This is a genomic window from Pedobacter sp. GW822-FHT03F06 (assembly GCF_058801365.1).
In genome coordinates, this window is record NZ_JBXANE010000014.1 from 1 (window position 1) to 115,343 (window position 115,343).

Consider the following 115,343-nt stretch of genomic DNA (forward strand, 5'->3'; position numbering starts at 1 on the left):
GAGCTTGTAGCTCGTATCCAACTTAACTTAAATTATATCAATTTCTAACAAACCCCTTTCTCCAGAAAAATCTATTGTACTACTATACTTCCAATGGTAATCTTCTGTTACAAAGCCTGCCTCAACTGGATTGTTGTGTCTCGAAAATTATGAAAGTTTAGGATTGCGACTTTCTAGATTTTAAAACTATGGCTTTTTTATATTGGTACGAGTTAAAAACTCGCACCAGCACAATTTATCTAATTGCAATCCGCTCGGACTAGCAGGAGGGCCATAAAAGCCAGGCTAATCAAGCTCGAAGTGTTAGAAAAGTAAAAAGCCCGGCACAAGAGCCAGGCTAAGATATTTTAATGCACAAGTCAGCCAGTAACACTAATCTGCCCACGAAGACTTGCGCTAGGAAGGAGCTAAAGATATCTAACTAGATAACAAATTCATCAAAAAGTGCATCAAGAAACTCACTTAATTCAGGAAAACTATCATAAATACTTATTTTACCTCTATCAAAATTCTGCTTCAAATAAGTGATGCCTAAAGAAGTTATGTTATAATCAATATTAACATTACCACTAATATCCTTGATTATTAATCCATTATTTATCATTTCTTCTTTTAATTCTATATCGGATAAAATTCCAAATTTCCAATGTAGCACTCTTCTTAAAGAATAACTATTTTTAAAATTATCATTCTTACCTAAAAGCGCCAAAACAATAAATATATCTATTCTAAAATCTCCCATAAATTTAGTGTCTTGATGTTGCTTCCTTCATTGATTGAGCATCTCCAGCTTCAATAGCTTCCTTGGTATAGAGTTTTGATTGGTAATCTCTGTGATACATCCCCTGTTCTTTCAATGTTGCTGTATGTGCCGCCTCTTGAGCTTCAACCTGTGTCATTCCCTTTTTCATATATGCTTTTTGTAATTCAATTTCTCTAAGTTCATGCTTTGCAAAATTTATATCAATCTCTGTAGCCTTCATAGTTTTCTTTGCAATTTTTTCCATTCTAGCTAGCATGATGGTATTTTCAGCCCTATATCCAAACTGCTCTAAATGTGTACTTACTGCCTCTAGTGTTTTGACACTTATCCTGAATACACCAGACATAAATCTAGCTTTAGCTGCAGTTTTCAATACACTAAATGCTTCCCCTCCAACATATGATGTTAATAATCCTTCCCCAAATGTTGTTATATATTTAGTTCTAGAATACGTATTTCCCTTAAGAACTTCTTTATCTAGATTGTCAACCATTGCATCAAGCTTGGGAGTATGCGGCTTATAAATTTCACTAACTGGTGAGGAAGAAAGAGCAACTTCTTCTAAGAATAATACTCCTTGTTTATAAGTATCTGCTTTGTAAACGTCAGCAGAAATAAACTTCCAAAGACCTTTAACAAAATAATCAGTTCCATCAGCGATCCCTGTTAAAACAGGATATTTTTTCCGCAACTCAACTTGTGGATTTGCAATCTCCAATCCATCCAAATCTATCCCAAATATTGGACTGTTTGAGGCAAACTGATAAGGTGTTAGCTCTGGATACTTTGCAGTAATCGGATCCACGCTCAAAAACTTCCCAATCCTCGGGTCATAAATCCGCATCCCGTAATCCTGCTGGTTGCCTGCTCCTTTTACCTCATTATCGTTCTCCTTACCGTTAAAACCATAACGGTAAGCCTGTGCGCCTGGGTTTGTAAAATCGCGTCCGTTCATCTGCCCACCAAAAGCATAATAATCGTTACTGTTAATGACATCGGGTTCGTAGGTACTGCCGGTTTGTAAACGGTTATCGCTCACTACGGCCATTACGTTACCCAGGTGGTTACTTAACTCAAAGAACTTAAGGCCATAGCTGTTCCAAATGCTGCTGCCATTGGCTGTTGCTAAATTAAGGTTTGGCTTCCACATTCCCAAACGACTGCTGCCATACAATTGTTGCTCGCGCCAGTTGCTGGTATTGCCGGTATTATCGTACACGGCCAAACTGTTGCCCTGGGCATCGCGTACATAATAGGTGGTAATGCCATTGTACAGCTTGCTTACCCGGTTGCCTGATGGATCATAAGTATAGTTAATGCCACCGCTATTTTTGCTGATGCTTTTGATTTTGCCATAAACACTCCAATCGATGTTGCTGATGCCTTCGGCAGCATCAGTTTTTAAGTTGCCTATTTCATCATAGGTATAACTGTTGTTGCCTATATCGTTTCCATTGGTTACCCCTACGGCATCGTTTACTGCGGCAAGGCGGTTATTTATCAGCTTACCTGCGCCATCGCGGTTATAGGTATAACCCAGGTTATCCATGGTGTTTCCGCCCTGGTTATTGCGCTGCAGGTTTAAAATATTACCATTACCATCGTAGCTAAAGCTTTCTTTAAATTTATCGTTGGCACTGCCAAAGTTCCAATTACCTGTGCCAATATCGTGCTGCCGCACATTTTTAATGCGGTTCAACTGATCGTAGCCATAGCTATAACCCACTGTTGCATCATTGTTTATTTTGGCAATGCTGTAGGTACTGTTGCTAATGTTTCCATTAAATAATGGGCGGCCAGTGAGATCGCCATTTGCCCCCACATAAGTATGGGCAAAGGCACCATTGCCACCTATTGGGCTATAATCGCCATTATAATACCCTAAGCTATAGGCCAAGGCATCTTTTGCAATGGTGGCGTTTTGAGGCTGTGCAGCATCGCCTCCCATTTCGATGGTTGGATCTAATTTGGTTCCGTTTACGCCTTTTAACCAGCCCTGTAAGGTATAGGCATAATCCAGCCCCTGTACCTTTTCGGTATTGCGGCCAAGTTCTATCCTGGCCAGCGGACCGTGCAGGTAGTACTGGTAACTGGCATCCATGCGGCGGCTAGGATCGGTTAAGGTACTGCCAAAACCGTAATTTACCACATTGGCCTGTGTACTGCTCCATGCCGAAGTTAAGCGGTTATCGGCATCGTATTTATATTGGTAATAAAAGGCATCGTTCTGGCCGTGCTGGTAGGCTAGAAAATTAACTTTGCCACTAATTAAATCGTATTCGTAATTTAAAGTTTTTAGTCCAAGCCCGTTAATCTGTTGGTATAGTGTTTTTACATTACCGCTTACATCGTAACTGTAATAGCTTGCATTAATGGCAGATGTTCCTGTAGTTTCGCGGTATACACTGGCCGATACACGTTTACGCTGGTTATCCTGGCTTAAGTTGGTTAATACTCCGTTATCACTTATTAATCCATCATAATAGGTTTTGGTAATCTGCGTATTACTGCCCAGGTTTAAAAAATTACGGTAAAAAGTATTGTCTACATAAGCAGGTTCGGTTAAGCCACTGCTTGCCGTATTTTTTTGCCCCACTTCTCTTATCCTGCCCAATGCATCGTAATCGGTATAACTAAAATTATTACCAGCGGCCTGTTTTGCATTTTGAGAAATGACCAGGCGGCTTAAATAATCGTACCAGAACTTGCTCGTACCCGCATCAGGCGTGTACTGTTTTACCACCTGATTGGTCGCATTATAGGCATAAGTAGTGGTTAACTTATGTAGCGGATAGGTTCCGTTAAACTGGGTTTCTAAAGTACTGTTTTCGGCAATGGTGGTGGGTCCGCCCGCTGCAGGTATATTAAAGCGGTACCAGGCAAGGGCAGTACCATCGGCAACGGCAAAACAAGGGCTTTCTGCATTGGCCGTAATTTCGCCTGCTGCCATTAAACGTCCCGAATAAATCCTAAAGTGTTTTAAATTGGTAAAATTGCGCGGCATATTAATCGGGTTGCTCGAAATGGTCCAACCGCAACCAGCAGATGGAGCGCCTGCAACAGGCGCATAGGCTTTTCCGTTTACCCAGATCTGTAAAGCACCCTGCGCGAGGTCTGTGCCTTGTACCACCACATGTGTCCAAGGTGATAGTGGTAAAATATCGCTTACATTGGCCGTAACATGGTTACTTAATACTATGCTAACATTATCCGGCGCAGTTTGGTTTAAGGTGAAAATATCTACATTAACCAGGTTGCCGTTTACACAAGCCTGCAGCATGTATTTCATATCGGGTGTAGCGGCAACAAACTGTTTGCCCCCATCCGCATCGGTATGCAGCCACATTTCTACGGCCGTATTGCCATGCCCCTGTAAAGTATTGCTAAGGGTTTGTAAAGCGGTATTCTGATCAGCTTCGCTCACCGGACCATTGTAATTACAATCTTCAGGCTGTGCTTTCCTGCCCCGTTGTACCAGTTCTACTTCGTTATCGGTTAAAAGCGTTACCCCTTCTGGTGGCACCGTACGGATCAGGTTACCTGCCAGATCGTAATAATATAGAGTATAATGGTAAGTTTGCTGCGATGCCTTTAATGTTACATTGGCTTTTGCAGCCGCGCAGGTATTGATATAGGCATTAACAAACTTTCTTTTTTCTTCGTTAATATAAGTTGTGTATTGCTCATGCCCAATTCCATAAGCCTGATCGATCAATGTTTTTACACAGGCCATAGGATCGATAGGTGCGGCAACATAAGGCGGCTCGTTACATAACAAATCGCGGCTACTGCTGGCATAAACCTCGTAATCGTGATAAGATAAAAAGAAACCAAATTTCTGATTTAAATAATTACTAAAAATGGTTTCGTAATTGGCAGATGAAGGACTTAAAGCATTGCCGAACGCAGCATTTAAACCTGATATTGCTGAGTTATAGGCATTTCTATCTATACAGCCAGTTGCTGCGCCATCTAAGAAAACCGGAAGTTTAATATCGTAATCCAATAAATGTTTACAATTGGTGCAACCTTTTATCAAAGTATTCAGCTCCGCCTCGGTTAAGGTCATGGCCGTTCCGTATTGTGCTACCAGGGTATTGTAAAAACCAGAAGTACCATAACCGGAGAGGTTGCTTAATTTATTACAAATCGCATCTGTTGTTGCAGAAATGGAGATTTGGGTAGGTTGCTGTTTAACCTCGTGTGGATACGGCGAATCGATTAACCATGGGTTAAGCAGGTCGGTAAAAGTGGTAAAACCTAAAGGCGCTAAAGTGTATTTAATTACATCGCCAAAGTTGGTAGCAGGCTGCCCATTTATCATGATGCTCTGATCGGCAGGTAAACTGCTGGCACCAAAGGGATGTTCTAAATCGCCACCTTTTGTACATAAGGCGATTAAATTAGTTCTTAATTCATCTATTTTTGAGGTATAGTTTCCAGCTTCCAAACCTTTTCTTAAACGTTGTATCCAACCATCGGCACTACCTGTACATGAAGTATTGATCTGGCTGGTTAAAGCTGCCTTTTGCTCTGCTACATACTGTGCATCGGTTAAACCAGTTTTAGGCGCTGTAATATCAGGATCGAACCTGCTTGTTTTTTCTGCATAAATGGCTGGGCAATTAGCTGGATTCGGTGCAGCAGTACAAAAGGTAGCACCCGTAATTGTGTTTTGGTTGATATAGGACTTTTGGTAGGGATTACAATTTTGCACCTGTATATAATAGGTAGAGTCGTAAAAATAAGTAGCAGCGTTTTGTCCGTTTGGAACCGATATGACTACTGATTCGTATGTACTCGAAAAGTCGTGATCTATCCTGAAATTTACAGTAACCTGCACATCCATATGGAAAGTAACCGGATTACCATTTTGATCGACCAGTTCGACAGTTGTTTTCCTTGGATTGTGAAAATAATATCCATAACAATCTATATACTTTGAAATAATACCATCGTAGTTGACGTTATCGCTTATTCTTGCGCAAACGGTAACCGTGTTTGAAACACGCATGGCGCTTTCAGTTTGCAAAGCACTGCTTTTCATTGCCATCGATGATGTAGAAACCGGCTCTGGTTGATATTTAGCTACCCAAACATTTCTGTATATCCTGTAACTTCCCTTCTCATTCTGTACTGCGAAATAAGGTTTAAATTCATATTCACCAAACTGATTTGGTGTATCCGATTCGGCACTAATGTCATTACTTTTTCGGGCGGCACTTTTATTGGTTTCACTAAGCTCAACTGTTCTAACGCTATAGATGTTATTGCTGTCGAAATCGGCCAAAACCTGCTGCTCGGCCGAATTGTTTGCCATTAACTGCTGGGTAACTTCGCAGGGCGGTTGCTCAAGGTTATTGGTGGTATTTGCTTCAACGGCTTTAAAAAGCGCAGTGGGCTGCTGATCACATGGATTGCCACCACCACCGCCACCGCCGCTACCTCCAATATAAGTATTACAGATACTTACCCAAACATTGTTAAACACAAAGCTAGAGCCCCCGTAATACACAGTATAGCAATTGTAAAAAGTCAGGTCGCTGTTATATAAACCTCCGTTACAACCTACTTGAGGTGAATTGGATTCATCATAACCTTCGTAAAAATTATAATCGTATCGATATGGCGAAGAAATAGCATAATACTGGCTTACGCCATAACTACCATCAGCTACCAAACTGCCTTCAACACCACAACTAACAGGTATGCTTTCAACACAAGTTGTTTCCCACACATTGGTATACCTTATAGGTTCAACTCCAGGCATACTTACCTCCATACAAGGATAAAACTGTCTGCTGCTTAAATTGCTGCAATTAACTGCAGGTGGAGAATTAACTGTGCCAGGAATGTAGGTATAAGTAATTTGCTGATTATTGATATAATCAAATACCCTAAAACTATTGGAAGAGAGTTGTTGAGTGGAGCCCAGGAGTTGTCTGGAAGAACAATCGCCGTTATTAGTATAATCATAATCGGTAGCTACCGGTTTCCCAATTGGACAAGTAACAGAAGGATCGCAGGTTTCGATATTTCTAAGTATCTCTATATATTTTGCTTTAAGTTCAAGATAGTAATCACGATAAAACTGCCATTCTCGGTTTTCTACTCTACACGCATCGTTAGGATTACAGGTATTCCAGTTCTGTGCTGTTGTATTAACCCCAAGATTGGTTGTACCGGTTGTATCTGAGCAATAAAGTACAAAATCAATAAAAGCATAGATATTTTTAACGGCAACATCCATTCGGCCTGTTTTTACCACACTAAAATTGGTGAGGTCGAACTCCATACTACTTTTGTACGAGCTATGGGCAGGATCGGTAAAAAAAGGATCGGAATTGAGCAACCAGTTTATCGCATTGTTGCGGTGATAACCAATTGCCGCAGCGGTTTCTATCTCCTTTAAACTATCATCCCATCTTTTCTCACCAGAGTGATTGATACAAAACTGCAGTTTACAATATTCAGGGTGAAAACGTAAAAACTGTGCTGCCCATTCGGGTTTCCAGTACCTCACCAGATCGGATAGGGTAAATGATGCATCATAAGGAGAGGTAATGCTACCATCTTCCCTGGTTACAGCATTATTGGTATATTTAGGATCAGCACTATCCAGGTTATCAAATGCACCATGTTTAAAATAAAGCTGTAATACATTGGTAGCCGTTTCTAAAAGATTACCTGATTGATCGACCATGGCATATTGCCCACCAGGGGAAACGTCCAATAACATAGGATTCTGGTACTCATCACAAGGAGAAGTATTTCCGCAACCAGCTTCAAGCGCAGCCACCTTGGTTAGAAGATCATCATAAGTACCAGAAATAAAATCCTGATAAGGAGCTGGAGCTTCGCCCAACTGATTGAGCTTAGCGATAAACATCGCAGTAAAGTCTGTTTTACTGCCCAGTTTTGCTCTTGCTGTTTTACAGTCAGAAAAGCAATCCTGAAAACGGCTCTCAGTCAGATATTTCAATACAAAATCAGCCTGTTTCTTAAGGTGCAGTCCTTCTTGTCCTTTTCTAACATACTCATCAGTAAAATAATTGATAACCCGTTCGCTGAGGTTAAAATTAAAAGTGATATAATATTCGCCTATTTGGTTAAAAGCTGTTTCTATCGTACTAGCGTAAATGCCAGCATCATCACAGTTTGAAGTTTCAGCACCAATTTTTACAGGGGTAGCGGTACTATACACAATCACGTTACAATTATCGCGAATGGTTATGCCCAGTTCATAATAACAATTGCTGCAGGGTTTAAAAGCATTACCGGGATATTCTGAGATCAATTTTTCAATATCATACTTTAAAGTAACTGGGCCTGGTACTGATGCGGTGTAGGTTGTTGTTGCATTTAAACTTAAACGACTGGCATCAAAACTAAACTGTTCAGGTTTTAATATCTTCATGCTTATCTCCCGGGCATCGGGTTTATTATCTAAACCCGAAACATTGCCAGGTGTATTGCCCGTTAATGCTGTTGCTATAGTTTTACCACTTGCATTAAGGTAGCTGATACTGATCTGCCCATTAGGGTCGACCACCATATTTTTAAGATAATGCTCGGCAAAACCTACATCATTACCAAACAGTCTATCCAATTCCCATTGCTCTGGTTTCGAATAAAAATACTGGGTAGTATGTTTTTCAGGATTTCCTGGTTGAAAGGTATAACCAACACCGCCCTGCAATTTTATACGTCCGGTATTATCAGGTGTATATTGTGTTACCGATAAAGGGTAACCACCGGCATCTGGAATATACTGATTAAAGGATGTTAGGTTTTTAAACTGGTTTTGCGGAGAGTAATATCGTGATGCTCCGGATGCTATATTTAAGGCCCCGGGTAAAGGTTCGCAGGTAGCAGCATTTAAGTCTGCATAGCTATAAGGAACATTATTTGCATTTCTGTTAAAAGATGGAAAATAATGTAAGGCTTGGTTGTTTGTACTTTCTCTAACAGGAGCAGGTAAAATACTGGCAGCAGCACGTCCAAACTGATCATAAACATTTTCCTGTACTACCGCTACATCATCACTGTTATTAAGGGTTACGGTTTGGCGTCCTCTTAGCGATCCATCAAAATAACTGACTACTTCTTTCTTTTTACCTTCTTCGGCATAAGTGGCAGAATATTGCCAGTTTAAATTTTCCTGATGCCAGCTTGGCTCCCATATCGCATAAGTATTGTTATCTTCCTGTTTATAAAACCAATCTCCAGTATTTCTAAGTCCATCTGCCGTGTATTGCACCTGCCGCATCCTTACCAGGATATACTTGGCATTATACAATAACGAAATGGCATAGTTATTTTCGTGCGTGGTTATTCGAGTGGCATTGTTTCTAAATATTGCTGCAATATCATCATTTGAATATGTTCCACTATTAATTTTTAGGGCATCTGCTATGGTTTCCCATTCCGATCCACTGTCAATGCCCACCCATTCTATATCGTATTCTTCTGCACCTGGTATTAAAGACCAGCTCAGCTTTAATTGATTATCCTGAACACTTCCATTACTTAACCGTTGCACCCCACGTATTTTCGATACATCCCCTTGCTGACCATTAATACCCAAAAACAGATAGGGTTTAAAGGCATATTTACGATCGATATTGATCATGCTGCTTAACTGCAATATTGGCGGCAATTGAGTACCAAATTCAGGGCTATTTATCGAAACAACATAAACTTTTACATAATAACCATTCTGAAAGCTATAAGTATCAATGCCCTTATAAACCGCTCCGGTTTTTTTATCGTAATTTACCTTAAGTTCTACGTCTTCAATTTTGGTTGCTGCTATTTGTTCTGGTGAACTAAAATATTCGACCCTGATTTTTAAGCTGCAACTAAAAGACTGGCTAATGGCCTCTTCATCTAAAACCTGTAAGTTAATGGAATTTTTAACCGAAATATTTGTAATATCGGCCCAGTTAAACGATGTGTTTTTAAATTTTTCATCTTTCACCAATAACGAGTCGCCTACCTTAATGTTGCCCTTTAAGAAGTTTTGATAGGGTTCTACCGCTGCAAATGCATATTGTTGCAGCAATACCAATAAAGAAACCACAAAAATAAAACGGAGCGTTTTTAACATAACTGTAAATTATTTCTTAATAAAATCTTGTTTTAATTAGGCGCAATTACCTAATTATCCTCGTTTTCTTCAGTTTGAAACAATACGCTGCAATGCATATTAACATTCCAAAAACTGCTTTTTTTTTAACATTAAGGTCAGCCTATTGGCCCACCGCTATCACCTCGTAACCACTGTAAGCATTAACAGCCTTAAATCCTTTGCCTGTTTTTGTAACCATTCTTTCAATAGAAAGCATGGCATCCTCATTGATATTACTGTTTTCTGAATATTTCATTGAAATGGTTTTATCCATTTTAGGATTTAGTGGATCATCCAGATTGCTTAGTCTAATCAGAACTTCAGTTGGTTTGAATGTTTCACTGTTAAAAGTGATGCTGTATTCTTTACAGGTAACATGATGAGGATTGATCAATGCTATTTTCCGTAAGCCTTCAGGTGCTGGCATTTCGACAACATGATATCTTTCTTCCCGTAAATGTTCTACCAGTTTTTCCAATTGCGGAAACATTAACTGGGGACTAATACGCTTATGAGATGAAATCATAATCTTTTTCTGCAGCCCATCTGTTTGCACGCAATAAGATCTGGTATTTAGCATTTCTACCAAATTCAGCTTATAATAAAAGTTACTGTCTCTCTTTACAAAACAATAAGCTGCATTGTTAACATTCACTGAGCTATCATTACCGTCGTGAACACTTAATGTTCCTGAAATAAAAAGTCGATCAGCATTAAAATCAATTGCTCTACCAGCCTGGGTAAAGAGTTTTAGTTTTACGGTATCAATACTTATGGTTTCAACTGTATCTTTCAGGTTTACCGTTTTTACAGTTGCTTTATTCGCAATCATTTTTGCACTGGAGTAGGCCACAACCAATAGGGCTAATACACCAACTGATAAAAAGAATATTTTTTTATGGAGTGTTTTCATATTATAGGTTCTTTTTTCTGTACGATGAACGGTTTTCCTTAATGGTAGCAATACCTCTTTCCGTTTCCTTCTTCACGCGCACTAATGATCCTTCATCATCATATTCGTAAAAGGTTGCAAAAGCATTTTCATCAAGTTCGGCCATCAGTTTAAAATTACGGCTGTCGTAGGCGTACGATTTTAAATGAGCATCTTTTGGATGAATCCTGATATCATCAATATAAATTCCATCATAATTAGCTTTTAGCAGGAAGTCCATTTTATGATATCCGCTAACTTGTGTCTTTATCCTGCCTTCCAATAATTTCCATCCTTCTACAACGGCTTTATAGTTTAATTCAACCGGATAGCTGTAACCATAATTGGGAACCTGGTAATAGGCACTTATGTTAACACTCTTATTTGTTGGCTGGTTATCTTTTACCCAAACGTTAAAAATATATTCATTTCCCTGTACCGGTTCAAAACCACGGGGCAGTAAACCATAATTATTGAGCAGGTTAAACTCGCCATTGTTGTTGCGGGTTAGGTATGGCATCGTTTTTTGCTCTTTATTGTGTTTTACAGTAGAAAGTACAATCCCATCTGTTGACAATGCCAAACTGTAATTACCAGAGTGTGATACCGAGTTAGAAATCGACCAGTATAATGGTTGGCCATAGGGCTTCGATACAAATTCCTTAACCACATTGGTATCAGGCACAATAGTATGGCGACCGCGGTCTTCAAAACTATTTACATAGATTTCTCTGTTCCTGGCATTAGAGGCAACTGCTGATGGCAATTCGCCCTTAAAATCAAAACTTGCTGCGCTATATCGGTTTAAGGCATCTTTATTTTCTAGTTCCTGCCCGTATTTATCATATTGGGTAATAATATTGGATGTGATCCATTTGGTCGTTGAAGGGTTTTCGACCATATTATTCCAAAATCCACCAAAATTCCAGTATGAACTAAAAGTTTTAATATAACCAGCATTGGCTGCATTCACTCCTTTCTTACTCAACGTAAAAATATTGTCGTAAGCCCTGTTCTCCTGATATACTTTTTGTGAATTGGGCCGCCAGTTACCTTTTATCCCCTGTATAAAAGGATTGTAAAACGTTTCATAAGTAAAATGCCATGTTTTAACACCATTTATGGTCCTAAAACTTTGTATATCATAGTTATATGCGAGGGAAGATGTTGAAAATATTGTTGCAGGTACATTAGCACTTGAAGCAGATAGCACATTTTGTATGTCATCCCGGTAAATTTCAACACCGATACTTCCTGGATTACCAGACCAGTTGTTGTATGCATTAGGAATATTATATCCTTCAACTTCAATTTTATGAGTTCCCGCAGCTAGATAAATAGGAACAATGGTCCAATATTCATAAGTTTCAGGAAAATTCACAGTTGGTTGCAATACATTATTATCAATGGTAATTTTAATCCTATCATCACCTGCAAAGCCTATGAAATAATATTTACTAACCGGAGCATCAAATGTGGAAGTAAAACCTAAGGGTTCAGCTAAACTTGCCGGAATACTTGTATCAGGCCATATTCCAATATTTATTAATCTGGAGTTTAAATAGCTATTGCTGAAATTATAATAATCCGGATTTCCACATGGAGCATTAAAAAAGTTACCTTCGGCATCACATGGATTATAAAAACGGGATCCGGAACGACCATGCTCAGAATTATATCCAACAATTCTGAAATTGAAAGTGGATGAGGTATTCTCAATACGGTCTGTTACCTGTCCTAAGGCATCAACTGGCCATTCATCATCATAAGTGGTAAGTGATGCAGATAATACCTTCATCTGGCTTAAGTCGCCGTTAATATTTAGTTTATTATTTTTTATCGGATTATTTACCGATACAATACTCTCGGTTCCGGCTGACAGAAGGTTTCTATAGCCAGAATGTACTACCTTGAATTTTTTGGCATCATCGGTTCCGGTGATAGACTTTAATACTTTTCCTCTTCGGTCAATCAATAATTTAGTTGGTTCTAATAATTGAAGATCCAAATACTCAGGATGACTGGGAGAACTATTGACAATTAAAGATCGATTATCAACTACCCAGTAATGCTCTCCAGATGCAATATTAACCAATTCATCTCCCTGTGTAAGTAAACTCCAGTAAGCATCATTAATTTCGTACAGGCTGTTTAAGGAAACATTTTTAAGCACCATCCCTTGGTTCTGATAGGCTCCCCCCATTTTACGGTAAGCCCAATAAGCAGGTAAATTAAGCGAGTAATAATCTTTGTTAAATTCATTCTGCGTTTTGGTCAGCAGCGCTTCTCCAGTTACACCATCATAGGCTACATTTTCTACCGAAATAGAAGAACCATTTTCTTTCTTAACCACATTTTTAATTAACCCATTGGTTTGAATAACCTTCACCGCACATGCTGATCTGAATAGTTTATATTCGTTATTGCTATTAATTGGGAAATGGGGTATTACTATTGGCGCAAAAATGAAGGGTATAACATCAACACCTAGGTTTACAGCCAGGCCAGAATTGTTTGTTTCCTGTTCTCTAAAATCAGTATAAAACTCTATGTCTCTCCCAATAATACCAGAGGTAATATTGCCGTTCTGTTTAACAATACTTACCTTATTATCTAATCTTTTTTCTACAGCATTTTGGTCTTCAACCTGATAATTGTATTCAGTTGAAGATATATCTACTCCAGAATTATTAAATACCCGGTTGGCCTTAGGCTTTCCATGCATATCGTTCAGTTCTATGCAATAGCCTTGAGATAATACCAATTCTTCTATACTGCTGGTTCGAATAAGAGAATAACTACTTTGTGGTTTGGGATTATATTTTTTTAAAGGCAAAATATTAACCCTTACCGGAAAGTCTTTAGCGGTATAAAACTCATTAACAACATACCCGGTTTTAGGAATCTGATCAGGAGGAAGAGCGCCACTTGCATCGAGATCTTTTACAGTTACTTTGCTATAACCAACACTTGGTGCCGGATATAGAGACTCTCCAAAAGGCGCTTCCAATTCGAAATAATTATTAATCGTACCTTTTATTTTCTGAACATAAGGCACCGGCTCTTTTAGGGCATTTTCATCATTACCAATAGATGGTTCATAAGTAGCTACCCCACTGCTTATTTTTTTTCCATTGCCCGATGTAGTGGTGTACTCATAACGCTGCCCATAAATCCCCTTGGGTGCATTTGTGCCAGTTAATACATCCCATTCATCTTTTATAGTAACTTGCTTAACCCTAGCGCCACCACCTAATTTTGCAGATGATGTTAAGCTTATACGTGCGAAAGATTTTCCTGCTTCAACTGTATTACAATAGCCTTTTCGCATTGCCTTTTGGTAAAAATTTTCGCGAAGTTCTTTTAAGTTTCCAGCGGCGTTCATCACTGCACTAACCGCTGCAGCTACTCCTGTGTTCCCATTATCTCCTACCCTGTTTTGGTAACCCGGATATGCAAATTTGGGATATTCATTTTTCATTTTTTGCCAGGCGGCAAAACGGATAGGATTGGTTGCTGGCCCACCCTCGGCTATTTGTTCAAGACTAAGCTTTGCCACACCTGAATTGACCGAAACTGAAGTCACCTTACAATAAGTAGATACAAAATCGACTCCATTATTACTGGAAGGTGCATTTGCTGTACTAACATTAATTTGGGATTTGGTATAGATATAGTCAGATCCATTTAAATATGTGTTCTTGAACCATTGCGTTTGATCTTGCCCTGAAGGCGGAACCGAATCTATATTAAGCTGGATAGCATTCGCATTACTTAAAATTGTACCGTCGGGAAAGCTATAAGGAACCATAACTGCTGCATGCTTGTTTTGCACATAAGCATAATCATCTGCTTCGTATTTAACTTCTATATTCCCACCGGAAGGTAATTCAATATTATTAATATGCCATAAACCTGCAACCTGATCGGCATATGCTTTATCCTGGGTTGCGTAAGGGTATTCCTCATTCGTTAAATTCCCGGGATTAGTCTGATTTTTATAGTTACCCCAACGGTCTGTCATCATTGTTCCGTAAGGAATATCTATACCATTAATCTTTGAGTTATAGCTAAATACATAAGGATGATATTGGCCTTTATGCGTATTTCCATACTCGAACCAAACCTTCTTTAAGGTCAATTTACCACCCCCGCTCGCAATAGAGTTTGGTGTATTTGGACATAAATCATATCCGTATTCGAATTTTACAACTTTAATTGGCTTACTTAAATTCTCTTTAGAATATAAACGGATTTCTTTTAGGCATTTTTGCCTTGTCCCCATATCTAAAGCACCTTTCCAATCTGTTACGCCTAAACCATCAAGCCTGTCTTCTGTGATGAAATAAGCAACTTTAGTTTTTGATTCTATTGAATGTACATAGTAAATTTCCTTTTCACCATATACAATGGATCCCTTATCATCATCAGGATCGGCGAGTAAGGCCCTGTTTAAGCTGCCTTCCGGCACATGCGAATCTCCATTTTTCTTATTGCCAAAAGGAGTGCGCCACTTATATGAATCAATTTTGCTGTAGTTAAACTTAATCCCAGTCCCGTTGTCGTCAAGACTTATTCCATCTCCCGTTTTATCTACATAGTCGGGCGATAAAATTCCGCTAATCAGATAGCTGTAAGCATATGCAGGTTGCGAATCCTTATGATAATAATTATCAAGTCCCTGATTATCATGATTAATTTCATTGCCATTCATAGGCACATCTACTTTACCCGTACCGTTATTTCCAGCATTGTTTACCGCAAATGAAATTTCTTGTTGTCCTTTATTATAAACCGGAGTGCCATATACCATCCGCTGACCAGAGGTATTGGTTACTGTTATTTCAGAGATATGATGCGGCCTATATATCCCTTTGTCCCTATCAACACTCACACGAACAGTCTCCGAATACCGCGGATCAAAATTTTGTCCATCAATAAAACTACAGGTTTCTATCTCTTTGTTAAGACCAGCCTTTGAGGCTTCTAATCCCGTCAGATAAGAAATTGAAGTACTCAGAATTTCACGTTTGTCTTTTTCTATTTTTCCATCAACTGGTAATACATTACTACTAAAATTGTTCACCGTGCTAAAACTTGATGATGCTGTTTTATTTGAAGTTGAAATTGAAAGTGGAGTTGACGCATATATCTTGGATACCATCGCAGTATCTTCAATATTTTTGTCTTCGGCATTCCGAAAGAAAACGTGTTGCCTGGCAGGATCAGTAGTGGCTTCATCCTGAAAATCTCCATTTTTCAAATAATTGTTGTCATTTGTCCATTTTTTCGTCACATTCGAGGTTGATTGATTAAAAACAGTTACACCGCCATGTGCATAAGCGCCAAATCCAATATCTCCCCCAATACTGCGTACTTCAGAATGGTCTGCAACCTCATTATCAAAGTAAGCACCAGTGCCCCCCCTATATAGCCTAAATTGGCCAGAACCTGCCTGGCTGTTATAGGCAAATATATCTGGCGTAGCAATTGGTAAAGCCAGGTTTGGCAATTCGGGAATTACAGGATTATCTTTTTCTCTTATATAATCGTGCAATGCTTTTCTTTGATTTTTTCCGCGCTCGGCATATAAATACCCATATTCAGGGTTCCTGAAATTGCCGCCATTAGAAATATACCTTACACTCTTATAACCTGTTCCACCTGCACTACCATAAACACCAAAAACAGTTCCACCAACATCTACACTAAAAGAGCCATATTCTGTAGTATAAGGTACTTGGAGTTTTGGCATTATCGGCTCTGTATTGTAGGAAATAGACGAGGTACTATTATAACTCATAAAACTCTTACCAAAACTTAACGTTTTCAACCCAGAACGGCTATTATAACCTAAAGAGGAGGTAAAGCCTGCATTTACAATAGCTTTTTCTTCTTTAATGGCGTGAATAGATAAAGATGCATTAGGTGTTACGTCTACGCCCGAAGCTGTGTTTGATAAAATACCAATCCCGAGTCCGGCTGTAAGCTGACCGTCGTTAATCAGTGAAAAAGACATTCCAGCATTTGCGCCAATTTCGGCCCCTATGCCTGTATAATTATCACTAAAAATGCCAAAAGTTAATGAGCCGTTCAACCCGCCTCCTCCTTGTCTAAAAGCTGTGTTTTTACCGAAAAATTCAACTTTAGCTGTTAATTTACCTCCTACTGTTATTTTTTTCTTCGTGTGTTGTTCTGTTACCAGTTCATCTCCGCTCAAATCGTCGGGAATCCCTCTCAATTGCCGGTTAATAGCGCCAACGTTTAAATTCCAACCCAAACCAACCCAACTGGCTTCGTCATCAATCCCTACCCCTGATTGGTAATTTAAATTAATGGGATAACCATCTACATCAATCAAAGGAATGTTGTATTTAAAATCTCCGCTAAATAAATCAACCATATCAGAAACTCCAACAGGCTGAAAAGATTGGGCTTCTGGCTGGGCTGGGCCTGATGTTAGTGCATAAACACTTAAGGGTTGAAAAATTTGTAGCAACCACAGCACCAGCAAAAATTTAGCAATAAATTTGGTCTTATTAATTAAAGTATATCCCATATTATTTGATCGTGAGAACGTATTTTTTTTTATTAATAATTTGATCCTGATAAATCAGTGTATATTCTTTTGACGAAAGGTCTTGGTCGCTGAATCCTACAAGAAACTCATAACTCCCTTTTATGCCATTTACTATGGGCTCCACGTATTCCGGATATAACTTTACATTATTTTTAAGTAGATAAAAACAACTGTCAGAATGGTAAAGAAAAGATTCGGTAATTTTTTCTTTACCACTTTCAGTAAATTTCTGATCAGGGAATACCCTAATCATGAAAGTCCGCATGTGCTCCGTAGATGGCGTTTCTTTTAATTGCGCCATTACATTTAAGTCGACATCTGAACTTTGACCGGCAGGTTTTTTAGTACTACATGAAAGTATCAAACCAAGTAACATTATTATAGTGACTTGTCTCATTCTGTTGTTTGTTTATATAAAAATCTTAAACTTTTCTGACTGCCATCAGGCATTTGAATTTTCATGATATAAGAATAGTTGTCCTCAAATGAAAAATTATGACTCAGATCAATATTGATTTTGTTCTGTCCACGCTTTAACCTCAGCTTAGGAAGGTTTTTTATCTTTTTCGAAGGATTATTAATACATAGCATATTGTATTTTAATTCCTGCTCTCCATAAGAATTAACTAGGGCAAATTTAATCTGGCCATCAGCCACATAATAATTGCCCTTAACCAGATCCTCTATATCCCTATACCCGTAATCAGTTGGTACAACTGCACTAACTGTATCCTGGCAGTTTACTTCGAACGACCAAACATCCGAACGGTTGATTACCGTTTGATCGCGGTAGGCGCTTACCTGCCAGGCATATTTTTTACCGGCCACCAGCTCTTTTGAATTTGGCGGATAAACCAATAAATTGGCCACCACTCCTTTCTGATTCACAATTGGCAGGTTGTAGTTCAGGGCTTCAACGGCGTTCTGTTTATCTTTAATTTCGACCAGCATCACCTGGTAGAGTAATCCATCAACCTTTGGTATGGAAGGTTGCCAGGTAAGCAGTGGCCTTTTTTCGCAGATTTCGTCCTGATCGTAGGGTTCAATCAGATCTAATGGCGCTGGTGGTGTAATTTCGTTGTTAAAGGTTTGATCGATAATAATCTCTTCACTTGAAGAAGCCGAATAAATATTAAATGAATATTCATAATCGCCCTGGGGGAAGTATTGGTTGCGCCTGATAAAGTTTGCCGTTGCATTCTGCGCCATGGCCACGCTGGCTGTGCGGGCCACTCCCGAAGGAATAATGTTATTCCCTGGCACAATGGTAAATACACCCGTTTGTATGGTGGCAATTTTTCCTGCACGTGCTTCCGTTACCGTAATGTTCATCCTTACCGATTTCGCACCTGAAGCATTGTATATCGATGCCCTGAAAAGACCGTTCAAGGTGGTACCATATACCTCTGGAACAAACACAATACTGGTTTGGGCAGACACTACAGTACTTATGGAAATAAATAAAATAAATAATCTTAGTTTAAGCTTGCTCATTGTCTGTCGAGATAATAGTGTATGGATATTTCTCCCCTATTGGTAGAAAAAAGATCTGGATAGGTTGGGGTAATCAGATTTTTACGGATATCTACATAAGCAGAGATATCAAAATGTTTCTTCAGCATAAACTGGATACTTTGTTTAATACCGGCCTGGCGGGCAAGATTTTGGTTATCGAGGTAACTTAATCCGCTCGACATTGAAATGCCTCTGAATAACTGATATTGAAGCGATGCATCTGAGTTGAGCATATTGCCCAATATGGTATTGGTATTCAGTTCGCGGTTATAAAAAAGGTTTCCAGAAAGTGAAAAGTCTTTAAATACCACTGTTTGCACGTAGTTTAACTGCAATAAACTAGAATTGCCCAATGATAAGGGGTTGGCAATTTCCTGCTGCGCCACACTTACATGGCTAAACCCGCGCTGCCCAAACAGTTTATAATTCGAATTGAGATCGAGCTGAAGTTTTTTAGAGGCATATACCGGAGTACTGCCCTGCGATACCTTATCAACACCATTATCAATATATTTTATGCCCAAATTAGCCGACCGGGAAATGCGGAATCTCGAATCGAGCTGAATGTTATGGTTGCTCCAGTGTGAATTGTCTGTCGCACTAATGGGCATGTTTTTAAAATCAGAACGTACAGAAAGTGTCATTTTCTTGTGGAAAAATTCTTTACGGATATTTCCACCAAACCTTAGGTTAAGGTTACCGATTCCCTGTTGCCCAGGATTTTGAAATCCGGAACCCGCATAATTAACAAATACAGTACTCCTGATTCCCAGCTTTTTATCATCGATAGAATGGTTTAACCCAACCGACATGGTTTGCAGAAAATCATCTCTAAAGTAATTACCATTGGTATTTCTATCGATTATTAACTGATCTGGGCCAAAGGCAGCAAGTTCCTTGTATTGTGTAGAAGATTTGGAAACATCGAAAGTAAATGTTCCTGCTTTACTGAACCGAAAGGCCTGACTAACGGTAAATACCATATTATTTCTCGGCAATGCATTTTGAGCTGATCCAAAGCTTCCGTTAAATTGCCGATCGTAAGTACCCACCCATGAAAGCTTGCCCGAACCAAACGAAAAATTGGTAGTGGGCACACTTAAATAACTGTAGAGTTTTGGGATGGCAAAAGTGGACGCATTAAAACTGGCATCTTTTGTTGAATTAAGGTCGCGGTTGGTACTTAACCCCACTGTTACCGGCCCTCTTGGTGTTCTTAAAGACAAATTGAAACCGTTTAAAAAGAGATCGCGGTTTAGAAAACTTCCAGGCAATTGATGCCCGAAATTACCAGCCTGAAACTCGCGGAGCTGGGCATAACCTTTCTGTAGAAAGCCCATATCTTTTCCTTTAGCAAGTTCTGAGACAAAGAAATTTTCGAGTTCTTTTTGCGAGATTTTACCTTGGGCTACTTTTTCCAGCAATTCAAGTTTTTCAGGGTCAAGCCCGCTATCATATACAGACTGTCGTACCTTTTGGATTTCGGTAAACAATTCCTGTTTTTTAGCATTTAATAAGTTTGTAAGCGAATCCTGTCCGTGTTGGCTAAGCTGTTTCCCCCCGCGCTGTGCCTGCTCTTTAATTTCGTTGGTAAATTCATTCAGTTTTCCCTTCAACTCCAATTCATCCATCTTGAGCATGCTTCTTAAATTTTCGGGATTATTTAAATAGGCCTGTAGTTTTGGTGAAGCAGAAAGATTAAGGTTCTTTGCAATCTTATCCTGTATTTTCTTCCGGAGAAAAGACTCAGCGGTTTGCCCGCTCAATACATTCTTGCGCAAGTTCCGGTATTTGTCTATATCGGCCTTAAAAAACTGGTTAAAACTCGGTTTGGGTAAATTGAACTTAAAAAGATTGCCCTGATCGAACCTGAAATCTCTCATGGCCGTATAAGTGTTCGCCAATGAAAGATCAACCGGAATATTATATATTTTCAACTGGCCATAAAAGGTTACATTATTTAACAGGTTTTTACCATTGCCCGGGTTCTGTGTTTTAATGTATTGGGTTTCATTTCCTACAGAAACATCATTAAACTGTATCTTAGAACCTTTTTTGAGTGTGTCTTTTTTTAGGAGTTTAGCAATATCAGATTGTTTTACACGTTCATCTGCTTGGGTTAATATTGATTTTTTGGTCGCCTGTATTTTCCCCATTGCCACTGAATCGAGCTTAGAGAATTTCTTTTTCGCCGATTTCAAGCTATCTGCAACCAGTTCCTTTGTTTTAACATATTGTGAAGAAACACTAACAGATTGTTCTTTAACATTTTTTTTCAGGCTATCCTTACTTAACAATCTGGTTGTAGCCGATTGCCCTGGTTGTGCGCCTGCTTGTAACTTTAATGATTTTTTAGTCTCCTGGATTTTTTGCATAGCCAGCGAATCTAGCTTGGAGAACTTCTTTTTGCCCGATTTCAGACTGTCTATAACAGCCTGCCCTGTTGAAGGAAGTTGCGCGAGAAGCTGCACTGAATGCAGGCAAAAAAATACCAGCACAGTAGCTGTTATTACGGCTTTGTTCATACATTAAATTTAGCATAGCTCTTTATCAAAGGCTTTTCCCTGCATTTAGGGTAAGACAGAAATAGACATTAATAAAGCGTTATTTAGTTTGTTTGGGAGTTTGAGAACTCAATTTCGAATATCATTAAAATAATAGCGGTAAAAAAACAGGCTAAGCCCGATTTCCACAAACAGTACCTTTCAAATGACGAAAGTGACCTAATGTTTGATGAAACTGCCAATATTCAATTCCCATGGTTTCAAAAATCTGGTTAATCTTCTGTCTATTGATCTGATATAATGCGTCTGTAAACTTCATAATCATCATTTTTTTAAATTTCTTTGTTTGTTTTTTGTGGATTTAGCCGTTGGCACTAGTGGTTTGGCACTAGTACCGTTACCATTTAACTGTTGCATTTTCATGGCCTTAATTTCCTTGTCCTGTTCAATCAGATGCAGCGTGAGTTCTTCGATCTTTTTAAGTAGAATTTTGTTCATCTCCCCAAGTTCAATTCCGTTCTTTTCTGCTTCACTGGCCGAGGGAACTTCAGGCAGGTGTTTATATTTTTTTATGTATGCTTCTAGTTCTGATAGCGAAAGGTTTCTGTAGTGGGGTTCAAAGACATAATCAGGAATCTGTTGCCCGTTAACCTTGATTTCGTTTGCTTTGATGCGGCCATTCACCGTGAGTTTATCCTCGGGATTAAAAGTACCAATCCCAACATTCCCTACAGGATCGATAATCATTTTTACCATGGGCTGTGCGCCGTTAGATGTAGCAAAAAGTAACCTGGCTTTGGCATCATTGGTAGCATCGTCAGTAAGCTGTGCCCCTATGTAAGCCATGCCTTGATTAAATTGTGTATTCCTCGATATCCAGGTGATACTGCCTGCCGAACTTCCACTTAAAGTTGAGTTATTACTGAGGATTAAATGCGACTGGCTATTCATTGCGTTGTTTGAATTGAATATTTCAAAAACCTTATTATTCCCACCATGAAAGTAGCTTTGGGGGGTTGTTATATTCAAACCAAGATTACCAGAAGGAATATCCATCGCTAAAAAGTTGGTTCCAGAACTTGGTCCTCCTAAAAAAATTCTTTTGGTAGAAGTAGCACCGTATGCGGATAGGGCGTTATAACCGCCAACGAAAATGGCCTCCGGATCCCAGCCTGCATAGGTGCCGATAAGCTGATTTACGTAGTCTCCCTGTCGGCTAACCACAATATTATCGTAAGCATCTTTAATGGTAACACTTGTGGTAAGCACAGGTGCCTGCGCCTGCAGTTTTATGGCACTACCTATGGTTAGTAGCGCATATATCAGAACCTTTTTCATTTTTCCTGTGTTTGTTTGGCCAATAGTTGTTTAACCTCTGCCTGTAATGTTAAAAGCATTTCCTGTTGATCCGTTGTATTCTTTTTAAGTATATTAATATCTGCCAGTTGTGCAGCCAAAGCTTTATTCTTTTCAATCAGATGGAGCGTGAGTTCTTCGATCTTTTTGAGCAAAAGTTGGTTCATCTCGCCCAGTTCAATTCCGTTTTTTTCTGCTTCACTGGCCGAGGGAACTTCAGGCAGGTGTTTGTACACTTGTATAAATTTTTCAAGCTCAGGTAAGGGTAGCAGCTCATATTTTGGCGCAAAAACATAATCGGGCATTGCATCAACATCAACCCTGATCGCTCTTGCCCTGATCTTTCCGTTTACTGTTAGCTTCTCGGAGGGTAGATCAGTCCCTATACCTACGTTCCCATCCATCACGTTCAGGTTGCCAACATAAGTATGGGCATTGTCTCTTATCGTATTAAAGATGGTTACTATGGCGCCGTTATCATTCAAGTTGTCGTCACTGATAGAACCGAGTTCCAATGCGCCTGCTAAAAAGTTGCTCACTTTAAAAACCCCCAGATCTGCACCTATTGCCGCTTTTACCCATATTTGGCTTTCTCCTCCAAAATTTAATAGTGCAAACTGCGGTTGCAGCCATGCTGCATAACCCATACTATGATGCTCCTGAATAGAAAAATTCTGAGAATTGATAAACTGGATCCTACCCGATACCAATGAAGGCTTATGTGCTGTGGTATGTTTATAGGTGTACTCAAATTCGCTGTGCAAACCACCAACTTTAGCCACCAGATACCATTTTCCATCGGCAGGTAAACTGAACTGCTGGGCAGATAAGTTCATAGCGCTAAAGAGCACTAAGATTAAAATGTATAAATGTTTCATTTGAGATTTCCTTTAAGTTCGGCTATTTCCTTTTGCTGCCTGGCCAATACTTCGGCCTGCTCGTTCATTTTACGTTCGTGTTCGATCAGGTGCAACGTGAGTTCTTCAATTTTCTTAAGTAGCAGTTTGTTCATTTCGCCAACAGCCATTCCATCGCGTTCGAATTCTTTTGCAGAAGGTACTTCAGGAAGGTGTTTGTTCAAACGGATGTATTTTTCAACTTCGGCGAGTGAAAGTTTATGATAAGTTTCTTCAAATACATAATCGGGTGCGCCCTGGCCATCAACCCGAATTTCGCGGGCTTTGACTGTTCCATTTACCGTTAATTTTTCAGAAGGATTGGAAATATTAATACCAACATTGCCTTTACCATCAATCACGATATCATCCCCATAAAACCAGTTTTGCCCATTGCCATATTTGTCAAAAAGCCGCCGGGTACCCAAAATCATCTTCCCGGCAGCGTTGCTGTTCTGCTGGTTTCCAGCAACAGTAATAATCCTGCCCTGGCCATAGAAATTTGAGCCGTCACTATTTGCAGGGATTACGAATTCTATCTGGGCGCCTTTGTCCGAAAATCTTCCCCCTGTTGCTGCCTGAACGATCAGACCGCTCCCTCCGAAAGTAGGATTAGACCCATTTAGTGCCGTGCCATCATAATTCAAATGAAGTTTCCCTTCAGGAACAGCAGTTCCGATCCCTATTTTTCCATTGCTCGAAACTGAGAGTCCATTATCATAAAAATTATTGCCGAAGTAAGCGACACCAGCTGCCGAGGTAACGAGTGCTGTACCATTATGGTCTTCTCCCGTCACCATTAATTTGCCACCCCATAGATCAAATTTTTGTCTGGGATTAGCAGTGCCCAGTCCCAAAAAACCGTTTGATGTAATACGGGCGACCTCGCGGTTGGCCTGATCAAAGGGGCTGGTATGTAAAGCCAAGCCAACACTCCGGTTAAACCCTAAACCTGGATCTTCACTTACGGCGTAAATCCCAACGCTTTTATCTCCAGATAGTTGACCTACATCATTTCTGCCCCAAAGCTGAATCCCCCACTTGTATCCTGCTCCGTTCATTGACGATGGATCGGAGCCAGTATAAGGCGCCTGAATAAGCAATAAATTGTCGATGGTTGAGCCAGATGCATTGCCGTCAGTAAATGCATCCATTTTTCTAATGTGTAATTTAGCCATTGGAGTGGGCATACCTACTCCCAGATTACCCGCAAAATAGCCCTGTCCATCTGCCCTTACACTAAAAAGGCGGTTGCCAGCTGTTACGCCATCATAATAAAAATTCTGGCTGCCATTTGGATTATCGGTTAAAGCCCTGAAAATGCCAGCCCCATAACCATATGTACTTCCCAATTGATGGCCTGTAAAAAAAGACTGTCCGATAGAGGTTTGAATGTTTAAATTCCCCGAACTGAGTACACCATTACTTTCGGTAAGTATTCTTAACCAGGGTTGTTGAGGATCACCATTGGTTTTCCTCAGATAGAAATTCTGATCAAAAAAACTCCCGGCCATCTGCATGGCATAATTATTAACCTCATTGGAATGTCTTACATCAAGCAAATGCCACCAACTAGCAGCGCCCGAAGGATAATTTGTAGGCGCTACAGTTTCAAAAAAGCCCGAAACTGCACCGGCATTACCTTGTAGGCCCGCGTCATTCCGAACACCAGTCTGCGCCATTGTGCTCTTTACACCAAGTAAAAAGAAAATGATGAGATAGCTTAATCTAATGCTCATTTTTAATTAATTTTTAGCAGTTTTTCTATTTTTTCTAAGCGGTCAGCCTGGCTTTTCAGTTCTTTCTCTTTTTCGATCAGATGTAATGTAAGCTCTTCTACTTTTTTTAATAACAGTTTATTCATCTCACCAACAGCCATTCCATCACGTTCGAATTCTTTTGCAGAAGGTACTTCGGGAAGGTGTTTGTTCAAACGGATGTATTTTTCAACTTCGGCAAGTGAAAGTTTATGATAGGCTTCTTCAAAAACATAATCGGGTGCACCCTGCCCGTCCACACGGATTTCGCGGGCCTTGATTTTTCCTTCAACAGTAAGTTTTTCTGCCGGCATCAATGTACCGATACCCACATTGCCATTTGGCCATATGGTCATCCTGGTTTGTAACCCATCGCCTTCACGCGTATAAAATTTTAAACCGCCTCTGTCAACATGCTGGCCAACGCCGTAATAAGCCTCTACCCTTGCATTTTCTATTCCGAAATCAGAATTGAAAAAACCCAGGCTACCGTAGTCACGGTCTGTTCCTGAAGTATTGGGATTTGGTGTATCTGCCCGGCTGAGGGCAAGATTGACATATGTACGATTATTTTTTGCAGTTATGCTGGCAAGCGTCTCTCCTTGAGAGGGGATCCCAAGAAAATTACGGAGACTAGTAACATCAAACTTTCGGATAAATTCATCGCCAGAGGAGGCAAAAATCCCGGTAAGCGCTGTTGAGCCGACCTCAAGCATGGCCTGAGTCCTGAAATAGTTAGCCTTTATATGGCCTCCATCGTCCCTTCTTGCCATCGTATAGGCATCAGCATCATAAGCGTAGCCTACAAAAGCAGCAGTACCAAGTTCCGAAATCAGGGCCAGACGATCCCAGGGTGTATGTTGCATACCTGTACCCCAATCCCAGTTATTTCTTACCCATACCGCATTATTTGAAGTTTCAAACATCAGCTGGGCATTTCTGGAAGGCTGCCCTAAACTGATTACCTTAAAATTAGAACTGGTTACCGAGCCATGAGGTGTATTGGTAAGTACTCCCCCTGCTGTTTCAAATTCATATAGACCAGCTTCCTGATAGGTATTGAAATCTGTGCTTCCGGTTACATAAGTGCTCAGGGCATAAGGACCAACAAACGTCCTCATCGAAGTAACGGGAGGCGAACTGTCTTTTATATCCCGTAAGGAATGTATATTTATCTTATTCCGGCTTACTGTTTCATTAATGGATCCAGCATCAGCCAAGAAACCACCATACTGTTGTGAAAACACAACAGTCCCATTGCACATCAATAAGATATAAAGCAATATTCCCTCGATTTTCATTAGTTTTTACCTTTTATACTTTTAGCCGCTGTACTTTTTTTCAGTTCATCAATATCCATCTGCTGTTGACGAATCATTTTGTCCTGATCAATTAAATGCAGGGTGAGTTCTTCTATCTTTTTTAGCAGCAGCTTATTCAGCTCACCAACAGCCATTCCATCACGTTCGAATTCTTTTGCAGAAGGTACTTCGGGAAGGTGTTTGTTCGAACGGATGTATTTTTCAACCTCGGCAAGTGAAAGTTTATGATAGGCTTCTTCAAAAACATAATCGGGTGCACCCTGCCCGTCCACGCGGATTTCGCGGGCTTTAACTATGCCATTAACCGAGAGTTTTTCAGTGGGATTGTTTACTCCGATACCTACATTACCCGCGCTGTTCCAAATGCCACCGGGAAACTTGATATTAGGAGCCCCAAACCCGCCATCATAGCCCAGTTCCATGGTTCCATTTCCTACGCGAATAAAATCAACCCTCGACCCAGAATCGTGGAAACCGATAGTAGAATAATCTAAACCATTAAGCAGCATAGTGGTTTTACCGGCCCAATCGCTAATTATCGGAGAGGAATTTTCTAGAATATTCCCAAGGCTCAAATAACCATCTGTATTATGAATAACGCTGTTGCTACCCAAAACCATTGCACCACCATGCACATGTAGCTTCGCGCCTGCATATGCCGTACCGGTTCCTATGCCGATATTTCCATCAGGGCTAATGGAAAGCCCATTAGACAATTGATTGTTGGAATAAAGCGCCAGACCGTTATAAGTAGTAATCAGTGCTGTGCCATTATGGTCATCTCCAGTTATAGAAACCCTGCCTCCCCATATGTCGAGCTTTTCCCGTGGGATTACACTCCCTATGCCGATATAGCCGTTTTGGCTCATCACCATATTGGGCGTATTGCCCATTTGTTTCGATAGAAAACCAAGTGAGCGGGAATTTCCTTCCAACTGGAGCGAAAACTTCTCCTCACCCAAGGCGCCCACATTAAGCCCTGAACCCGATTCATTCTGGGCAAATACAATGGCATTTCTGGCACCCGAACCAAAGCTCCAGGCATCATTGTTATCCTGAAAACGACCTGTAAGCATAAATGTGGTGCGACCATAATCTGCTGAGTTGTTAGTTAGGAGCATGCGGGTGGTAGCATCGAACCAAGAATCTCCCTTTACCTGAAAATGACCTGCTGGATTCAAGGTATTTACCCCTGCCGGCCCACTTGGAAGAAAAGTATTCTGCGCATTTGCCAGATGTGAAAAGGCAACCATTAGCATAAAAACAGAAGCTATATGAGACGGTAATTTCATTTATTAAGGGATTTTAGTGTTTTCTCCAATTCAGCGATCTTTAAACGCTGGGCATCTAATAAGTCTCCCTGTTTTTCATTCAGCTTGTGCTCTTCAATGATATACAAGGTGAGTTCTTCAATTTTTTTAAGTAAAAGTTTATTCATTTCTCCCAGTTCCAATCCATTCTTTTCAGCTTCAATAGCACTCGGTATTTCGGGCAGGTGTTTGTTCTTTTTAATATAACTTTCCAACTCCTCCAACGTTCCAACCTTATAGTCCTCTTCAAAAACATAATCGGGCATATCATGTGCATCAACGCGGATTTCAAGGGCTTTTATTTTGCCATTAACTGCTAATTTTTCTGTTGGATTGAGGGTATTAATACCAACGTTGCCATTGCCCACTATTACAATGTCATCGCCATAAAACCATTCAACAGGTTTACCATTTTTACTAAATGACCTACGCGTTCCCAAAATCATTTTGCCTGTAGCATCGCCATTGTTGCTATTTCCCGCTACTGTAATAATCCTTCCCTGGCCCCAGGGATTACTTCCATCTACGGAAGCAGGCACAACAAATTCTATCTGTGCGCCTCTATCGGCTATTCTGCCACCAGTGTTGGCCTGCACAACCAAGCCAGTACCAGCAAACTGATAGCTATTACCACCATCTGTTGTCGCATAGGCGCCATTGAGGTGTAGTAAACCCAATGGATTAACAGTGCCAATACCTACCTTACCTACGTTGAAATAACTTGGAATGATACTGTTATTGGCAAGCTGGATGACTGGATCTCCGCCACTATTTGCATTTGTAATTCTAATTCCATTACTAAAACGATGAGTGGCCCATCCATCATTCAGGTCAACAATATCCCCGTCATCAGCTAGTTTTATCCCACCTCCTGTTGCATTACCTGTTGATACCATTAAATTCCCCGAAACAGAGAGATCACCGCCCGCTATCTCTAATTTTGATGTTGGGTTGGCTGTACCAATCCCAACAAAGCGGTTATCTGCACGGATATGAAAAATGTCGTTATATTGAACATTGTTATAGTGATTGCTTATAGTAAAGTCATTTCCGGAGTAATCGGTATAGCCCAATGCCCAGTTTCCGTTATAATCTCCACCAGAAGGATCGTTTTTGGCAAGGCGTAATCCTGCCCAGCCATTTGGTTTTACAATCAATAAGCCCTCGCCCCATGCAGCATATTTAGCCAGTATTTTCACGTTATCCTCGAAGATACCGGTACCATTTACATGCAACCTGGCATTGGCATTCATGGTACCAAGCCCAAGGTTACCTGCTCCATCCAAATGAAAACGGGGAATACCCTGCGTAAATAGTTTTATCCCCTGAAATCCTGATAAATAAGCATAGGGAGGAACACCATTTTCTTCGCCATACCAACCTAAACCGTAATGAGATACATCTTTACCTAAGTAATTAAATCGATCAGCAGGATTGTAAGCCACTGCAGGTATATGGACACCTGCCTCAAAGGTTTGAGCAAAGCAAAAACTGTGGATATGGATCAAAAAAATGATTGACAAAAAACTTTTTAGCGGTTTGCCAGAAAAAGTACAGAAACGGGTTTGGTTCATCATTATTTTTATTTTTTCGCTTATATACCATAGTACAACAACTGCAACATCCAACATAAGCAGACTGTGCATTACTACCCATTACATAAGAAAATATTTACTATAGGCCAACTCATTTTTACACGTTTAATGACCGATCTATCCAGTAATTAGTTTGTTTGTGAAGCTTGAGAACTCCAGATCGAAGATGATAGAAAAAAAAGAGATTTTATATAGCTAACCGCTTCCATTACACGTAAGTGGTATTATGATACCACGAATACGATAAAATGTATGATGAAACCTCTTTTTTTGTCAATCGTACGCTACAGATTATTATATTTGAACTTTAAAGTGCTCTCTATATGAAATTTAACTGTATTGCGGTCGATGACGATCCCGCAAACTTAGAACTACTATGTGATTACCTCACAACTCTTGACGATTATGAACTTTTAGAAAGTTTTACCGACCCCATTAAGGCAATGAACCACATTATTTCAGGAGATAATCTTGATATTGTTTTCATGGATATCGAAATGCCAGGCCTTTCGGGAATAGATTTAGCCAAGATTATCCGCAGTAAAACAAGAAACCTGATTTTTACAACAGCCCATTCCAGATACGCACTGGATGCATTTGAAATCGAGGCTGATGCTTTTCTCCTCAAACCTTTCTCTCTAGGCCATTTTGCTACAGTGCTGCATAAATTACAATGTAGACGGATACTTCCTTTCCAAGAAAAGAAAAAAGTTGATGATCAATATTTCTTTATTAAAAGTAAAAATGATAAGTCGAAATTGGTAAAAATAAGGTTTGATGAAATTATAGCAATTGAAAGTATTCAGAATTACATTTCAATATATACTACTCAGAAAACTGTTGTAGCACATATAACCCTTACAAAAATTAAAGAAATACTTAAGAATAACCATTCATTTATTCAGATTCACAGATCTTTTATTATTTCAAGAAACTATTTAGAGGAAATTGAGAACAACCTGGTGCGCATGAAAAACGATCTGTTGCTAACCATTGGCGAGAATTACCGGGACGAACTTATCGGTTTTGTAAAAACGAAAACGATTAAAACCGGACGGAATTAGTAATCAATTATATTATCTGGCAAATAATATGATGGAATAAACAATGGTATAAATTTTACAAAATAAAAAAGATAGGAATAAATTCATAATAGCTACCTATTTGCCCATTTAAACCCGAAAACCCCATCTAGCGCAAGTCTTAGCGCCCCGCCACAAGCAAAGGCCTGACTTGTGCTTTCTTTAAATTAATACATTAATCAAAAAACTTTAAAGCACAAGTCAGCCAGCCCACATTGTCCAAACCACTAAGACTTGCGCTAGCAAGGGCTAGGCGTATTATTTAAGCTTTGGCTCATGCCAATGCCCCACCAACTATAAGCATGTCATCGAAGTCCCTTAGTGGTTAACCATCTTCATTGCCCCTTCACTATAACGCTCGCCAGTGATAGGATATCGCTTGATCAGTTCATCAACCGCTGTAAGATCGTCAACTGTCAGTTCAACTTCAATGGCACCTACATTATCTTCCAGGTATTTTCTTTTTTTCGTGCCCGGAATCGGGATAATATCATCGCCCTGCGCCAGTACCCATGCAAGGGCTAGCTGTGCAGGCGTGCAGCCCTTGGTACCTGCCAGTGCAGCAAATTCAGCAATGAGCCTATTGTTACCTATAATATTTTCTTGCTGGTAACGTGGCAGGGTTCTTCTAAAATCATCCTCAGCCAGGATATTTACATCAAGTGTATTGGTAACCAGCCCCCGAGCCAACGGAGAATAAGGTACAAGTGAAATGCCAAGTTCACGGGTAGTCTGCAATATCCCATTTTCCACATCCCTTGTAAGCAACGAGTACTCACTTTGCAATGCAGCAATCGGATGCTCGGCATGTGCTTTGCGTAAAGAAGAAACAGAAGCCTCGCTAAGTCCAAGATAGCGTACTTTCCCCTCTCTTACCAGATCGGCCATAGCGCCAACGGTTTCTTCAATCGGAATGTTCGGGTCAACCCGATGGGCATAGTAGAGGTCTATGGTATCGATTTTCAATCGTTTCAGGCTCTGTTCAACGGCAACTTTCATCCAGGCGGGAGAACCATCAAAATAGGTTCCCGTTGCGCTGCTGGGGCCGGCAATTCCATCTTTAAAACGGAACCCAAATTTAGTTGCAATAAATACCCTGTTACGGTTAGGTACAAGTACCTTAGAAATGAGCGTTTCATTGGCTCCGTTTGCATACATATCGGCCGTATCCCAAAAATTGATCCCAAGATCAAGTGCTTTTTCAAGTGTCGCTAAGCTTTCTTTGTCGTCTGTAGGCCCATACGCAAAACTCATGCCCATGCAGCCCAAGCCAAGTGCAGACAGTTTCTCGCCGGTTGTCCCTAAATTTCTATATTTCATTTTGATAAGATTTTGTTCCCTCAAATGTAGATAAGAAAGCAAAACCACGACTTATAAGCATCAAACAGATCGTTATAATATTCAAACAGTCTCTCTTAGTCTAGTAGGTGCAGAACCAGTGTGTTTTTTAAAGAACAATGTAAAATAAGAAGGGTATTCAAAGCCCAGGCTGTAGGCAACATCACCGATATTCCAGTCGGTATGCTGCAATAGTGCCTTAGCCTCTTTAACGATCCTGGCAGCGATATGAGCGCTTGTGGTTTTACCGGTAACTTCTTTTACAGAACGGTTAAGGTGATTGATGTGTACGGATAAAGCGTCGGCATAATCGGCAGGGGTTTTCAGTTTGAGTACAAGCGTAGGAGAATCTATTGGAAACTGCCTTTCCAGCAGTTCAAGAAATAAGGCAGAAACCCTTGAAGAGGCATTAGCGTAGGTATTAAAATTTGTGGCCGGATTATTTTTCATCGCCTCATGAATCAGCAGGTGCAAATAGCTACGCAGTACATCGTACTTGTGCGGATAAGTTGAGTTCATCTCTGCCTGCATCTTTTGAAATATGGCCGAAAACTCGCGCAATTGAACTTCATCTGGAAAGAATACCGGATTACAGCCAACCTTAAACAAAGGCGAATCGCGCAGGTTATTTACCCGTTCGCTATGCTGAATGAAATCTTCGGTAAAAAGACAATACCAGCCCGACTGCTGATCTGAGTCTGCTTCCCAGGAATAAGGCACAATAGGGTTTGAAAACAGCAGCGCAGGCCGGTCAATTTGTATCCACTTATCTGCATAATAGATCTTTCCCTTACCAATAATAAGTGAAACCTTATAAAAATCGCGGCGACTGTATGGACTTACTACGGCGCAGCTCTCTCTTGTAAACACGTTTATGTGCCCAATGCCAGCATTATCGAGCGGAACATCTGTGGGCGCATGGCTCGGCAGCCTGTTGTAAAAATCGATAACGGTCTCTGCTTGTTTCATGCTGTAAATTTATAAAAATCAAATAATATACCTTGCATAAAGCAAATTGATTGACTCTCTATCGCCAATTTCATAAGTTCCTAGAACAAACTGCTGATCAGAATTAATTAAGCATTTGTTTTTGATGGAGAGATATCCATAGATTATGTTTTTTCCAATCTATTTATCCAAAGCCTTTACTAAACCAAAAGTATCTTCCAATGGCCTGTAACATCAATCCCTCAACAATATTTATTTCTGTGCGCTCATATAGCGTTTAGCGACGTACATAAGCTGGTTTCTCAGCATTATCAATCATAAATTGCCTTGATAATATTTTAATGGAGTACGGCTGGTTATCGGCATCTTAAATGATAATATTTCCTGTGTAGCTACTCATTGCAATAGACTGCCTGTCATCTGAAATAAATGAAATCCAGGTATGCAGTTCATTGTCTTTTTCAAATGCGGGGATTTCGATTGTCTCCATGCCATCAATTCTTCTTGCGCCACTGAGTTTAAAATAAGTTCGCTGGGCTTTAACATTATAGGCAATTACCATCACCTGATCTGTTTCCCTAATCGAGTTATTAGCTGTATTATTTTCCCAGCTGAAATGAAGGCCCACATCGTCTTTAGCTACGCTGGGTTTTTCTGCACCCAACAAAGTTCCAAAGGTTAGACATACTTTTGCACAATCAATTTCGCCATTTGCATCTAATGCGTTGAGCATATTGTACGACTTGGCTGCATTATGCGCAGTCATCATCCTCAGTTTAGATTCGAGATTGTACCCTACCCTAATGAATGTAATTAAGGGTTTAAGGAAATGCTGCATCCTGGTAAAACCAAACCTGCAACGCTTTTGCTGGGCTGTGCCTTTTTTGTTTTTTACACTGGATTTAGGTAAAGCTTTCATTACCCATTGTCCATTTAGTTGATAGCCTATTACGCTCCCAACTTTCCCGGTGAAACCACCGTTGATTCCTTGTTTAAATATTGCCATAATTTTAAAAATTATGGGATGATTAACACTAAGATAAAAAAAGAATTGTAATCGATATACTATTTCAGCAAATTTAACAGGGATTTAAAACATAGTTAGTTCGGGTATAATTGTCACAACACTGTTTTAAGTCCGAACCAACTCCGAACCAAGCCCGCCCTAACCCTTAGTTTTTCCGAACCGAATATCTATGCTAAAATAATCTTGCAAGTCTAATTTCCTCTTCTCAAACTTAATTGCGTTTATTTCCTTTTCCCATTTTTTTATTCGGGATATCACCTCATATTCTAGCGCAAGTTTTAGCGCCTCTGGCACAAGTAAAAGGCCCAACTTGTGCTTTAGTCAGATCAATATATTAATCTCTTAAGAAAATTTTAAAGCACAAGGCTGCCAACAACACTGCCCTAGCACCTAAGACTTGCGCTCAATGTCATTAAGTTAAGCAACACAGTCGTCAGTCTGTCCAAAGGACTCCTGTGGAGAGCTTAGTAGAAGACTTCTTGAGATCGATAAAACACAACTAAATGCCCTTCGACTACGCTCAGGGTGACAAGCTTTTGCGATTTATCCCTTAACATAATGACATTGGACTTGCGCTAGTGAGGGCCGGTGAGGAATTTTCGGGTTCTCCTCCAAAGGAGTTCCTTTGGAACACTACGGTCGAAATGACGATACTTCCAGACCAATTATCTCACTAAAAATCTACATGATAATCTTTGGAGAACGGTTTTGCTGCCCAGGCTTTTTTTGATGTCCACTCTGCAGAAGGTGCCGCCCAAAACTCATCGCTAGCCGGCAAGCCCAAAGGAAGGAATGATAGTGTAGCCATATACAAACTGCCTGTAGAAGTATAATAATCTGCTATTTCAGGATCATGGCCGCAAAAACCAAGCTGTAACCATCCTTTTGCATCAAAAGTTCCGGGAACATCATATATGTTCTGTTTTACTTTAGTTAAGGCAGAACGCACTTGAGCAGGCTGAATAGTGGCTGGTAACTTATGCATTAAAGCAATTTGGCTTAATGCCTGAAAAGCGCCGGTTCTATAGGTAATTGAACGCCCAATTGGTGGATAGGTTCCTTCAGGAGAAATCATACGCTCTTGTCCTACTACGTAACGCTGCATCCTTTTTACGGCAAGATCGTACCGCTCTTTTTTGATTAACTTTTTATCGAGCATAACAGCCAGCGTATCCACCATCATCGGATGGATTACAAATGAATTGTAATAATCAAAAGCCATGTTTACGCCATCACCGTACCAGCCATCTCCTTTATACCATGCGTTTAAAGTATCTACCCCCTCATTTAAGCGGCTTTCATCGTGTGCTTCGCCAATCGATAATAAAAAGGCTTCGGTAATAGAACCAAATAACAGCCAGTTATTTTTAAAGGGTTTTCTGTTCCTTAACGATTTAAATGAAGCAATAATTTCGCGCTTTGTTTCGGGCTTTAAAGGCTCCCATAAAGCTTTAGGTGCCCTTAAAAAAGTTTGTGCCAGGTAGGCAGAATCAACAATCGGCTGATAATCTTTGGTAAAATTTAGTTTATCAGGACTGTTTGCCGCAAAACAGCTATCTAATCCCCGAATGGCCTGTAATTTCAATGTGTTTCTTAAAACACCTTCGGTTGTGGTATCATCAGGTAACGAAAGCCAGGGTGCAATTCCGGCATAGGTACGGCCAACAGCTTCTAAATACGATACAGCAGGTGTTCTGGAGTCGAATTTCGGTGCCGTAACCACTGGCATATTTTTAATCAGGGTTCCATTGGCCAAATTGGAAACAACGGGGCTGGCAATTTTATACAGTAGTTTATACCAATATTCTCTGTCGTTTTTTGGTTGAGCACCTGTATTTTTATTAACTTTTGTAGCAGATAAAACTTCGTTAGGATTAAACAGCCCAAATACGCCAGTTAATGACAACGCGCCTATAAATTTTCTTCTTTCCATTTTATGTGTGTTATAAATACCAGTTTTTATAGCGCATTAGCGCCTCTAGATAGTAATAATCGGCGTAGCTCAGCGGAACGTCGACTTCTGATTTAAGGGGTAAGGCTCCTGTACTGTGCATCAGTAAAAAGCCGCCGTTTTCACCCAGCTTTGCAGTATACGTATCAGATGAAAGTGAAATGATCATTTTCTTTGCTTCGCTTACATATAATTTTCGCTCGCTTTTTGTTGCATACTGTCCTAATTCTAACAAACCAGAGGCAATAACCGCAGCGGCAGATGCATCGCGGTAAGTATCTGGAATGTTCGGTGCGTTAAAGTCCCAATATGGAATCTGATCGGCAGGCATATTCGGGTGGTTGATGATAAATCTGGCAATGTTTTTTGCCTGATTAAGGTAATGTTTGTTCTTGGTAAAACGGTACATCATGGTATAACCGTATAATCCCCAGCCCTGCCCGCGGCTCCAGGCCGATTCGTCGAACGCGCCCTGGGCTGTACCCCTTTTAAGCACTTTGCCAGTGGTCATATCGTAATCTACTACATGGTAGGAACTATAGTTTGATCTGAAATGGTTTTTAAGCGAAGTATCGGCATGATTGATGGCAATTTTCTTGTATTTCGGATCGCCACCATGATCAGACACCCATGCCAATAACTCCAGATTCATCATATTATCAATAATAACAGGGCCTTTCCATTGTTTACTACTATTCCACGATTGGATTACTTTAGCAGCCGGACGGTAACGTGTGGCAAGTGAAGCAGCGGCAGTATCGATAGTAGGTTTATATCGCGCATTACCAGTAATGCGGTAGGCATTGCCAAAACTACATAACATCATAAAACCTAAATCGTGGTTTCCGGTATAATGCTTCTCTTTCTCGAGTACAGCAAGGCGTTTTTCTGCCTCTTTTAAGGTACCGGAATCTTTGGTATATTCATAAATATAAAGTAGCGAACCCGGATAAAAACCACTGCACCACCATTTGGTATCGCTGGTTTCCAGCTTATTATTTTTTGCGTAATAGGTTTTCGGCATGCGGTCTGCCGGTGTGTTTTTGGCCAGTAACCGATATTGTTTCTGCGCAAATTCAAATTGCCTGTCTAGCAGGTTTTTCATTGCTTTTTTTTCATCAGCTGCCTGTTGTGCGTTAGCCATTACTGCTGCAGCCAGAAAACATACGGCGAACAATAATTTCTTCATAGGTTAGGTAAATTTGTAAAATTCATTTTGCATTAAGCCTTAACACAGGCTTTTGATGTTGGTTGCGGCAAATTTGTGCTTTTACAAGTTTAAAAGAGGTGAAAATCGGAAATGATAGGGTAGAAAATCGGAAATCAACTAGCTTTTTAGGGTTAATTTTACATCAATCCATTTTCCTGACCATGTTTATGCAGTTGACCGTTTCTTTTTGAAAAATAACGCTCAATGGGTGGCTATAGGATTTTTGAAGTTTATAAAAAGACTGTCTCCTATTGGAGAACAGCCTTTCTTACAATTTTTCCAGTCTGTAATCAATGGATTATATTGATTAATAATGGTACTTGATTTCGTTATGTTGACCTTATTGAAAATCAATTGATTTTTAACTCGGCATAGTGTTTAATAAACCAGGTTAATGCGGGATTTTTATTCGATTCCTTATAAGCTAATACCACTTCGGTATTAACCGGAATAGCATCAAATTCAATAAAAGATACTTTCAGCTGTGCATATTGTTTTTTTAACGACAAGGGCAGAATAGATACCCCCAGGCCTGCTTCTACCAGCTGTAATATAGAGTGTACATTGTTGGCCTCGTGGGTAATATCTGGACTAAAGCCCATCCGCTGGCAAATTTCCATCAGTTTCTGGTTATACTGAGGCGCAAAATCTTTATTAAAGAATATAAACGGACTTTTCTTCAAAAAATCGGCAAGTCCGTTCCTGGCATCAATTTTTTGGTCGGTTAAAGGAATAACCACCACAAAAGGATCAAAAAACAAAGATTCTACTTTCAATTTTTCTGATAAAACCGGGGCTCTTAAAATCCCCACATCTAAACCACCATGTTCTAATTCTTTAATTTGAGCAAGTGTAGGTACTTCAAACAAACTCGTCTTCAGATAAGGGAATTCCTGGTGCATTAATTTTAAAATTTCTGCCAGGTGCGATTGGTAAACAGAGCTGATGTAGCCAATCTTTAATTCGCCGCTAACGCCTTCATGAATTTTACGGACCACTTCTTTACTTTCTTCCAGTTTGGCAAACATGGCATCTACTTCAGCCTTAAAGTACTTTCCGGCATTTGTTAATGCAACCCGCTTATTACTCCTAACAAACAATTGTACTTCGAGTTCTTCTTCCAGTTCTTTAACCTGCCTGCTCAGCGGGGGCTGCGAAATGAAAAGTTTTGCTGCAGCTTTAGTAAAATGAAGTTCTTCTGCAACAGTTTTAAAATACAACAAATGTCTGAGTTCCATATTTATAATACTTAATAGGTATCGTGATATGCTAAAATTGATATTTTACAAATATGATTAACAGCACTAACTTTACAAAAAAATTAAAGCAATGAATAAAGATTATTCGCATAAGGCAACAAATGAAGAAATTAAAACAAGGTTTGATAACGATGTAGAACGTTTCTCTAACTTAGAGAGCGGACAGCAAACCACCATCGATGCGCCACTTACTATGGAGTTATGTACCGGAGCAGCCAGATACATTAATCCAAATGCGAAAGAACTGTTGGATATTGGATGTGGTGCGGGCAATTACACCTTAAAAATGCTCAGTAAAATTCCAAACCTTAACTGTACACTTAACGATTTAAGTTTACCGATGCTAGCGCGTGCAACTGATAGGGTATCGGCACAAACCACGGGAACAGTAACTGCTATACAGGACGATATGCGGAACCTTAATTTACCTGATCATCATTTCGATATTATACTTGCTGCGGCAACATTTCATCATTTGCGCACCGATGCCGATTGGGAACTTGTTTTTACTAAAGTTTACCGGGCTTTAAAACCTGGTGGCAGTATCTGGATTTCAGACCTCATTGCACACGATTCTGTATTGATCGATAACCTTTTTCAAGATCAGTACGGAGCCTACCTGGAAACACTTGGCGGTGCAGCATATAAGCAAAAGGTATTTGATTATATTGAATATGAAGATACCCCTCGTTCTTTAAACTATCAACTTGCTTTATTGCAAAAAGTTGGGTTTAGCGTTACCGAAATTCTGCATAAAAATTCTTATTTCGCAGCTTTTGGCGCGATAAAATAAAACGATTAATGCCAGGTGATATTACAACTATGACCTGGTTTAATCTTCTCCTACACTTAAATTAGGCGGATAAACGATTATATTTTCACCAAAAAAAATAGTCTTAAGTTTATTTGGAAGTGATTTATTTGCCCGCCTGCAGAATTACTCATAGCTAGGCTTAAAACCTTTGCTTAATGCTATTAATTCGTCTTTGTTGATCAGGTTCGGATTTTCGGCCTGTCGCTTTAAAAAGTTAACCGGAACTTTTACGGTACCGTTTGTAGTACGCAATATGCAAACTTCTTCATTTGCAGTTGAGGATACATAATGCCCGATTTCCGATTCAATTTCAGATAAACGGATCAGCAGTTCGTAATAGATATAGAGCGGAAAATTCACAGCGCAAAGTTAACATTATAAAAGCCAATGTTTAATTATTGTTATGTTAAGGTTAACCGATCCTGTAATAATAATTTAATAAACGAAACCATTCCTTTTAAGGCTATATGCGATAGATAAACGCGCTTTAAAAATTAATCACGGCTTAACAATAGTAGCTTTAAGTTTGCTCTAAAATTAGGAAAGGCAATGACAAACCCCATAACCCATTTAAAAAGAACAACTTATTACAGCATTTATCTTGTCATGCTATTTTTAGCCATTCTGCCATCTTGTAAAAAGGGCAGTAAAAAGCCCGATTATCCAATTGGAAGCAATGAGAACATCAACACCTGGATACTCGATAGCCTTAAACGCTACTACTATTGGAATGAGCAATTGCCTGCTGATCCTAATCTCAGTTTATCACCAAAAGATTTTTTTAACTCCATCCGCAATTCATCCGATCGCTTCTCCTATATCAGTATCCCTAACGACCCCACCACAACGACTCCAAGTAATAGAAATTTTGGTTTTGATTATGCAATGGTAAGCGACCAAAACAGCACTAAGGTTATCGGGATCATTAAAGTTGTACTAAAAGATTCTCCAGCTTCAAGGGCTGGTTTAAAACGTGGAGATTATATCAGTAAAATTAATGGCAAAACCTTAACCGCTGGTAATGCACAAGCTTTACAAACCGAAATATTAAACAGCGACCGCTTTTCATTAGGTTTAGCCGAGCTGAATAACAATACCTGGACAGATACGCGCAGTGTTGAATTAAATAAAGGTATCATACTAGACCAACGGGAAATTAGTAAGGTTATAGAAAGTGATGGAAAAAAAATTGGTTACCTCTATTTCCTGGATTTTAATGGCGGTTTGGCCAGCTCGCTCACCCCTATTTTCAGTAATTTTAAAACAGCAGGTGTATCCGAACTTATCCTCGATCTCCGTTATAACGCGGGTGGCCAGGTAGCAGAAGCAGCTGGCTTGTGTGCCATGATTGCCAAAAATGTATCGTTCGATAAACCTTTCATTACCTACAGGGGCAATAAAAATGGCGGGGCCAAAACAGAATCTATCGGTACTGCGGCTACTTTCGATGGTACCGTAAATTTCAATACCCTCTTGCAACAAAACCTTGGCCTAAGCCGGGTTTATATTTTATCAACAGCCGCCACAGCATCTGCATCAGAAGTCATGATCAATAACCTTAAGCCTTTTATCCAGGTGGTGGTAATCGGCGAAAAAACAAGGGGAAAGGATGAAGCATCGTTCAGGATATTTGATGCCCGAAGTCCGAAACAGGTGAACTGGGAAATGCACCCGATTGTTTATAAACTTTTTAATGCACAGGGCATCGGCGGCTATAGTACCGGAATCAACCCTGATATCGCAATCAATGAACTGAGTATTTTGCCCTTGCTTCAACTGGGTGATGCTGCAGATCCGATGGTAAAAGCAGCAATTGCTGCGATAACAGGCAAAGCCATCAAAACTTCGGTTGCCATAAATAAAGTGGTTTCCGAAACCTTTCGGGCAGATCGTATTTTAATGGATTCGGGGGCAGAATCTGCCCAAAAGAGTACCGTAACTACGCACCGACTAAGGTGATAGAAAAGGTTTTCATTGTGTTAACATTAACTTTAAACGCGACCACTAACTTGCCTCCCATAACCGCTACTTATGGAACAGTTGGAAGATTTTAAAAACGCAAAACTCCTGAATGCAGTAAAAACTGGCAATTCAGCTGCTTTTAATGAAATTTACCATCAGTACCGCAAAAAAATATACGGTTATGCTTACCATTTTACACGAGACAAAGAAGAAGCTGAAGAACTAACACAGGATGTTTTTGTGAGGCTTTGGGAAAACAGATCGAAGATCGATCCGGAAAAGAATTTTGATGCCTTTCTTTATACGCTTATCCGAAATAATTTCCTCTCTACACTTCGTAAAAAAGCCAAAGAAAAAGCCTATAGCAATGAAAACCTGAAGCATGAGCAATCTTTTAATGCCATAGAAGACGAACTTAATGCCAAAGAAACTAAACAGATTGCACAGGAAGCGATAGAAAGTCTTTCTCCGCAGGTAAAAAAAATATACCTGATGAGCAGAAATGATCACCATACACATGAGGAAATATCGCAGTTGATGGGCATCTCCAAAAACACGGTAAACAATCACCTCAAAAAATCGCTTGGAATTATGCGGAAATACTTTAGAACGTACGCTCCAGAAACAATCTTATCTTTACTGGTATTGTTTTGTTAATGGGTGGCGTGGCGCCTTAAGAAAAATGCCCTGTCCCATTATCCATTTTCTATCTTCCGTCGTTTCACCATTAAGAAATTAAGGACATTAAGATTTTTATAGCGCCTCCCCAAGACGCGTCCTCCTGAGCTTGTTTTATTAGCTGTGCTTATTAATTTTTAGGCTAATAGCTACTTCGTGGTCAGGATCTATCTTGCAAGTAAGACCCTGAAATAAATTCAGGGTGACGAATCAAGAATTAGTTACTGCAAGATCATTGGTTACTATTCCGACACAGTACAACACACTACTAAACAGAACTTTACGATTTATACTAAAAAAAATATTTTTCTGCATAGCTGTATCCAGGGTTTCGTGCATATATCCAGTAGTGCGCAGCATAAAAGCTTAAAAACATTAAAGTGAAAGAAAACATTAAAATATTATTTGAACAATATTTGGCAGGTAAAACCGATCCGGAGCAAGAAAAAATCCTGATGGCGTACCTGGCCGACCCAGCGAACGCCGATAGTGAATTTCATGGCGTAATGGAAAGGGTCTGGACAAAACAAACAAATGAAACCGATTACTCATTAACCGCTGTTCAGGGACTAGCCCAGATATGGGATAAAGTTGAAGAACGCCAGCCAAAAAGCAGATCACTCTTCCCGCTATTAAAATATGCCGCTGCAATTGTGGTCATCATTTCTGCATCACTTGGGTGGTATACTTATAAGAAAACACAACAACCTTCACAAACGGCCATTGCTTTTTTAAGTAAAACCACTCAAAAAGGTGAAAAAGTGAAGTTGATTTTACCTGATAGTTCTATCGTATACCTTGGTGCCGGAAGTAAGCTTACCTGGCCATCGCACTTTGTGAAAGGCAGTTTAAGAAATATACAGCTCGATGGAGAAGCTTTTTTTGAAGTAAAACGCGATACCACCAGTCCTTTTATTGTACACAGCGGGCAAATGCAGACACAGGTTTTGGGAACCTCGTTTAATATCTATGCTTACCCGAAAGATGGAACCTTTAGTGTTGCCGTGCGAACTGGTAAAGTAAAAGTTTCGGAGAACAGCCAGGGTAAACTAAAAGAACTTTCGCTACTTACTCCTGGCATGAAAATATTGTATCATTTAAAGGAGCATAATTATACGGTACGCACTGAACGGGTAACAGAAGTAAATGCCTGGATCAAAAACAGCTTCGCTTTTAAAGATGTAACGCTGTCAAATATGCTCAAATCATTGGAAAGATATTACAATGTACACATTGAGCTAAAGCGCAATAAACTTAATCAATGCAGGTTTAACGCCACTTTTTCGAACAAAAGCATCACCAATGTAATGGAAGAGCTCCATGTGATGAGTGGGAAACACCTAAAATACAAAATAGATGCAGGTACTAAAAAAATTACCGTATGGGGGGAGGGCTGCCAATGATAGGTTAGCTTATACTTAATGGCGCAGTATACAGGCGCAACATTACCGGATTTATACCTATGAAAAATAAATTAAACCGCTTAACACAAACAAGGAGCCGGATTGCTCGAACAATCCAGCTCCTAAACAAAAGTTTTTAACCCGTGAGAATTAAAAAACATCTTGAACCTATGAAAATAGGATTTTATGAATATATAAAAGAATATATTATCAATTTCAATTACAGACCGGCCGCATTTATGCTGATGCTGTGCACCCTTTTGTTTAATCAGGCAATAGCAAGAAGCTTTGAGCAAACACCAGGAGAAAGTGGCGTAAGCATTAAGATAGCTGAAATGAGCATCTCTGATGCCCTTAGTCTTTTAGAAGAAAAAGCAGGCCTGTCGATCAATTACAATAGATCGATTTTTAGCCAGAATAACAAGATAAGCCTCGAAGTGAAAGACATGCCACTTGAGCTGATCCTCAAAAAAATACTTTCAGGAACCAGGGTAGCCTACAGATTTGCCGATACCAATACCATATTGCTTTACAAACTTCCTGATCCGGTAAAACCTGGGCGCATATCAGGAAAAATACTTGATGAAAAAGGTGAAACCCTTCCTGGCGCCTCCATTAAGGTTGTCCAAACCGGTAAAGCCACGCAAACCGCCAGCGATGGAAGTTATACTTTAAGCATTGAACCAGGCACTTACACGGTAGAGATTAGTTATATTTCTTTTGTTACCCAGCGCGTTAGCGAGGTAAATGTAAAGGCTGATAAAAATACACCATTAAACGTTTCGTTAAAACCCGATGCTAAAGGCCTACAGGATGTGACTGTAACCGCCAGCTATAAAAAAGCTTCGGTTGAAGGATTACTGGCCCGCCAGAAAAATGCATCTGAAATTAGCAACGGAATTAGTGCCGATCAAATTGCCAGAACACCAGATAAAAATATCGGTGAAAGTTTGAAACGCATTAGTGGGGTAAATACCGTAGACAATAAGTTTGTTATTGTAAGGGGTATTGGCGAACGATACAATTCGGCCCAGCTGGATGGCGTTTTGCTTCCAAGTGCCGAGGCACAAACGCGTAATTTCTCATTTGATCTTATCCCCTCCAATTTGGTTGATAATGTTGTGGTGAGTAAAACCGCCACGCCTGATATGAATGCCAGTTTTGGTGGCGGGCTGATCCAGATTAACACCAAAGATATCCCTGCCGAAAATTTCATGAGCTTTACAGCAGGTACTTCTTATAACGATCAAAGTACAGGCAAAGATTTTTTAAGCCGTAAACGTGGTAAATATGATTATTTTGGTTTTGATGATGGCAGAAGGGATTTTCCTGAGGGTTTGCAGCACACAAATCGTGGTGTAGAACCTAATATTAATTTAACTGATGCCGCTTACAACAAAATGGTTGAAGACCAAAGTAAAAAATTTACGAATGATAATTTTACCATTTATAAATATAAAACGGCTCCTTCCCAAAATTATCAGTTTACCATCGGCCGTTTACTAGGGCTTGATACGGTCAAACAGAATAAACTGGGTTTTACAGGCTCGCTTACTTACAGAAATACACAAAACATTAACCAGATTGATAATGTACGCCGGGGCGACTGGGAGTACAGATATAATAATAACGGAAATAAATACCTGTTCAACACCACTTTAGGCGCATTATTTAACATTGGTTTACAACTGGGGCAAAACCGCTTAAGCCTGCGCAACACTTATACCCATTTATATAATAATGAACTGGTAAGAACTATTGGTTATGATAATAATGATGGATCCACCTTGGTAGGAACAGGCTTTCCACCAAACCGCATACAGGAAATAGACGACCCTACATTTACTGATCTTTTACAAAATAAATTAAGCGGCCAGCACCAGCTAGGTAAAGTAAAGCTAGAATGGAATGCGGCACGAACAGCCATTGAAAGAAAGGAAAAAGACATGGGCATAGCTACCAGTATGCCTAAACTTATTGGCAAAGAATACCTGTACTATTATATTACCTCACAATTAATAGAGGGAAATATACTTCCAACCTCACGCCACGATTACAGCAACAGCGAACGGCACTATTCGTGGAGTTTAGATGCATCTACCCCATTTAAACTTTCAGGCACACGGAATACGGTAAAGACCGGCTATTTCGGCATCAATAAAAAAGCGGGTTTCGGCTGGCAAATTGCAAGTTTGGTTAATAACCCAAACATAGCCGACAGCTTAAGATATATCCCTATAAGCGAAATGATAAACCCTGCAAATTTTAATATCAACAGCTATACTTATGCTATAAACCCTTGGACATTAAAAAATGATGGTTACGAAGGTTATAGTAATACGCACGCAGGTTATGTAATGCTTGATGACCGGTTGACGGAAAAAGTTCGATTAGTATGGGGCTTAAGGGCCGAGTACTTTAAGTACACAGAAGTAAGAAACGAAACTAATGTTAAAGGTGGTGGCACAGAATTTAAATTACCTGCAGAAAAAAAATGGCAATGGTTACCTTCCGCAAACCTTACCTATAGCCCAACTAACCAAATTAATTTGAGGGTTGCCACATCCGCAACTGTAATCAGGCCCGAACTGATGGATAACAGCCAGTTTTTCAGGTACGATCCTAATCTGGGTGCGCAGTTTAGCAACAGGGGCTTGGCGAGCACCAGAATCAACAATTACGATTTTAAGGCAGAATGGTTTCCGGGCTTGGGCGAGGTGATATCGGCAGGGGCTTTTTTTAAAAAATTTGATAAACCTACCGAACTCAATTTTGACAGTAGTAATGGAAATATATATTACTTTCTTAGAAATGCTGACAATGCTAAAGTATATGGTTTAGAGTTTGAATTAAGAAAAAACCTGGGATTTATTGCCAATCATCAAATATTAACCAACATCACGTTATATGGCAATTTAACGCTTCAAAAATCAAATGTAACCGGCACCTACCAAATAAAAAATCCTAATGGCCCTAATCTTCCTGATATTTTACTTCCACTTAATCAGAAAAGGCCTATGTATGGACAGGCACCGTACCTGGTTAATTTTGGCTTGCAATACACCGGTGATGCTTTAGGTTTTAATATAGCTTACAACAAATCAGGATATAAAACCTATATCGTGAGTTCGAGTTTCAACCAGATAGAATACGAGCAGGCCCGCGCGCAAATAGATGCGCAATTGAGCTATAAGTTTTTAAAAAAACGATTGGAGCTTAAAGTTAACGCAGCAAACCTGCTCAACAAAGCATCAACATTTTATATAAACAGTGCCAGTTATGAAAGAAAAACCGACTATAAGGTGGGCGACGGCGACCTCGATATACAACTTAAACCAGGCTTTAGCGATAAATATGATGAGGGCGATATGATTATGTACAGGCAAAAGTTTGGCCGCACCTACAGCACTTCCCTCACCTACAATTTTTAAACGGCCATGAAAAACAACAGCAATAACTTTACACTATTTAAAAAGAAAGGAGGAAGATACTTTCCTGTATAGCCATAAAAAAAACGAAAGGTTGTACCAGAACCCTCCGTTTAAACCGATCATTTCTAGTGGAACGGCAAATCAGGATAAACCCGAAATATTTTAAAAACCTTACTGTTAAAAACCAAGGGTGCTAACAGTTTTGCTTAGCTATCGATAAGAAATACTAAGATATAAAAAACATTCAATTTAGATACAAATAGGCTTTTATTTCCTTTAAAAATAATGGATTAACTGGTCTCGCATCTAAATACTGCAAAAAATCAACCTAAAAACATGGATCATACCTATAAGATCCTATGAAAAACAAAAAACGAAAATGAAAAATTTCAAAAAATTAATCGGTCTTTTATCAATTGTGGCTGTTTCTTTCACAGCTTGTAAAAAAAATGAAGGTGGTTCTGATTCATTTGGTAACCGCAGCACTTCGGCAGCAGATTATTCACAGTCATCATTGCCAGTAGTGGCCGTTAGTGGAGACATTACCAGCTCTGTTACCTGGACTGCAGGAAATGTGTATGAATTAAGTGGTGTGGTAACGGTTAGAAATGGCGCAACCTTAACCATCCAGGCTGGCACTTATATTAAAGCATCGGCAAATACGCCAGGTGTACAAAATGGTGTATTGGTTGTTTCAAAAGATGGTAACATCAGTGCAGTAGGTACAGCAGAAAATCCAATTGTATTTACCAGCCGTCGTTTATTAGATGGTGATGCCAGCACAACTGGTACACCTGGCGATTTTGGTGGTGTAATTATTTTAGGTAATGCAAAAATCAATGTTTTAAATCCGAGCGGTAAATTAATCGAAGGTTTAGCCAACGAGGATAAATTCTACTATGGAGGTTCAAATAACGAAGATAACCGTGGTACTTTCCAATATGTGCGTATTGAGTATGCTGGTTTCCAGTTGGCACCAAACGTAGAGGTTAATGGTTTAACTTTAGGTGGTGTGGGTAGTGGTACTACTATCGATCACGTACAGGTTTCTTATGGTTTAGATGATGGATTCGAATTTTTCGGCGGAACAGTTAGCCCTAGCAATTTAATTGCTTTAGCATCTGATGATGATCAGTTCGATTTTGACAACGGTTTTACCGGAACATTAACTGATGCAGTAGCCATTGCCGATAAAAATGCTACACACAGCACAAGCGGAGGCAACAGCGATTCTAACGGTATCGAATCTGACAACAATGCCCCTGCTGAAGATGCAACCTTTAGATTAACACCTAAAACACACCCAACTTTGATCAATGTTAGCATCTTCGGAACTGAAAACACCAGTGGTATCGCAGGTTTAGGTTACCGTAATGGTATCCGCGAGCGCAGAGGTTCGGAGGTTGAATTAATTGATGTAATTGTATCTGGTTACAACACAGGTATAGCTTTCGATGCAGATGCCCCGGCAGGTGTTTCAACCATTAGCACTACTTCAGTTCACGGTTTCGTTAACTCAATCACTACAGCATCTGGCACTTACGTTGATGGCGGCGGTAACTCATTGGTTGTTAATGCAACTAACGCAAGCGCTTTTGGTGTTAGCCAACCATGGTACAACACACCAGGTTCTCCAGCTACTGTTACGTTACCAAGTTGGGCAGCTACGTGGTCAAAACTTGTATTCTAATTTTTTCTCTCTTAAAAAAGGTGGCCGTACCCAAAGGGTACAGCCCCTTTTTTATAAAAACAGACAGCTGTTTTTAAATGTAATTACCCTTTATATGAAACTAAAAATTTTTACCTTTTTTTTTCTTTCTGCTATTGTAGCCTTAAGTTTATCTTGTCGCAAAGCAGAACTTCTTCAACCGGAACCAGCTAAAGTTATTCAGCTAAACATTACCGGAGCAACCAATGTTGAACTGGAATACCTGTACAGAGACAGTATTATAGCTACTCCACCAGCAGGTGGTATTAGTTTAAAAACCCTGCTTAGCGTAAAAGATCAGGATAACGTACTAAAGGTCAGAAAAAAGGGTGCTTCTGAAATATTACTCACCAGAACGATTACGGCAACTCCATTTGATCAGAACATCAGTATTTTTTATGATGGGACCAAAATATACAACAATGCCATTTCATTAGAGATTAAGGGCTATGCCTTATCTGGCGAACTCGAATTCTTATTAGATGGAAACATAATTTCTTCAGAAACCGGAAAAGTAAATAAATTGCTGTCTATACTGATCGACAAAGGCACCACAAGGGAAATCCAGATCCGTAAGAAAGGAGAAATAGCCATTCTGCTTGCCAAAACAATCGAATCTACCATCCCAAAGCAGAATATCGGTTACTTATTCGATGGCACTAAAATAGTGGATAACGTAAAACTCGATCCTCCGAAGAATCCTACCAATATGATGGTGAGCGCTAAATTTGAAACCTCATTTCCAAATCAGTTCAAAAATGTAGATGTCGATCTTATTTTTTACACCAGGCTTAAAACCGCATCGAACACTACCGTTGGAACCAAGGTAATGCCCGAACTCCGGTTTACGCTCCCGAAAAATGGTTCTTTTAATTCGATAGAATTGCCTCCTTTACCAGGGTCTGATTATATATATAGTTTCGATATCCTTGAAAAAGAGACCAATAACGCTCCTTACAACCCTACCAGTCCCCTGGTACCAAGTGGATTTACACTTAAACCCAACGAAGGTAGAATTACTTCAGCCTTTGCCAGCGATGGATTTAATTTTCAGGCAGGAACGTCTAAATTATTTTTAATTACCGATGCCAAGACAACAGTTACTTCCCCTACAAGGTCTATCTATGTGTCTGGCGGAAAATTAACAGATCTTTCACAATATTTTCAATAGGATTTATATTTATTGTATAGAAAATGGGGAAAACCAGGCAATTGCAGCGGGTATTCCCTTTTTCTTTTATTATAATTCTTACTATTGGCAATCACCATTGAACTGGTAACACGATTTAACCCAGCAACTGATTAACTTATTGGAATACTTAAAAACCGGTAGAAGCAATCCTGATGTTACACGAATAGATTTTAATGGCTGATCTGATGTGATTTCCTTCCAAGTACCCAGCGGTTACGCATGCAGCGGTAACACCTATAACGTTTCATGGGTAACCAGAACAACAGGGTTTTCATCATAAATGTCCGTGGAATTCTTTCCAGATCCGATTTATCACCCTTTCCACATGGGCATACACCTTGAAAATGATCCTTGCCGATTGATTCGATTGCTGCTGTCATGACATAAAAAATTGAAAACTTATATTAACCCTATAGATAACCAAAAATACAGCGCTAATGTTAATATAAAATAACCTGTTCAATACCAAAACAGGTTTATCCCATGAGTATCAGCGAATTTTCGCAGTTATTTCCTGATCTTTCTATAAAGCCTGGCTATTTTTTTAGCATCTTTTTTAAATGTTTCGAGATAATCTTCTATTTCTTTCTTCGATAATGTTTCGATCTTCGCTTTAACCGCATGCTTAAAACTACCTACTGCAAGTAGCTGGTTTTTACTGTCACGAAATTTCACGTTCGGGAAAAGTTCTGAAATATGACGTTTATTTCTTTCCCTGATTTCGCTCAGTTTAGTAAAAGATTTTGAGTTTGTATCGCGAGTTAAATCTGTGAGCGAATCGTAATAATCATAATCGTTAATGTAATTGATCACGCTGAGGGTAACAATATTCGAATCCATATTTACTTTTGTTTCAGTTAAATATAACTGTTTGTGTTTAAAATACACAGCGCTGTTTAAAATATGTAACGCAGCAAACAAATCTGGTTCAGCAATTAATTAGGCCGCAAAAATCTAAACCGAAGTGTTTTTTTGCCTGCTGATTACTATAGATGTAATCACATTATTTCATAGCTTTACTAGCAAACAATACAACATGATGAATTTAGTGATGTCTATTATCGGATGGTCTGGAGTGCTATTTTGTACACTTGGGTACCTTTTTTTAAGCATGAAATTAATCCGTGCCGATTCACTCACATTTCAGGCACTTAACATACTGGGTGGTTTATGTTTAGCTATAACCGCGTTAGACACCCACGATCTACCAAATGCTGCAGCAAATGTGCTCTGGATGTCTATTGGTTTATATGCTTTAAGCAGGCAGTTTAGCAAACGGGAGCAGAAACAGCCTTAAGGGGCGGTATAGAAAGGGCATCATATGCCTTTTGTTTATAATACGCTAAACGATCTAAATAAGCTTTTTTATCGCTTTCCATTGAAAGATAAAAATATGCACCATCAACCAGTACAAAAATAAAATCGGCAATAACCTGAGGGTTCTCAACATCGGTGATCTGTTGTTCGTTGCACTGTTCAATCATCAGGGCAAGACCATTGCGGAGGGCATCCAGAATAACTTTATACTTCAACTTGATCTTTTTCTCTCTGAACGCCAAAGCATAAAAGGTATAAAACAATCCATCATCAAAAAGCAGGTTCCATTTTTTAGAAAACAGCATTTCAATAGTGGCTTGTAAATCGTCTAGTTTTGCTTTCTCTTTGTTCTTTATCGTATAAATCAGTAAATACCGATCGAGTATATGATCGATCAGTTCATAGGTAAGTCCTTCTTTAGTTTCAAAATAATGAATAATAAGGCTTGGGTTAATATCCATCACCTTTGCAATCTTCGCAATAGAGGTATTTTCGTAACCCTCTTTCTTGGCCACCTGGTAAAATACCTTAATAATTTCCAGTCGTCTTGTCTCTTTTAGGCTTTTACGTCCCATCGTGCAGTTAATTTAATTAGGCAAACTAATCAAAAGTAGTTGTATTCTGCAAATTTATTTTTTCCAATAGATTGAATGAACATTCAATTAATATATTAATTTAGTCTTAACTTAACTTTAACATGATATGTTCAATTTAGCGCCGCTGAAAAGTGCTTATCATTCCAAATCAAACAACTAAATATTAAGAAAAATGAAAAAAAAGCTATTCTGGATGTTCACGCTGTTGATCCTATCCGCTAGTGGCTTTGCTCAAGGGATCGCCATTAAAGGTGTGGTCTCTGATGCAAAGACGGGCGAAACGCTCCCTGCCGTAAACATTACTGTAAAAGGGACCAACCTACACATTGCCACCAACAGTAGTGGTAGTTACACCTTAAGCAGTGTAAAACCCAATGCCACTCTTATTTTTTCCTACATCGGCTACAAGCAGCAGGAAATTGCCGTTGCTGGCAGAACAAAAATCGACGTTTCTCTATCTCCTGATTTTGCCAACCTCGATGAGGTAGTGGTAGTTGGGTTTGGAACCAAGAAAAAAATCAATGTTGCCGGTGCAATTGATCAGATCTCTGGCAAGCAGCTCGAATCGAGACCGGTAACCAACGTATTGCAGGGTTTACAGGGTATCAGTCCGGGGTTGAACATCACTTATGCTGGTGGTGCGCCGGGCAGTGTACCCAACATCAACATTAGGGGATATACTTCCATTAATGGTGGCTCGCCATTAATTGTTATTGATGGTATTCCTGCTACAAGCAATGACGATATGTTACGCTTAACCCCCTCTGATATAACTTCATTTACAATATTGCGCGATGCGGCATCGGCAGCCATTTATGGAGCACGTGCCGCATTTGGTGTAATTTTGATTACCACTAAACAAGGTGCTGCAGGCAATAATGTAATTAGCTACAATACCACGCAATCTTGGGGAAAACCAACTTTACTGCCTAAACCGGTAACCGATCCTTATATTTTTTCGAGGGTTTTAGAAACCTCTACCGATAATACCCCATGGGATTATGTGAATTATAACGATGAGTATTACCGCTGGGCAAAGGAACGGTCAGATAATCCTTCCATAGCCGATACCCGGTTAAACCCAACCGATCCTACCAAATGGGCCTATATGGGTAGCAACGATTGGTACAATTACTTTTTCAATAATTCGAGTTTATCTAAAAGCCATACCCTTACCTTTTCTGGTGGAGCTGCCGTAAACGAAAAACCATTAACTTATTATCTTTCAGCAGACTACAGCAGAGATAACGGACTAAATAAACTTACTGCCGATTATTGGGACCGTTATGGATTAAGGTCAAAAGTGGGCTTTTCTCCGCTTTCCTGGCTTAAAGTTGATAATAACCTCAATATTTATCAAACCAAACGGGCACTTCCCAATGGAAACATAACCGATCTGTACTACCTCATGCCTACCGATGTGGCTAAAAACCCTGATGGGACCTGGGCAAATACTGCTGCTGGTAAATTGGCTGCAAAACTTGTTGATGGCGGAAACAACCTTCAAAACATGTTCGGTTTCCAGAATATTACCAGTGCTACAGCCTTATTTTTAAAAGGTGATCTTCAGGTAAATGCTGATGCATCTTTTAAACGCGAGCTTTGGAAAACACATAACGATAGCAAAAAATATAAAATTGGCTATGGCCCAAACGATATCCGCGAAGAAGGTGGAACCGGTTCAGTAACCGAAAACAATGGTTACCTGTATAATAATGCATTTAATATATATAGCACGTATAAAAAAACGCTAGGCGATCATTTCTTCAGTGCAATGGTAGGTTTTAATAGCGAAGATTATAGCTATTCTACTGTGAACGCAAGTAAAGATGTCCTTATTTCTTCTTCTCTGCCCTATTTATCGCTTACCAGCGGTACGGCTACAGCCAGTGCGGGCTATTCGGCTTATGCAACCAATAGTGCATTTTCGAGATTAAATTACACCTACAAAAACAGGTACATCCTGGAAGCTACCGGAAGGTATGATGGTTCATCACGTTTCCCGATAGACAGACGTTGGGGATTTTTCCCTTCGGCATCGCTTGCCTGGATAGTGAGTGGCGAAGATTTATTTAAGTCACTTTCACCTGCAATATCTACCTTCAAATTACGTACCTCATATGGAGATCTTGGAAACCAGAATGTGGGCGATTTTGGTTATATCCAATCTCTTGTACCAGGCACTTCAGGTTATTTAATTGGCGGCAATGGGCAGAACCAGGTAATTAATGGGGCTCCCGGACTAAGCGTTGATCCTCAAACTTATACATGGGAAAGGGTTTCTACCTTGAATATGGGTACTGATATTGGCCTGTTAAATGATAAACTTTCTTTCACTTTCGATTATTATATCCGCGATACCAAAGGCATGCTTACTGCAGGACAAGAACTGCCAGGTGTGTTGGGCACCGGTGTACCACGTCAGAATTCAGCCGATCTACGCACCAAAGGATGGGAACTTTCGGTAACCTATAGAGACAGGTTTGATCTCGGTTCAAAACCTTTCAGCTTTGATGCAAAAGTATTCCTGGCCGATTCAAAAGCCAAAATTACCAGGTTCAAAAATGACCAGAACCTATTTACAAATTACCGCGAAGGACAGGTTCTTGGAGAGATATGGGGATTACAGAATGATGGCGTTTTCCGCAGTAAAGCAGAAATTGCCGCTTTAGATGAATCTGCACTTATTCCATGGGGTGCCTTATCTATTGTTGAGGGATGGCCAAAATATGTAGATCTCGACGGCAACAAAAAAATAGAAAGAGGACTGAGCTCAAACGATCCAAAAGATTTAAAAATCATTGGAAATAGTTCTGACCGCTATACCATTGGCGCCAACCTGAATATGGATTGGGGTGGTTTCGATCTTTCTGTGTTTTTGCAAGGCGTATTAAAAAGAGATTTTTATCCTCACCACTACCTTTTCTGGGGTCCTTATCAACAACCCTATGCTAACGTTTACCCTTGGAACCTTGATTTTTACCGTGGAGCAGCCGATTCGCCGGAACAAAGAGCCAAACACTCGGCTTCATATATCGCTGCCGGACTTGCTGATGCCAATACCGATTCGCAATATCCAGTATTGCAATCGTGGCTTGCTGATGCCAATTATGGATCCGGTTTAGATATTCCCCAAACTAAATATTTGCTAAACGGTGCTTACCTGAGGATCAAAAATGTATCGCTTGGTTATACCCTCCCGGTTCAATGGACCAAAAAATTCCATGTAAACCGTCTTCGCGTATTTGTTACCGGAGAAAACTTATATGAGTTTTCTTCAATCAAGAAGTTTATCGACCCGGAAGCAGTTAATCAAGGACCAAGTGCCTGGGCATACCCTTACCAACGCAGATATGCTTTTGGTTTAAACCTCGATTTTTAGCCTAAGCCCTCACATTTAAATCATTTTAAAAATGAAAAAGTATATATATATCGTATTTATTGCAGCTGCAGGTATGCTCTCAGCCTGTAAAAAAGCTGGACTGGACCGTTTTCCACAAACCTCCATCTCACCTAACCTGTTCTTTAATACCGAAAGTGATCTTTCGCTTTACGTAAATGGCCTACTCTCTCAGCCAGATCGCAATACTTATCTTAATGATCAGAGTACAGATAATGTAGCTACCACCGCGGCAGTTGAGGTAAAAAATGTTATGACCGGTAATACGAATGCCCAGAATATTACCTCTGGCTGGAGCTGGAGCAGATTAAGAAACATTAACTACTTTCTGGAAAACTATGGGAAAGCACAGGTTTCTGCTGCCGTTAAAAACCACTATGCAGGTTTGGCCAGGTATTACCGTGCCGAATTCTACTTGGATAAAGTAAAGCGTTTTTCTGATGTCCCCTGGTATTCAGGCACATTGGAGCCAGGTGATGAAGAGCTTTACAAAGCTCGCGATCCGCGGACATTGATTGCCGACAGTATAATGGCAGATTTGGATTTTGCCTATAAAAATGTAAGGGAAAGTGTTCCCGTAGGTACTCCAGGGAAATGGGCAGTAGCCACTTTATATGCGCGGGCAGCCCTTTACGAAGGTACTTATCGCAAATACCATAACGAGCTGAATTTAAGCAGCGCTGCAAATACTTTTTTAGAAACCGCAGCAAGAATTTCAGGAGAGATCATCGCTGGCAAAAAATTTAACATTTACAATACCGGAAAGCCGGAACAAGATTATGCAACGCTTTTCTCCAGTCAGGATTTAACGGCCAATAACGAAGTGATTTTGGTTAACATCTTCGATCTGAGTAAGAGCAAAAGCCAGAATGTGAATTCGACTGTATTTGGCGATTATGAGCAGGCACCAGCGAAAGATCTGTTACAAACCTATTTAATGAAAGATGGAAGCAGGTTTACTGACGTAGCAAACTACGCTCAACTGGGTTTTGTAGCAGAATTTAAAAACCGCGATCCGCGCATGTCGCAAACTATGGTTTACCCGGGATGGACAAGAGTACCCGATCCTACACCTTATATTCAGCGCTTAAATAAAAATTTTACAGGTTACCACCAGTTAAAAGGTTATGTAAACAGCACCGACAATTCGATCTTAAATAGTGTAGATTTTCCGGTATACCGTTATGCGGAAGTGCTGTTAACCTATGCTGAAGCACTTGCCGAATTAGGCACATTAACACAAACGCAGCTAGACCAATCGGTAAATCTGCTCCGTAAAAGAGCGGGCTTGCCTGATCTTAATCTCGCAACGGCAAATGCCAATCCCGATCCGGCATTGCAGTTGCAATATCCAAATGTTACCGCTAATGCAGGTGTTATACTCGAAATTAGAAGAGAACGCAGGGTAGAATATGCTTTCGAAAACATGCGCTTTGATGATTTAATGCGCTGGAAAGTGGGCAAACTGCTTACTAAAAGTCCTGAAGGCATGTACTTCGCCGGATTGGGTAAGTACGACCTTACCGGTGACGGTGTTGATGATATTATCCTGATTGACAGAACGGCAACCATACCTGGCGAAGACCAGAAAGAAAAGAATTCACTTGGGGTAAAACTTATTTATTACCGTGCAGGATTAATCGGGACTGATGCAACCGTTTATTTAAAGAACGGCAATACCGGAGGTAATATCGTAACAGAAAATGTGGTTAGGATTTTTGAGGAACCAAAATTCTATTATCGCCCTATTCCGCAACAACAAGTAATCCTAAACCCTAAACTGAAACAAATTTTTGGTTGGTAATGAGAACAGAAATAAAAAGAAGGTCTTTACTAAAGGCCATAGGATTATCAGCAGGTGCTGCTTTTTCAGGCACATTACCTGCGCTAGCTTCAGAAGCACTTTTGGATAAACCAAAAGGTAAAAAACTGATGCTTACTGTTCCACATATTACCGATGTGCACATCCGTGCAGGAGAAAATGCTCCTGAGCGATTTAAAGCATGTTTAAAACAGATTATCAGCAAACATAAAGTTGATTTCTTCTTAAACGGAGGAGATTCGATTAACGATGCTTCTTATGATAATGTTGTGCGCAATCAGGTAACCGAACAATGGGGAATTTGGGATGATTGTACTAAAACCATTGATCAATACGAAATACACAGCTGTATTGGCAACCATGATACCTGGTGGAAAGCGCCCACAACAGACGATGAAATGTATGGAAAGAACTATGTGGTGAAACGACTGAAAATCCCTAACCGTTATTATAGTTTCTCCAAAAAGAACTGGCATTTTATTATCCTTGACGGGAATAACAGTAAAATTTCACTTGATGATGAGCAGTATAACTGGCTTGAGCAGGAGTTAAAAAACCTGCCTGCTGGCACGCCTACCCTGCTCATGTCTCACTATCCAATTCTGGGCACCACCCAGGTATTGGTTGGTGGCGGACATTCGGATTGTAAAAAGCTGAAAGATCTCTTCTACAAACACCGCGATAAGGTGAAAATCTGCCTGAGTGGTCATAATCATCTTTCAGATCAAACCGTTTACAATGGTGTTCGATACTGCTGCAATGGAGCCATGAGTGGTTTTTGGTGGGGCAAGGGCGATGCAGAATCGGCAGGCCCTGGTTATTACCTGGAAACACCTCCGGGCTATGCAATACTTAAAATGTACGATGATGGAACGGTTGAAAATGAATATTTCCCACACACTTTTTAATAAAGGAGAGAACCATGTTACTAAGAACAATTATTTTCGCCTGCTGTGTTTCTTTATCCATGCCGGTACTCGCTCAAAACAGGGCGAGTAAGGTCGTCTATGTAATCGCCGATGGGATCCCTGCCGATGTAATGGAACGATTGGACTTACCTAATTTCAAAAAAATCATTTCAGAGGGATCGTATTCACGCATGCATGTGGGTGGCGATAAAGCCAGTTATAACGAAACACCAACCATATCTGCGGTGGGCTACAACAGTTTACTTACCGGTACCTGGGTGAATAAACATAACGTACCCGATAATGATATAAAAGCACCCAATTACAATTATCAACACATTTTCAGGTTGTTTAAAAATCAATACCCTGAGAAAAAAACAGCGATTTTCTCCAGCTGGACCGATAACCGGACCAAATTGCTTGGCGATGGTCTTCCCGAGACCGGCAACTTTAAGCCCGATTTTGTAGCAGACGGGTACGAGTTAGATACAACACGCTTTAAACATGATAAAAATTCGGCCTACATGCACCTTATTGATGAGGAAGTGGTTAAACAGGCAGCAAACACCATTCATGATAAAGCGCCTGATCTTTCATGGGTGTACCTCGAATATACCGATGATATGGGGCACCGTTATGGCGATAGTCCTGAGTTTTATAATGCTGTTGAGACGCTGGACAAACAAATGGGTCAGATTTGGCAGGCTATTACTTACCGTCAACAGAAATTTAAAGAAGATTGGTTGATTGTAATCACAACCGATCATGGGCGTGATGAAAAAACCGGCCGCGGACATGGCGGACAATCTGAGCGTCAACGTTCAACCTGGATGGTGAGCAATTATAAAAAACTGAATACTTACGCCCAATACTTCGATCTTGGTATAGTAGATATCATGCCTTCCATTGCCGATTATCTCAATGTAAAACTGCCAAAAAATGTGGAACAGGAAATTGACGGCACAACATTTATTGGCCCATTGTCCATATCAGCGCTAAAAGCAAATTATGTACAGAATCACCTCGACATTAGCTGGAAAGCAGTGGAAAAGAAAGGAAAAGTAAAAATTTGGCTGGCAACTACCAACGCGTTTAAAACAGGAGGAAAAGATGACTATCATTTGTTGGGAGAGGTTGACGTTAATCAGCAACATTATTTAGCAGATCTTAAGAACTACCCATCCTCTTTCTATAAACTCGTACTAGAAGCACAAGATAACACACTCAATAAATGGATAAGCATTAAATAATTAGTTTCATTCCTAACTCCAATAACTTACATCCCTAAGCCCAATAGCTGATCGTTTAAGATCAACGATTGGGCTTTTTTAATTACTTATGGCCCTTATCTTAATTGAATAACATAAACAAAAAACTATATTTTTAAATTTTGAAATATTCGTACTTTTTAACCAATTTTTAGGACTTATAGACCTTTTTTAGCAATGGTTCTTGAGCGAAATTTGTAGTCTAACTTATCGGCAGAATCATGTTTATTGATTTTTCTAGCTGATGACAAATACAAATTCAATAAAAAATGGTCAGTCCCACTATCTCATCAAGCCCAAGCGGTCTAAAAACTGCTATTATCCGATTTCTTATTTATGGTTTAATAATCGTTTTATTGTCTGAATTTCTGAAGTGGAATGTGCAGCATGAAGCGGGAAGTAATAAATTCAGTGAACAATCAATTGTAGAATATGTGCAGAGCTTGCTGCTATTATTAAGTGCCCTTACTTACCTTTATATTTCATTTAAACATAAATCATCATTCCCACTTGCTTTTGCCTTATTTAGCTTCACAATGGCATCTCTCATCAGAGAGCAGGACGCTTTTCTTGATGAACATGTTTATGATGGAGCATGGCAAACCGGCGCTTTTGGTTTACTTTTTCTTGCAATTATTATTATATACAGAAATAAAGGACTCTTTTTTTCTAACCTAAACGGTTTTGTAAACAAATTTTCCTTTGGGATATTACTATCTGGAATTTTAACTACTTATATTTTCGCACGTTTATATGGTAGAAAAGTATTTTGGATGGCCGTTATGGAAAGTCAATATAGCCGTGATGTGAAGAACGTATCAGAAGAATCGCTCGAACTTTTTGGTTATACACTCATCCTAATCGCCAGCGTAGAATTTTACCTGCTTGCGAAGGCAAAAAGCAACTGCCAGGCCTTAACCATGCGTAACAGCCAAACACCACTTAACCTTTCGGCATAACATTATACACTGAAATATCCTACCTGATCAATGCTGGTTGTTTAATTACTAATGGCGTTGATCAGTTTTTTTCCAAAGTGCTTCAAAGCTGTATTGCGCATTAAATAATTGAAAGAAATAATACCTACTATGGCGCAGCTTAATCCGGCTAATACATCAAGCGTGTAATGATGACTGGTATAAATAGCCGAAAACCAGATTCCAATCATTACGATAGTAAAAAAAATGTTGATCTTACCCAAGCGGTTTTTTAAGCCATAATAAACAACAATAACAGGATACGAAGAATGTAAAGATGGCATAGCCGCAAATACATTAGAACCTTTGCTGTATATACCATGAAAAAGTGTAATGTTAAAATAATGGTCAAACCGGGCCAATCCAGCGGTATTACCAGCAGTTTTCGCGATAAACCCGAAGCCATGTTCCTGCACATACCATGGTGGTGCAGCCGGGAAAGCATAGTACAACACAAAGCCTAACAAATTTACCCATACAAAGGTGAGCGAGAAACGGACAAACTGTTCCTTATTCTTAAAAAAAAGATAAGTAGCAAATGCCAACGGAACAGGTACCCACATCAGGTAGAAAAATCCGGTCAATACATCTAAAAATGAAGTACTGTTTATTTTCCAATACTCGTTAGGTGTAAGTATTAAGCCATGGTAATTAATGCCGAAAGTATTTTTTTCGAGTTCATATAAATCTTCAATATGTACCGTATTAAAAAGGTAGTTCGGAAATGCTTTCATGTAATCAAACAGTATCCAGTAGACAATAAAGATTGAAAAGCCGAGGATAAACTGCCTGGTTCCCCTGGAGATATAAAACAAAGCATTAAAAATAAAAATCAGCACCAGCTGATCGGTTTTAAAGCCGACCAGCAGTACTGATAACAATAGATATCCAACAGATATAGCAACTGTTAGATAAATATTCCGAAGATTATAAAAACTGTTTTTAAGCAATACTTCTTGCTGCATGTTATTTTTTATCAAAATTAGACCTAAAAATATGGTCCCAAAAAGTCCAGCTTACCCCATAACCCTTGGTCGAATCGGAATAGTGGTGAAGCATATGATGCTGTTTTAACCGTTTCCAAAAGCCGCTTTTAAAATTGGCATGGTGAAGTGCATAATGTACCATGTCGTAAAAAAGATAACCGATCATAAAACCCGAGAAAAATGGATAAACCACGGTATCGGGCAATAACCAATCGAAGAGAAAGTAAAAACCCAGAGCCATCGGAATACTGGCCGAAGGTGGCATCACCAGCCTTTTGGCATCGTTAGGGTAATCGTGGTGTACACCATGAAAAATAAAATGGATTTTCTTGCCCCATTCCACATCTGGCTCAAAATGGAAAACATAACGGTGCAGGATGTATTCGGTAATGGTCCAGATGGCCAGACCAAGCAGAAACCAGCCTGCAAAATTTAAAACGGGCATTTCGATTTGCCAAAGCGCTTTCCAAAAAAGAAAGGCAATAACCGGTACATAAACAATCAACGGTACATAAAACCTAACTTTTGATAGGCTTTCTAAAAAGTCATTTTTAAACATCCTGATGGATGCGGTCGAATTTGAAACAAAATTCTTTTTCATTGGTAATATTTTTAACTGGTCTTCGACTCGGCACATGTAATCGTCATCCTGAACTTGTTTCAGGATCTTTTCCTCAAACAATTTATCATTCTCAACGTAGGGGTCTTCGACTCCGCTCAGACTGACAAATCGATATAGAAAAGTCGTCATTGCGAGAAGGAACGACGAAGCAATCTTTCATGCTTATGAGCCCTGCGGTAAAGATTGCTTCGTCGGCTGAAAAAGCCTTCTCGCAATGACGAACTTTGTGAGGACGCCACCCGCATTACGCCCTCCGTCAGACCTTAATCCTTTCAACTAAAACTTTTGAAGGCTCCGAAACATCAAAACCTTTTATTTCTACATATTTTACATTCGGAAACCAAAAGGTCCCGCCCTCAATCCGAAGGAAAATCCGTTCTAGCTGCATTTTTTTATTGTTGATCGTAGCAAAAACATGGTATTTTTTATCTGCGCCAGATTTATTTAAATACATCGGTAGTTTTTTATGCGAGGTAAACCGCAGTTCGAACTGACCGTTACCCAGACTTTTGCTGATGATGCCATATGCAAATTTCCGCTGGATATAACTCAGCTCTTTCTTTTCGCCTTTATCACCGTAACGCATCCAAAATACATTTACAGGCTGTTCTTTATTTACTTCGCCATGTTTATCTACATTTAGCTGGCAGATAATGGTATTGGTATTCGGATCGCGCTGTAAATAAAACAGCTGATTAGGGATATCTTTCGGTGTTGGAAAAGTAATCGGAGAAGGATCTGATCCTTGCGCATTTGCGTTAAAGGACAGTACTCCGGTTAAACTTCCCATTAATACCAAACCCGCAATTAATGCAGCCTTGTTATTTCCTTTTCGCTCATTAAGCTCTTGCGCTTCGAGCCCTTTTTTGGCTTCCTGTAACCTTTTAACAGCCGTAATATTGGTTAATACCGCCATTAGTGTAATGGGCATGGTAAAAATCGACATCGTTTCGAAAACATGGAATGAAATGCCTGGCAAGTAAACTTTGTAATCGCCACCAATAAAATGCCCCGCAATACCACAGGCTATGGCAAAAACGCCAATGGTTACTACCCTTTCCGGCCTTTGCATTAAACCGCCTTTACACTCCACGCCTAATCCCTCGGCTCTTGCACGGGTATAACTCACCATCATCGAGCCGATCAATGCAATAAAGGCAAATAGCGAACTTAAGAAATAATGATGTGCAACCAGGTAATAACAGATGCCCAAAAACATGATCATTTCGCTATAACGATCGAGTACCGAATCGTACAAAGCACCAAACTTCGAACTCATGTTTCCCAATCGCGCCACCTGCCCATCGAGCATATCGAACAGGCCTGCAAAAAGCACCAGTGCCCCTCCCCAGCCGATGTATGACATATCGCCGCGGTTAGATTTTTCGGCACCGAGCACAAAAATTACGGCTACGCCAATATTCAGGATCAGACCAATGGTGGTTACCGCATTAGGTGTTAAACCGATTTTAATCAAACCCTTTACAAAAGGATTGATCACTTTATATATGCCTTGTTGCAGGCTGTCCCTTAGATTTTTTTCCATAGCTTATTTCTTAAAAATCAAATTTTACCCTCGCCCTTATTCCCCACTCCGAAACTTCCGGATTATTGAGGTAGTTGAACCGTTTCACCACGTCGACCCTCAATAATTTAAAGATATTGCCTACACCAACACTACCTTCCATGTACGGCTCATTACCCAATGCATAAGTTCTTTGTGCACCATTTTCGTAAACCGGAAGGCGGTATAATCCTGTTTGAAAATTCGGATTATTTTCGTTCCGCAAACCACCATATAAGGCTTTGAACGACACCACTTCCCTCAATTTTAATTTTTTGATCAATGGCACTTTATTAAAAAAGAAGCCATTAAAATTATGATCGATATTGATGCTCACATAATGGTCGCTCACAAATTCGAGAAAGTTCATCAGGTTGTAAGAGTTGAGCTGATAAGCATAGGTTTGGTTGGCGCGATGTATATCTAATAAAGGAAAAGGCACTTTACCGGCAATATAACCACCCTCGAAAGTCACATCACTATACCCCAACTGCGATAAATAAAAGCGTTTATCGATACTGCCCATAATGTTATGATAATTGTATTCGCCACCAAAAACCCCTTTTAAACCTGCGGTATAACGCAAATTAAATACCGGATAGCGGTCGGCAATGGGCACTCGGTATATTTTGCCCTGATAAAATTTCTCGTTTGGCGCATACCTCAACTGTAGAGAAAGTTCGCTGGTGCTTAACCTGTTTACCAACTGATTATTTGAATTTACGTAGTTAAGTCCGCCTGCTGGCGTTTGGCTCCATTTTTTAAAGCCTAGATTGTACGAAAAGTGATTTTCGAATTCTCTAACATAATCCAAACGGTAAAAATCGTTGTACAACAGCATGTCGTTTACTCCGCGTTTAAACGAGAGCAGGAAATTGTCTTCCTGCACAAACTGAAGTTCTTGTCCGGGTATTTTAGTATCGCGTTGAAAACTTGCCCTGATATAATTCTGCGGGAATTCGTAGATCGATTTATTGTTTATCGAATAAGTTCCGGAAAGGAAAAATTTCCATTTCTCATCTTTAATCCCATAGGCCAAATAATTTTCGAAATAATAACGTTTACTAAGCTCAGGCGTTGTTCGGCCACCAACCCGCAGCCTTAAACCTTCTACATTGTTAAAGCTATAAAATGTATTTACCGGGCCAATTTCATAGGGACCTAAATTCTGATAACCTGCAAACAAGAGGGTAACAATTTTCATAGTGCGCTTAAAAGATGGCAGATTTTGCAGGGTATCTATATTGCCATAAATCTTCAGCTGGTTCTTCGAAATGGTATCCAGTCTGTTTTTCTCCCAGAATTTATCATCTTTTTTTGCTGCATCGGCCAGCACTACTGTACTTTTCCCTTGAAAAATAGTATCAGGCAACACCGTATCGAACTGGTAATTCTTATAGGTAACGGTACGTTCGCCGGTAAAACCTATGCCTTTGGTTTTGCCAATACCGAAATCGGCCAACAGATTGCTTTTACTTAAACTATATTTGCCTTTATCGTTAGCTTCGAAATTGAGATCGACTTTTAGTGCACGTACAAAATTGAGGTTAATGTTTTTATTTACCCCAAATGAAGCCCCTGTAACAGCATAATGGCTATCATTGGTTACGTAAATCTTTCCTTCGAACAACATATCGTTTGTATTTCGGGGGGTAAACGACAGCTCAATAACCTGAGGTTTTTGATCCTTTAACGTATCGGTAATAAAAAACTTATAAAAAGCCGGTGCACCATCTGCAATCGGGCTTAAAAATTCGTTACTGATTACAGAGATGTTATTTTTATAAATATCGATATCCTGATACATCCTATCGAAATAAGTTTTCATTCCTTTATTGTCGATGTACCTGCTATCGAAGTTTACCTGTTTCTCGGCAAGAACAACTTTTTTATTTTTTTCAGGATCTTTACTGAGGTAATGATCAGATAATTGTTCCTGAATATATACAGGCAAGAGGTTTTTTCCGCCAATTAAGGTCGAATCCTGCTCCTGAAACAAAAACTGATAGTTTCTGAACATCTTTTTGTTCTTAAACTTATCTGACACATTGCTCAATGAAAACAACATCTTTTCATACTGCCTAAAAGACACCGTATTGTAACTCTTGATCCGGTTTTCATCTTTGTGGGCGATTACCTGGCGGATCAATTCTACCGCCGGATTATCTTTATTGCGGTATTTTACTTTTTTTCCGCCCACAATAACCACTTCATCCAGTGCTCTTGAATCGGGTACTAAGGAAATATCAAGTTCTTGAGTTGCAGAAGCTACAATATTCTTAAAAACTGTACGATAGCCCACATAATTAAAAGTAATTTCGTTTTGAGCATCAGGAGAAACCAATGTGTACTTTCCGTTTACATCAGTCTGTATGCCTATTTTCGTATCTTTAAAGAAAACGGAAACATTGGGCAGTGTTTCTTTGGTAACCGCATCGCGCACGATGCCAGATACCACTGTTCTTTGGCCAAAAGCATTTACCTGCAAAATAAAACTGAGCACCAAGAGGAGAAAAAATGAATAGATCGGTTTCATTTAACTTGAAAAAATAAACTGCTTTTGCATGATATAATTGTAGCTTAACCCAGTTATAACTGAACTAAGCACTTTAGCGAGAACATAATTGAGGTTAAAATAATGGGTGAGCATAAACACACCTGCGGTTACGATAATCAGATTGCCTGACCATACCAAAATATATTTCAATATCTGCCAATTAATGGCTTTAGATTCACTTTCGAAAACCCATTTACGGTTCACATAAAAATTAACTGCTCCACCTACAACCGTACCCGTAACACTTGCTGCCAGATACCACCAGCCCAAAATATTTACGGCAAAAATGGTCACACCAAAATCTGTTGCCGAGGCCACTAGGGATGACGCCTGCGCTTTTAGATAAGTGAACATCATGGTTAAAACAGTGCTAAAACAACAACCAGTTGCAGTATAACATTTGCATAAATACCGGCCAATACATCATCAGCCATTACACCCCAACCACCTGGCAATTCTTCGAGTTTTCGGATGTAAAGCGGCTTAAGGATATCAAAAAACCTAAAAAGAATAAGCCCTATTAAGGTGTATTCCCATTTTAAAGGCACAAACAATAGGGTGATGCACATTCCGGCCACTTCATCAATCACCACCCTACCGTGGTCTTTTCCCCAAATCTCTTCCACCCGATCGGCACTCATTACCCCCAAAATCACGATGAGCATAGTGAAAAGTACCGGCCATAAATAAGGGTTGGTATAAGGGCTCTGGAAAAGATGCCAGCAGATGCAGGTTGCTATTGCAGCATAAGTACCTGCGCCCTTGCCGATATACCCGATTCCCAGAGCCGTTGAAAGAAATTTGTGGATAAACACTATACCGTTTCTATCAGTTCTTCTTCATAATCCTGACCTAAATGGGTGATCAATTCTTCGCCCATGATGTAACGTAAGGTATTCTGAAGTTTCATTAACTGTTTAAAAATATCGTTTTCTGCAGGTACACCTGGAATCGTTTGTGGCGATTTCAGGTAGAATGACAACCATTCCTGAATGCCCGATAGGTTTGCACGTTTAGCCAAATCGATAAACAAAGCAAGATCCAATACAATCGGTGCGGCTAAAATCGAATCGCGGCAAAGGAAATTGATTTTGATCTGCATTTTATAACCTAACCAACCGAAAATATCGATGTTATCCCAGCTTTCTTTGTTATCACCGTGAGGCGGATAATAGTTGATCCTGATTTTATGGTACATATCTCCGTATAAATCAGGGTTAACTTCTGGTTTAAAGATATCTTCCAGTACGCCCAGTTTAGATACTTCTTTGGTTTTAAAGTTATCAGGGTCATCTAATACCAAACCATCGCGGTTACCTAAAATATTATCAGAAAACCAACCGTTTACACCTAACGAACGTGCCGCCAAACCAGGAGCTAAAATGGTTTTCATTAATGTTTGACCAGTTTTAAAATCTTTGCCGGCGATTGGGGTATTGGTTTCTTTAGCCAGCTCGATCAATGCAGGAATATCTACCGTTAAGTTTGGCGCGCCATTAGCAAACGGAATACCTAATTTTAATGCAGCATAAGCATAGATCATACTTGGCGCAATGCGCAAATCGTTGTCTCTTAAGCCTTGCTCAAACGCAGCCAGCGATTCGTGAACTTCTGATGCTTCGAAATAAATTTCGGTAGAACCACACCAAACCAGTACTATACGGTCGCAATTGTTTTCTGCTTTGAAGTTTTTAATATCTTCCATTACGGCTAAAGCCAGTTCGTAACGGTTATCGATATCTTTTACATATTTGCCATCCAGGTTTTTTACATAATTTCTATCGAAAGCAGCGCGCATCGGTTTAATGGCCTGCAATTCTTCACGCACATCGCGCAATAAGTTAGCATCCAGTACACGGGCATTCATTGCCGCTTCGTAAACGTTATCTTCGTACACATCCCAGCCACCGAAAACTAAGTCTTCCAAACCAGCTAGTGGCACAAAATCCTTAATTTTTGGTTCTTTTTTTTCTGTTCTTTTTCCCAAACGGATGGTACCCATCTGTGTTAACGAACCGATAGGTTTTGATATCCCTTTTTTTATTGCTGCAACTCCGGCAATCATGGTTGTTGCTACAGCACCTAATCCTGGCATTAATATTCCCAGCTTGCCTTCAGCTGCTTTTACTTCTTGTTTCATTCTATTTTATTTAAAATCTTATAACCAATTGTTTTTACGGTACCAGTGTATGGTTTCAGTGAGTCCTTGTTCCAACCCGAATTGAGGCACAAAACCAAAGTCGTTCTGAATATTTTTAATGTCGCAGCCCCAATTCAGAGCGGTGAGTTCTTTTATCTTATCTACATTTAAGGCCGGAACCTTATTAAACAGGCCATACAACCTTTCCATCGACCAGGCAAGGCTTTTAATCATTTGCACAGGTAAATTCACGGTCACTGTTTTTTTGTTTAAAGCCTTACGCACATGGGCAGCCAGCGCAGAACGGTTATAAACTGCCCCATCAGAAATGTTGTAACTTTTGCCAACCACATCAGATGCGAGTGCCTTTACGATGATATTGGCCAAATCGGTTGCGTATACAAAGCTTAGTTCCTGTTCCTGTTTGCCGATATACAGCTCCAGCCCTGCTTTAATCGTTTTAATTAATATAAAAATATCTTTCTCCCTTGGCCCATACACTGCTGTGGGCCTAAAGGTGATCAGGGGCAGATTCGGAATCTGGGCCAAGTATGTCTCGGCAAGTGCCTTGCTGATCCCATAATTGGTTACCGGATTTGAGCCCCCGTTATCAGTTAGTTTTTCATTCTTTTGCGTTAAAGGCCCCAGCGCAGCCAAACTGCTGATAAATACAAATTTCTTTATGCTATGTGCGGATTTTGAAGCCGCTAAAGCCAGGTTCCGGGTATAAATGGCGTTTACCTGATTGTAATCATCGAGTTTTTTGGCCTTGGTTACTGCAGCCGCATGCACGATATAGTCGTATTTTTTTTCTTCTATATTTTCTTTTAACTGGTAAATTGAAGAAAAATCAAGATCCACGTAATTGATCGGAAAATCTTTAAGATGCGCTGCAGTAGCCGATTGACGTACATTTGCATACACTTCGAGATCATTCGCCAAAGCAGATTTAATCAGGTGATACCCTACAAATCCTGTCGCTCCTGTAATCAACACCCGCTTTTTCATATCGCTTTCTCTAAAATCCTGTATTTACGATATAGTTTTCCACCAATATCTTCAATAGGCTTATTGATCAGATCGTTATGATCTAAAGTCCAGCTGGCCTCCGCATATTTCATGTTTTTAGCCTTGAAATGTTTAATGATACGGCCATAAAGACAAGCTTCAATCCCCATTTTACGGTAACCATCTACCACGCCAAGCAACAAAATGCGGATGCCATCAATTTTCTTTTTATTGGCCAAAAGCTTGATTAAACCTGTTGGAAACAACCTACCGCGTTTAATTTTGATCAGGATCTGATTGATATCGGGAATGGCCAGTGCAAAACCCACAATCTTACCGTGCTGCTCGGCCAGGATACAAAACTCAGGGTCTAGGATCAGTTTTAAGTCGTTTGCCGTATAGTCAAACTCTTTATCCGTCATCGGTACAAAACCAAGGTTTTTATCCCATGCTTTGTTGTATACATCCCTCACCGCATTACACTCCTCCTTGAATTTTTTCATGTTGATTTTACGCAGCACGATATCGTTACGGAGTAGCCGTTCTTCTATCCTATCCAGCAGTTTAACCGATCTTTCGCTATAGTTGCCCGCGGTGTAGCGGTAGGCCCTTAAATCGACATTTTTCTGGAAGCCGGTCTGTTCTAAAAGCGACAGATAATATGGCGCATTATAAGGCATCATGGCTACAGGTGGCCCGTCAAAACCTTCAATCAGTAATCCGCATACTTCATTGGTCGAAAAATTTACCGGACCTAAAACTTTTGTCAGCCCTCTTTCCGATAACCAATTCTGTGCTCCATTTAAAAGTTGCAAGGCAGCCTTCACATCGTTTATACAATCGAAAAAACCAAAGAAACCGTCATGTCCGCCGTAAACCTTATTGTGGTTTCTATTGTTAATTGCTGCAATGCGCCCAACTACTTTACCTTCGTCGTACAGCAAAAAAAGCTGTATTTCCGAATGCTCGTAAAAAGGATGTTTGCCCGGTGTAAGCAGATCGCGCTGGGCAATAAAAAGTTCGGGCACGTAATTTACATCGCCAGCATATAATTCATGAGGAAAATCTACAAATGCCTTTAATGCTTTTTTACCGGAAACCTTTACCAGTTCTCTCATGATTGGCTTCCTACTAATTCTACATTAACAGCTTTAAAAGCAGCGCTTAGTCTTGCTATGGCCGATTCGATCTGATCGAAAGTATGTGTAGCCATTAAAGAAAACCTGATCAAAGACGAATCAGAAGGCACTGCAGGCGAAACAACTGGGTTTACAAATACCCCATTTTGCTGAAGGATATTCGTAATCATAAAGGTTTTGGTATTATCGCGAATATAAATGGGAATAATCGGACTATTGCTGTGCCCGATATCGAAACCAGCCTCAAGCAAAAGTTTCTTCGCATATTCTGTATTGGCCCAAAGTTTATCAATCCGTTCAGGCTCAGATTCAATAATATCTAATGCAGCAATTACACTGGCCACAGCAGAAGGCGGCATACTTGCACTGAACATCAATGAGCGGGCACGGTGCTTGATATATTCGATGGTTTCGGTACTGCCCGCAATAAAACCACCTAACGAGGCCAGCGATTTACTAAAAGTACCCATAATGAGGTCTACATCCTCCGTAAGGTTAAAATGTGATGCTGTACCAGAGCCATTAAAACCAATTACCCCTAGGCTATGTGCATCATCCATCATAATATTTGCACCAAATTCATTGGCAATATTTACCATTTCAGGAAGATTAACCAAGTCGCCTTCCATGCTGAAAATCCCATCAGAAACAATCAGTTTAGCAGCATCTTCAGGTAATCTGCTTAGTTTTCGGCGCAGGTCCTGCATATCGTTATGCGCATATTTAATGGTGCGCGAAAATGCCAAACGGCTTCCGTCAATAATTGAGGCATGATCGTACTCATCCAATAACAGATAATCGTTACGATCTAACAAACAGGATATTACCCCTAAGTTGACCTGAAAACCAGTACTAAAAAGCACTGCCGCTTCTTTGCCCACATATTCGGCCAAACGATTTTCCAATTCGAGGTGAATATCGAGCGAACCGTTCAAAAACCGCGATCCTGCGCAGCCGGTGCCATATTTTTCAATGGCTGCTTTTGCGGCTTCTTTTATTTTAGGATGATTGGTTAACCCTAAATAGGAATTTGAACCAAACATGAGTACCTTTTTTCCATTGATAACCACCTCGGTATCCTGGCCTGATTCTATCGACCTGAAATAAGGATATAATCCCTTTTCTTTTATCACCGCCGCATCCTTAAAAGAGGCAATTCTATCTTGTAATTTTTTACGCATGCTGAACACTTATATTCTTCAGTTTTTAAAACCCTGTTCTGAAAATTTAGCCTGCGCCTGAATGCTACTTGTAGAGATTAAAATCAACTAGGTAGATTAAGGCCGCATTAACCAAACGATTTGATAACACAATTTTAACGCGGAATTGAAGCCAAAAAAAGGTTCAAATGTGGGATATATTGGTCAAAAAGTAGGATTGGCGAAATGTGACATTCAGATGAATTGACCAATTGACATTCTGACTTTTATTATAAAATAGTAAAACGATAAAAAATACACAAAACAGCTCAACAAATAATATAAATTACTGTTTTTAAGTCAATTAAAATTTCATATTCATTAATCAAAAGATTGAAAATTAATCAGAAATTAGTCATTTTAAAAAAATATTCTTGCAAAATTGATCTCGAACATTACATTTGCCAGTACAAAATCCAACAGATAAAAGGGCGAAAAACTATCCGTAAAAGGGTGGCTAAAGTTGTAGTGCAAAAGATGATCGAATCTGTTAAGAAATTATTAAAAAAACGCTGATCGATTTTATGCAACAAGAGTTACTCAATAAAACTTTTTCAGAAAAAAACCATGAGGAGGCACTTTCTTTAAATGATGGATTGATGGCAAAAATCCACCATAGCAGTGATCCTCATTATTGCAGTTCGGAACCTTTCCGCGTATCGAGTTATGCCTTAATTCTGATCACCAAAGGAAAGATGAACCTTCGGATAAATTTTGTAGAGCATGTATTAAATCAAAGAGATATTCTACTCATTTTTCCACATGCCGTTTATGAGATTAAGGATAACAGTGATGTTTCTTTCATCAGCATCCATTTTAATAAAAATTATTTAAAAACCAAGGGGATATTCTTTAATAGCGGAGAAGCTTACAGGATGTTCCAGAACGATCCTACTCATAAATTTTCATTATCAAAAGAAGAATATACATTCATTTACTATGACATGCTTGCGCTGCACAAAAAACTGAATGTACCTAAAGATACCCCGCAGATTAAAAACATTGTGCACAATAGCTTCCTGGAGCTGCTGTACGACCTCTTTTTGTTAAAGAATAAACAGAAAAATCCAATACCTTTTGCTCATGATAGCAAGACAGAACTCACCAATCGGTTTTTATCGTTGGTATCAGAAAACTTTAAGAAGGAAAAACGTGTAATTTATTATGCCAACTGTTTACGCATTACGCCAAGGCATTTATCACAGGTTGTTAAACAGGTAACCGATAGAACAGCGGGGGAAGTTATTGATGAAATGGTGATCAGGGAGGCAAAGTTATTGCTAACCAGCCATGTAATGAATATCTCGGAGGTAGCCTTGGAACTGCGTTTTAGCAACTCCTCTTTTTTTGGAAAGTATTTCAAAAAACAGACGGGAATTACGCCATCTGAGTATAAATTATCGAATAATATTGCGGTATAGATCAATCTCATCAGACTGCTAATTACCTTCGGTAAGCTCGCTTAAAGCTCGGTTTACTTCGTAGCTTTCCGTTTCACTACAGGTCAGGGTGACGATCAATCGGGGATAACGCTACCAGTCACCCTCCCAATATCATTAAGTTAAGCATAAGCGTTGTAAGTCTGAGGGATAATTTATTTTTAAAATCAATATAAACGACGCATATCCTTTTTTGTCCAGAGGCTCATTCTTGCCTCGGCTCACCGCCGCCGAAAGGCTCTTTCTTTTTGGCATCAAAAAGAAACAAAAAATGCCGGCTGAAAATTTTTCTTTAAGAGCCAGTGGTATGGCTGGGTCAGCAGAATCCGAAAAATTTGTTAGGCCGGATTTAAGTGGAACGGGGATACGGTGCTGTGGCCTAGCTGGGTGGAAATGTATAGTATCGCAAATATCTTATTAGTAAGCAATTGCAAAATAACGTTTCCTCCTTAACTTAACGGCATTGGTTACCCACCTGCAACGGGGAGGGTTTTATTATGTCAATAAGTTAAGTATTCGCCATAAACCAAAATAATTTAACCACAGATAAAAAGGATGCGCACAGATATGGAAATCCGTGTTTATCTGTGTTTAAAACCTCTTAACGACATTGGCCACCAGCTTGTAATGGGCAGGGCTTTATTTCACCACCATAGAAGTACTATTTCTGCCTCCTAAACCTGATCGAAGCGAGATGCCGATTTCCTTCAAATTGGCAGAAGCGGGAGCAGGACTGAACCGCCCTAAATGCTCCTGCAATTGCTTTCCAAAAAACACATGTTAATGTTATGGATTTACACTAGTCAGTTTTTTACCTGCTAGATCTTCCCATTTATAAAAATGGAAGGTTTTATCATCGCTCATGGCCACCAGCAAACCGTGTTTAAAATCGTTATTTAAAGGAACTGAAACCACATCAATACCATCGGTTTGGTTGGCTGAATATTTAATGGTGGTTAACAATGCGTGTGGATGAGCAGTATTGGCTTTAGCCACCCTATCGTACACTTTTAGCTGCTTAGCACCCTGATCGGATACCAGGATATATCCCTTATTCCCTGAGGTTTTATAAATGGCAATGCCTTCGTTGTCGACAGCAAAATCGCCCTGCCCAAATAATGCCAGCTCTTTATTCCCTTTGGCTGGGTCTGCATAATACTTGCGTACACCTACCTGCTCATCGCAATAGTAAACGTATCCCAACTCATTATCAACGGCAATGGCTTCTATTTCCTTTTTGCCACTATACTGGCCGAATTTCCGCACCAAATCTGCTTTAACATTGCCTTTTCCATCATCGGTTAACAGGTACTGCCAAAGATAACCTCCGTTTTTAGGCCCCGTTTTACGACCAACAATTGCATAAATTTTTCCGCTTGGATCGGTATACATCGAAATCCCCATCAAATCGCGGTACTCTGCCCCTGTTTCGCCTGTAAAAACAGGAATCCCACCATTATCGATTGCTTTCATATCGGGAAGCGAAAATATCCGCAATTTATGTGTATAACGTTCTGTGGTTACGGCAATATCTGTTTTTTTTCCAGCGAGTAACAAACCATAGGCAATATCAACATTATCCGGTCGCTTTAAACCCTTTACAGTTTTCGACTTGATGATTTTACCTTTCAGATCGAAAACGTATAAGCCGCCACTGCTATCTTTATCGGTACCGATCACCAAAGACTGTGCTGGATCATTCGGGTTTACCCAGATCGCAGGATCATCGGTATCAAAATCGACAGGATCAGATACGTATAAAGGTTTTACTACTGCACTACTTTCATTTTGTGTACCTCCATTACAAGAAATCGTAAGGCTTAAAACCGCAAAAGCGGCAAGTTTTAATATATTGTTATGTTTCATTTTATATTTTAGTTCCGTAGGCACCAACAAATGTTGATGGTGATGGTGAGCTATAGGTGATACCATTTTTCATTATAATTCCAGCCTGGTGATGGCGGGTAAAGTTAGTGATTCCCTTACCCAAAGCTGGTGAGTTGCCCTGCAGGTGAAAATCCCATGCGGTATTAAAATCGGCATTGGTAACCGCTGTATTTAAAGGATAATTCACAAATTTAGGGTCATTTGCTCCGGCAACATTGCTAATTACATCATTTTTACCGCCCACAATGTCGCCAGATGGCTGAAACTGATTTACGGTAGCCTGATCGAAACCATAATACCAGTTATTGCTGTAAGCAGAACGGTTATCTTCAGGCTTTTTTGGATCTCTTTTTACACCAAAACGGGTATTGGCGAAAAGATTATTATACAGATCGGCACGCACCGTACTTTCCAGCCAGATTGATCCGCCTTTTGCAGTTGGTCTTCTCCAGCCCGTATTCACCATCGTATTGTTGTAAGCAATAATATATGTTTGTGGCGTTTTATCTCCTGTATTAGATAATTTTAAGGCATTGGTATTGGTGCTATAAACCAAATTATAGGCTATATCAGCCAAACATCCCGACTTAAAGTTCATGGCTTCTCCTCCTGTTACACCTGTGGTATAAAACACATTATTGGCAAAAATGATTCTTCCACCTTCAATATAAGTACAATCTTCCTGAAAATTTCTGATGGTACTATTTTGAACCACCAATCTGCCCCTGGCATTGGCAAACCAAAGTGCAGGTAAACTTTCGCCTGCAACAGCCTTATACAGGCCCATTTTTACCGAAGTAGAAGCATCGGATGTTTTAGCACCGCCATATTCTAGAATGACGTGGTCAAGCACCAGTTCTTCGCATGTTGGACCAGCCAAAATACCGCCCCAGAGTTTACCAAACTTGGTTAATGGCGTTTTGTAAAAATCATTTACGGTAAATTTGATTGGATTTTCCGTGGTTCCTAAAGCGTACAAATTGCCTTTTATAATAATTTCTGGTTTGGCAACCGTATCCATCAGCACCGTTACTCCTTCTTCAATCGTTAGCGTTTTCCCTTCCGGGATTACAATATCGCCTTTAATTACCTGTGTACTGCCTTTAGCCCAAACTCCAGAAACCTCACCAATTGCCGAACCATCAACAGCGGTAGTATCTACATCTATATTGGCTTTCTCGCATCCTGCTAAGGCTAACACCATCAGGATCATCAACTTAAAAATCTGATTCGATTTCATGTCTTTATATCTTTAAATTCTATTAATTAAACTTATATCTGAAGCCAACAAGGTAGTTTTGGCCATAATAATCACTTCTGATCAATGTAGTCCCGTTTTTTACCAGGTCTTCGTTGATGTTGTTATTCTCAGGATTGGTACCTTTTATAAATAATTTTGTCGGCGTATTTAAGATGTTATTGGCCTTTACAAAAACACTAATACCGCCTTTAAAACGTTTCTCGGCCGAGGCATCCATCTGTATAAATCCTTCCTGCCACAAATCGTTATTTAAGAATTGAGAAATCGTGTTGATGCGTGGCCCTGTGTAGGCACCTGCAACCTGAACATCCCAGCCTTTTTTAGTGTCTTTAAACAATAACGATAAGTTGGCAATATGTGCTGACTGACCATAAAGCGGGCGTTCCTGGTTAACATTGGCCGGCTCTGTATCTCCGGTAGTACTGTTGATGACCCTCGTGGTTTTAGTGGTGTTAATACGCGAATGGGTATAGGTATAATTGGCCTTTACGCCTATTTTGCTGAAATATTTGATATAATCTACCTCTGCGCCATAATTATTGGCCGTACCAAAGTTTCCCGGGGTATAATAAGTGTCCTGTCCACGAACGGCATCAGCCTGAAAGGTATATTCAATAGGATTTTTGATCCGCTTATAAAAAGCACCAACCAACAATTGTTCTGAAGCACCCGGAAAAAGTTCGTAACGTAAATCGAAATTATCGGCTAAGGCACGTTGCAGGTTCACATTACCGCGCTCTATAAACTCTTCATTTTTCACCTTTCCTGGTACAATTTCATAAAAACCAGGGCGGTTAAGGGCTTTATAATAAGAGGCATGTAATTGTGCTTTTTGGCTCAAGAAGTACTTTGCGGTTAAACTGGGCAGCAGATCAGTATAAATCTGATTTCCTTTTGGAAAAGCCTCACCTGCAGGAAAAAGCAGGTTATAACCCTGATTGGTATGTTCTACTCTTAGCCCTCCTATCACTTCTAATTTAGCCGAATTATATTTAAACATTCCATATCCGGCGGCTATTTTTTCACTTGCATCGTAGGTTAATGCATTGGCTACTGCTCCTGTAGAATTACTCACCACGAGGTTTAAATCGGTATAATTTTGAAAATTCACACCGTAAAGATCAAATGCATTGGCTGCACTTGGGGCAAGATTGTAATTGTTAAAGAAACTGCTTCTTTGTTTATCGCGGTATAAACCGCCGGCCATAATATCCAGTTTATGCCCGCCAGTCAAAACCTGGTAAGTCAGATCCAGGTAGCCTGCTAAGTCCTCATCGGTATTACGCTCCCATCTACGGGTAACTGGATTAGTATTAACCAAACTGGTACGTTTGCTTTGAAAATTCTGTTCTATCCCATTTAAACTGATACTGGTATTTTCGGGCACATCGTTTTTGGCCGAAGAATAAACAGCCGACCATTGTACTTTAAATTTATCATCAAAGAATTTATGGTCGCCATGAAGCGTAGTATTGTAAATCTGCTGCTCGGTTAAGCGGCTACGGGTATCGTAAACCAATTCGGCATTCCCAGCTGTTGGATTATAAACGCCATTGTAGGTAGTGGTTACAGCATCTCTAACCTGCTGATTTTTTAGGTTAACGTATACATTGTACAAACTGATCTGATGATCTTTATTAAAAACATAATCAATTTTTCCATGTAAACCCGTTCGTTGTTGCTGTTCGGAATACTCACGGTAACTTTTGCTGGTAATTTTGGCATAAGGATCGACGCCTACAACAGCATTATTGTAAAAAGTACTGTTGCTGCCACGGTAAGTATTCTGATAACTTCCTGCCAGCACCACCCCTAATTTATTATCCAAAAAGCGTTTACTTAAGGATAAACTTCCGATTAAATTAGGTGCAGGGTTTTTATATTTATAATCGAGTGTACCCTTACTAAAATCGTTTTGTGTAGCATTGTAGTTTTTCCCGTTTATTTCGTAAGGCGATTTATAATTAATACCCGAAGCATTGTAACTGGTAAACTTACGATCGAAAAACAATTGGTTATAACCTGTAGCAACATTGGCATTTACCTGTAGCAAGCCCGGCGCATTTTTCATCACCATATTAATGGCACCGCCAATGGCATCGCCCTCTAAATTTGGCGTAAGGGTTTTGTACACCTCTAAACGGTCGAGTAAATCAGAAGGGAAAAGATCAAGCGGAACATAACGGTATTTATTATCCGGACTTGGGATTTTCACACCATTTACCAAAGTATAGTTGTAGCGTTTATCCATTCCTCTTAATATGGCATATTGCCCATCGCCATTGCTATTGCGCTCTATAGACACACCCGAAATACGCTGCATCACATTGGCTACCGTTAAATCTGGCGAAATCTCAATCGACCTTCCTGATACGATATTCATCAGTTGTGGGGCATTTTTTTCCAGGCGCCTTGCACCCTGATCAGTAGAACTCACCGCATTCGACTTAATGGTGATATCATCAAGGCTTTTCGAATCGCTCTCCATGTAGAACTTTAAGTGATCGTTATCCTCTTTCAGTATCATTAAGGTTTTCTCGATGGTCCTGTAAGTAATATAGCTAACACTAATTTTGGCAGTACCTACTTTTACATCCTTAAATTCGAAAGTACCATCTAATCCGGTATTGGTTGTGCGCCTTGGGTTTTCTAAAACCACTGTTGCACCTACAATGGCCTCTCCAGTTTGCTTATCGTAAACATGGCCTTTCAGTTTTGTGGCACTAGCTGTGCCTGCACAAAAAAGAAGTAAAAACAGAATTTGTAATCGTTTGTTCATTGCGTTTGGTAATGTCTTTTTATTATCGACGGGGCAAAGGTGTATACACCATTTTACACAAAGAAATTATTGAGGTTACATAAAGGCAACAGCGTTACAACAAGCATATATCAAAAGGCAACACAAAAACATAACCAATTTATTATCAATAAATTAACTGCTCGATAAAACGCCGTTATGCTTTTATTACCGTTACATTAACAAATTGTTAAGCCCTAAAAACGAGCAAAAAAAGGTTGTATATTACAGCTGATGTAACGGTTATAACGCCTGGATAAATGCAGATAAATTATCGCCTTGCGCTAGATTTAGCTTTTTCCTTAACCTATATCTCGATACCCTTAAGCTATCGGTAGATATACCAAGTAAGGTTGCAATATCAGCTGAATCGAGGTTCATTTTTAACAATGCAATCAGGCGCATATCAGCTGAAGTAAGCTCATTACTATATTTTTTTAGGCTTTCGAGAAACTGATGGTGCACCTGTTCGAAAGCCACCGTAAATTCTTTCCAGTTGCGTTCGTGATTAAAACTTTGATTAATCTCCGTGAGGATCTGGTTCATCTGTTTTTTCTGATCGCGCTTATCCTCTTTTACCATCGCTTGTAAGGTGCTCCTAAGATTTTCAAGGAATTGGTTGTGTTTAATCAGATTTAAGGTATGGGTAGAAAGCTCTCTGCTTTTAACCTCCAGCAACTGTTTCAGATTTTGTTCTTCGAGCTGAAGATTTTTGAGCGCCAAACTGGTCATATCATGTTCTATCGCTTTCTGCCGCGCCAGCATCTGTTGATCTCTCAACTTTAAGCGTTGTCTGCTAAAAATAACAAATCCCAAAACAATCAATAATATCACTACAATTGTGGCAGAAAAAGCAATGATCCTATTCACCTTTCGGTCGTTTTTCAGTTTATTAATCTCATCAGATTTTTTATTGATATCGTAAAGTACCTGCAAAAAGGCGACCTGCCGGGCACCATCTTCCGAATACAGATCGATCGTGTATTTATAGCCGAGTTTTACATAATGGTAGGCGCTGTCCATATTGTTCAACAGTTCGTATGCCTTGCCCAAATCTCTGCAGCAGGAGCTTAGCTGATAAATATTGCCCATCTTTTCGGCCAGTTTTAACGCCGTTTCGGTTTGCACAATACTTTCCTTATACCGGCCTGTTTTACGGAGGATATCGCCCAAATTATTAATTACTTCGATACTCCCCAGGTCATTATGATCTTCCTGATATAAATTTAACGACTGTTTAAAATGCACATACGCAGAATCGTAACGCTCAAGATCTTCATATATACTGCCCAAGTTTTCGTGTATTTTGGCCGCCCCGCTTTTATCGTTAACCTGTTCGTTTATTTTTAAAGCGAGTTTTTGATAGTAAAATGCACTGTCGTAAAGTTGTCTTTTTTCGTATAACTGCCCAATATTGCCCAAAACGGTTGCCTGTCCGGTTAAGTTATTCGATCTTTTATAGATACCGATGGCTTTGTTATAGCTATGCATGGCCTTGTCTTTCTGCTTCATATAGTAGTAGAGCACACCCGCATCGTTAAGGTTTGCGGCCAATAAATGGGTTTGATTGGCATTATTGAATATTTTATCGGCTTTTAAAAAGAACTCTAACGATTGGCTGAAATGCCCCTGCGTATAACAAACCCTACCCATTTGCTGCAAACATTTGCCTTCTAAAAGCTCGTCATTGCCATCGATAGCTTTGGCATATATTTTTTTTAATTGAGCCAGGGCTGCAGTCGGATCTTTTTGATTCAGGGCAATAATCGATTCGAATTTTTCTTCCTGGGCAACCGCATTCGAAACGAAAAGCAGAAAAAGCACTAGAACACTAAAGGGTTTGATCATGTTAGAAGCATCTATATCAGGCAATGCTGAACAAAGAAAGAGCGTATATGTTAACTTAAGGTTAAGTTGAAGAATTAACTGAGGATAACGAACGCCAAACCTAATAGCGAAGCCGATTTTATATTAGTCCATTAAGTGATATTTTGTATTTTAGTAGTAAAACCTATTGATATGAATATTACCTATGAAATAGGTGTTACCCCTACACCAGAAGTAGCGTTTAGTCCGAAGTCTTTAGTCGGGAGCCCGAAGTCCAGTTGCCAGTTAGCCTTTAACTAAAATTAAACCTGCTTTACAAAGCACATCTGGCCTCCAAATATCCATCTTATTGTTAAAAAATTTATTCCTATCTTAATATCCCTTTTTTCTGAAATCTCAAATCTCAAATCTCAAATCTCAAATCTCAAATCTCAAATCTCAATTATCCCGCAATACTGCATTTCGGCCGCCATCAATTAAATAGGTAGTTCCAGATGCAAAACCGGCGTACTTGCTAGATAAAAAGACACACCAGCCTCCAATTTCTTCTATTGTACCGAGTTTTTTTACCGGATGAAGATCTATGGTCCGTTGCCTTTCTTCTTCAGTCCGTATAAATGAATTAAACCATTGCTGGTTACCGGACGTATCGATAAAGCCCGGTGCAATGCCTATTGTTCTAATACCGGGCCCCGATTCTATAGCCAAACTTTTCACCAAACCCGTTAATGCAGTTTTGGCAATCTTATATGGCGCACAGCCGGAGATACTGGCAAAAGCATGGCTGGATGCCATTACGATAATTACTCCATTATTTCCATCTAGTAACGACTTGCAGCGTTTGGCCAAACGCCAATGTGCAGAAAGGTTTAAATCCAAATTAAACTGCCAGTCTTTTTCGGTACTATTTTCTAAACCCGTAAATACATTCTGACCAGCGTTAGAAACCAAAATATCCAATCGTCCATAATCACCGGTTATATCTGATACAAGACCATCAATATCTTCAGTTACCACCATATCAGCTTTAAAATAGTCTGAATGTGCCTCAAAAGACCCCATTTCTGCTAAAAACCGCTGGGCAACATCACTCGTTTCACTTTGTTCTGCACAACCGATCACGGTACAGCCCGCTTTAGCCATCATTTTGGCAATCCCCAAGCCAATACCGGAGGTAACACTCGTTACCAAAGCTATTTTCCCTTTTAAATCTATTGTTAGTGCCATAAAATCTAATTTAAAGAGGGTATCCAAACTTTTTGGACACCCTCTTAATCATTATTTATTCATTGTGTGTTGTGGGTTTTCTAATAACCGCTATTTTGCTTTAAAACGCCTTTAGAGAGATCTATCTGATCTTGCGGGATTGGCATTAAATATAATTTATCATTCCAGGTTCTTTCTTGAATCGGTTTTGCGGCATCGGCAATACTATATATTGGTTTCATTACCTGTGGAGCAATTTTCCATCTTCTGATATCCATATAACGTTGTCCTTCTATTGCCAATTCAACACGTCTTTCATTTCTGATTAACGCCCTTAAGGTCTCCTGCGTGGCATACTTAGATCTATCAACAACAGGCATGCCCGCACGCGTCCTGATTTTATCCAAAGCATCATATACACTTGCATCAGGACCGGTTAATTCGTTTTTAGCTTCGGCATAGGTTAATAAAACTTCAGCATAACGGATTAAAATATTATTTGCATGGTTATCAATCTGATCTCTATAAATTTTAGGGTCGACCATTTTACGCACACTGTAACCAGTTAGGGCGGTGTTACCTGCACCTTCAGTCCATTTAAATGAATAATCATCTTGGATGGCATTCCATGGGTTTCCATCAAATAAAATACTGGCGTAAAAACGCGGGTCTCTATTTCTATATTCGTTTTTAAATGCCGGATCTTTCGCTTTATACCAGGCAGCTCTTTGTGCTGGCGATGGCGGTGTAATTAAATCGCCTGTTTTATAACTTGGGTAACTATTTACCAATTCTTGTGTTGGTGCAATAGAGCCCCAACCACCCAGATCGCCCGAAGGCAGCAAGGTATTTAAGAAATTAGCATCTTGTTGCGGGATGCGCTGTCTATCTAATATTACTTCTACATTGCCTTCATTTGCCTGGTAAAACAAAGCTTCATAACTACGGAGTCCTACACGGAATTTTTTCTCATCATCGGCATTTGCGAAATCGACCCATGCGCTATAATTATCTTTGGCATTTAGGGCATCTTCGGCAGTTACTTTAAACAAATCGTAACCCAATGTCATTACCTGGCTTGCCGCGTCGGCAGCCAATTGCCACTGGCCTTCATACAAGTGAGCACGTGCTTTTAAAGCCAATGCTGCTCCTTTGGTAATGCGACCTTTTTCGTTTGGTTTACCACCAGCATAACTTTGTGGTAAAATTTTAGCAATGGCGTCTAACTCATCTACCACAAATTTTAATACTTCTGCTTTTGGTGTTCTTGGTATATTTTCTCTGCCAAGCTCAACTGTTTTAGTCGACAATGGCACGTCACCAAATTTACTAATCAACCAGAAATAAGCATTTGCTCTAATAAAACGGACCTCGGCCTTATATCGGTCTAGTAATGTTTTATCCATGCCGGTTACTTTATCTGCATTATCTAAAAAATAATTGGCACGACCAATTCCGGTAAAACCCCAGCCTGCATCTAAAGTAGAGTTTACATTACCCGATGATACTGCCGTTGCCGAACTCTCCCAAGGATACTGTGCATGCGCATTATCTGCAGCTGCATCATCATACACCATATCATCGCCAGGTAACTGATTGTATACACCGTTTACGGCCAAGTAAACATCATTGGCATTCTTCCAAAAAGTAGCTTCCGACACCTGGTTTAAAGGTGGTCTTTCTAAAAAATCTTTCTTACAAGAAACAATAACACTTAATAAGAGTACACTTGTAATTATATATATCTTTTTCATTTTTCTAATCATTTTATAATCCTGCACTTAAACCAAACGACCATGTTTTAATACCTGGGTAACCTCCACGGCCCGAAGCAGACTCAGGATCATAATCGCCCAAACGCTTATCGGCCATAATGGTGAAAGGATTGTTGGTTGTGCCATATATTCTTAATTTAGACAAACCAATTTTTTTCACTGCATTTTGAGGTAAAGTATAACCCAAAGTAATGCCTCTTACCCTGAAATAAGAGCCGCTAAATAGGTAGAATGACGAGAATTGATCGATATTATGTCCGGCATCTGCAGTTAGTAATGTCCGCGGGAAATCGGCATTTGGATCAGGGTTTTCTTTTGTCCAGCGGTTTAATAACTGTACTTTGGCATTTGCACCGTTAAAGAAGGGTGCTGAAGCTTCCTGGCCTAAATAGGTTTTTACTTTGGCCACACCATAAGTAAGGATATTAAAATCGAAACCTTTGTAAGCTGCACTTAAATTAAAACCATAGTTTACAAAAGGTACATCGTTACCAATGATGGTACGGTCTGCAGCATTAATCACATTATCTCCATTAATATCTCTGTATTTAATATCTCCGGCTCTGGTACGTGCATCCTGAAAAGCATGTGAAGCAACCTCTCCATTAGTAACAAAAAGACCATCAGCAATATAACCATAAAAAGATCCGAGCGATTCGCCAACCCTTTGAATATACTGACCATCAAATCGATCGTTATTATTGTCTCCAATTTTGGTGATTTTACTTTTGATCAATGATAAGTTACCACCAATGCTAAAAGTAAAATCTTTTCCGATTCTGTTGTTATGGTTGATGGCCAACTCTACACCAGTATTACGGGTACTTGCCGAATTGGTAAAAGGGACGGTTAACGGATAGGTTGAAAGGGCTGCATTACGTAATAACAAATCTTTGGTATCTTTAATGTAATAATCTGCAGTAATGTCCAGTTTACCTTTTAACAAAGTCATGTCTACCCCAAAATCGGTCATGTATACCTTTTCCCAGGTTGTGGTTGGCCATGATCCATCGGCCTGCCAGATTCCATCTTGTGCTGTACCTTCAAAACTGTACTGAAAGCCAGCGTTTAACCTGTTAAAATAGTTGCCTACAGAAACCACATCCTGATTACCTAACGAACCATAAGAACCACGGAGTTTTAAATTATCAACCCAGGAAATATTTTTCATAAAGTCTTCTTTGGAAACTACCCATCCTGCAGAAAACGATGGAAAGAATGCTTTACGCACATCTTCACGGAAACGTGAAGAATAATCGATGCGGGCATTTACCTCTAACAGGTACTTATCGTTAAAAGCATAGTTAAAACGGCCAAACATCGATCGCATTGACCATTCTTCAGCAGCGGTTCTGTTGGCTAAGCCAAAAACGCCGCCAATAATATCATCTCCATTGTTATCTGATAACATATCTTCTCCGTTACCAGAACCATTGATAATGGTGCTTAAATCGTTATTAGGAAAGTTTCTTCTACCAATAAATGCACTTCTAAGCACATTGCTTTCTTGCGATGCACCTACAGTTAGCTTGCCATAATGTTTACCAAATGTACGCTCGTAATCTGCCGTACCTTGTATCAACAATTCTTTTCTTTTAGACCAGTACTCCCTTAAATCATTCTGGGTGCCTTGTCCGGCAGGCAGCGCAATAGGATTACCGGTTAAAAAGTTATTAATCGGTGTCATGGTATTGTTAAAGGCTGTGCTGTTGTTGTTGGTAAACTTTAACGAAACCAATCCATTTATCGATAAACCTTTTAAAGGTGTTAACGTAGCATTTGCAGCGGTCTGAAGTAAATTGTTCCGGTTACTGCCTTTCGATGATTCGGCTATCATGCGGGCCTGGTTACGATACGGAATTGAGCTACTGGCTACAGTACCATTGTTTACCGAGCCCCATTGGCCATTGCTCTGGCGAAAAACAGTAGTTGGTAGAGAACGGTTTAACTCTGTCCATGATAAATTGCCCAAACGGTCAAAAGCCTGGTTAATGAAAGAGATATTGGTACCTATCTTTAGTATATTCTCTATAACCTTGGTTTCGGTATTTAATTTTGCATTAAAACGGTCCTGGTCTTTATTCGGAATTAACGATTCTTGAGTTTGATAATTTAAACCCAGGTAACTACTGGTTATTTTACCGGGTGCATTGATGTTTAAATTCACATCGGCAAGTGGTGCACTGGGCCTTAAAACTTCTTTATACCAATCTGTATTTGGATATAGATCTGGCTGAGAACCATTTCTGTATAACTCTATCTGAGCGGGTGTATACATTGGGCTACGGCCAACATTGGTGAGTGCCTCATTATAAAGTGTTGTATAATCTACTGATCCTAAATATTTCGCGATACGAGTGGGCGATTGCCAGCCGTAGTTCGCATTAAACTCGATGGTTGCTTTTTCGCCACCACCACGTTTAGTGGTTACCATAATTACACCGTTAGCCGCTCTCGAGCCATATAAAGCTGCAGAAGATGCATCTTTTAGTACCGACATGCCCGAAATATCATTTGGATTAAGTGTAGCGAATTCTTGCGAGCTAGCCGGAATACCATCAATAATATATAATGGCGTACCTGCCCCTGCTAAACTGCTTCTGCCCCGAATATTAACAGCAGTACCTCCTGTTGCACTTGCACTTACATCGCCAGGGCGTTGCAAAATGGTTAAGCCTGGAGAAATACCCTGTAAGGCATTTTGTATGGAGGTTACAGGGCGCTCTTTTAATTGTTTAGGGGTTATGGTGGCAATAGCTCCGGTCAAACTCGATTTTTTCTGTGTACCATAAGCCACAACTACCACCTCATTTAAATCGTTGCTTTGCGGCACCAAAGTAACTTTTACTGTTGCCGAAGCTTTTACCTCTTTGGTTTGATAACCTAAATACGAGATCACTAAAATGGCATCTTCGGCCACACCGGTAAGTTTAAAGTTTCCGCCTTCATCACTCATGGTGCCCTGCTCTTTTCCTTTTACTTTAATGCTGGCGCCAGGTATGCCTTTACCAATTTCGTCTAAAATAGTACCAATTACATCGATAACCTGGTTTGCTGGTGTACTTTGTTCTGGCTTATTGGCAGGGACAACATTTACGGGCCGTTCTTTAACCACAATGGTGTTGGCCTGTATAGAATAAGTTAAGGGCTGGTTCTTGAAGCATTGATTTAAAGCTTCGGTTAAAGGCATATCTTTTATATCGATGCTTACCATATTCGCCTTTTTTAAATCGCTCTGGATAAAAAACACATTATAGCCGCTTTGATTTTTTATTGCCTTTAATACTTTTTGTAAGGATGCATTTTTTTCGTTAAGCGTAATGTTATTTTGCGCAAAACTACCCGCGTTAACGTGTAAAAAGGCTACAAAAAGCAATAAGATGGTTAGCTTCATAGATAACAGAATTTTATTCTTTATACAGTTTGACCCGTATAAATTAAAATCGTAAATTTTCATACATTTGTTAGGTTTTAGATTGAGTTAAATGCCTATAGCAGTTGCTATTACATTTACAATGTTTTAACTATTTGGTTATTGTTGGAACAATTTTAATCTAAAGCTTTAAACGGGTTTCGATTGCACTCGAAATCCGTTTTTCAGATTAAAACTTAAGGGGTTATTTTAAAATTTTAATCCTCCTTCCTTCTATTTTAAATTTAAACTTATCAGTGGATTCTAATATTTTTAAGGTTTCCTGCAGGTTATTGTGTTTAGAAAAAGATCCTCCGAAATAAATCCCATCAAAATCACCAACATATTCGATATCAACGTCGTACCACCTGGCCAATTTTTGCATAGCTTCTTTAATCCCTTCATTATTGAACATAAAGAACCCATTTTTCCAGGCGATATATTCTTCTACATCAACATTGCTCACCTTGAAACCTGTACCGTGGAAAACAGCCTGCTGCCCGGGTTTTAGCAAACCTGTGGCCTGTGGATTAAAGTTTTTAACGGCTACCCCACCTTCTAGCAGGGTTGTTTTAATTTCGGCATCATCTGCATAGGCACTCACATTAAAATGGGTACCCAAAACGCTTACTTCCTGCTTTGATGTTTTAAGTTTAAAAGGCTTGTTTTTATTCTTAGCTACTTCGAAATAACCTTCACCAGCAAGCTCGACCATTCTATACTTGCCTGTAAAAGTGGTAGGATATTTTAATGATGACAGTGCATTTAGCCAAACTTTGGTCCCATCGGGCAGCGTAACCTGATACTGGCCGCCAGCTGGTGTACTGATGGTGTTAAATCCTGGTTTAGCCGAGCTTGATTTATTTTCTAAAATGGTATAAAGCAATTGTCCATCAGCAGTTTTGGTAATCTGAATTCCCTCCTGCCTGGCTATTGTACCATTTAATGCCTGATCTAAATTAATTTTAGTTCCATCGGCAAGTGTTAAAAAGGCTTTATTGCCACCGGGCTTAATTAAGCTAGCTGATTTATTTATTTTTTTAAGATCGGTACGTTTACTTAAAATAAACCAACCAAATCCTAAAACGGCAATTAATGAGGCGGCAACAGCTATACGATAAAAATACCTGCCCGGTCGTTTTTTCTCTTGCTGATCTATTTGTTGATTAATCTTATTAAAAATCTTTTCGCCAACTTGATCTTCTTCATCAAACTGTTTTTCATCCGCCAAAGTATTTTCGTTCAATTGATCGTTGTACCAGGATTCTAACTTAAGGCGTTCTTCTCCACTGGCAGTACCGGCTATGTATTTTTCTGTTAAACTTGTTAATTCTGCTTTTTTCAATTGCTTGTGGTTTGGTGTATGTACCCAAAACAAAGTATATCCCCCAAAAGAAATTTTAAATTTTACATAACACACTATACAACAGCTAATTAAAATTAAACAAAGTTAAGTAACGGTAAACAATCAAATCGAAATTCGCAGGAGAGGATAGGGACTGATTTATTTATCCCAAATGCCGGCCAGTAATAAAATGGCCCAAAATAAGAATTCGCCCATATCTGTACGCAGGCGGCGTAATGCAATGGTAATCTGGTTCTCTACCGTTTTTGGTGAAAGGTTTAACCGGTCGGCAATTTCTTTAACACTAAGGTGCTCTTTTCTGCTCAGGATAAAAATTTCTTTACATTTTTGAGGCAACAGCTCAATACTCTCATCTAAACGTTGCGCGATCTCTTTTTCAGCAAAAGCATTTTCGGCATTATGCGGACTCACCAAAAGGTCGGTATCATGAAGTAAATCTGGGCGTAATTTCCCATCTCTAATGGCTTTAAATACCTGAAAACGAACGGAAGTAAACAGATAATTATTGAGATTATCGACTGAGGTATACTCCCGTTTTAACCAAAGGCTCACAAATATTTCTTGGATAATATCTTCAGCGGCCTCCCTATTGCGTAAAATATGATAGGCTGATAAATATAACTTGCTCCAATACCTGTTGTAAATTTTTTCAAACGCAGACCGATCATTGCTTTGCATATCGCTAACAAGCAAACTATCAGGCCATAGTTGTAAATTATCAGGTTTCATTAGTATAAGGAATATCTTTGCAATACTAAGCAAAAAAATAACGGCTCAATTTACTTATTTTTCGAAAAGCAGCATAAATGTTGCATTATTGAAGAGACAAAATAAGAAAATGAGGGAAGAAACAGTTCTCAGTTTACAGTTCTCAGTTTCCAATGAACTAATGACCAATGCCCAATTAACCAATGACCAATGAACTAATGACCAATGACTAATGAACCAATCAACTAATGCATCTCCCTAATCAACACCTGCATTAATTCTTTTGCAGATGCATATTTTAAGTTTACCGCATTTTGTCCCGACCAGAAATTGTACATATCTGTTTTGCCCTGTTCAATGGCAGCGGCTCTTAACGGTCCCATTAACCGGGTTTGCAGTGGAAAGGGCAACACCTCAGTTTCATAACGAATAGCACCAGATATCCGGTTAGCAATCATCCGGCCCATTCTCCCTGTTAATGATTTAGAAAGTACTGTATTTTTTGATTCTTCGGAAAAAAGTTTTGCCTTGTGCATAGGCGTTGCATTAGATTCGTCGGTTACTAAAAAGGCGGTACCGATCTGGACTGCATCTGCGCCAAGCGTTAATGCTGCACTTATACCTTTCGCATCGGCAATACCACCGGCAGCAATTATAGGTGTTTTTGTTTTCGCTTTTACCTGCTGGATCAATGCAAAAGTTCCTGTTAACGATTCATCTGCCGATTTAAGAAACGAAGGACGATGTCCGCCGGCTTCAAATCCTGTTGCTACAATGGCATCAACCTGGGCTTCTTCGAGTGCTAAAGCTTCATCTAATGTGGTTGCTGCACCCACCGTTTTAATGCCTAGCTTTCTTGCTTCGTTTAATATTTCTTTTGAAGGTATACCGAAGATAAAACTAAATACAGCAGGTTTCAGCTCGAAAATGGTTTCTACCTGTTTCAAAAATTTTGAAGGAATATTGGCATCAAGATCGGGTAATGGAATGCTCAATTCGTCAAAAAAAGGTTTGAATAATAGTTTAATTTCCTCTATTTTCTCTGATGGATAATTAAGCAAACGCTCATCTACATCTTTCACCAATAGGTTGATGTTATAAGGTTTAGCTGTTTTTGTTCTTACAATTTTATCGGTTTCGATAATTTCTTCAGGACTTAAGGTATATGCGCCGATGCTGCCCAAACCACCAGCGTTTGATACGGCTGCTAAAAGCTCAGGTGTTGAAAATCCACCGCCCATTGGGCCTAATAAAATCGGGTATTCGATTTTTAAAAGTTCGGTTATTTTAGTTCTGTTCCACATCTTAATAAATTTTTACGTTGGTTAAAAGTTTATTCACAATCACCCACCCGCTATTGGTTAGACTTAATGATAAAAGGTCGTAATAATTAAAGTCAAAAATAGGCAGATGAACTTTGGCAATTGCAATAGAATTGATAATTTCTATCGATAATATTTCCATTCGGAATGTTTCATTGAGCTCTTGCGGACTTTTGCGCTTACTTACACCTTCTAAATATTCATCAAGTGTTTTAAAATATGGAATGCCGTTTACATCACCAGCCAATATAGACTGAGGGTGAAATATTTTTCTGAGCAGTGCGGTATCTCCATTAAAAACGCCCTTAAAATAAGATGACAGTACCTCTGCTATTGCATTTGCATTTTCGCTGTAATTGTTCATGGTTTTAATTTTTAAGGTATGCCCGGGCTTAATGATTTCCCTTTGCATACCTGGTTTTTGTTTTAGTTTTTATCCTTAACCAATGTGATGACCTGCTACATGACCTCCGTCTAAATTGATGATTTCGCCTGTTACAAAATTACTTTCTGCCAGGTACAGGGCAAGTTGAGCAACATCTTCTGTTTCGCCAATACGGTTTAATAAATGTAAACCTGCAAATGCATCCGCATCACCAATGCCATTTTTGGCCTGTAACGGACTTCTAATAATCCCTGGTGCGATGCCATTTACCCTGATGTTGTTTTTGCCAAACTCTGCAGCCAATTGTTTGGTTAAGGCATGGATACCTCCTTTACTGGAAATGGGTGCTGTTGCAGGAAAACCTCCAATGGCATGATCTACCAATACAGTTCCGATGTTAATAACAGCACCACCATCTTGTTTCAACATCTGCGTGATGGCTGCCTGCGTGGTGAAAAATGTGCCTTTTAAATTGATATTCAAAAATTTATCCAGATGTGTTTCATCTACCTCTAAAAAAGGTTTTGGCTCAAAAATACCGGCATTATTTACCAACACATCTACAGCACCAAAACGCGCTACTGCAGTTTCTACCAATAGTTTACCTATGTTACTATTGCTGATATCGCCTGCTACCATCGCCAATTGATTGTGCAACCCTAATTCGTTAAAAGCAGTGATTAAATTGTTCTCATTTGCAGCGTTGATCACCACATTGTGACCCTGTTCTAAAAATAAAGCTGCAATGGCACGACCAATACCTGTTGATGCGCCTGTTATAATGACAGTTAGTGTTTTCATGTTTTTGATGCTTATTTATTGTTTGCTGTTATCCCTTTTTCGCGCAATACCGATACCTGTTCGCCTGCATATCCCCAATCATCCAGTTCGATTTCTTGAATTACTACATGGGTAAGCTTCGGATCTTTATCCAATACTTCGGTAATCAGTTTGGTTATTCCACTAATTAGGGTCTGTTTTTGTTCGCGTGTAACCCCTTCGCGGGTTACTTCTATTTTTACGTATGGCATGGCTGTTCGATTAAATAGTTAATGATGCGGTTAATTTTACATCGAGCTCAAATTCATTGTAGATTAGGTTATCGCCGAGGTTGGTGAAAAAGTTACCTGATCTGAATTTCATATTGTACCTGGTACGGTCGATAAAGATTTTACCGGAAGCTGTTAACGTATTGCCGTTAACCACAACATCTGCTGCAAAAATTACCGCATGTGTAATGCCTTTAATGGTTAAATCGCCGGTAATTACAGTATTATCTTCATTGGTTTGATCAACTGCTGTAATGACAAATGTGGCCTCAGGGAATTGATCGGTGGCAAAAAAATCGTCAGAGAATAAATGTCCGGCAAACTGTGCATTGGTTGCAGGGTCAGTAACATCCAATATTACAATAGAGGTGGTATCGATAATAAAGTTCCCGTTGCGCAGTTTACCATCGTTTAAACTTAGTGAACCCGATTTAATCGTTATGGTTCCGTTGTGTGCTCCGGTAACTTTTTTACCAGTCCAGTTGATGTTGCTTTGAGCGCTTACAATTTCAAATTTTGTAGTTTCCATTTCTTTGTTTTATCAATCGTTAGTGATTTGACAACACAAAGTAAGGGAGGAAATTTACAGGACTTAGGTGATGTAAATCACATTCTGCAAACGCTATTTTTGAGCGTTGTAAAGTCTGCTCAGGGTTTCTCTCGAAACACCCAAATAAGCAGCAATTAAATGTTTGGGTACAAGATTATACAATTGCGGGTACATGGCCAAAAGTTCTTCGTAACGGGCTTTGGTATCATTATTCATAAAAGATAACAGCCTTTTTTGTGAAGCCAGATAGCCCCTGTTTGTTCTCCAGCGGAAAAAATGTTCAGCCTGATGAATTTCGCTGCAGATTTTTTCGCGGTCATCGTTAGAAAGGCATAACACTTCTGCATCGCTAATGCAATCTACACTTATGGTTGCACGGCTATGGTTGTATAGGGCGCCATAATCTGAAGTCCACCAGGTCGGCATAGCAAACTGCAGAATATACATCTTAATTTCATCGTTGATAAAAAAAGCTTTTAAACAACCCGAGATCACAAAATATTCATGATCTACCCTATCTCCCTCACTAATGATGGCCTGCCCTTTTTTAAAAGACTGTAACATGAAATGGGAAAATAAATAATCAAACTCTTTGTCGGTTAAAGTAGCCGTTTTTAAAATATGTGCTTTTAGTGTTTCTTTAGGATCCATAGCTTGAAATAAAGGTAAGAATTAATGGGGTTAGCCGGAAGCCGGGGATTCAGGAGTCGATTAAACGATTGATATATACGCTGATTCCCCAATCGAAATGTCACCCTGAGTGATAATTTGTTGCATAAATCAAGCTAATTGACAGCGGATTTTAAGGAGATAAACGGTCTCGAAGTATCGTCATTTCGACCGTAGTGGAGAACCCGAAGGCTCTGCGAAGCAAAATCTTTTAAATTTCATTTCTATAATTTGCTTCAAAGATCTCTCCATTCCGTTGCACTCCAGTCGAGATGATGCCAATTTTTGACAATGGCAGCGCAGTCTAAGGACAAAAATATTTAGTCCGCAGTTGATTAAACAACATAAAGTTAACCGATTCCGCAATTAACTAAATAACACAGTACTTGATTTATAATTTTTTAAATGTAACTTTGTTGCATTGAAGTATTCCGTGTATACATATCGCAAAGAAATTTTTGCCCGCATATGGGCGGTATTACTATTGGCGGTATTTCTTAATGCAACACTGATAGAAAGCCTGCATCATCATGGTGCCGAAAAAACCAGTTACAGCAAACAAAGTTCTCAGGTGTATCCACTGAAACAATTGAGTTCCCCGAAGCTAAAATGTAAATTGTGCGAGGTATTGAAACACCGATCGCACTTTTTCGATCTTCCCGCTCCTATTGAATTTACACTATCTATAGTTAAACCAACAATTATACCTTGCGTTTACCTCATGAGGCATCCTGTTGCTTACATCTTATGCTGCGCCAATAAAGGCCCGCCAAGCCTAATGGCTTAATCTTCATAAAAGAAGTTTCTTTTCATAACCTTCAAATTTACTCTGTTTAACGCACATGCCTGTTTGGTATGCGCCAATATTTTATTATGCTTCAAGCCATTTCATTATCCAAAAATTATCAATCTTACCAGGCCTTAAGTCAGCTTAATTTAACCGTTAACCCTGGTGAAGTATTTTGCCTGCTGGGCCAAAACGGCGCCGGAAAAACCACTACCATCAATTTATTTTTAGGTTTTATTGAGCCAAGTAGCGGAAAAATCTTAATCGATAACGAGGAAATCGCTGTGCACGATGACGAACGGCGGAAACATCTGGCCTACATTCCCGAGGTGGTTATGCTTTACAGCACTCTTTCGGCCATCGAAAACCTCGATTACTTTTCTAAACTGGCAGGGTTTAACTATGGTACTTCAAGCTTGATCGGTTTTTTAAAGCAATGTGGTTTACAGGAAGCTGCCCACCACAAACATTTATCGGGCTTTAGTAAAGGCATGCGCCAAAAAGTAGGAATTGCAATTGCGTTAGCCAAAAATGCAAAAATCATTTTAATGGATGAACCTACCAGTGGATTAGACCCAAAAGCCACCGCAGAATTTACGCAACTGGTTAAACAATTGGCTGCCGAGGGCAAATCAATCCTGATGGCTACGCACGATATTTTTAATGCGGTAAATGTAGGTTCGCACATTGGCATTATGAAACAAGGCGAATTGATCCATACACTCAGAGCCAGCGACATCACTGCAGCCGACCTTCAGGAATTATACTTACAAACTATTTAAAACAAATCCATTTCATGCATCCAATATATAAAGGTCTTCCTATTTTCCGTACAATCTGTTTGCTATTGCTCTTCAGCACATTTAGCCTGGTCGCTTTTGCTCAACTAAAGGTGAGTGGAAAAGTGATCGATACCCAAAACCAAGCGATCCAAAAAGCCAATATTAAATTTAAGAATGGGAAAAATCAACTGAATACAAGCAGCGATTCGCTCGGTAATTTTTCGGTTGTTTTACCTCAAATGGGCAATTACACCATCACCATTAGCGCCATAGGCTACAGCACTTTTAATCGCATTTACCCCGTTAATGGTATTGGTGATTTAAAACTGGATGCGATTGTGCTGCAAAACACCAACGAAGAATTGCAGACCGTTGAAGTGGTAGGTACCAATAGCAAAAAGTACTATGGCAACTACTCTTTTTCGGCCACCAAAACAGCTACTTTGAACAAGGATATTCCACAGGCTATTTCTTCGGTTTCGAAAGAATTAATTGCCGACAGGCAGGCGGCTGTACTGGCCGATGCGGTTAAAAATGTAACCAGTGTATCACAAAGCAGCTATTACAACCAATTTTCGATCAGGGGAATTAACCAGAACGAAGAAGGTGCTATTATTAACGGCATGCGTACCCGTCAATATTATTTTAACCAGCCTTTAACCAATAACCTGGAACGGATAGAGGTAATAAAAGGTCCGGCAAGTGCTACATTTTCGAGTGTAGACCCAGGGGGAAGCATTAATCTGGTAACCAAAAAACCACTGACAGAAGACCGCAAAGAGATTAGTCTCTCGGCCGGAAGTTTCAGCACCATTAGAGGCGCTTTAGATTTTACAGGCCCTTTAAATGCTGATAAAACGCTTCTTTACCGGCTTAATGTAGGTTATGAAGACAGTAAAAGCTTCAGAGACCTGCAATACAGAAAGGGTTACCTGATTGCCCCTTCTTTTTCGTACATCCCGAACGATCGAACCAGCTTAAATGTAGAAGTGGTAATGAACAACAGCAATTCGAGGTTAGACCGTGGACAGGCGATTTTTGGCGCAATTGCTGGTAAAACAGATTTAAAAAGTACACCGATCAGTTTCAATATGGGCGCCAGTAACGACCGTTTTAACAGCCAGGATTTAATGTTGATGACCAATTTTTCGCATAGCCTTACACAGGATATTGTATTTAATGTGGCCTATATGAAGCAAAACTGGAACGAGGATCTTTTAGAACATAGAACCACCAATGCTTTTGGCGTTGACGAAAACAATCAACCGATCCCTACGTTAGCGGCTATGCGTGCCGTTCAGCGTCAGCAAAAATGGCGGACCGACAATTTAAGCACCTATTTTAGTATAAACGCCAATACTTTTAGCTTAAGCCACAAGCTGGTAATCGGGTACGATAGAATAAACACCCAGAAACTGCGGGGCGGTGGCGAAAACTCGGCTCAGGGCTACCGTTTAAAAGATGGAAGCATCGCAGCGAGGTACGACCCCACAAAAAAGGACCTCTATTTATTTAAGGCAATAAATGGTATAAATGCACCCGTGCCCAATGTAGAACACTTTAACCTCGCCAACCCGAGCTATACCATTAAAAATTTAAGCGATTACGTATTTACCAAAACAGAAATTCCGGCTGCATATAATCTGGTTAACGCAGTGTACCTGCAAGATCAGATAAAATACCATCAGCTCACTTTAACATTGGGTTTACGACAAGAGTGGTACGAAGATTACAGCAATTACAAATTGGCTACCGAAAAGAAAATTTATCAGCATAAGCTTTTGCCAAGGGCCGGAATTACCTATGCCATAAACGCAAACATTAACCTTTACGGAACCTATTTACAGGGGTACCAGCCTCAAGGCAATACCTCAACCCTGGTTATTGTTCCACCACCTGCAGGAACCAATTTTAAACCTTTAGAAAGTGATTTAAAAGAGATTGGTGCAAAATCTGAATGGTTGAATAAAAGTTTGATGGTTAACATTTCGGTATTCGAAATCAACCAGAAAAACCTGTTGATGAATGCAAACGATCCGTTGGATGTAAACCGCCTGATAGAACGCGGTGCCCAACGCAGCCGTGGTTTCGAATTCGAAGCTTCTGGCTTTATCAGATCTAACTGGCAGTTTAATGCAGGTTATAGTTATGTAGATGCCATTATTAAGGATGATTTTAATCCTGATTTAATTGGTCAAAGGGTGCAGAACACACCAAAACACAGTGCCAGCTTATGGACACGCTACAACTTTGAAACACTTAAGCTAAAGGGAATAGGTTTTGGAGCCGGTTTACAGTATAGTGGCACTAAACTTCCGTTGTACATCAGAGATTTCGTACTACCTGCTTATACCCTTTTTGATGCTGCGCTTTATTATTCGCCTGCTGGTTCTAAGGTACAACTGGCTGTAAATATGAATAACATTTTAAATAAAACCTATTGGGTTGGCGCACAAAACTATCTACGCCTTTTCCCCGGTACGCCAAGAAACGTAATGTTTAACGTAACCTATAGAATATAATGCCAAATAGAATAAGCACTATAGCCAAACAAACTTTTAAAACCGTCCTTAACAACAGGGCCACCATAGCCTTAACCCTTTTATTAGGTTTATCGCTTTGTTTGGCTACCTATGTAGGCTGGCAAAATTTTAAAACACAAAACAATCAGCGCCTGCACTATAAAGAATTGGTTAGGGCACAATGGCTGGCAAAACCTGATAAACATCCACACCGGATGGCGCACTATGGTTACCTCGCCTTTCGTGAGAAACACGAACTCAGTTTCTTCGATTTTGGGATAGAAAGTTTTGCAGGTGTATCGATCTTTTTAGAAGCGCATAAACAAAACACAGTGAATTTTAGTGAAGCAGGTTTTTCTAACGGCATGTTGCGCTTCGGCGAAATTAGTGTGGCTATGGTGCTGCAACTTATGGTACCGCTACTTATTTTCTTCTTAGGTTACAACAGCATTTCGGCTGAGCGCGAATCGGGAACATTAAAAATCCTGCTATGCCAAAATGTAAGCTGGAAACAGCTCCTCTGGGGCAAAACATTGGGCATAATTGGTGTTTGTTTGTCGATATTTATACCGCTTATGCTGCTTACCATTTTGCTATGGGCCTCGCTAAGTCATTGGCAGATTAGTGGCGATGCCAGTTTGCGCTTAATGGTATTGATTTTTAGCTATGCAATTTATTTCTTCATTGTATCTGCCATAACGGTTTTGGTTTCGGCTTTTGCGCACAGTTCTAAATCAGCCCTAACTACTTTATTGGCCTGCTGGATATTTTTTATGGTCATTATGCCCAGGATTACCCAGGCAATCGGCGTAAAAATTTATCCCTCGCCATCTAAAATAGAATTTGCAGATGCCATTGCAACCGACATCCATAAACAGGGCGATAGCCATAATCCAGATGACCCACATTATACTGCGATTAAAGACTCACTACTCAAAACTTACGGTGTTACCGATGTAAAAAAACTGCCTTTTAACTATGGTGGCTATATTATGGCAGAGGGCGAAAAAATAACGTCAAAAATTTACAGTAACCACCAAAGGGAACTGAATAAAATTTTTGAAAAGCAGAACAGCATTACAACAGTAGCAGGTTTCATGAACCCTTATCTATCCCTAAAACATATTTCGATGGCCATAACAGCCTCTGATTTTGACACCTTTGTTGATTTTCAGAACCAGGCAGAAGCTTACCGCTATCAGCTGGCACAAAAGATGAATAAACTACAGATTGATAAGATCAGCAACATTGCACCGGGAGAAGAAGAAAAACCTTTGGCCATTAGTAAGGCAAACTGGGCCGGGCAACCTGATTTTAATTATCAATTTGGTAAATTAAGTTCAGTAATAACAAATGAGTTATTGGCCCTGAGTGCTTTAACCTGTTGGTTATTGGCAACGGTTATGCTGCTACAGTACACGACCAGGTGGATTAAAACGATATAGTTATTAAGGATGAAAAAAAGTATATATAACCTCGAATTTAAACTGTTTTTTAGAAACAGCTCCTCATGGATAGGCATCTTTGTGCTGCTGATTACAGGCTTTGCCGGTTTGTATTTCGGCAAAACATTTATTGCCAACCAACAGGCCGTAATTGAAAAAGCAGCAATGCTACAAAAGAAAAACACCTTAAGCAATATCGATCATTTTGGCAAAGATATTGGCTTATTGTTTTACCACAATAAGTTTTCATTGGCTAATGCACCCAATGCCTGGGCCGCCTTTGCCAATGGGCAGCGGGATATTAACCCTTATTTAATTTCGGTAACCATGCTGGGTTTAGAAGGCCAGATTTACGATACAGATATTAATAACCCGGTAAGCCTGCTTTTGGGCAACATGGACCTGAGTTTTGTATTTATCTTTTTATTCCCCCTGGTAATTATTGCCTTTAGCTATAACTTACTTTCGGAGCAAAAAGAGAGTGGAATTTGGTCGCTTTTAAGGGCGCAGACCAATCAGTCTTTTCGGGTAATCTTGCAAAAATTTTTAGTTAGGGTAGCCGTAATTTTTTCTGTTGCTTTATTCCTATTATTTGTAGCTATTCTTTATCTGCATTTGCCTGTAGATTTCATTTTCTTTTCAATAACCACTCTCATCATCCTTTATCTGGCCTTCTGGTTTGCAGTTTCATTTTTTGTCATTTCTTTAGCAAAATCATCGAACTTTAATGCATCGGCATTGGTTGCTGTTTGGGTACTTATCTGCATTGTAATTCCAGCATCACTTAACCTTTTTCTTACCCGAAAATATCCCATGCCAGAAGCACTGCAACATGTAATTAACCAACGCGAGGGTTATCACGAAAAATGGGACATGGCCAAAGAAGTAACCATGAAACCATTTTTTGAACATTACCCGCAGCTGAAGCAATATCCCTTCCCGCAAGAGAAAACTTTTAGCTGGTTCTGGTATTATGCCATGCAACAGATGGGTGATGACCAGGCAGTGGCAAGCAGGCGCGCAATTGAGAATAAACTGGCCGCCAGACAGCGATTTACAAATACGTTTGCATTTTTCTTCCCTACCATACAAACCCAGTTAGGGATAAACAACATGGCTGGGTCGGATCTTAATACCCACCTCGATTTCCAGCAGGCGGTTAGAAAATATCACGAGCAGATCCGCTTGCATTTTTATCCAACAATTTTTCTTAATAAGGCAGTAGACAGTACAGATATTAAGGCCTATAAACTGGAAAAATATACTCCGCAGCAAAGGCCTTCAGTTTGGGTTAATTTGCTATCTATATCGATCCTCACCGTAATCTTAATTGGAACAACAGCTTTTAACTTTAAAAGGCAGGAACAATTTTAGGTTTACAGTGGTTGAAACAATATAAAAATGGTCTGTGTTTACATGGACCATTTTTTTATCATAAAAACGTTAAGCACGTTAATATTGAATAAGATAGCCCCTCAAATAAAAATTAGCCGAAATCAAAAGCAGTATGAGTTAAACCCTAAGTTGCAGCAAATAACTATTGAACCATTTACTAAAACCTATTACCCAAAAAAGAAAATCTTTACATCTGGCTGTGCCTACAGGATGGAACAGGATGGACTAACGAAATAAAAGTTCTAATCTCGTATAACCAAATATAATCAATTATTAATCGATACTTATATGAGCAAGAAAAACCACACATCAAACAATGCAATCGTTTGCACTTAATCGCCCCCTATATTGCCTTTTAAAGCCTTAAAAACGAAGCAAAGACTATTGTAGTCAAAAAAAATTAAAAACTAACTCATTTTCATTCAACAACTGCTAATTCATCCCAATAAACAATGGATTAATTGCTTAATCATATGCCCTCAAAACAGATAGCACATTCCATCTGATATGCTATTTGGCTAAATAACCAAATATTTACATAACCAATAAAACTATGGATCGTAATTTTTATCCAGAAAATCTAAAGCGACGAAAAGGCTCTTCGTACAAAAAAATCCTGTTTACGGGTATGTCGGCATTGTGCCTACTCTGTGTGGCGAATACTGCAGATGCGACCAACCGTAAAGCAACACCAAGAACTGTGGGTACAAACATTTCAACGAGCAAACGAGATGTTAACCTTAAAGGAAAAATTGTTGATGAAAAAGGTGAAACTTTAGTTGGCGTTAGCATTAAAGTGAAGGGCACTACCATTGTTGCTTCTACCGATGCCAACGGTGCTTTCTCCATTACTATCCCATCAACCGTGAGCAACCCGGTTTTGGTGGTTTCGTACATTGGATATACCACACAAGAGGTACCTGTAGATGGAAAAACAACGATCAGCATCCAATTAAAAAGTTCCACAAATGATTTAGACGAGGTTGTAGTTGTTGGTTATAATACCGTAAAGAAAAGTGATTTAACTGGATCGGTTGTAAGCGTGGGTGCAGAACAGATCAGATCGAGACCCGTACAAAATGCATTACAAGCCATACAAGGCAAGGCAGCTGGGGTTGATGTTACTTCAAACGAGCGCCCAGGTCAGATCGGCTCCATTTTAATCAGAGGCGTACGATCTATAAACGCCAGCAATTCACCACTTTACGTGGTAGACGGTATTCCATTTGCCGCAGGCGGTATCGAAGCTATCAATCCTAACGATATTGAAACCATCGACATTTTAAAAGATGCATCGGCAACTGCAATATATGGATCCAAAGGAGCAAATGGTGTTGTTCTGGTTACCACTAAAAAAGGTAAAGCCGGCAGATTAACTTTAGATTATGTGGGTACAGCAACTATCGAAACCATCCAGGATAGAACACAGATGATGAATGCTGCCGAATACATAGAATTCCGTCGCGATGCTTACCGTCGTGTAGGTTATTTAAACCCTGCAGCACAGGCAAGCACTACTTATCCTGTTATACCAACACAAGCAGATGATAACCGTATATTTCCTAACGATAGTTATGTAACGGCAAATATTGCGCAAGGCTGGCAAAATGGAGTTTACAATGGCAGTTTAGTGCCCACAACAAACTGGACTGATTTGGTTACACGTACTGGTGTTACACAAGACCATGTATTAAGCGCCAGTGGCGGTACGGACAAATTAAAAGCCTACGCCTCATTTGGCTACTTAAACCAGATTGGTACAGAACTAGGCCAGGATTATAACCGTTATACTTCTAAGGTAAGTGTAGAATTGAATCCGGTAAAGTGGTTTAAATTCGGGGCTAACATTACCGCATCTTATGGCTTGCAGAACTATGGATTTTCAACAGGTAATGCAACAGGGCCGAGCAGTTTATATGGCGCAGCACTTGGCATGCTGCCTGTTGCTGTACCTTTTGATGTAAACGGTAACAGGATCAATTTACCAGGTGCCGACATCAATATCCAAAATCCAGTGGGTGAAGATCAATACAATATCAATTTACGTAAAGTGTTAAGAACAATCGGCTCTTTTTATGCTGAAGTAAGCCTTTTAAAAGGATTAAAGTACCGTATTAACTTCGGCCCTGATTTTTACAACAACTACAACGGAAGGTATCAGGATGCAAAATCAATCAATCGCGGTGCGGGCGAATCAGGTTCTACCAACTACGCTCAGCTTAACCAAAACAACAGATTTGCCTATACGTTAGATCACTTGGTTTACTACGATAAAACTGTAAAAAAACACAACTTTGGCGTAACTTTATTGCAAAGTTCATCGCTCTTTAAAGAAGAGAGTTCATCAATGACGGGAACTAAAATTCCTTTAAGTAACCCACTTTGGTATGGCTTAGGCGGGGCAAATATTCCGAGCCTGGATGCTTTCAGTACCGATTTGAGTAAAAATACCCTTGTATCCTACATGGCCAGGGTAAACTACAGTTTTAATAGCAAATACCTGTTAACTGCATCTGCCCGTTGGGATGGTGCATCGCAATTAGCTGAAGGCAACAAATGGGACTTTTTCCCTTCTACTGCTATTGCATGGCGTATAGATCAGGAAGATTTTATGAAAAACATCAAATGGGTTGATCAACTGAAACTTCGATTAGGTGTGGGTAGTGTAGGTAATTCGGCCATTTCTTATGGAACAACTTTAGGTAAATTACAGCCCTTAACTTATACTTATGGTGGTTCGGTACAAACCGGATATGTAGCCTCTGATGCATCACTAGCCAGCCCTCCTACCTTACCAAACAAAGCGCTTGGGTGGGAGCATACCTTACAATATAACCTTGGTCTTGATTTTAGCTTAGTTAAAGGAAGAGTTGGCGGTTCCATAGACTTATATAAATCTAAAACCACTGACCTGTTATTACAAAAAGATATTTCTTCGATAAATGGTTATACTTCATCTTTTGATAACATTGGAGAAACCCATAATAAAGGTATCGACATTACCCTGAACACTGTGAACTTAAAAAACAAAGATTTTAACTGGTCTACAACATTAAGTTTCTCGGCAAGCAAAGATAAAGTGGTTAAACTGGCCAACGGCGATGTGATTGGTAGTTTATTGTTCATCGGTCAAAGGGTTAGAGTAGCCTACGATTTTGTAAAAGATGGCATCTGGCAAAATACACCTGAAGACTTAGCTGAAATGGCAAAGTTTAATGCTAACCTGCCAGCAGCAAGCGCTTTTAAACCAGGCAGTATTCGGGTTAGGGACTTAAATAACGATTATAAAATTGATGCCAATAACGATAGAATGATAAGAGGAAGTTACACTCCAAGCTGGACCAGCGGGATGACCAATACCTTTACTTACAAAAACTTCGACCTTTCTATTTTTATTATCGCAAGATATAATTTCTTAATTGCCACAGGTGCGGAATCGCTTCAGGGTCGTTTTGCCCAACGCTTAGTTGATTATTGGACACCAACCAACCCAACAAATGATTATCCTGCACCAAATTATGGAAGTGCAGCCGGCGACCCCTACAGAAGTTCTATGAACTACCAGGACGGATCTTTCGTAAAAATCAGAAATATCTCTCTGGGTTATTATTTCCCAGAAAAAATTGCTAAAAAATTAGCCTTATCTAAATTAAGGGTGTATGCACAGGCCATTAATCCGGGTTTAATTTACTCTAATGTTGGCTGGGTTGATCCTGATTCGGGCATCTCATCCAACAATACCGTTACCTCAACTTTTAACAGAGGTGTAGTATTTGGTGTTAATGTTAGTCTGTAATCCTTAATCGCTATTTAAAGAAATTGATCATGAAAAAGATTATAAATATATTATCGGGTGCTGCAATATTAGGAGGACTGATGATTTTCCCTACTTCTTGCAAAAAAAGCTTCTTAGACGAAGAAGTTGTTAATGCCCGTACCACTGCAGATTTTGTAACAACTGATGGCCTCGACGGTTTAACCATAGGCATGTACCAAAGTTTAAAGTTTCACTTTAACTATACCTGGGCATATACTACATCCAACTATGGAGTGGATGAATTTACAGTTGGTGGAGATAGAACTGAACAAATGTGGAACTCTTACGATGCGAGTTTAAATTCCCTTAATTCGGATGTGGCCAGTGTATGGGATAATATGTACGAAAACATAAATTCGGCCAATATTCTTATCAAGAACGTGCCGTTGTATTATCAGGGTGCAAGTAAAAACACACGCCTGGGCGAAGGTTATTTTATGCGTGCTTTCGATTATTTTAAACTGGTAAAACAGTATGGCGGTGTTCCGCTGAGGTTAGAAGCACAGGATTTAATTCAGGAAGAATTTACAAGGAACAGCGCAAAAGAGGTATATGAGCAAGTAATTCAAGATTTTACACAGGCTTATAACTTTTTGCCGGCTACGGTAACAGAAACCGGCCGGATTACCAAATGGGCAGCTGCGCACTTTTTGGCAAAAGCGTATTTATTTCGTGCAAGCGAAATAAACAATGCATGGAATAGTGACACCAAAACTGCTGATTTACAAAATGCAGTAAAATATGCCGACCTAGTGATTAACAGCGGTCAGCATACCCTGGCTACCAACTTTAGCGATTTATGGAATTTCACCACCATTGATGGCGCGAACGAAACCAACAAAGAAATCATATTAGCCGCACAATTTTCTGGCAATACAGCTACTCAGGGGCGTTATGGTAACCAGGTACATTTGTATTATCCCTCTATTTACCAAAATTTACCCGGTATGCAACGTGATATCCCGGGCGATCGTGAATTCCAGCGTTTAAGATCTACGGATTATGCCCTCGACGTTTTCGACCGTGTAAACGACTCGAGGTTTTGGAAAAGTTTTAAAACACGTTATTTATGTAATAGGCCTGCCGGAGCACCACTTTGGACAGCAGGAACAGCGCCAACACCAGATCTTGTAGGTAAAGCAAAATTTGCCGGCGGAGAAGAATCTATTTTATATATCGTTAATAATGCAGGCGATACCAGGTATACACCTGCCGTTGCAAATGCAAACCCTGCACTTCCCACCGATATTGGCCGCCGTAAACCAAGTATGTATATAAGGTATTTTGCTGGCCAACCCCAAAGTTATTTGGGTGGGCATGGAAATTATGGTGTAAGTCAGTTTGTTGCTTTATCAAAATTTATGGATGGTTCCAGAAATGCTGTTGCCTCGCAATTTGGTCAACGTGATGGCATTTTAGCCCGTTTGGCAGAAACCTATTTAATTGCGGCTGAAGCTTACGGACGAATGGGCCAGTTTGCGCAGGCCATTCCATACCTAAATAAAGTTAGAGACCGCGCTGCGTATAAAGAGGGAGAAGACAGATCAGCGTATGTAGATGGTGGTGCGTCGTATAAAAACAACCCTGCTGCAAACACAGCGCCATTTGTTTCATACTCTGATAAAAACAGCTATTTCGAGTCGAATAACCTAACCGCCACAACTGCCACTACCCTAACCGGTATGCACTTAAATAGCGAGGCCGATATATTTAACTCCAACAAAGAGTTTTATGATAAAATTGGTGCAACCTCACAGGAAAATAAGTTTACAGCTTTTATCTTAAACGAACGCTCGAGAGAGCTAATGGGCGAGTTATTGCGTTGGGAAGATTTGGCACGTACCAAAACATTGGTGACCAGAACCGCTGCCTTTAACGATGAGGCAAAACCTTCAGAAAGCAAACATTACCTGCGCCCAATTCCTCAAAGTTTCTTAGATGTGATTAAGAGCGGGGGCGCAGCATTAACACCTGAACAAAAACAAGCTATGCAAAACCCTGGCTGGTAAGCAAATTAAGCCTTAAAAAGAGCAATTTACCTTCGGGTTTATTGCTCTTTTTTTGTTTGGATATTTACTATTTATTGTAGTGAAACCGGCATTGAATAACGGCACATTGTTGATCTTTACCTTTGGTACCCGATATTTGATAAACCAGACGATGCTCCCCGGTAATCCGCCGCGACCAAAAGCCCTTTAAATTATGCTTTAATGGTTCTGGTTTACCCAAACCATGAAACGGAGTTCTCTTTATGTCCTTCAACAGTTCTCTGATTTTTCTTTCTGCTTCCGCATCGTTATCCATCCAATATTCAAAATCTTCCCAAGCTTCTTCAGTGAATACGATATTCATAGCTTAGTCCTCAACCGATTTTCCGTCTTCTAAAGAGAATCTCCTAGTTTTACCTACTTTCAAACTTTCAATTGAGTTTTCTAATCTTTTACGATTTGCTTCCGTTGACATGAGATGTGCAGTTTCGGTAAGTGCATTATATTCTTTAATTGAAATCACTACAATAGCATCATCTTCATTATTATTTCTTGGAACAATCAAAACGTCCTCTGTAGCACTTACCTCATCGAAATAGCCTTTCATGTTTGTTCTCAGAGAAGAAATGGTCACTGCTTTCATATTTATAAAATTTGTACAATCAAATGTACATCATAACGTACAAAAAACCAAATAAAAATAAATAACATGACCTCTATTATTATTTCCTTTCATCTTATATTCGGCTCCGTTAAATTGTATTACTTTTGTTACCACCTCGCTATATCGGATAAAGCATTCTTTCAAGCATTTGAAAAGCGCTAAAAGCTGTTTATCCATATGCAACCCATTCTCTACAGGACAGAGCAGGATGGCACTCTCAATTTTAAACGTTAATCTCGTTTAAACTATTTAACCAAATATTTCCTTTTTATTAATGGCGTTTTTATCCCAATGGTATAGAAACTGTCCAATAATGATCAATTTGAGATGAAGAAACTCCTCCTTACCTTTTTAGTACTGTTTTCTATATGTGCTTTTGCTCAAAAAAGCAATAAAACAACGCTAGTTTCCAAGCCATTGTACAGCGATCCTGTTTATAATGGTGCGGCTGATCCGGTGGTGATCTGGAATAAAGGCGAAAAAAAATGGTTTATGTTTTATACCAACCGCAGGGCCAACGAAAAAAATTTAGATGGGGTAAGCTGGGTGCATGGCACGAGGATTGGCATTGCCGAATCGAAAGACGGTGTAAAATGGAAATACCGCGATACCTGCGATATTCAATATCGGTTAACCGATTATACCCATTGGGCACCCGAAGTAATCGAAAATAAAGGACTGTACCACATGTATTTAACCTATGTGCCCGGCGTTTTTAAAGATTGGCGCCACCCGAGGTATATTGTCCACCTCACCAGCAAAAACCTCATCAACTGGAAATTCGAATCGAAACTAAACCTGGCTTCCGACCGTTGCATTGATGCCTGTGTGTTTAAACTGCCCGACAACAAAGGCTGGCGCATGTATTACAACAATGAAATGGCTGGTAAATCGATCTATTATGCCGATAGTAAAGATCTGTACAACTGGCAAGATAGCGGTAAAAAACTGATTGGCGATAAAGGCTGCGAAGGTCCGAAAGTTTTCTATTGGAAAAACACTTATTGGATGGTGGTCGACAACTGGAACGGTTTAGGCATATATTCATCTACCGATCTCCTTACCTGGAAAAGACAGCCTAAAAACATTTTACAGGCACCCGGAAAAGGAACCGATGATGGTGTAATGGGCGGCCATGCCGATGTGGTAGTGAATGGAGATAAAGCCTACATCTATTACTTTACCCATCCTGGCCGAACACCCGAAAATAAAGGAATCGATAACTACACCACCAGAAGAAGTGTGATTCAACTGGCAGAATTAGATTACGCCAATGGCGAAATCAGCTGCAACCGCGATAAACCCCTATCCATTAAATTAAACCCCTAAGCAAATATAATGAAGCATATTTACCTCTTTTTAATGGTTGCGTTCCTACCCTTTATCGCTTTGGCCCAACAACCAGCTACCCCACGAAAAACCTACAACTTTAATCCTGGATGGAAACTTTATGTTGGCGATTTACCTGGTGCAGAAGGTAGCGATTTTGACGACAAAACGTGGAAAGCCATTACCCTTCCCTACGCCTGGAATGAAGATGAAGCCTTTAAAAAGTCGATAGAAGATTTATCAACGGGCATTGCCTGGTACCGCAAACATTTTACCATTTCAGAAACCAGCCAAAGCACTAAAATATTCCTCGAATTTGAAGGCATCAGGCAGGCCGGTGAATTTTACCTGAACGGAAAGTTTATTGGTCGACATGAAAACGGCGTGATGGCCTTTGGGTTTGACATAAGTAGCTTAATTAATCAGAACAAAGAAAATGTGATTGCAGTTAGGATCGATAATGCCTGGAACTACAAAGAAAAGGCAACCAATTCTGGCTACCAATGGAACGATAAAAATTTTAATGCCAATTATGGTGGGATATCGAAAAATGTACGCCTGCATGTAACAGGCAACATATACCAAACACTCCCACTTTATTCTAGCCTAAAAACTACTGGTAACTATTGCTACGCAAAAGACTTTAACATTAAAGGTAAATCGGCTGTGATTGTTTCCGAATCGCAGGTAAAAAACGAAAGCACTGTAGATCAGAAACTGGTATATGAAGTGGAGCTAAAAGATCTTGACGGAAAAATTGTTAAAACCTTTAAATCAGCAGAAACCCATATCAAAGCGGGCGATACTTTAACTTTAAAAGCACAGGCATTGGTAACAGATTTAAACTTCTGGAGCTGGGGCTATGGTTATCTGTATACCGTTACCTCAAGGTTAAAATCTGAGGGCAAGATTATCGATGAGCTGAAAACCAAAACCGGATTTAGAAAAACAGCATTTAAGAACGGGATGGTTTATTTGAACGACCGGGTATTGATGATGAAGGGTTATGCCCAGCGCAGCAGTAATGAGTGGCCGGCAATAGGCCTATCGGTACCACCTTGGCTAAGCGATTACAGTAATCAACTCATGGTAGAAAGTAATGCCAATTTAGTCCGTTGGATGCACATTACACCCTGGAAACAGGATATAGAATCTTGCGACCGTGTAGGTTTGATCCAGGCGATGCCTGCCGGAGATTCGGAAAAAGATGTAACGAGCACCCGTTGGGACCAACGAAAAGCGGTAATGACGGATGCCATTATTTACAACCGCAACAACCCGAGTATCGTTTTTTACGAATGTGGAAACGAATCGATCAGTGTAGCGCACATGCAGGAAATGAAAGACATTAGAAATCTTTATGACCCAAATGGCGGCAGAGCCATCGGATCGAGAGAAATGCTCGATATTCCTGAAGCCGAATATGGCGGCGAAATGTTGTACATCAATAAAAGTGCAACCAAACCAGTATGGTCTATGGAGTATTCGAGAGATGAAGCCTTACGGAAGTATTGGGATGAGTTCTCCCCTCCTTTCCATGTAAATGGTGCAGGTCCGAAATATAAAGATGCCGATGCCAGCGACTACAACCGCAACCAGGATTCTTTTGCCATTGAAGATGTAATCCGCTGGAACGAATATTACGAAGAACGCCCCGGAACAGGAACCAGAGTAAGTTCTGGTGGGGTGAACATTATATTTTCTGATTCGAACACCCACCACCGCGGGGAAGAAAACTACCGCAGAAGTGGCGAAGTGGATGCGATGCGCATTCCTAAAGATGCCTTTTTTGCGCACAAAGTGATGTGGGATGGTTGGGTTGATGCAAAAAAAACTGGCATCCACTTAATCGGGCACTGGAACTACAAAGCTGGCGTTAAGAAGAATGTATATGTGGTGGCCAGTGGCGACAAGGTAGAGCTGATTCTGAACAATAAATCGCTTGGTTTTGGTGAAAAAAGTAATGGTTTTCTATTCACTTTTAAAAACGTTAATTATCAGGCAGGAACAATCAAAGCCATCTCTTATTCTTCAGTAGGAAAAAAACTGGCAGAAACACAATTAACAACGGCAGGTAAAGCTGCTGCTTTAAAACTCACTACAATAAAAAACCCAAGTGGGTTTAAAGCGGATGGTGCCGATGTGGTATTGGTACAAATTGAAGTAACAGATGAGAATGGAAACCGTTGCCCTACGGCTTCAGATATGGTCAAATTTAGTTTAGATGGACCAGCCGAATGGCGTGGAGGTTTGGCTCAGGGACCTGATAACTATATTTTAGCTAAAGACCTGCCAGTTGAAAATGGAATAAACAGAGTGCTCATCAGATCAACAAGCACTGCTGGAAAAATTAATTTAACAGCAAAAGCTGAAGGCTTACAATCTGCCAGCCTTTCTTTTGAAACTTTAGCAGTTAAAATTGAGAATGGATTATCTGGCCAATTGCCAAGCGATGGCTTAAAACCGAACTTAACCAAAGGGGCAACACCAGTTGATCCATCATACACTGTTTCGCGGAAATCGATCAAAATTGTGTCAGCCGAAGCTGGCGCCAATAACGATAAAGCTAATTTAAGTTTTGATGATAACGAATTGAGCGATTGGGTAAACGATGGAAAAATCGCTACTGCATGGATTAAATATACTTTAGCGAAAGAAAGTACAGTATCAGCAGTGTCTTTAAAATTGAATGGTTTCAGGACTAAAATTTATCCATTAAGGATCCTGGTTGATGGAAAGGTGGTTTTCGAAGGCAATAGCAAACCAAGTTTGGGTTATTTTACAGCAAATTGCAAAGCAACAAAAGGAAAAACAGTTACCATACAGTTAGTGGGCTCCGGAAAAGAAAAAGAAAACTCATATATTGGCGTAGAGGTAAATGGTAAAAAACTCGATGATGGTGTTGACCGTGCAGAAACCAAACTAAAAGGTGGTTTAAGTATTATTGAAGCAGAAATTTACGAGCAGCCTTAACCGATGAACTGTCTGTAGCGTTTAAGCGCAGCGTCTCTACGGAGTTAATTATAAGATTGAGTTTCAAATTCAACTGACAAGAACGAGTCGGAGACTCTTTTCCATTAATAGTCCGTAGAGCCCTACTGAACGCTACGAACAGATTTTGAGATTTTTGAACCAAGTTATTGAAATGAAATTTAAAAGATTTTGCTTTGCAGAGCCTTCGGGTTCTCCTCTGCGGTCGAAATGACGACACTTCGAGGAGACAAATTAGCCCTCAGACTGACATTAAATAACATGATATGAAAACATTTAAAAAAGCTTACCTCCTACTCTTTAGCTTAACCGCTTTCATCCATACGGCAAATGCACAGTCTAAAGCCAATATTGAGGTTAATTTCGACAAGAATATAGCGCCCATGAAACCCATTTGGGCCTGGTTTGGCTACGATGAGCCAAATTACACCTATATGAAAGATGGCCAGAAGTTATTGACCGAGATTTCAAAATTAAGTCCCGTTCCAGTATATGTACGTGCGCACAATTTACTTACCTCCGGAGATGGTACACCAGCTTTAAAATGGGGATCGACGAATGCCTATACAGAAGATGCCAAAGGCAATCCGGTTTACGACTGGAAAATTGTTGATCAGATTTTCGATACCTACGTAAAAAGAGGTATGAAACCTTTGGCTCAAATTGGCTTTATGCCCGAGGCGCTTTCAACCAAACCTCAACCCTATCAACACAAATGGAAACCTGGCGCCCGGTATGATGAAATTTTAACCGGCTGGGCCTACCCACCTAAAGATTATAAAAAATGGGGCAATTTGGTTTACGAATGGGTGAAACATAGTGTAGCACGTTATGGCAAAGCAGAGGTAGAAAGCTGGTACTGGGAAGTGTGGAACGAGCCAGATGGCGCTTATTGGAAAGGCACACAGGCCGAATTCTTTAAACTTTACGATTATGCTGCCGATGGACTTAAAAGGGCTTTACCCACAGCAAAAATTGGTGGCGCTAATGTAACAGGTGGTGGCACCAAGTATTTAGATGCCTTTATTAAACACTGCTTAAACGATACCAATTATGTAACCGGCAAAATTGGATCGCCTTTAGATGCCGTACTTTTTCATGCTAAAGGTTCACCAAGGGTGGTTAATGGAACCGTTGTGATGAATGTAAGGGCTCAGCTCCGCAATATTGATGGCAACTATAAAATTATCAGTAAATACCCTCAGCTAAAAAACATACCAGTAATTATTGGCGAATCCGATCCTGAAGGCTGTGCCGCTTGTGGCATGAGTACCAATCCTGAAAATGCCTACCGAAACGGCACCATGTATTCGAGTTATACAGCAGCCTCTTTTGCCCGGCTTTACGAACTTACAGATAAATATAAAATCAACTTATTGGGCGCTGTTACCTGGTCGTTCGAATTTGAAAACCAGCCTTGGTTTGCGGGTTTTCGCGATTTAGCTACCAACGGCGTGGATAAACCTGTTTTAAATGTATTCAGAATGTTTGGCCAGATGAAAGGGAACCGTGTTGAAGCCATAAGTAACCGCATGTACAATTTAAACTCTATTTTAGATTCGAGCATCAGAAAACCACAGACAGACATAGGTGTTTTAGCCACCAAAGCCGAGAAAACTGCTGCTGTTATGTTGTGGAATTACCATGATGAGGATAAAACGGATTCTAAAGATGTTGTATCCATCTTGTTGAATAAATTGCCTGCAAAAATGGTAACTATTACAGCATATCGCATTGATACCGAAAACAGCAACGCTTATTCGGAATGGAAAAAAATGGGTTCACCTCAAAATCCAGATGCGAAACAGATTGCAGCATTAGAAAAAGCAGGCCAGCTAAAAATGATTGGTAAACCCAGAAAATTTGATACCGCAGCTGGTGCTTTTGAAATTGAACTAGCCAGGCAGGGTGTTGCTTTGTTGAAGCTGGATTGGTAGCATTTTGCTTTTTTGCCACGGAAAGCACGGAAATAAGGAAGGTATTTTTCTCCAATTCCGTGGTCTGTGTCTCCACAGATCACCTAAATATTCTTTTTTCCGTTCTGTGAGGACACAGACCCAGGATGAAGGTTACTCACAATCTCAGCCAACGCTCGTTTCTAACAAGCGTTAAATAAACAATCGTTTATAACGATATAATCGTAATGTTATTTACGCACTCGTTTGGAAACGAGCGCGAGCAATGAAAGTTGCCGTGGTTTGCGTCTCCACAGATCACCTAAATATTCTTTTTTCCGTTCTGTGAGGACACAGCCCCAGGATGAAGGTTACTCACAATCTCAGCCAACGCTCGTTTCTAACAAGCGTTAAATAAACAATCGTTTACAACGACATAATCGTAATGTTATTTACGCACTCGTTTGGAAACGAGCGCGAGCAATGAAAGTTGCCGTGGTTTGCGTCTCCACAGACCACCAAATATTATTTTTTCGTTCTGTGAGGACACAGACCGAGGATGAAGAATCTTAATGTTTTAGCTAGGTTTATTTGTTGCATTAAGATTAGCTTCACTGAGCACTTCGTGGTTCCCGTCTGCGCGGGAATGACGACCGTTCTTTGCAATCTGTCACCCCAATCGTTTGACCTAAAAGCCCAATATCATTAACTTAAGAATAAGTGTTGGATTAAGGTTTAACGACCAATGGTGCTCCGTTTACCATTACGTTCTCAATTTTAACATCCTGGTAGCTGTTTTTCAAAAAAGGTGTTTTTGTAGTTACTTCCAAATCTTTAAAAAGAAAACCAGATACCTTATCTTCAGGGTTTCCATCCATTTCGCCAAATTTTGTTGCTTCTACTTTAATGTTTGAGATCTTGATGTTTCTGATAGTACCAAATGGTTTTGCAGTGCTGCCTGCCAAATCGAAAAACTGTTTCCAGGGATTTAAGTCGATAATAGCGCCGCATTTTCCTGTAATGTTTTCTACCGTTATATTTTCGTAAAGCTGAAAAGTATCTCCACGCATTTTCATTTTTAAAATCGGGCAGTTATTTTCTACCTTACAATTTCGCATGGTAATATTGCGTGCATGAATACACTCGCTTCCCATGGTTAAAGTAGCATGTGCTTCGCCAATGGTACAATTTTCTATTAAAATATCCTCAACAATACCATTTTCTGGGCGTTTCTGTGCATCAGGGCCTTTCCCGCCTTTAATGCAAATGGCATCGTCATTTACCGAGATATAACAATTCCTGATCGTTACTTTTTTACAAAAATCAATGTCTATACCATCAGTGCTGGGTGCTTTTACAGGCCTAAATGGCGAACGGATATCGCAATTCTCAATTAATACATCATTAGATTGATACAAATGGGTTGTCCAGAATCCAGAATTGCGCAATTTTACCCCTTTAATATTCACATTATTGCATCCCCAGATAAAAAGTAACCGCGGACGGCTCACCTCCAGGTTTGTAGATTCCCTTCCTAATTTTTTAAGCGAATCGCGATGTACCCAAAATGTTCTCCAGAATTTGAGGCCATTTCCATCAATAGTGCCTGGGCCTGAAATACTAAAACCATCAACTTTTGTTGCATTAATTAATGCAGCAAAGTATTTAAGGCTCCTCCCTTCCATACGCGATGGGATAAAAGGGTAATCTTTTATGTTATCAGATCCTTTAAGCACAGCACCTTCTTGCAGTAGCAGTTTCGTTTTAGGTTTAAAAAAGAGTGCTCCGCTAAGATAAACACCTTTAGGGATTACGATCGTTCCTCCTCCTTTTTGATAAGCCTTGTCTATTACACTTTGAATGGCTTTGGTATTCAGTTTCGTGCTATCGGCACCAACACCAAATTTTGTAATGATATAATTTTGGGCAATGGCATTTATTCCAATGGCCGTAAACAAAGCGAGTATAATGAGTTTTTTCATGATAAAATGCATATGTGGTGCAAAGCTTTAAGATTTCCGACTGCGCGGGAAAGACGGTATACGATTAATTAAAAGCTGTGATGCTTACCGGGCCAATTAAGCCTGAAGGCATTACATTCCAGTTTGATGCATCAAAATCCTTATAGTTAATATTTACGAAATTGATTTCATGGTAATTCCGCCACTGGATTTTTTTGATATCCATATCACGGATGCGGTTCGCCATCAAATTAACCACTTCTATTTTGATGCTATTATGGCCAGCTTTTAAATATTTGCCAATACGGGCCTGAAAAGGGATACTCCATAAAATACCAACCTCCTGCCCGTTGATCCATACACGCGCACTCTCATCTACCTCATTCAGATTTAAAACATACTCTTTAGCCGTTTTTGAACTCAAGTTAAAACTTGAGGTATAAACACCCGTACCAGAAAATGCTTGAAGTTTAGGATTGCTCAAAGTAGTCCAGCTTACCAGTTTAGCTAACTGCTGATCTGCAGGAAGCTCAGGTCCGCCTTCGGTAAAATGTAAATTCCATGGCTGGTTAAGATTGATCGAATGCGCAGCTTTGTTTAAATAAACCCAAGGCGAGCTGCTTGTTCCATTCTGATCAACCTTTAAAAACAAACTCTCTCCAGATTTAAGCTGTACACGAACTTTTTTATCGCGTACTGCCGCCAACCCCACATTTGAGCTTTGCGGATCCATGATTAAAACCTGGCCCCTTTCGTTTAAAGAAAGTTCGGCATCAATGTCTTTAGCCGTGTGGTTAACCAGATAATAATATTTGCCAGTTGTTGTTTTTCTCCTGATAAACTGAAGGCCTGAATCGGTTAGAGTTTCTCTGTTAATGCCAGTTGCATTTAATGCTTTTTGCACATCGTTAGCCAATAAAATTATTCCAGCGCCAATTTTAAACTGTTT

At 39.8% G+C, this 115,343-nt stretch carries 76 protein-coding genes (1 of these 76 running past the window's edge); 24 read left to right on the forward strand and 52 right to left on the reverse strand.

All coding sequences use genetic code 11. The annotated features are described in order from the left end of the window. Window positions 1-421 precede the first annotated feature (421 nt). The 14 genes from AC1RJ8_RS21180 to AC1RJ8_RS21245 all read right to left on the reverse strand — a co-directional run bounded on the left by AC1RJ8_RS21180 (window position 422) and on the right by AC1RJ8_RS21245 (window position 29,641). A complete protein-coding gene (locus AC1RJ8_RS21180; RefSeq protein WP_477635922.1) occupies window positions 422-742 on the reverse strand; it encodes a hypothetical protein in 321 nt (106 codons plus the stop codon). Window positions 743-746: 4 nt separating this feature from the next. Continuing rightward, entirely contained in the window at window positions 747-9,872 is a 9,126-nt protein-coding gene (locus AC1RJ8_RS21185) for an RHS repeat-associated core domain-containing protein (protein WP_492955531.1), read from the reverse strand. A 142-nt stretch (window positions 9,873-10,014) separates the two neighbouring features. Beyond that, window positions 10,015-10,806, reverse strand: coding sequence for a hypothetical protein (locus AC1RJ8_RS21190; RefSeq protein ID WP_492955532.1), 792 nt, complete (start codon window positions 10,804-10,806; stop codon window positions 10,015-10,017). A gap of 1 nt (window position 10,807) precedes the next feature. Further along, window positions 10,808-17,383, reverse strand: coding sequence for a hypothetical protein (locus tag AC1RJ8_RS21195; RefSeq protein WP_492955533.1), 6,576 nt, complete (start codon window positions 17,381-17,383; stop codon window positions 10,808-10,810). A gap of 1 nt (window position 17,384) precedes the next feature. Continuing rightward, the gene (locus tag AC1RJ8_RS21200) at window positions 17,385-17,801 is read right to left on the reverse strand and encodes a hypothetical protein (RefSeq protein ID WP_492955534.1); all 417 of its coding nucleotides are present in this window, start codon (window positions 17,799-17,801) and stop codon (window positions 17,385-17,387) included. Beyond that, on the reverse strand, window positions 17,798-18,898 hold the full coding sequence (locus AC1RJ8_RS21205) for a DUF928 domain-containing protein (RefSeq protein WP_492955535.1): 1,101 nt from the start codon (window positions 18,896-18,898) through the stop codon (window positions 17,798-17,800). The genes AC1RJ8_RS21200 and AC1RJ8_RS21205 overlap by 4 nt, the downstream gene beginning before the upstream one ends. Next, on the reverse strand, window positions 18,895-21,444 hold the full coding sequence (locus tag AC1RJ8_RS21210) for a TonB-dependent receptor (protein WP_492955536.1): 2,550 nt from the start codon (window positions 21,442-21,444) through the stop codon (window positions 18,895-18,897). The genes AC1RJ8_RS21205 and AC1RJ8_RS21210 overlap by 4 nt, the downstream gene beginning before the upstream one ends. A gap of 151 nt (window positions 21,445-21,595) precedes the next feature. Continuing rightward, window positions 21,596-21,742 (reverse strand): hypothetical protein, encoded by a 147-nt coding sequence (locus AC1RJ8_RS21215; RefSeq protein WP_492955537.1) that lies wholly within the window; start codon window positions 21,740-21,742, stop codon window positions 21,596-21,598. Between the two features lie 5 nt (window positions 21,743-21,747). Continuing rightward, window positions 21,748-22,761: a hypothetical protein gene (locus AC1RJ8_RS21220; RefSeq protein ID WP_492955538.1), complete on the reverse strand. Its 1,014-nt coding sequence runs from the start codon at window positions 22,759-22,761 to the stop codon at window positions 21,748-21,750. Continuing rightward, on the reverse strand, window positions 22,758-23,657 hold the full coding sequence (locus tag AC1RJ8_RS21225; protein ID WP_492955539.1) for a hypothetical protein: 900 nt from the start codon (window positions 23,655-23,657) through the stop codon (window positions 22,758-22,760). Before AC1RJ8_RS21225 ends, AC1RJ8_RS21220 begins: the two co-directional genes overlap by 4 nt. Then, window positions 23,654-25,414 (reverse strand): hypothetical protein, encoded by a 1,761-nt coding sequence (locus AC1RJ8_RS21230; RefSeq protein ID WP_492955540.1) that lies wholly within the window; start codon window positions 25,412-25,414, stop codon window positions 23,654-23,656. The genes AC1RJ8_RS21225 and AC1RJ8_RS21230 overlap by 4 nt, the downstream gene beginning before the upstream one ends. A 2-nt stretch (window positions 25,415-25,416) precedes the next feature. Continuing rightward, the gene (locus AC1RJ8_RS21235; protein WP_492955541.1) at window positions 25,417-26,733 is read right to left on the reverse strand and encodes a hypothetical protein; all 1,317 of its coding nucleotides are present in this window, start codon (window positions 26,731-26,733) and stop codon (window positions 25,417-25,419) included. Beyond that, on the reverse strand, window positions 26,733-28,046 hold the full coding sequence (locus AC1RJ8_RS21240; protein WP_492955542.1) for a hypothetical protein: 1,314 nt from the start codon (window positions 28,044-28,046) through the stop codon (window positions 26,733-26,735). The genes AC1RJ8_RS21235 and AC1RJ8_RS21240 overlap by 1 nt, the downstream gene beginning before the upstream one ends. Next, window positions 28,043-29,641 carry a hypothetical protein gene (locus tag AC1RJ8_RS21245; protein WP_492955543.1) on the reverse strand — a complete coding sequence of 533 codons (1,599 nt, stop codon included), beginning with the start codon at window positions 29,639-29,641 and terminating at the stop codon, window positions 28,043-28,045. The genes AC1RJ8_RS21240 and AC1RJ8_RS21245 overlap by 4 nt, the downstream gene beginning before the upstream one ends. Before the next feature lie 341 nt (window positions 29,642-29,982). Between AC1RJ8_RS21245 and AC1RJ8_RS21250 the strand changes: the two genes are divergently transcribed. After that, the gene (locus AC1RJ8_RS21250) at window positions 29,983-30,723 is read left to right on the forward strand and encodes a LytR/AlgR family response regulator transcription factor (protein WP_492955544.1); all 741 of its coding nucleotides are present in this window, start codon (window positions 29,983-29,985) and stop codon (window positions 30,721-30,723) included. Window positions 30,724-31,059: 336 nt separating this feature from the next. Here AC1RJ8_RS21250 and AC1RJ8_RS21255 read toward each other — a convergent pair whose 3' ends face one another. From AC1RJ8_RS21255 to AC1RJ8_RS21280, 6 genes are all read right to left on the reverse strand, one after another. Further along, window positions 31,060-32,061 (reverse strand): aldo/keto reductase, encoded by a 1,002-nt coding sequence (locus AC1RJ8_RS21255; RefSeq protein ID WP_492955545.1) that lies wholly within the window; start codon window positions 32,059-32,061, stop codon window positions 31,060-31,062. An 81-nt stretch (window positions 32,062-32,142) separates the two neighbouring features. Then, a complete protein-coding gene (locus AC1RJ8_RS21260) occupies window positions 32,143-33,048 on the reverse strand; it encodes a helix-turn-helix domain-containing protein (protein WP_492955546.1) in 906 nt (301 codons plus the stop codon). 346 nt (window positions 33,049-33,394) lie between these two features. Beyond that, window positions 33,395-34,033 carry a DUF6266 family protein gene (locus AC1RJ8_RS21265; protein ID WP_492955547.1) on the reverse strand — a complete coding sequence of 213 codons (639 nt, stop codon included), beginning with the start codon at window positions 34,031-34,033 and terminating at the stop codon, window positions 33,395-33,397. 694 nt (window positions 34,034-34,727) lie between these two features. After that, window positions 34,728-35,987, reverse strand: a complete 1,260-nt coding sequence (locus AC1RJ8_RS21270; RefSeq protein ID WP_492955548.1) for a DUF2264 domain-containing protein — start codon at window positions 35,985-35,987, stop codon at window positions 34,728-34,730. Between the two features lie 10 nt (window positions 35,988-35,997). Then, window positions 35,998-37,194 carry a glycoside hydrolase family 88 protein gene (locus AC1RJ8_RS21275; RefSeq protein ID WP_492955549.1) on the reverse strand — a complete coding sequence of 399 codons (1,197 nt, stop codon included), beginning with the start codon at window positions 37,192-37,194 and terminating at the stop codon, window positions 35,998-36,000. Between the two features lie 371 nt (window positions 37,195-37,565). Beyond that, entirely contained in the window at window positions 37,566-38,453 is an 888-nt protein-coding gene (locus tag AC1RJ8_RS21280) for a LysR family transcriptional regulator (RefSeq protein ID WP_492955550.1), read from the reverse strand. A gap of 91 nt (window positions 38,454-38,544) precedes the next feature. Between AC1RJ8_RS21280 and AC1RJ8_RS21285 the strand changes: the two genes are divergently transcribed. Beyond that, window positions 38,545-39,267, forward strand: coding sequence for a class I SAM-dependent methyltransferase (locus AC1RJ8_RS21285; RefSeq protein WP_492955551.1), 723 nt, complete (start codon window positions 38,545-38,547; stop codon window positions 39,265-39,267). Window positions 39,268-39,411: 144 nt separating this feature from the next. Here the strand turns inward: AC1RJ8_RS21285 and AC1RJ8_RS21290 are convergent, their stop codons facing one another. After that, a complete protein-coding gene (locus AC1RJ8_RS21290) occupies window positions 39,412-39,648 on the reverse strand; it encodes a hypothetical protein (protein WP_492955552.1) in 237 nt (78 codons plus the stop codon). A gap of 189 nt (window positions 39,649-39,837) precedes the next feature. Between AC1RJ8_RS21290 and AC1RJ8_RS21295 the strand changes: the two genes are divergently transcribed. The 6 genes from AC1RJ8_RS21295 (at window position 39,838) to AC1RJ8_RS21320 (ending at window position 49,641) form a co-directional block, all read left to right on the forward strand. Next, window positions 39,838-41,247, forward strand: coding sequence for a S41 family peptidase (locus AC1RJ8_RS21295; protein WP_492955553.1), 1,410 nt, complete (start codon window positions 39,838-39,840; stop codon window positions 41,245-41,247). 72 nt (window positions 41,248-41,319) lie between these two features. After that, entirely contained in the window at window positions 41,320-41,907 is a 588-nt protein-coding gene (locus AC1RJ8_RS21300; RefSeq protein ID WP_492955554.1) for an RNA polymerase sigma-70 factor, read from the forward strand. A gap of 401 nt (window positions 41,908-42,308) precedes the next feature. Continuing rightward, window positions 42,309-43,331, forward strand: a complete 1,023-nt coding sequence (locus tag AC1RJ8_RS21305; protein WP_492955555.1) for a FecR family protein — start codon at window positions 42,309-42,311, stop codon at window positions 43,329-43,331. Between the two features lie 170 nt (window positions 43,332-43,501). Beyond that, complete coding sequence (locus AC1RJ8_RS21310; protein WP_492955556.1) at window positions 43,502-46,762, forward strand: TonB-dependent receptor; 3,261 nt, start codon at window positions 43,502-43,504, stop codon at window positions 46,760-46,762. A gap of 379 nt (window positions 46,763-47,141) precedes the next feature. Continuing rightward, window positions 47,142-48,452, forward strand: a complete 1,311-nt coding sequence (locus AC1RJ8_RS21315) for a beta-helix domain-containing protein (protein WP_492955557.1) — start codon at window positions 47,142-47,144, stop codon at window positions 48,450-48,452. A gap of 94 nt (window positions 48,453-48,546) precedes the next feature. Continuing rightward, window positions 48,547-49,641, forward strand: a complete 1,095-nt coding sequence (locus AC1RJ8_RS21320) for a hypothetical protein (protein ID WP_492955558.1) — start codon at window positions 48,547-48,549, stop codon at window positions 49,639-49,641. 528 nt (window positions 49,642-50,169) lie between these two features. On the opposite strand, the gene AC1RJ8_RS21325 is transcribed toward AC1RJ8_RS21320, so the two are convergent. Then, entirely contained in the window at window positions 50,170-50,502 is a 333-nt protein-coding gene (locus tag AC1RJ8_RS21325; protein ID WP_492955560.1) for a hypothetical protein, read from the reverse strand. 211 nt (window positions 50,503-50,713) lie between these two features. On the opposite strand from AC1RJ8_RS21325, the gene AC1RJ8_RS21330 reads away from it, so the two are divergent. After that, on the forward strand, window positions 50,714-50,959 hold the full coding sequence (locus AC1RJ8_RS21330) for a CBU_0592 family membrane protein (RefSeq protein ID WP_492955637.1): 246 nt from the start codon (window positions 50,714-50,716) through the stop codon (window positions 50,957-50,959). Here the strand turns inward: AC1RJ8_RS21330 and AC1RJ8_RS21335 are convergent. Further along, a complete protein-coding gene (locus tag AC1RJ8_RS21335; RefSeq protein WP_492955561.1) occupies window positions 50,931-51,554 on the reverse strand; it encodes a TetR family transcriptional regulator in 624 nt (207 codons plus the stop codon). The genes AC1RJ8_RS21330 and AC1RJ8_RS21335 overlap by 29 nt on opposite strands. A gap of 193 nt (window positions 51,555-51,747) precedes the next feature. Here AC1RJ8_RS21335 and AC1RJ8_RS21340 point away from each other — a divergent pair, with 193 nt between their 5' ends. The 5 genes from AC1RJ8_RS21340 to AC1RJ8_RS21360 all read left to right on the forward strand — a co-directional run bounded on the left by AC1RJ8_RS21340 (window position 51,748) and on the right by AC1RJ8_RS21360 (window position 59,932). Further along, window positions 51,748-54,957 (forward strand): SusC/RagA family TonB-linked outer membrane protein, encoded by a 3,210-nt coding sequence (locus AC1RJ8_RS21340; protein ID WP_492955562.1) that lies wholly within the window; start codon window positions 51,748-51,750, stop codon window positions 54,955-54,957. A 31-nt stretch (window positions 54,958-54,988) separates the two neighbouring features. After that, window positions 54,989-56,779 (forward strand): RagB/SusD family nutrient uptake outer membrane protein, encoded by a 1,791-nt coding sequence (locus AC1RJ8_RS21345; RefSeq protein WP_492955563.1) that lies wholly within the window; start codon window positions 54,989-54,991, stop codon window positions 56,777-56,779. Next, the gene (locus tag AC1RJ8_RS21350) at window positions 56,779-57,705 is read left to right on the forward strand and encodes a metallophosphoesterase family protein (protein WP_492955564.1); all 927 of its coding nucleotides are present in this window, start codon (window positions 56,779-56,781) and stop codon (window positions 57,703-57,705) included. The genes AC1RJ8_RS21345 and AC1RJ8_RS21350 overlap by 1 nt, the downstream gene beginning before the upstream one ends. Window positions 57,706-57,719: 14 nt before the next feature. Further along, the gene (locus AC1RJ8_RS21355; protein WP_492955565.1) at window positions 57,720-58,955 is read left to right on the forward strand and encodes an alkaline phosphatase family protein; all 1,236 of its coding nucleotides are present in this window, start codon (window positions 57,720-57,722) and stop codon (window positions 58,953-58,955) included. Window positions 58,956-59,329: 374 nt separating this feature from the next. Further along, the gene (locus AC1RJ8_RS21360) at window positions 59,330-59,932 is read left to right on the forward strand and encodes a hypothetical protein (protein ID WP_492955566.1); all 603 of its coding nucleotides are present in this window, start codon (window positions 59,330-59,332) and stop codon (window positions 59,930-59,932) included. A gap of 41 nt (window positions 59,933-59,973) precedes the next feature. Here AC1RJ8_RS21360 and AC1RJ8_RS21365 read toward each other — a convergent pair whose 3' ends face one another. The 10 genes from AC1RJ8_RS21365 to spt form a co-directional block, all read right to left on the reverse strand. Continuing rightward, window positions 59,974-60,915 (reverse strand): phosphatase PAP2 family protein, encoded by a 942-nt coding sequence (locus tag AC1RJ8_RS21365; protein WP_492955567.1) that lies wholly within the window; start codon window positions 60,913-60,915, stop codon window positions 59,974-59,976. A 1-nt stretch (window position 60,916) separates the two neighbouring features. Continuing rightward, on the reverse strand, window positions 60,917-61,537 hold the full coding sequence (locus tag AC1RJ8_RS21370; protein ID WP_492955568.1) for a sterol desaturase family protein: 621 nt from the start codon (window positions 61,535-61,537) through the stop codon (window positions 60,917-60,919). A gap of 277 nt (window positions 61,538-61,814) precedes the next feature. Beyond that, on the reverse strand, window positions 61,815-63,104 hold the full coding sequence (locus AC1RJ8_RS21375) for a DUF4833 domain-containing protein (RefSeq protein WP_492955569.1): 1,290 nt from the start codon (window positions 63,102-63,104) through the stop codon (window positions 61,815-61,817). 10 nt (window positions 63,105-63,114) lie between these two features. Then, window positions 63,115-65,658 carry a DUF5686 and carboxypeptidase-like regulatory domain-containing protein gene (locus AC1RJ8_RS21380; protein WP_492955570.1) on the reverse strand — a complete coding sequence of 848 codons (2,544 nt, stop codon included), beginning with the start codon at window positions 65,656-65,658 and terminating at the stop codon, window positions 63,115-63,117. Then, complete coding sequence (locus AC1RJ8_RS21385; protein WP_492955571.1) at window positions 65,659-66,036, reverse strand: GtrA family protein; 378 nt, start codon at window positions 66,034-66,036, stop codon at window positions 65,659-65,661. A gap of 2 nt (window positions 66,037-66,038) precedes the next feature. Then, window positions 66,039-66,494, reverse strand: coding sequence for a phosphatidylglycerophosphatase A family protein (locus tag AC1RJ8_RS21390; RefSeq protein WP_230144963.1), 456 nt, complete (start codon window positions 66,492-66,494; stop codon window positions 66,039-66,041). Further along, the gene (locus AC1RJ8_RS21395) at window positions 66,494-67,819 is read right to left on the reverse strand and encodes an inositol-3-phosphate synthase (protein ID WP_492955572.1); all 1,326 of its coding nucleotides are present in this window, start codon (window positions 67,817-67,819) and stop codon (window positions 66,494-66,496) included. Before AC1RJ8_RS21395 ends, AC1RJ8_RS21390 begins: the two co-directional genes overlap by 1 nt. An 18-nt stretch (window positions 67,820-67,837) precedes the next feature. Next, complete coding sequence (locus AC1RJ8_RS21400) at window positions 67,838-68,827, reverse strand: NAD-dependent epimerase/dehydratase family protein (protein WP_492955573.1); 990 nt, start codon at window positions 68,825-68,827, stop codon at window positions 67,838-67,840. Beyond that, window positions 68,824-69,945, reverse strand: coding sequence for a hypothetical protein (locus AC1RJ8_RS21405; RefSeq protein ID WP_492955574.1), 1,122 nt, complete (start codon window positions 69,943-69,945; stop codon window positions 68,824-68,826). The genes AC1RJ8_RS21400 and AC1RJ8_RS21405 overlap by 4 nt, the downstream gene beginning before the upstream one ends. Beyond that, complete coding sequence (gene spt / locus AC1RJ8_RS21410; protein ID WP_492955575.1) at window positions 69,942-71,147, reverse strand: serine palmitoyltransferase; 1,206 nt, start codon at window positions 71,145-71,147, stop codon at window positions 69,942-69,944. Before spt ends, AC1RJ8_RS21405 begins: the two co-directional genes overlap by 4 nt. A 542-nt stretch (window positions 71,148-71,689) precedes the next feature. Here spt and AC1RJ8_RS21415 point away from each other — a divergent pair. Beyond that, a complete protein-coding gene (locus AC1RJ8_RS21415; RefSeq protein ID WP_492955576.1) occupies window positions 71,690-72,586 on the forward strand; it encodes a helix-turn-helix domain-containing protein in 897 nt (298 codons plus the stop codon). Window positions 72,587-73,390: 804 nt separating this feature from the next. Here the strand turns inward: AC1RJ8_RS21415 and AC1RJ8_RS21420 are convergent. From AC1RJ8_RS21420 to AC1RJ8_RS21490, 15 genes are all read right to left on the reverse strand, one after another. Next, complete coding sequence (locus AC1RJ8_RS21420) at window positions 73,391-74,470, reverse strand: phytase (RefSeq protein WP_492955577.1); 1,080 nt, start codon at window positions 74,468-74,470, stop codon at window positions 73,391-73,393. A gap of 1 nt (window position 74,471) precedes the next feature. Beyond that, a complete protein-coding gene (locus AC1RJ8_RS21425) occupies window positions 74,472-75,731 on the reverse strand; it encodes a right-handed parallel beta-helix repeat-containing protein (RefSeq protein ID WP_492955578.1) in 1,260 nt (419 codons plus the stop codon). Between the two features lie 22 nt (window positions 75,732-75,753). Further along, window positions 75,754-78,531: a TonB-dependent receptor gene (locus AC1RJ8_RS21430; protein ID WP_492955579.1), complete on the reverse strand. Its 2,778-nt coding sequence runs from the start codon at window positions 78,529-78,531 to the stop codon at window positions 75,754-75,756. Window positions 78,532-78,792: 261 nt separating this feature from the next. Further along, entirely contained in the window at window positions 78,793-80,397 is a 1,605-nt protein-coding gene (locus AC1RJ8_RS21435) for a tetratricopeptide repeat protein (RefSeq protein WP_492955580.1), read from the reverse strand. A 417-nt stretch (window positions 80,398-80,814) separates the two neighbouring features. Then, window positions 80,815-81,603 (reverse strand): SDR family NAD(P)-dependent oxidoreductase, encoded by a 789-nt coding sequence (locus AC1RJ8_RS21440; protein ID WP_492955581.1) that lies wholly within the window; start codon window positions 81,601-81,603, stop codon window positions 80,815-80,817. A gap of 80 nt (window positions 81,604-81,683) precedes the next feature. Continuing rightward, complete coding sequence (locus tag AC1RJ8_RS21445) at window positions 81,684-83,336, reverse strand: RagB/SusD family nutrient uptake outer membrane protein (protein ID WP_492955582.1); 1,653 nt, start codon at window positions 83,334-83,336, stop codon at window positions 81,684-81,686. Between the two features lie 13 nt (window positions 83,337-83,349). Further along, window positions 83,350-86,751, reverse strand: coding sequence for a TonB-dependent receptor (locus AC1RJ8_RS21450; RefSeq protein ID WP_492955583.1), 3,402 nt, complete (start codon window positions 86,749-86,751; stop codon window positions 83,350-83,352). A 223-nt stretch (window positions 86,752-86,974) separates the two neighbouring features. Continuing rightward, complete coding sequence (locus AC1RJ8_RS21455; RefSeq protein WP_492955584.1) at window positions 86,975-88,114, reverse strand: FecR family protein; 1,140 nt, start codon at window positions 88,112-88,114, stop codon at window positions 86,975-86,977. A 159-nt stretch (window positions 88,115-88,273) separates the two neighbouring features. Then, window positions 88,274-88,864 carry an RNA polymerase sigma factor gene (locus tag AC1RJ8_RS21460; protein ID WP_492955585.1) on the reverse strand — a complete coding sequence of 197 codons (591 nt, stop codon included), beginning with the start codon at window positions 88,862-88,864 and terminating at the stop codon, window positions 88,274-88,276. A gap of 224 nt (window positions 88,865-89,088) precedes the next feature. Next, entirely contained in the window at window positions 89,089-90,147 is a 1,059-nt protein-coding gene (locus tag AC1RJ8_RS21465; protein ID WP_492955586.1) for an NAD(P)H-dependent flavin oxidoreductase, read from the reverse strand. Window position 90,148: 1 nt separating this feature from the next. Beyond that, window positions 90,149-90,577, reverse strand: a complete 429-nt coding sequence (locus tag AC1RJ8_RS21470; RefSeq protein WP_492955587.1) for a nuclear transport factor 2 family protein — start codon at window positions 90,575-90,577, stop codon at window positions 90,149-90,151. A 27-nt stretch (window positions 90,578-90,604) separates the two neighbouring features. Continuing rightward, complete coding sequence (locus tag AC1RJ8_RS21475; RefSeq protein ID WP_492955588.1) at window positions 90,605-91,351, reverse strand: SDR family NAD(P)-dependent oxidoreductase; 747 nt, start codon at window positions 91,349-91,351, stop codon at window positions 90,605-90,607. Between the two features lie 11 nt (window positions 91,352-91,362). Then, a complete protein-coding gene (locus AC1RJ8_RS21480) occupies window positions 91,363-91,581 on the reverse strand; it encodes a tautomerase family protein (protein ID WP_131531439.1) in 219 nt (72 codons plus the stop codon). A gap of 10 nt (window positions 91,582-91,591) precedes the next feature. Continuing rightward, window positions 91,592-92,128 (reverse strand): YceI family protein, encoded by a 537-nt coding sequence (locus AC1RJ8_RS21485; RefSeq protein WP_492955589.1) that lies wholly within the window; start codon window positions 92,126-92,128, stop codon window positions 91,592-91,594. A 93-nt stretch (window positions 92,129-92,221) separates the two neighbouring features. Then, window positions 92,222-92,800, reverse strand: coding sequence for a Crp/Fnr family transcriptional regulator (locus AC1RJ8_RS21490; protein ID WP_492955590.1), 579 nt, complete (start codon window positions 92,798-92,800; stop codon window positions 92,222-92,224). A gap of 891 nt (window positions 92,801-93,691) precedes the next feature. Between AC1RJ8_RS21490 and AC1RJ8_RS21495 the strand changes: the two genes are divergently transcribed. The 6 genes from AC1RJ8_RS21495 (at window position 93,692) to AC1RJ8_RS21520 (ending at window position 105,575) form a co-directional block, all read left to right on the forward strand. Next, window positions 93,692-94,387: an ABC transporter ATP-binding protein gene (locus AC1RJ8_RS21495; RefSeq protein ID WP_492955591.1), complete on the forward strand. Its 696-nt coding sequence runs from the start codon at window positions 93,692-93,694 to the stop codon at window positions 94,385-94,387. 14 nt (window positions 94,388-94,401) lie between these two features. Beyond that, a complete protein-coding gene (locus AC1RJ8_RS21500; protein WP_492955592.1) occupies window positions 94,402-96,909 on the forward strand; it encodes a TonB-dependent siderophore receptor in 2,508 nt (835 codons plus the stop codon). Further along, a complete protein-coding gene (locus AC1RJ8_RS21505; RefSeq protein WP_492955593.1) occupies window positions 96,909-98,354 on the forward strand; it encodes an ABC transporter permease in 1,446 nt (481 codons plus the stop codon). The genes AC1RJ8_RS21500 and AC1RJ8_RS21505 overlap by 1 nt, the downstream gene beginning before the upstream one ends. A gap of 9 nt (window positions 98,355-98,363) precedes the next feature. Beyond that, window positions 98,364-99,728, forward strand: a complete 1,365-nt coding sequence (locus AC1RJ8_RS21510; RefSeq protein ID WP_492955594.1) for an ABC transporter permease — start codon at window positions 98,364-98,366, stop codon at window positions 99,726-99,728. 574 nt (window positions 99,729-100,302) lie between these two features. After that, window positions 100,303-103,545 (forward strand): SusC/RagA family TonB-linked outer membrane protein, encoded by a 3,243-nt coding sequence (locus AC1RJ8_RS21515; protein WP_492955595.1) that lies wholly within the window; start codon window positions 100,303-100,305, stop codon window positions 103,543-103,545. Between the two features lie 29 nt (window positions 103,546-103,574). Beyond that, a complete protein-coding gene (locus AC1RJ8_RS21520; RefSeq protein WP_492955596.1) occupies window positions 103,575-105,575 on the forward strand; it encodes a RagB/SusD family nutrient uptake outer membrane protein in 2,001 nt (666 codons plus the stop codon). A gap of 67 nt (window positions 105,576-105,642) precedes the next feature. Here AC1RJ8_RS21520 and AC1RJ8_RS21525 read toward each other — a convergent pair whose 3' ends face one another. Continuing rightward, complete coding sequence (locus tag AC1RJ8_RS21525; protein ID WP_057933537.1) at window positions 105,643-105,918, reverse strand: Txe/YoeB family addiction module toxin; 276 nt, start codon at window positions 105,916-105,918, stop codon at window positions 105,643-105,645. A gap of 3 nt (window positions 105,919-105,921) precedes the next feature. Next, on the reverse strand, window positions 105,922-106,197 hold the full coding sequence (locus AC1RJ8_RS21530; RefSeq protein ID WP_057933538.1) for a type II toxin-antitoxin system Phd/YefM family antitoxin: 276 nt from the start codon (window positions 106,195-106,197) through the stop codon (window positions 105,922-105,924). A 348-nt stretch (window positions 106,198-106,545) separates the two neighbouring features. Between AC1RJ8_RS21530 and AC1RJ8_RS21535 the strand changes: the two genes are divergently transcribed. From AC1RJ8_RS21535 to AC1RJ8_RS21545, 3 genes are all read left to right on the forward strand, one after another. Continuing rightward, window positions 106,546-107,547 carry a family 43 glycosylhydrolase gene (locus tag AC1RJ8_RS21535; RefSeq protein ID WP_492955597.1) on the forward strand — a complete coding sequence of 334 codons (1,002 nt, stop codon included), beginning with the start codon at window positions 106,546-106,548 and terminating at the stop codon, window positions 107,545-107,547. 9 nt (window positions 107,548-107,556) lie between these two features. Further along, a complete protein-coding gene (locus AC1RJ8_RS21540) occupies window positions 107,557-110,520 on the forward strand; it encodes a glycoside hydrolase family 2 protein (protein ID WP_492955598.1) in 2,964 nt (987 codons plus the stop codon). 284 nt (window positions 110,521-110,804) lie between these two features. Beyond that, complete coding sequence (locus tag AC1RJ8_RS21545) at window positions 110,805-112,475, forward strand: GH39 family glycosyl hydrolase (protein WP_492955599.1); 1,671 nt, start codon at window positions 110,805-110,807, stop codon at window positions 112,473-112,475. A 686-nt stretch (window positions 112,476-113,161) separates the two neighbouring features. On the opposite strand, the gene AC1RJ8_RS21550 is transcribed toward AC1RJ8_RS21545, so the two are convergent. Both AC1RJ8_RS21550 and AC1RJ8_RS21555 read right to left on the reverse strand, forming a co-directional pair. Then, the gene (locus AC1RJ8_RS21550; RefSeq protein WP_492955600.1) at window positions 113,162-114,415 is read right to left on the reverse strand and encodes a glycoside hydrolase family 28 protein; all 1,254 of its coding nucleotides are present in this window, start codon (window positions 114,413-114,415) and stop codon (window positions 113,162-113,164) included. 64 nt (window positions 114,416-114,479) lie between these two features. Further along, a protein-coding gene (locus AC1RJ8_RS21555; protein ID WP_492955601.1) for a glycosyl hydrolase crosses the window boundary here: on the reverse strand, window positions 114,480-115,343 show its end. The gene runs 1,908 nt beyond the window's last position; only the last 864 of its 2,772 coding nucleotides appear in the window; its start codon lies off the right edge, out of view; the stop codon is at window positions 114,480-114,482.

Excerpts from the sequence above, each read along its gene's own strand:
- AC1RJ8_RS21180 (WP_477635922.1), bottom strand. The coding sequence starts at position 742 with ATGGGAGATTTTAGAATAGATATATTTATTGTTTTGGCGCTTTTAGGT.
- AC1RJ8_RS21185 (WP_492955531.1), bottom strand. The coding sequence starts at position 9,872 with ATGTTAAAAACGCTCCGTTTTATTTTTGTGGTTTCTTTATTGGTATTG.
- AC1RJ8_RS21190 (WP_492955532.1), bottom strand. The coding sequence starts at position 10,806 with ATGAAAACACTCCATAAAAAAATATTCTTTTTATCAGTTGGTGTATTA.
- AC1RJ8_RS21195 (WP_492955533.1), bottom strand. The coding sequence starts at position 17,383 with ATGGGATATACTTTAATTAATAAGACCAAATTTATTGCTAAATTTTTG.
- AC1RJ8_RS21200 (WP_492955534.1), bottom strand. The coding sequence starts at position 17,801 with ATGAGACAAGTCACTATAATAATGTTACTTGGTTTGATACTTTCATGT.
- AC1RJ8_RS21205 (WP_492955535.1), bottom strand. The coding sequence starts at position 18,898 with ATGAGCAAGCTTAAACTAAGATTATTTATTTTATTTATTTCCATAAGT.
- AC1RJ8_RS21210 (WP_492955536.1), bottom strand. The coding sequence starts at position 21,444 with ATGAACAAAGCCGTAATAACAGCTACTGTGCTGGTATTTTTTTGCCTG.
- AC1RJ8_RS21215 (WP_492955537.1), bottom strand. The coding sequence starts at position 21,742 with ATGAAGTTTACAGACGCATTATATCAGATCAATAGACAGAAGATTAAC.
- AC1RJ8_RS21220 (WP_492955538.1), bottom strand. The coding sequence starts at position 22,761 with ATGAAAAAGGTTCTGATATATGCGCTACTAACCATAGGTAGTGCCATA.
- AC1RJ8_RS21225 (WP_492955539.1), bottom strand. The coding sequence starts at position 23,657 with ATGAAACATTTATACATTTTAATCTTAGTGCTCTTTAGCGCTATGAAC.
- AC1RJ8_RS21230 (WP_492955540.1), bottom strand. The coding sequence starts at position 25,414 with ATGAGCATTAGATTAAGCTATCTCATCATTTTCTTTTTACTTGGTGTA.
- AC1RJ8_RS21235 (WP_492955541.1), bottom strand. The coding sequence starts at position 26,733 with ATGAAAATCGAGGGAATATTGCTTTATATCTTATTGATGTGCAATGGG.
- AC1RJ8_RS21240 (WP_492955542.1), bottom strand. The coding sequence starts at position 28,046 with ATGAAATTACCGTCTCATATAGCTTCTGTTTTTATGCTAATGGTTGCC.
- AC1RJ8_RS21245 (WP_492955543.1), bottom strand. The coding sequence starts at position 29,641 with ATGATGAACCAAACCCGTTTCTGTACTTTTTCTGGCAAACCGCTAAAA.
- AC1RJ8_RS21250 (WP_492955544.1), top strand. The coding sequence starts at position 29,983 with ATGAAATTTAACTGTATTGCGGTCGATGACGATCCCGCAAACTTAGAA.
- AC1RJ8_RS21255 (WP_492955545.1), bottom strand. The coding sequence starts at position 32,061 with ATGAAATATAGAAATTTAGGGACAACCGGCGAGAAACTGTCTGCACTT.
- AC1RJ8_RS21260 (WP_492955546.1), bottom strand. The coding sequence starts at position 33,048 with ATGAAACAAGCAGAGACCGTTATCGATTTTTACAACAGGCTGCCGAGC.
- AC1RJ8_RS21265 (WP_492955547.1), bottom strand. The coding sequence starts at position 34,033 with ATGGCAATATTTAAACAAGGAATCAACGGTGGTTTCACCGGGAAAGTT.
- AC1RJ8_RS21270 (WP_492955548.1), bottom strand. The coding sequence starts at position 35,987 with ATGGAAAGAAGAAAATTTATAGGCGCGTTGTCATTAACTGGCGTATTT.
- AC1RJ8_RS21275 (WP_492955549.1), bottom strand. The coding sequence starts at position 37,194 with ATGAAGAAATTATTGTTCGCCGTATGTTTTCTGGCTGCAGCAGTAATG.
- AC1RJ8_RS21280 (WP_492955550.1), bottom strand. The coding sequence starts at position 38,453 with ATGGAACTCAGACATTTGTTGTATTTTAAAACTGTTGCAGAAGAACTT.
- AC1RJ8_RS21285 (WP_492955551.1), top strand. The coding sequence starts at position 38,545 with ATGAATAAAGATTATTCGCATAAGGCAACAAATGAAGAAATTAAAACA.
- AC1RJ8_RS21295 (WP_492955553.1), top strand. The coding sequence starts at position 39,838 with ATGACAAACCCCATAACCCATTTAAAAAGAACAACTTATTACAGCATT.
- AC1RJ8_RS21300 (WP_492955554.1), top strand. The coding sequence starts at position 41,320 with ATGGAACAGTTGGAAGATTTTAAAAACGCAAAACTCCTGAATGCAGTA.
- AC1RJ8_RS21310 (WP_492955556.1), top strand. The coding sequence starts at position 43,502 with ATGAAAATAGGATTTTATGAATATATAAAAGAATATATTATCAATTTC.
- AC1RJ8_RS21315 (WP_492955557.1), top strand. The coding sequence starts at position 47,142 with ATGAAAAATTTCAAAAAATTAATCGGTCTTTTATCAATTGTGGCTGTT.
- AC1RJ8_RS21320 (WP_492955558.1), top strand. The coding sequence starts at position 48,547 with ATGAAACTAAAAATTTTTACCTTTTTTTTTCTTTCTGCTATTGTAGCC.
- AC1RJ8_RS21325 (WP_492955560.1), bottom strand. The coding sequence starts at position 50,502 with ATGGATTCGAATATTGTTACCCTCAGCGTGATCAATTACATTAACGAT.
- AC1RJ8_RS21330 (WP_492955637.1), top strand. The coding sequence starts at position 50,714 with ATGTCTATTATCGGATGGTCTGGAGTGCTATTTTGTACACTTGGGTAC.
- AC1RJ8_RS21335 (WP_492955561.1), bottom strand. The coding sequence starts at position 51,554 with ATGGGACGTAAAAGCCTAAAAGAGACAAGACGACTGGAAATTATTAAG.
- AC1RJ8_RS21340 (WP_492955562.1), top strand. The coding sequence starts at position 51,748 with ATGAAAAAAAAGCTATTCTGGATGTTCACGCTGTTGATCCTATCCGCT.
- AC1RJ8_RS21345 (WP_492955563.1), top strand. The coding sequence starts at position 54,989 with ATGAAAAAGTATATATATATCGTATTTATTGCAGCTGCAGGTATGCTC.
- AC1RJ8_RS21350 (WP_492955564.1), top strand. The coding sequence starts at position 56,779 with ATGAGAACAGAAATAAAAAGAAGGTCTTTACTAAAGGCCATAGGATTA.
- AC1RJ8_RS21355 (WP_492955565.1), top strand. The coding sequence starts at position 57,720 with ATGTTACTAAGAACAATTATTTTCGCCTGCTGTGTTTCTTTATCCATG.
- AC1RJ8_RS21365 (WP_492955567.1), bottom strand. The coding sequence starts at position 60,915 with ATGCAGCAAGAAGTATTGCTTAAAAACAGTTTTTATAATCTTCGGAAT.
- AC1RJ8_RS21370 (WP_492955568.1), bottom strand. The coding sequence starts at position 61,537 with ATGAAAAAGAATTTTGTTTCAAATTCGACCGCATCCATCAGGATGTTT.
- AC1RJ8_RS21375 (WP_492955569.1), bottom strand. The coding sequence starts at position 63,104 with ATGGAAAAAAATCTAAGGGACAGCCTGCAACAAGGCATATATAAAGTG.
- AC1RJ8_RS21380 (WP_492955570.1), bottom strand. The coding sequence starts at position 65,658 with ATGAAACCGATCTATTCATTTTTTCTCCTCTTGGTGCTCAGTTTTATT.
- AC1RJ8_RS21385 (WP_492955571.1), bottom strand. The coding sequence starts at position 66,036 with ATGATGTTCACTTATCTAAAAGCGCAGGCGTCATCCCTAGTGGCCTCG.
- AC1RJ8_RS21395 (WP_492955572.1), bottom strand. The coding sequence starts at position 67,819 with ATGAAACAAGAAGTAAAAGCAGCTGAAGGCAAGCTGGGAATATTAATG.
- AC1RJ8_RS21400 (WP_492955573.1), bottom strand. The coding sequence starts at position 68,827 with ATGAAAAAGCGGGTGTTGATTACAGGAGCGACAGGATTTGTAGGGTAT.
- AC1RJ8_RS21405 (WP_492955574.1), bottom strand. The coding sequence starts at position 69,945 with ATGAGAGAACTGGTAAAGGTTTCCGGTAAAAAAGCATTAAAGGCATTT.
- spt (WP_492955575.1), bottom strand. The coding sequence starts at position 71,147 with ATGCGTAAAAAATTACAAGATAGAATTGCCTCTTTTAAGGATGCGGCG.
- AC1RJ8_RS21415 (WP_492955576.1), top strand. The coding sequence starts at position 71,690 with ATGCAACAAGAGTTACTCAATAAAACTTTTTCAGAAAAAAACCATGAG.
- AC1RJ8_RS21420 (WP_492955577.1), bottom strand. The coding sequence starts at position 74,470 with ATGAAACATAACAATATATTAAAACTTGCCGCTTTTGCGGTTTTAAGC.
- AC1RJ8_RS21425 (WP_492955578.1), bottom strand. The coding sequence starts at position 75,731 with ATGAAATCGAATCAGATTTTTAAGTTGATGATCCTGATGGTGTTAGCC.
- AC1RJ8_RS21430 (WP_492955579.1), bottom strand. The coding sequence starts at position 78,531 with ATGAACAAACGATTACAAATTCTGTTTTTACTTCTTTTTTGTGCAGGC.
- AC1RJ8_RS21435 (WP_492955580.1), bottom strand. The coding sequence starts at position 80,397 with ATGATCAAACCCTTTAGTGTTCTAGTGCTTTTTCTGCTTTTCGTTTCG.
- AC1RJ8_RS21440 (WP_492955581.1), bottom strand. The coding sequence starts at position 81,603 with ATGGCACTAACAATAGATTTAAAAGGGAAAATAGCTTTGGTAACGAGT.
- AC1RJ8_RS21445 (WP_492955582.1), bottom strand. The coding sequence starts at position 83,336 with ATGAAAAAGATATATATAATTACAAGTGTACTCTTATTAAGTGTTATT.
- AC1RJ8_RS21450 (WP_492955583.1), bottom strand. The coding sequence starts at position 86,751 with ATGAAGCTAACCATCTTATTGCTTTTTGTAGCCTTTTTACACGTTAAC.
- AC1RJ8_RS21460 (WP_492955585.1), bottom strand. The coding sequence starts at position 88,864 with ATGAAACCTGATAATTTACAACTATGGCCTGATAGTTTGCTTGTTAGC.
- AC1RJ8_RS21465 (WP_492955586.1), bottom strand. The coding sequence starts at position 90,147 with ATGTGGAACAGAACTAAAATAACCGAACTTTTAAAAATCGAATACCCG.
- AC1RJ8_RS21470 (WP_492955587.1), bottom strand. The coding sequence starts at position 90,577 with ATGCAAAGGGAAATCATTAAGCCCGGGCATACCTTAAAAATTAAAACC.
- AC1RJ8_RS21475 (WP_492955588.1), bottom strand. The coding sequence starts at position 91,351 with ATGAAAACACTAACTGTCATTATAACAGGCGCATCAACAGGTATTGGT.
- AC1RJ8_RS21480 (WP_131531439.1), bottom strand. The coding sequence starts at position 91,581 with ATGCCATACGTAAAAATAGAAGTAACCCGCGAAGGGGTTACACGCGAA.
- AC1RJ8_RS21485 (WP_492955589.1), bottom strand. The coding sequence starts at position 92,128 with ATGGAAACTACAAAATTTGAAATTGTAAGCGCTCAAAGCAACATCAAC.
- AC1RJ8_RS21490 (WP_492955590.1), bottom strand. The coding sequence starts at position 92,800 with ATGGATCCTAAAGAAACACTAAAAGCACATATTTTAAAAACGGCTACT.
- AC1RJ8_RS21495 (WP_492955591.1), top strand. The coding sequence starts at position 93,692 with ATGCTTCAAGCCATTTCATTATCCAAAAATTATCAATCTTACCAGGCC.
- AC1RJ8_RS21500 (WP_492955592.1), top strand. The coding sequence starts at position 94,402 with ATGCATCCAATATATAAAGGTCTTCCTATTTTCCGTACAATCTGTTTG.
- AC1RJ8_RS21505 (WP_492955593.1), top strand. The coding sequence starts at position 96,909 with ATGCCAAATAGAATAAGCACTATAGCCAAACAAACTTTTAAAACCGTC.
- AC1RJ8_RS21510 (WP_492955594.1), top strand. The coding sequence starts at position 98,364 with ATGAAAAAAAGTATATATAACCTCGAATTTAAACTGTTTTTTAGAAAC.
- AC1RJ8_RS21515 (WP_492955595.1), top strand. The coding sequence starts at position 100,303 with ATGGATCGTAATTTTTATCCAGAAAATCTAAAGCGACGAAAAGGCTCT.
- AC1RJ8_RS21520 (WP_492955596.1), top strand. The coding sequence starts at position 103,575 with ATGAAAAAGATTATAAATATATTATCGGGTGCTGCAATATTAGGAGGA.
- AC1RJ8_RS21525 (WP_057933537.1), bottom strand. The coding sequence starts at position 105,918 with ATGAATATCGTATTCACTGAAGAAGCTTGGGAAGATTTTGAATATTGG.
- AC1RJ8_RS21530 (WP_057933538.1), bottom strand. The coding sequence starts at position 106,197 with ATGAAAGCAGTGACCATTTCTTCTCTGAGAACAAACATGAAAGGCTAT.
- AC1RJ8_RS21535 (WP_492955597.1), top strand. The coding sequence starts at position 106,546 with ATGAAGAAACTCCTCCTTACCTTTTTAGTACTGTTTTCTATATGTGCT.
- AC1RJ8_RS21540 (WP_492955598.1), top strand. The coding sequence starts at position 107,557 with ATGAAGCATATTTACCTCTTTTTAATGGTTGCGTTCCTACCCTTTATC.
- AC1RJ8_RS21545 (WP_492955599.1), top strand. The coding sequence starts at position 110,805 with ATGAAAACATTTAAAAAAGCTTACCTCCTACTCTTTAGCTTAACCGCT.
- AC1RJ8_RS21550 (WP_492955600.1), bottom strand. The coding sequence starts at position 114,415 with ATGAAAAAACTCATTATACTCGCTTTGTTTACGGCCATTGGAATAAAT.